Origin of the sequence: Sporosarcina gallistercoris (genome assembly GCF_050459885.1) — a bacterium.
GTDB lineage: Bacteria > Bacillota > Bacilli > Bacillales_A > Planococcaceae > Sporosarcina > Sporosarcina gallistercoris_A.
Genome location: NZ_JBCMNO010000004.1, coordinates 1 through 115,343 on the forward strand (window position 1 = coordinate 1; position 115,343 = coordinate 115,343).

Sequence of the window (115,343 nt, forward strand, 5' to 3'; positions counted from 1 at the left end):
TGTTAGCCCTCCCTAAAACAAACGAAGCGCCACCAATCAGTCCCTTCCCTCCCTTGAATTGTGTCTCGTTATCGAGAAATTCCGCTAGGTGTCGGAGAAATCCCTCTGGATGATGGAGAAACGCTGCCCAGTGTCCGGGTAATCTCTCTGCATGACCGACAAATCCCGCTGCTAGTCGGACAAATTTCACTTAACGACAAACAAACACTCCCTACTGATCGAGAACACCTTCCATAATATCCACGCACACAAAAAAACCGGCTGCCCGAAGGCATGCCGGTTTCAAGATTTCATCTCATGTAAATGATTTGTACAATTGAACAACTCGCAAATGTTTTCGTCCTCGCCGATTTTCACAATTGTCAACGACGTATTCCCGAGTGGTTCTTCGTAGGTCGTCCCAGGCAATAACTCAGACAATAACCGTTTGATGAAACCGCCATGACTGACTGCGAGCACCCGGCCGTCCGGATAACGCTTCTGCATCTCTTGTATGAACGACATGCCTCGGGTGATCACACTATCATGGGACTCCCCGTGCAAATCCAGCTGTTTCCAATCGGGACCCCACTTTGCCAAACGATCGGCTTCCGTCGTCCCTTCGATCAAACCGCCAGCACGTTCACGCAGCCGCTTGTCTTCAATCACTTCGGCATGTGTCATCTGCCGACCGATCAGTTCCGCAGTCCGTTTCGCACGCTGCCAAGGGCTTGTGTAAATGGCATCCCACGTATCTGCAGCGAATCGCTCTGCTGCACGTTCCGCCATCCTAATTCCTTCTTCGTCCAACGGAATATCCGTACTCCCTTGAGCTCGTCCTTGTTTGTTCCAGGCAGTCACCCCATGGCGCACAAATCCAACTGTCGTCATCCAAGCAGCCTCCTTTGCAAACATTGTAATGGTGTTACTTTACCATATAACCATCCGATTTCAAAACAATCTAACATTATAGAGCTCTATTCAACAACGCCATTCACGGACTGTTCGACAATCACTCTGCCCGCTTTAATGACGAAGTTAGCAATCGGCTGGTCTTGAATCACATCACTCAATTTCTGAGAGTCAAACACAACCAAGTCCGCCTTCTTCCCCTCAGCAATTCCATAAGTCTCTTCAATACCTAGACACTTCGCTGCATTATAAGTGATCATGTCGAGGACAGCCCGCTGCTGTTCTGCAGATCCCATAAATTGTGTCTCCGCAAGCAGATAACCGATCAGCAGCAAGTTCGCATTGCCGAATGGCGTAAAGGCATTGCGGATATTATTCGAAGCGAACGCCACATTCACTCCGTGCTCCAGCATCTGTTTTACAGGCGCCATCCCGCGCCGTACATTCTTATTATCATTCCGTCCATTTAAATATACATCCGTTGCAGGCAGCGGCATGATTGTAATTCCCGCTTCTGCAATCTTTGTAAATAACACAGAAGCCTCTTCAGGTTCAAGCGATCCAAGTGTCGTCACATGGCCGAGCGTCACACGTCCTTGCAGCCCCCGCTCTATCGTCAGATCGCAAATACGATCCGTCAGCAAGTATCTAGGATCTTCCGTATGATCGGCGAAATCCACGTGCAAGTCGAGCGGCAACTCATGCTTTTGCGCTAAGTCAAAGACCAATTCCAAATGGCGAATGGAATCTTCCAGCGTCTTTTCATTGTAAGGGCAGCCTCCGACAACATCTGCCCCCATAAGAATGCCCTCTTCCATCCGTTCGAGCGTCCCTTCGGATTTCAAGATGCCCTCTTGGGGGAACACAACAATTTGCAAGTCGATTTTATCCTTATAGACTTCTTTCAATGCAAGTAATACTTCCACGCCAAGCAGCTTCTCGATATGATCGACGTCGGGATGAGCGCGCATCACCGTGGTTCCTTTAGCAATCGCCCACTTCAGTACTTTCTCAGAACGCGCATACACATCTTCATACGTGTATTCCGCTTTCAGTTCACCTGTGTTTTTAATCGCCTCTTCAAGGGTTCCAGAAACATTCGGTTTCCGTTCCTCTAAAAATGCTTTGTCCGGATGGATATGCCCTTCAACCAAGCCAGGAAGAACAACCCTTCCTTCACAGTCAATTTCGCGATCCGCGTCAGCAGTGAATCCCGATCCGATTTTCCGGATGAACCCTTCCTCCATCCAAATGTCCTGCAAATCCTGATCATCCCGGATCCGTGCGTTTCTAATCAGCAACGTCTTCATCCTACAATCCCCCCATCAGTTCGTCTCTTCATCCTCTTTCGGCTCACTTAACCGCTTCACAACCTCTTCATCCCGGATAATCGGTTGGATTTTGACATCATCCAACGCACGCAAATTGATATGGCAATACCCGTTCGGATTCTTCACTAAATAGTCTTGATGGAACTCTTCAGCTTCATAGAAGTTGTCTAGAGGTGCCGCTTCCGTTGCAATGGCCTTTTTATAGAACTGCTGTTCATCTTTCACAGCTTCCTTCACAATTTCCGCATCCGCCTCATCTGAATAATAAATACCGGAACGATATTGGACGCCTACATCATTCCCTTGCTTGTCTTTCGTTGTCGGGTCAATCACTTGAAACAGGTGATCAATGAGCGATTCCAGCGAAATCCGGTCCGGATCATAGGTGACTTCCACGGTTTCCGCGAATTTCTCATCACCTTTGATAACCTCTTCATAGCTCGGATGTTCTCCTGTTCCGTTCGCGTAACCGGAAACTGTATCCTGCACTCCGTAAAGCCTTGCAAAATACGCTTCCACACCCCAAAAACAGCCGCCTGCAAAGTAAATTTTGTGTAACTCACTATCATCATAATTCAAGTGCTCGTTAATATTGGTCACATTTTTTTTCAACACATATCCAGCTTCCGGTTCCGGCTCAGTACTCGGTCTACCAGCATTCGCTCCGCAAGAAGCTAGCAAGAAAACTGCACAGACCCATGAAAACAATGCGGACTTTCGTTTCAACATAACGTCCCTCCTATTCTATCGTTCTTAATGAATTCATAGCGGACATTCTTTCCATCAGTTTATCACACAACTCAAAAAAGCTATCCAGAACGGATAGCTTTTCACAAACCTATTATGCTGTGCCTAGAGTGACGCCACACTTTTTTAAATATTGACGATACGCGATGCTCACACGGTCCGAAACGAGCGACAATTCCACTTGCAAATCGAGGGGCAGTTCTTCAGGCTTCTGGTTTTGAACAATCGGTTTATCTTGAGCGAATATCAAGTCCTGGAACTCTACAATCTCTTCATCTGTCTGCCCGGTATCGTAGTTGAACGACAAAATTCCATAAGCGACAGAATGCGTTTCAGTCATCGGACGAACCGTAAGTAAAATTGTCATCAATGTATCATTCTCTGCATCCCGCTTCGTGAAACGTACCGTGAGCGGACGCACAATCTCATATGTGTAGTACACATATTTGGCTACTCCTGTACCGTCTGCATCCGGTTGGAAAATCCGGATTTCATCAGAAAACATTCTTCCATCCACTTCATTCATCTTATAAGGTTCAATTTCTCGGTGCGACTCTTCACCGAGATAACCTTGGTGAACGACAGCCAGATGACCGACATCCAAGAAGTTTTCTACAATCCGAGGGGGGAGCGCTTCCGCTTCCTGGGGACCCCAGATGACGTTTCTCCACTCATCTGATTCCATTTCTGGATAAGAAAAGAACTCCGGCTCATTCCCTGCAAGATTCACCCAGATGAACCCATATTTTTCGACGCACGGATACGTCACAGCCTTCGCTTTTTTGGGAATCGATTTTCCTTCAGGCAACTGAGGGATTTTCACACAATCTCCTTCATCTTCATATTCCCAGCCATGATATGGGCACACGAGACAATCATTTTTCACTTCCCCTAGTGATAGTGCAGCTCCTCTATGGATACATAAGTCTTTAAAGGCATGGACCCCTTTACTATTCCGAAAAATCGCTAATCGTTCTCCCATTAAAAAAATTTGGATTGGTGCTTCTTGGACATCTTGAGATCGGCAAGCAACGAGCCACTCTTCTTGTAACACAGTATCTTTCAGCATGGATAGATCCCCTTCCACTTGTTTAGTTACCCCAAGTGTACGAAAACAATTTATATTGGTCAACCCCAAACACGAACTAATTTATATAAATTTTACAAAACGTTCGTATTTGTACTGTACAAACTCATAATAATTCTTTATACTCCAAACTATACCTCACCAAAACGAATTAAGGAGTGTTCATGTTGTCCAAGAAACGCCCAGATGGTCTGCTCATCGGTGTTGATGAGAAAGTTAGTTATCCAAAAGCGATTGCACTCGGATTACAGCACGTACTCGCGATGGATTTGTATATTGCGCCCATTATCGTTGCGGGCTTACTCTCGTTGAGTACTGAAAATACTTCATTCTTTGTTCAGATGTGCTTCCTCGCAACTGGACTTGCGACGCTCATACAAACTGGCTTCGGCTTGAAACTGCCAGTTGTTCAAGGTCCTTCATATGTACCGATTGGTGCGATTGCCGCAATTGGCAGTAAACTAGGACTTGGAGCCATTGCAGGAAGCCTCATTCCTGGCGCGATCATGATTGCACTCCTTGGTTATCCTTTGAAAGTATTCGCAAAAACCGTCCGTAAAATTGTTCCGCCAATCGTTGGAGGTACAGTCATCATCATTGTAGGTATCGCGTTAATGCCTGTCGGCTTGAATAACATCTACTTTGCCGAAGGGACTATTGGTCAAAACGTAGCAATCGCTTCAGTCTCTGCAGGTGTCCTTGTCACATGTATGGTTCTCGGTAAGCGTTTGCCACGATTCGGCTCGTTTTTCCGACTCGTCTCTGTCATTCTTGCTATCGTTGCCGGATCGATTGCCGCAAGTTTCTTCTACCCGATTGACTTTACGCCGGTCAAAGACGCTGCATGGTTCTCACTTCCGACATTATTACCATTCGGAAAACCCGTATTCGATATGGGTGCCATCCTCACGATGATGCTTGTGTACTTGATCATCCTGCTTGAAACAACTGGAACGTGGTTCGTCGTTTCCACAATTACAGAAGAGGAATTGGATGAAAAGCGGTTGAACCGAGCATCATTCGGTGAAGGGCTTGGCTGTTTCGTCGGTTCCCTATTCGGAAGTACGCCACTCACTGGCTATTCATCGAACGCAGGACTCCTCGCAATTACGGGAGTCGGCAGCCGCATGGTGATCATGGCGAGTGGATTCATCCTCGTATTACTTGGGTTCATCCCCAAATTATCTGCAATCATTATTTGCATCCCGGAATCCGTCATTAACGGGATTTTCGGTATTGTCTGCGTCGCCATTGTCACGAATGGGATGAAAATCATCCAGCCGATCATTATCGATGACCGCAACATGATTGTCATCGGCGTTCCGATCTTGCTGACGATCGCGGTTACTGTGCTTCCAAAAGAAGTGCTCGCAACCGTTCCGAACTGGGCGAATTACCTTCTCTCTTCAGGGATTTCAGTAGGAGCACTGGCGACGGTGATTCTGAACTTGGTCATTCCTGTGGATAAAAACTTAGGACATAATCCGCCGCTAACCAGTTCTGTAAAAGAGATAAATTAAAAATCCTATAAACAATTTTCCCATTTGAAAAGACCGCTAATGAGCTCATTAGCGGTCTTTTCACGTACTTATGAGATTCCATTTAAGAAACTTTCAGGTCCATCATGCAGGAAGAGTTGAAAGCGGCATTCAACAGGCTGCTAAACGTTTTTTGTTAAGGTCCACTTCTCTCTTCTGATGAATTCCCACAAACTGCACATCAATAACAAGAAACCAAAAATAGTAAGAAAAACAACTGGCGATATGATTTTAAGAAAGCTAAAGCCGATCATCATGAAACCGACAATCAAATAATGATGAACCGCGTGTAAATGGTACGTTTCCTGCTCAGTATGCCAGGCACGAAAGTACCCCTGTAATAAGCCAAGAATGACTTGTAAGAGGAGCACTATATAAGGGAGACTTTCATATGAATTCGTTGTACAGCCAATCAGTATGTACACCATTCCCATTCCTGCATACACAACGAATATATAAGAACGTTCCTTATTCTTTTTCGACTGAAATGTCCGATACCCCCAGGCCGCCGCAAAAGAGAATGCCGCAAAGAACCAGGCAAATAACGTGAACGTCAAAGAGACTTGCTTCAACCAAATGATATAATATGGGAAAATGACAACCTGTCCTACCGTGACAACAAGCGGCAGATACCGTGCACTTTTGGAATTCATGCTACGCTCCTTCACTTTACGTAATACTCATAGAACATATTTTGAAAGACGTTATTAGGATCTCTTCGTAATTTCTCTTCCTTAAACTCTTCCCACGCAGGGTACGAACCCCTGAATTGATCCTTCGTTTGATAACGGTAGTAAGGCAAGTAATAAGTCCCTCCATGCTCAAGAGTTAAGTCAGTCCAACTCCGGATGAGTGATTGCGCATTGGCAACCTGTTCTTCCTTTAGTCCATGTTGGATCAAAACAACCAAACCGAACATGTCCTCTTTGGCATAATTCAGTGTCGTGAAATCGTCTTTGGCCGCATATCGCACTGTTATATTATGAAGTTTGAAATCGTCTTTTCTGTCGTTGGCTGGAATCACTTGCTTTAAATCATGAAGATAGGCTTCAAAGGCATCCACTGGAACAAAAAACTCTTGCAACACTTCCACCCGCCCCGGCTTCGTGTACTCCATAAATGTCGATTCGGAGCGCATCACATTATTCCGGGTAATTTCCTCGCCATCGAGAGAAGCAATATACTGCTTTTGTGTTCCCCAAAACAAATTTTCAAAAGTTCCTCCTACTCGTCCTACATCAAGTGCCAGCTTACTCAGTTTGACACCTTGCTCTTTTTTGAGCCCCGTATTATGATCCTGTTTATCTGTAAAGTCATAATTGACAACCACCATTTCGTCGAGGAAAGATGCGGGCGCAACGCTCACTCTGGCATAGTGCATCGCTGTATTTCGCTGTTTCAATAACCGTTTGAAATAGGATGCATACTCATTTGATTTCAACTGTTCCGTATGGATCGTGTAGAGGTCATTTTCCGTCAATTCCAACGTCACATCTAAAATCACGCCAAACAATCCGTATCCGCCAAACACATACTTCATCCATTCATCGGGATCTTCCCTCGTTATGGTCTTCATCTCACCTGAAGGGGTTAGTAGCGTCATTTCCTTTACGGTTTCCGCCATTGGGCCAAAACGGATATCCCGCCCGTGCGCATTAACCGACAGGGAACCGCCTATCGTGAAAATGGATTGCGATTGAGTCACTTTCAAAGCGAATCCATGCGGTTGAATGGCCTCTTGGACATCTTCCCACGTGGCTCCTGCCTCTACACGAATCGTCTTCTGCCGTTCATCTATCTCAAGTATCCGGTTGAAAGTTCGCATATCCAGTACGACACCCTCTTTATAATACGTATGGCCGCCTTGCGAATGCTGCAATCCAGCAACCGAGATCTTCTGTCCATTATCGTTTGCTTCTTTGACGATCCTTTGCAAATCATTTCGGTTTTCCGCTTTCACGACTCGTTCCACACGCTCAGGGAGAAGTCCGGTATAATCGGTAACTAAACTGCCTTGAGAGAGCCCATATTTCCTTTTTTCAACCGGAATGTTCCATAAGACGATAGCTACAAAAACAATGACTAGACTCCCCAAAAACCATGGTTTTTTGAGCAGTTCCGATATGAATTGCATAGTAACCCCCTTTAAAGACAAATTGCAGATTTGAGTGGTTTTAATATCATTATACAGTGCAATAACAGAAATGAATCTACTATTCTTTTACAGAGAAAAAGAACACCGATACTTTAAAGGAACGGTGTCCTTGGATTATTAGCATTCTTCAGGCTAATGAACGTAATCAGAAAAGTGTTGTTTTGGACACAACGAATTCTTCAAGAACATGTTAAGGAGCAAATCCATAGAAAATCAGAGTGAAGATAAAAAAAGAAACGAAGCTGACTGCGAGGAGGAACACTATCCAGATGAGATAGACTGCGATTCGCAATCTATTGGTTTTCATGATCCGTTTTAATATTTTATACGTAACATAGGCAATCACAATAAAGGCCGGGATAATGAAGAAATATGAAAACATGCCGACCCAATCCCCCAACGCTCGAAACCCTTCATCGGGAACCGGCCCCTGGTACAAATGATATTCTTTTGTAATTCTTGAAATTCCGGTTAGGAACACGACGGATACCAATGCAAAGTAAAGAGACAGTGCTATTCTAACGACCCTTTTCTCTTTTAGAAGCAGGAAGTACATTGAAATAATAAAGAGAATTAAAACTATAGTTCCAAACATTGTTTCACCTCCAACTATAATCATTCAACCAAACCCCTATGAGAGCCTACTAGAACCTTACGAATCACTACTCCGTCCCCACTCACGGTTCTTGGAAGCCAATCATTCCAATGATATAGAGAATTGCATAAAACATAAGTGCGATCATATTAAGAGAGAATAGAGTAATTCTCACTGTCCCTTTACGTCCTGTCCAAGCGAAAAGGAGACCTAGCATGCCCATATTGAAGAATATAAAGGTCCCTTTGCGATTCGACGCTGCCCACCCAGCTAACATAAGAAAGAAAATATAACTAACTGAATTTGGAATAATCACAGCATCCTAAGTTTTATTTTGTTAAAAATAATCTCCGTTTGACGAATGGCTGTTGACTTTCTCATATGTGAATGCCGTGTCATGCACACTTCTGGACGCTTTAACCGCCAAATTCAAATCCGAACGCAACAAACAAGAACATTGCGAGTTCAATGGCCCCCAAGACAAGCACTATGAGCGGAATCGCTTTTTTAGATCCGTCTTCGAATACGGCACCTAGCGTTCCAGTCACTAAAAAGATTGGCCCAACAAGTATGGTTGAGATTATTATGACCAAGATTCCCATGAGAGGGTTCGTGAAGAATAGAGTGATAACCGTAATGATTTGAATGACGAAGATTACAAACATGGCAAATGCGATTCTACCGGCTATCGTGCTGGGCATGAAATCCTCCTCGATTTTCTAATTGGTTTTCCGGTTCTTTAGCAGGTAAGGTACTTCTTCTCTTTAGATGGTCAAGTTATACTTAACAGCAAAATTACATTACAAAATTCCGGTACGTCAGACATAGTTTCTTCATCAAGATGAAGAACAAATTCAGGTTGTGTATGCGATGCTCAAGTGAAAATACACAGAAAGATCCCTATCTACAAAGACAGTCTATACTGGATTAACGCTGTATCAGCGCCTAGATAGTACTCGGTGCCCATTCTGCTGACTTCAAGAAAGCCCAGCCTTTCCAACATCTTTCGTGATCGCCTATTGGTTTCGTGGGTTTCCGCAGTGAAAACCGTAATCCCTAACTGCGTGGACGCATACTCCATCATCCGTCTGCTTGCGCTATGTCCAATTCCCTTGCCCCATAACTCACTGTCACCAATGGCAATGCCGAGTTCAGCTGAATGATTCTCAATATGGGCCAAGTCTACATAACCAATCAGCTTATGATCCAGTTCGATGCCCATGCGAAGGAAATCATCAGCTGTCTGATTGACACAACGTAACCACCAGGAATGCAATTCTGGCTCCTTCCGATTTCGCTCCCATTCGTTAGCAGTGCAAAAAGTAACGTCCTTGCTCCATTTTAGAACATATGCAAAGTCTTCTTTCGTTATTGGTCTGATTTGTACACGGTTATCAACTTCAGTTGCAGGAATCATCGTTTACCTCCGTCTGGTCTGTTGTTCATCATATCTTGTAACCGTTTCTTCTAGAATTGGCCGCGTTTGAAGCAAATTACCATAACGGTTCGTCCTTGCCGCTCAATTTGATTTTTGAAAGGAGATACGGAACAAATAGAAGACTCAAGTATCCTAACGTAAATAGTCTTTGTGTCTCGGCATATAAGTATTGCCTATGACCGCAGTTAGGATATTCTTTCCCTCTTTGAAAAACCAAGTGCAAGAACGTCTTTAACCTTCCACTTGTAATTACAATTTGAGCAGCGTGCCATATAATCCCCTCCCTATTCCTCATTGTCCGTAATTTTACTACTTGGCTCTTATGTAAATCATTCAAGAACAATTCTTAGTTATAGAAGGATATTGTCCGAGCAGACCCTCTTGCTAAATGAATATAGATTTGTTATTTTCCAATCATGGTATTCCTTAAATAAATCATTTTAGAATAGGTTCATCTTTCTCTCTCGATAATAGCGTAACAATTGTTCAATAATCGAGCCTGATTGCATTAATCTTCTCTATCGGGTCTCGCTATCAATACGACCCCTGCTATTACTAATAATACCGTTACTAGTAATGGCAATGTTCCTACTTTCAATAGTGCAGTCCCAAAAACCCCATAATTATTGTTCCACCCTTGACCATCTACACCACCGAGAGTAAGAGAATAAATTGATGCCGATATTAAAGCAGAACCAAATATTATGGCGCTTGACAGAAGTAAAACCAGCCCAATGTTTGTATTTTTCATGTCAATCATCCTCCCAACATCTTAATACACCTTTTTGGACCGATTTTTTTACAAGCGGTCACCCAAACATATCTACAATATGTATACTTCCAAAAAATAGAATCAAGACTACTAACGGAATACCTAAACTCAAGAGAGCATTACTCCATTTATAGATGTTCTTTTTAATTAAAATATAATCAGTTATAAAGTATAGAATAGACGCTAACAAGCTATACCAAAGTAGAACCAAACCAAACAGAACATGTAATGCAAAAGAAAAGTAAATTTCCAAAGATTTATGTGTGTGATTTGAGATGAAACAGGCTATGTAGTCACTTATCATGGAAGCGATTGTACCGTAGAGCAAGATGACTGGAAAACTATAAATAAGATATCCAGGAACTGATATTTGCAACTCCCGTATATATTCACCAAGAGAACGAATACCTACATCAAATGGATCCGGTATAAATAGACCCAACACGATCGCAAATGTAGTTCCTGAAATTGAAGCAGAGATAATCTTTCTGGATAGTATTGGACTTATTTCACTCTGAAAACTCACTTGAACTTCTCCTTTTTCTTATCAACATGCAATAGACCTCCATTTCCGGAGCTCTAGGCACTCACTCTATCCTAGATGCATAATTCAATATATCTTGATACAGTCCATGCCAGTCACGATAGTAATTAGAAACTTCTTTCGGGTCTATTAAACGTCTTTCCGAGGCCTCGTACTCTCCTGTAAAGCTATGTAATTTCTCAATATCCATACGGTAAAACAACTGATAACCGATTTTCGGATATGGGCTATCTTCACTCCAATTTGGATTTTCATTATGATCAACTACAATATGCCCAAGAAAATGACATTTCCCTTCAACGTAACCTTCTTCCATAGCTTCCCGTTTCAAACATTCCACAGGAGTTTCATTTAATTCCATGTGACCTCCTGGAAAGTCCCATCCTCTATGATTTAACTTAACCAATAACAACTGATCCTTATAAAAGCAAAATCCATGAACGCTCGTGATTAAATGGTAGTGTGGACATTGGATTTCAGGTCTCCATGTTAGTTTTACTTTTGCTTCTCCCCAATTCACATAGGTTGTTGTCATGTATGAATCCCTCACTTATTCAATTTAGCAAGGCAACGAGCGCTATTGCCGGTTACACACTTTTACGTACATCTCTGCAAAAAGATAGTTCAACAAACGCGATTGTCCAATCATCTATCCAGAACAAGTGAACACCTTATCAATCTCCGCACGATCATAATCCAAAATCCAGTCATTATACTCCTCATACACCGAGTATATTACCCCCGGTTCCGTTCCAAGCACATCACAGCCTCTATCGTCGTAGACATAGTAGATCGTCCCTTTCGTTTCATTCACAAAATAGAAGGGATAGTGGATAGAGGGTCTTTTACCCATATTCTGATTGCAGATCGCCTTCAGCAGTGCAGCATACCGAAAATCCGAACGACGGCATCTAAGACTGAACCGGTGGGTCCGGTAGATGCCGTCTTCATCATCTTCAGGATAGAGGAAAGGACGGTTCTCGTGCTGCAGATGGCGCAAGACCGAGGTCGTATTTACATACTTCGTAAAGACATTCAACTTCCGCTGCAACGCATACCCTTTTCCTAAATCGTGGGCGTCAGCTACAAGATAGAGCACATCTTGAGGCGCATGCAGCGCTTCGAATAAATCGATTGCTCGCCGATACACTCCTTGTAAATACCGTGGATTTTCATGAATACTGACAGTGCTCTCATCCACACCGAGTTCGAACCGGATGCTCGCATCCCAAGAGTAAAACAGAGGCGAACGGAGCTCCAATCCCGGAAAACTCTTCATCATAAAATCATTCAGCTTCATTCATCGCACCTCTTTCAAGAATTAGCCTCTCAGACCACTCGTACCCTTGCAGAAAAACTGGCGACAAACACCAATTCCGCCGCCATTAGGACAATCATCAAAAAGCTTGCAGCAGAGGGTACGGTAAAGAAGAGAACGCAGGTTATAACCATTAGGATAAGCAACAGTCCAGGCACCTTTTCAAGACTCCCCACTTCCGGAAAAGTGGCATTCTCCTTACTTCGTACCGCCTCGAGCACTTCATGGAGAATATAAAAAACCATTGCCATTCCTACAACAGCAAGCAGAGTAAGAATTAGCGCTGTCATCGTGTTCACGCCGCCTGACAGCGGAATCGTCCGAATCGAATGTCCGGTGCCATTCAGTACAGCGAATCCGACACTATGGAGCACCATCACCAGTACGTAAGCCAATAACCGCCGTGCTCCGGGGATTTCCTCCCTCAACTGACGAATCCCAGTATGGATCAGCAAATATCCTGCAGCATTCGTGACATAGTAAAACACTCCCGTGTCCAACAGCTGCAGATTCGTCTTTACAAAAACGAGCACTACTCCGAGAATGAACAGATTCATTGGCTCTCCCCCTATTCCTCCACCCAATACTCCGTGCAGTCCTGACTGCGTTGTGTAAACCGATAATCGATCCAAGCCTGCGGATCAATGCAAACGTTCCATAGACAATCTGTAGTATTGCATTCACTTAGTTCTCTGAATACCACTATTTGCAACAAAAAAATCCACAGGCGCTTACAGAATAATCAGCTACCATTTCTCCTAAGTTGAAAACACTATCCGCGTAATTGGTAGCTCTCGACCAACTTTTTCATACATAACAGCACCATTCCGATAAGAAGAGCAGCAAACAGCAGCGCCGATATGCTTCCTTCCCCGAACATGGAATAGAGTACGACATCGAACGAAGGGAGGGCTGTTGCATTTAAGACAGGCAACCCTATGGCAGTTGCTAAAAGGCCGATTACAAAAAGAGACATATTACGAAATCTTTTTATCATATGAACACATCCTTTTCCACAATTTTACCATAATATCTCGGGTTAAATAACACTTTTTTCATATAATTGTTAGTAGTTTGAACTTCATATGTGTGTTAGTGATTGAATCTCCATTTAAATTTCCTGAACAGCCAGCTGCACAAACCGAAAATGATGCCGGCGGCTGTGAAGAATGCAGTAACAAGTGCGGATTGTTCCGAAAACAGCGCATGACTGCCGAAAGGTGCAAAGATTAGAAGTACTGGCAGGAAAGAAATCAGAAGACAGGCAGCGGGAAAGAGAAGGAGCGCATTATGCTTGAAGCGGCGCGCAATAAGGTAGACAACAGTAAAATAGACAGGAATCATGACCGAAAAAACCGCACTGCCCCAAAAGACAACCGTTCCTAATTCAGCTCCAATCGATTCGTTCCACAACAGCCGCAGCATCATGCTATATGACAGCAGTCCGCTGAGAAACGCCAGAACAGGCGTCAAAACTATGTATATTGCTGTAATTGCCATGCTTTTATCCTCCTCTGGGGTTTATTTGCTACTCTCAAGCCATTCATTTAGTTAAAGACTGTTCAAGAAATTATTGCGTATAGAAAGTACAGAATCGCGACCACCATATACAGATGCCACATCTTCACATGCAGAGAGACGAGCTTTGCAGCCAGCCACTCATGTCTGATCAGTCGTCTTGCAGAAAACAGCAGACAGATAACAACTAGCAGAATTCCCACTTTCAAAGGTGTGCTACCGTCCACTCGCTTGATCCATGGAAGAGCCAGGAGGATTAAAAGGGAGGAGAGCAGGAATGTGTAATCTTTCAGCCCTTTGTATTCATCAGAAGAGTTCATACCGCACCTCCTTGTCTTGTCAGCAGTTGACTTCACTGAGCTCCCTGATTGTCAACACAGGCAATTCATCTCATCTGAACAGTCTTTTTACAAGTTCCACTACTCCGAAATGTACAAGGGCACCGACTGCACCGTAGAGAGCCATAACAGGAATGGAGAACATATCACCGAACTGGACGGCGCTAAGAAGACCGGCGATACTACCAGCCCCCGTGTAAAGAAGGCTCTTGATCCACCGGGGGCTTTGTTTTGTTCTGACACTGGAATCGATATACAAGGAAACTGGAAAGGCTCCGAGAGCAAAAAACGGCAGCGAATAAAGCGCTGTTACGAAGACGGTTGGACCGAATCCCCAGGAGTCGTCAACCATTGCCATTGAATATAACGCCAGACAAGCACCGAAAAGAACGGGGGAGAGAAAGACCGCAAGCACATAGATCGCTAAGCGGTCGAAAACTCGTTTATAGGCTGTTGGTGATTCGTGATTGTGCAAACTCACTGAATTCCACCTCCAAGAGTTTCAACATGTTCTTTCACAACCCAGTTCCGTTAATGATTTCGTTGGTTAACTAAATAACTTATATTACAGGGTTTCTAAAATCTCTTTGGCAATTTCATCAAGTTCTTCCCCGTGCTCATTTTGTGTAGGATTTTCGACTACTCTTGCTAAATACTCTTTAAACTGAATTTTTGACTCTGCCGGCAATTCAATTACTAAAAAGTGTAGAATATACCACTTCCAATTATCATCATCAGAAGATAAAACATCTTGCACATGGGGAACAATCTCTTCTGGGAAGGTCAAAAGTATTTTCAACACACTTGGTGCCACTGGCCAATTTATATCTTGAATCCACTCGAGTAAACCTGGCAACAATGGTACTATTTTATCTCTACTCATTTTGCTAATCATTTCCACACGCTCAGTATCGTACTTATGTCTAGGCAAAAGATCTTGAACACTTTCGATATGTATCACTTCCTCAGATTTTCATGTATGTCTCAAAACTTTTTCTTGAATTTTATAGCACCAACTTAGCCAATCATTAAAGGGATCGCTAATCCTTGTTAAAGAACTTGTTCGCATGTTGATGTGGAAGCAATCTTCAAACTTGTCACTATTTAATATCCATTTTCAATACTTACTTGTAATTCACTCTAACTAAATGGCCTTTATGTAGATCATGCTAATACCTTCTTTTAGAATCGCGCCCTTTTAATCAATTAGCTTTTGCATTCTGTTTGTAAATACCATTTTAAGAAGACTTCTTTTTCTACAACGTTTAAAATACAAGGGGAGCCAACCTCAGTTTCTAATTTCTTATGTTCATCTAAATATTCATTTTGGACTTCAATCTTCATAAATGGGAGCTTTTCTTGGGATTTCATAGAACGTATATTAGAAATTTCAGCTCCAGCAAACACATAATCCAAATTCAATTCCATAAATGCAATATATAAGATTTCTTTTTTTGCTAATAAATTATAGCCTTGTCCCCAATATGGATGCCCTAACCAAGTACCGATATGACTAGTTTTGTTGGTATTATCAATGTCCTTTAGTGTTATTACCCCAATTAAATTTTCGCTTTCATCAAGGATAACTCTTGAATACTGCTTTCCCAATCTTTCTTGTTCCTTAATAAACTTGATAAAACCTACAGTTCCTTCAAGTGAAGTTTGATCATCAGTAAGCCCTAATGCGTCTTTTACTTGAGATGCTGACGAAAGTAGTGACATTGATTTCGCAAAAAACTCACTATGTGGAACTAATGAAATTCCGGACATACATATCCCCCCAAAACATTATTAATAATTAAATCCCTATCAAACACATTGGCCTATCGAAGAGTAAATCTTATTCCAAGACTGCACTCTTCCCAAGCCTAAAGGCCTTTTCAATATTCAACTACATTTAACCATTGGCCATCAGGACCAATAGTTATATGAGAAATTTGATTTGATTCAAATACTTTATTAATATCTATATTTTTCTTATTTATGTCTTTTAAAAGCTTGGAGACGTCAGTTTCAGAGAATATTAAGAAATCTATTGTTGAAGATTTTAAGTAAAAATCAAAAATATAATGTTTTTCCACATCTTTCATATACCCTAAAAAACCTATAGTTCTAGGGAAAATATATAATAAAGGTAAGGGGAATTTCTTTACAGTAATAAAATTGTTAGACAATCGATTAAGAAGCTCATTATCCCATTCAGGTATGATTGCATAAATAAAGCATTCTTTCTTGAAAACCCTATTAAATACATCAATGAACTCTTGCTCACCGATTTCCTCGTCAAGTAATATTTGTCTTACTTTTGGAATGCTATCCATAAGACTCATCCTCTTGTCAGCTAAAGATATTTGCATAAGTTCGTTTACATCGTAGCACTTATTCAACAACTGCTCCCAATTGCATTAATCATTTCTATCTGGTCTCATTACCAGCACGATATCTGCAATTGCACTTAATGTACAGCGCATGCGTAAGAAACAATCATGAACGTTTAAACAATCATGGTTGTTTGTTGCACATCACTTTCTAAAACTACTTTACAAACTGACACAGCCAGTTGTCATTGCTCGTAACCTTTTCTTATCCGGTTTCCCTAAGGAGGTGTACGGAATGTTACTAAGGATTATCACTTTTTTAGGCATTTGATATCGGGCAGCCCTGCCAGTTAACCAATTGTTGAAGGATTCACTTGTTAAATCATCGTTGACCGGCTCTATAAATGCACATAACCGTTGGCCGAATCTATCATCTTGTATCCCTATGACCGCCACGTCTTTTACTAAGGGATGAATCCTTATGAGTTGCTCCAGCTCAATTGGATAGACATTTTCACCAGCAGATACAATCATGTCATCTGTCCTACCGCACAAATACCACAAGCCATGCTGGTCTATGTACCCCAAGTCTCCAGTGCTGATCCAACGTGATTCCTTATTTTTCATCGACCATTTGTTCTTCACATAAAACTGCCCGATTTTTCCAACCATTACTTCCTTTTTCTTTTCATCCAGTATCTTCAGCCGACTGCCCTGAATCACCCTGCCGATTGTACACCTAGATATTGATAATTCCTCTGGAGTCGCAATACAGTTCAGACCCGATTCTGAAGTCCCATATAGATTGAACAGAACCTGACCAAGTTTCTCTTCAATGCATTGAACAAGCTTTGGATGCAATGTTGCTCCCCCGGAAGCAATACATTTCAACGAAGTTAAAACACCATCGCTATGTGTTAAGAGTTTTTCAATCATCAAAGGAACCACCGTAATCACTTCTATTTCGTGTGTACGAATAAGAGTACACACTTTTTCTGCTGAGAACCCTTTACTCAGAATTACTGTCTTCCCTAACGTTAAAAAGGAAAGCAGAATTGCGATTCCATATCCGTGATAAACGGGAGTAGCAATCATTACATTTTTGCGTTCTGTAAGATTCAATTTCGTCACCATAGTCAAAAATGGTTGGACATAATTGAAAAGCGATGGTTGATGAATCACTTTTTTCGGTTTCCCGGTTGTACCGCTGGTCAAAAGTACAATTTTTCCGGCTGACGTTCTTTTCACTTTACTGGCGACGAAGGATTCGCTACATGTCATATGATTGATGGCATGCAAGTCATCATGAAAGCTCAAAATTTTCGGATTCCGATAAACAGAATTATCCACTAGCCCACTTACTTCCTGATCATAAATGAATAGGTCGAATGCATGGTGTTTCAGTAATTCATCAAAATGGCTGCTGCCCATTTCCGTATTCAATAAATAGATATCTGCCCCTAAACGGGCTACAGAAAAGATGGCTTTGACGACGGAGGATTGATTTTGACAAAGGAACGCAACCTTTTTGGTTTTATCGATCGCGTAAGTTTGTTGTAGGTGAAATGCGAGAATATCGCATTGCTTGCAGAGTTGCGAGTAACTGATCGACTCCTGATCATCTACTATCGCAATTTTGTCTCCATGGAACTTTTCTGCGAGTTCCAATAAAATCATAATATTTACCCCATGCTTCGCGACCGACGAGGCGAATCCAGCAGCCCCCATCGGTGACAGCAATCTCATCTCTTTCAACAGGTGAGTTAGGCTACGAACCTGCATGTCGATCCCTTCTTCCGCTCATCTTCTGCATTCCAATTTCTATTGTTCTCCGGAAAAGTACGGAGGACAATTGTCCGAATGGCAGCCACCAAGGCCTATATAGTTTGCGTTTCGTATACATGGACTTGCAAATGATTATTGCTACATGTTTCGGACACATCGCCGGCATCCGGTCATATGCCGCTGTCGGTCGGATCATGTCCGTCTTTACTAATGGAAGATAGATTGAAGTAGCCGATACACCATTTCGCTGCAACTCAATTGCGACGGAACGCAACCAGTTGTCGAACGCCGTTTTGGAAGCTTGATATGCAGCCCATCCGGGAAAAGGGATTAACAAGGAATTGATGGTAGATACATTGATGACCTGCCCATTGTTTTTCTCTAACAATGGAATGAACGACAATAGCATTTTGACAGGCGCAAAGTAGTTGATCGCCATGGTTCTTTCAAAATCATGATACCTGTCCAGTGACTCATAAATTGACCGATGGATGGACAATCCCGCGTTACTGACCATGATATCCAGCCCGCCAGGCAGCGATTGAATCAGGTCTATCAGCCCTCCCAACTCATCATCCACTCGCAGGTCGGCTGTAAAGACCGTAACAGTCGCCTTGTTCTTTTCAATTTTCTCTTGGATACGCAGCAGGTTTTCTTTGCGCCGAGCGACCAATATCAAATGGACAGGATAATCTTGCAGCAGATACGCGACTTGCTCGCCGATCCCCGAACTCGCTCCTGTAATCAGAATCGTCTTCCCACGTAACTCCTGCGCCAGTTTAGTAGAGTTGAAACGAACAGGCTTAAATAAAAGCTTCTCGATGAAACTATAGCGATGAACTGAAAGCGTTTCTTTCTCTCCAATCATGGGGTTCCTTCCTTTTTAGATACGGTGATATAGATATTAGGGCGATTCTGACATAAGGGATACCAACTATTCATCTCATAGCCTATTCCGTTACTAAGTAGATGCCGAGTGAGCTATTCTTGTTCACTGCTCCGTAAACTTCTCGTCAATCAGCATATCCTGCTTTATACAAGTACAGCTCATCACCATCTAAAAACAGCAGCTGGTCCTCTCGGTTGCTGACTTCTAGAGGGATGACCGGTGTTCCATCCGGTTTGATCAGTTCAAGTTTCCGGACAGTTTCATAACGGTTGCCTCGTCGCTCCAGTTCCATAAGGATACTTCCTTCCCTCCTGTGATGGATGACCATCTTGTCACGATTCACAGCGAATGAAGTGAAATCAAGGTCATCCAGTTCATAATACGAGGATGCTTCGTCTTTTCGTATCCCCACCATGCCTTCTATGCTGAAGAAAAAATATATGTCATCGTCTGGATTACTATTTAGGGCCAGGCACTCGAAAATGTAATAAGTCGTATCTCCTTCAAGGGAATCCCACTTGTTGCCTTCTGCATCCCATCCAACGAGACCGCTGCTGCCAATCGGCTCATCCCAACCGTAGTTGCCGCATGTTCCCTCGTCAAAGTATCCTGTCCAAATCTCCTTCTTCTTGGTTACATGGACATGCATAATTCCATCACCTAAACAAAAGGAACGAACCAGTCGACCATTTCTGTCATACACACGTGCATTTTCTTCTATATTCTCTGCGCTCTGGTAATAGGAACGGGCACCGACGAGCAATATATGATCTTCATCAATAGGCTGGACAAAATGATAATTCCACGTTTCTCCTGGCAACTCGATCACCGTTTTCTGTCCATCTTTCAAGTGAATCACATGGTAGTTATAGGGTTCTTCCGTGATAGTTGCAGGAAATCGATCATTTATTAACGGAGGCTGTTCTTCCGTCAGTAAAACGAACACATCGTTATCGTGACCGATGGCAATGGAAAGCGGTATGGCGTTCTTCAATTCCTCTTGCAAATTGCCAATCGGTGTTATGGGAATTTTATGTAGAATATTCAAATTCAATGCACCCACTTTCGTATAAAAAATTTAAAAGCATACTCCACGCACTAGCACACTTTTTCTTTCTTTTCTTCGATTTTCATTTTAACCTTTACAAAGATCCCCGTGATTAAAATAATAATGCCTAGGATTCCCGCTATGAACTCGGCAATATAAAAATCCGAATCCCGTATAAAGCGAATAACAAATCCTCCACCAAAGATTAGGGTCATTGAAATGCCAAGGCTAATTAATAAACTCTTCATCGTTTCGCTCCCTCAAACCCTACCCAATATAAGGGTTCGATTTCTGAAATCAAGTTCTCTTTTCATTTAAAAATCTTTCCACCATTCATCATCTAAAATCACTCCATTTTCTGCGATAAACTCCATAACAACAGACCCATGTTGTAAATCAGCTTCGCTTTTCAACAAAGATACGAACTCATTAATAATTTTTTCGTCCTCGTCACTCTTTTTTCTAGGCACTGTAATACGGATAGTAGGATCAACATCGAAATCTTTGTAAGTTCTAGGATTATTAGGATCGATATCAAATTCACTTCCTATTTTGTCATCAAAGAAAACGTAGAAATCAGTGGAATCTTCAAGGTTCTCCTCGATAAAAGGGCTTATTTTCTTCTCTAAATCCTTGGCCCATTTTTCCGCAATATAAGTATCAACCATGTGATTCTTTTCATCATCATAATAAACTAAAAATTGCGTTTCAGTAACTGTATCCCTGACTTTGGCGGCATATTCAAATCCAAAGTTCCCCATATTATCAAACAACGTGTCATATATCACAAAATTGCTATTAAAATTATCCTTTAAATATTGTTCAGCTTGATCTTTTACCTCTTCCTCTTTGTCCTTATCCGGTTTCATACTTTGAATAAAGGAAAATACAAGTACAGCAATGCCTAATATAATTACTCCCAAAACAATAAGTGTAATTTTTAAAAATTTGTACACATAACCCCTCTTCCCGTATTTCTTGAATGCTCATCTGCTATTTAGATGTATAATAATCATTTAAGACATCCATAATTCGCTTAATATGTCATCCAATTAAATGGCCCGATGGAAGCGCAACCCTAATTCATTAAACGCACCAGTTAGTTGAATAGGCACCTTACTTGAAAGTGTTTCTGAAACTTCATTAAAGCCCTCCGTGAGTTCAGTTGAGTGGATGTTATGGACACTCATCTTGAGATTGAACTCTTGACTCTACCGGCAATTCTATTACTATAGCTTCTAAACCTCTCTCATAGACTTTGCCTAACAATCGTGTTTAACCTAAATACTCAGGCAACAGACTGCTCTTTTCTCTTGTACCAGTAAAACCAAGAGAAAAAGACGATTAAAGAAATTGCAGGGAGACACGCCGGGATAATTCTTGGCACTTCAGTGAACTGGGTAAGACATATTTGTACAAAGACGTTGGGTACCATAAGAATCAGCCACATTTTGACTACCTTGTTCTTGAAACTCAGTTCAAACTGGTTACTCATCTTTTACACCTCTTTATGTATCATTAAGTCCACCGTTAACAAGACCGCAGGAGTAAGCTCTCACTCCTAAATATTAAGATTCACCGTTCCACTCCATCAAGTACTCTCTCTGATCAGTTTGCTCATCCGTTATCTCTTCTTTGACCACAAAGGTGTTCTTCCTGTAAAAGCGTATGGCGGATAGATTCTCTTTATACACTTTCACTTGAATCGTGCTTTTTCGTCCCTTTTCAAAATCCAGTAACTGTTTTCCTGCACCCTTGTTCTGCCATTCTGTATCAATGAAGAGGGCAGCCAAATAATTGTCAACCATTGAAATGAACCCGATAACTTTTGAGTGTGTAGTTAGGACATGCGTTTCTGACATCGGGATATACTTTTCTCTCATATCCATGACTTGCGACGCCCAATAATCGGCAACGATGAAATGGTGAGCTTGCAACGATCCTTTGTACCAAATGGCAACCACGGTATCCATATCAGATTCTTCAAAAGCTCTTATCATAGTAGACCTTCTTTCCATAGAAGCGTTTTCAATATGCTAGATCTTTTCAAAACACCGTTGACCAGAATTCACTTTCAACAAAAACTTCATGTAAAAGCCAGGTATAAGCCTAACTATTCTTTCTAAATTATAACACTTATTTGTCAATTATCTATCTTTTCCCATAAATTAAAATCATTCTATCGCCGATAAAAAAAGGCAAAAGACGGAATTCTCCTTATACTGAGAGTCCCGTCTGTCATGGCTTATTCAATATATTGACCCGTGCTATAGCGAATGCCGTCTTCCCCTGTATATTTCCGCGGAGCCGTTTTTTCCAATGTGTACGTGAAGCCGTGGTTCCCGGATACCGTGATTTCATAGAGGTTTTTCTTCTTTTTAACGGTGTAATTCGGGTATTCGCCTTCTTGCAGCGTCATCTTTGCTAGTTTTGTTTGATGATCTGCTGCAGCTTCTTGGATTTCTGATTCGCTCATACCTGAACCCATTAAGGATGATCCTATATCCACGTTTTGAATATGCAGGGTATCTTCATCAAAATACAGGTAATAGGAAGTCAGGTCATTTGAACTTTCTTGCTTCATAACGACGTGGTTCCATGATTTAGTGACGTCTTTTGCGAAAAAGCCCAAGCTGTGAGAGTCCGGCTTGCTAATCATGAGGGTGACAGCTGACACGAAGGTGACGAGTAGGAGTAGGGAGATGAGTGCAGGTTTCCATTGCAGTGGTGATCGCTTTTTCCGCTTGTTTTTTTGTTGGAATATCGTTGCATGCATGCTTTCTTTTTGTTTATGGGTCGGGTGGAACGCCTCACTGAGTGTTTCCAGTTTTTCGATCATCTCATCGTCGGTATAGGGTTTCATGGCTCATGCCTCCTTTCTCGAGTTCTTTTTTGAACGCGGCTATCGCCCGTTTGAGACTCATTTTCACTTTTCCTTCCGAGCTGTCTAGAACCACGGCTGTATCTTTCGTAGAGAATCCTTGTATATGCCGCAGCAGGATTACTTGCCGGTAGCTTTTTTTCAGCTTACGAAGTGCTTCGTAGAACTGTGTTTCCTGCGCATTGAGCAGTGCCGTCTCTTGCGTGGACGGGTGACCGCCGAAGATGTGGAACTCCTTGTCGAGATAGTGTGTCAGGGGATGCTTTTTTCTGTAGTGATTCAGCGTTGTCGTGTAAGCAATTCGAAAGATCCACGTTTTCACTGCTGACCGGCCGTCGAACTGATGGCCTTTCTCTACAACTTTCACAAATGTTTCTTGAGTCAGCTCCTCTGCGATATGCGGATCGCGAACTTGCATCAAAATGTAGCTATACACTGCCCCGGCATAGTCCTCAAACCATTGTTCTGCAGACATCCTATCACCTCTCTTCTATCTACTTAGACACCGACTGTTGGAATCGGTAACGGTTTTGTCAGTCATTATTTCACACAGCGCTGAAAGATTTTCTGGGAAGTTGAAAAGTCCGCGCTTCCTATCTATATAAATGAAAATTACGCAAAAAAAGCACTGCTTTAAGCAATGCCAGTTTGAACAAAATGTTAGAACACGTTCAATTCAATGGTACAATCCTTACTATCTAAAACTGCCTCCCCACCAATCGGGAAGGTGAACATCGGTTGGGTATGACCGAAATCCACATCATAGAGAACGGGAATGTGTTGGAGCATCGGATGTTTTCCGAGGACATAGCGGATGTGCTCTTCAGAAACCTTGGATTCCCTTTGAAAACGTCCGATTACGAGTCCACGGATGTCACCAGCTACTTGCAGCAAGGAAGTCAAATCGCGCGCAAACGTCTCAGGAATGGTCATTTCATCATCTTCAATGAATACGATCGAATCCCTCAAGTCAGGCATATACTCAGTTCCTTGCAACAAGTTCAACGTACATAAATTCGCACCAAAAACACGTCCCCTTGCCAATCCCTCGTTATAGACTTTCCACTCAGTCGGTTCAAACGATCGATTCTCCTGATCCAAATACCACGAATCATCGCTCCATTGCTCAGAAGGTGTGAGCGCAAAACGTTCTTTTTGCATGAGACATTTTTTGAAGAACTCCGTCTGCCATTCTCGGTCAATGTCCATCGAAAAACTTGAAAAATGAGGTCCGGAATACGTGACCATCCCTGTTTTGGCCGTAATTGCTGTTGCAATCGCAGTGATGTCACTGTATCCACAAAACACTTTCGGATTCTTCCCGATCAGATCATAATCCAGATACGGCAGTAGCTCATTGCTATTAAATCCGCCAATGACGGTCAAAACCCCTTTGACAGCGGGATCTCTGAACGCTTCATGAAGATCCCCGACTCGGTGTTCAATGGAAGCGGAGTGGTGAAGATCCGACTCAAATGCATACTTACCGAACGTCACTTTGTATCCAAGAGATTCCAGTCGTTCTGTCGCACTCTTCACTCCCTCTTCAGACAATATTGCGCCACTCCGACTCGGCGCGACAATACGAATCTCATCACCCAACTGTAATTTAGCAGGTACGTTCATTGGCTCACAACCTTTCCATCTAGTGTCAAACTATTTAGATTCATCAATCATAAGACAATGGCCAATCGAGGTCAAACTAAAACAGGCGCCGTCAAAAAGGCACCTGTTTCAGTTAGCTATTTGATCGTGCAAACTCTTTCATCGCAACGCTCATGAAGCTAGCTAACCCCTGACCAAACTGGTCGATGTTCGTTGCGAAACGATTATCTGTCACATACATCTCCCCAAGTCCTGCGAATGCATCCAGTGAGTACGTGCCAATCGTATTCAAGAACTGATACCATTCACCGATTGCTGCTTGGGCTTCCTCAGTATCCGCTGGCAGATGGCGTACTTCAGCAAGCCGTCTGTAAATTTCATTCATTCTTTCCTGCTTTTCACTTCCGAACTGGTTCAATCTCTTGTTTGTCTCGTCGACAGCTTCTTTCCCCCACCGTTCGCGTGCTTCCTGTTCATAAGGATTCCCGTTGAAATCGAACCCTTTGAATCGTTCTTCGTGTGTCATTGTCATTACACCCTTTCCTTCCTTTATCGTTTGCTCAATCGCCCCAATCATGTCGTCGAGTTGCATCCGCTTCTGAAGGAGCATCTGCCGCTGACTTTCCAACGCTTCCAGTCGATTGAAGGACGGATTCGTCAGTATTCCCTGGATTTGTTTCAGTGAAAATCCAAGAGTTCTGTAATACAGAATCTGCTGGAGCTCAGCAAGATTTCCGTCCGAATAGATCCGATATCCCGCTTCAGTCGTTTCTGCCGGATTCAGTAGTCCTATCTCATCGTAATGATGCAGCGTTCGGACACTCACGCCCGATAGAGCTGCTACTTCTTTCACTTTCATAACCCTTCTCCTTTCATACTTTCAGTGTAAAGCCTGACGTAACGTAAGAGTCAACAACAAAACAGACTGCTTCTTGAATAGAAGCAGCCTGCCTATTTCGATTCATATACCGGTATACAAAAAGCCGAGCCCTACTAAAACGGATAGAGTTAGAAGTAATCTGCCTACGAACGCGTTTCGTTTCAACAGACTGATTGCAAGTCCTGCTATAGCACTAATCCCCAATGCCACGGCGATAGACTTTCTTGTCATTTCACTCTCCGGGAATGAGGTGAACGTTATGTAAGCAATGATAAGCCCAAGCGCTGCATTCAGAACACGGATCCCTAAATTCAAGTTGAATCGCTTCGTATACATCATCCCTTGAAGAAGCAAACCCGCTGCACCTAGTGCGATGAAAATGATCAACAGAATCCCCACGGGAACCCTCCTTTCATTGTGTAACCAACTAAACCCTCATATCCTTCCTTCCCTATTTCGTAACATGACTAACCTGGTCATCCTATTTCACTAATTGTCCGAATAATAAACTGACATCCACTGCTCATGCGAGGTAATATCGTCATAGTCCTATCACCTGGAGGGGGTCATTATCATCTGTACCCGTAGTTTTCTGACACTCGGATACTCATTCGTTCCATAACTAATTTGCATTGTTAGCGAGGCAGCAACAAGGTTAACCCTTGCTGCCCGAAGAGTACTTCCATGTAAAGTCACTGCACTCAGCTGGTTCATTACAGTATACTTAGGGTAGATTGTTTCAATAGAGGTGATTGGATGGAATTATTGCGCTCGTTACTCGACGAACCGCTGATCTTATTATTTGTTATATTGTTTTTGGGTTCTTGGTTCGGTTCGTGGTCGATTAAAGGTCTGAACTTAGGGGCCGCCGGAGTTTTGCTCGTGGCAATGGTTTTTGGACATTTCGGTTTTGCGGTTTCTCCGGTCATCCAGAATTTCGGCTTAAGTTTATTCATTGTCGGGATCGGTCTGCAGGCTGGTCCCAAGTTCTTCCGTATGCTGCGATCCAGCGGCTTGATCTTCGGTATTTTATCGTTCGTGATCATCCTATTTGCCGTCGTGACAACCATTCTTGTTGCGAAAGGGCTCCATCTCGATCCAGCTCTGAGTGTCGGATTAATGACAGGGGCACTTACGAGTACACCCGGCTTGGCCGCAGCCTTGCAGGCAACACATGATCCCCTTGCGTCAGTCGGGTATGGGATCGCCTATCCATTCGGGGTTCTCGCTGTCGTCCTGTTCGTCCAGCTGCTGCCCCGCATCGGGAAGATCGACTTGCAAAAAGACTTGGAAGAGACAGCTAATCCAATCCGGACAGCAGGTTCTCCCGTGCTCACTACGCTTGAAGTGACAAACCCTATGCTTCATAAAAGCAGTTTGAACGAGTTGAATTTCGCGCCTTATGACGCTGTCGTCAGTCGGGTCATCCGGGACGGTCATACTATGATTGCTCTAGGTGATACGATTTTGCTGAATGGAGATTATCTAGTCGTCGTTGGGAACGAAACGAAGCTCGATGGGCTGATCGCTTATGTAGGCAATCCCGTCCATACGGACCTGGAAAATCCAGATAATGTCCATCTTCGGAAAGTCACCATCGATGCCGATGAGGTTATCGGAAAAACACTGAAAGAACTACGATTACGCAAAGACCATGGGACAACGGTAACCCGCATTACACGGGAAGGAATTGAACTGACACAAAACCCGAATTTACCATTGATCCGCGGTGACGTGTTGACAATTGTGAGTACGGAACAGCGGCTCGATGAAGTCGAACAGATCTTCACCCGGAAAAAACTCACCATCACAAATTTGGATGTTTTTTCAATTAGCGTGACGCTGCTGCTTGGAGTATTGCTTGGAATGGTACCGATACCACTTCCTGGACTAGGCACCATTCAGTTAGGCACTGCGGGAGGACCGCTTTTTGTTGCTCTGATCATCGGGCATTTCGGTAAGCTCGGACCGATTCATGTCCGCTATTATGGCCCATCCAATCATGTCATCCGCGAGCTTGGTCTTGTGCTGTTCCTAGCGGGCGCCGGAACAACAGCGGGTGCCGGAATTGTCGAAGTGATTCAGACAGAAGGCGTAAAACTGATATTTGGGGGCATTCTGATAACCCTGGTCCCGATATTCGGCGGCTATTTGGCGGCACGGAAGCTGTTGAAACTAAGCGTAGTCCACTCCTTAGGCGGACTATCAGGGGGCATGACGAGCACACCGGCACTTGGTGCTTTGAATCAGCTTATCGATTCGGAAGACCCAGCGATTGCCTATGCAGCTGCGTATCCATTCGCCCTTATACTCGTTGCGATTGCCTCACAATTGATCGTGTTCTTCCTATAGAAAAGACCCTGTCCAACAGCCAATTACAATGGCTGGTGTATAGGGTCTTTTGTTGCGTCAGGTCTGCGCATCCACACGAATGCGAGTATCGCTCCACCGATGAGTACAATCGTTGCGAAGTAAAATGGATAGTCCAGGTCAATGTCGAACAGAATACCTCCTACTATCGGGCCGATCATATTCCCGATACTAGTGAACATGGAGTTCATTCCTCCGACAAACCCTTGTTCATTCCCCGCGATTTTAGACAAGTAGGATGTTGCCGCTGGACGGATTAAGTCAAATCCGACAAATACGACCATCGTTACTGCTAACACTGCAAAATAGGAATTCACTACAGTCATTGCGCCAACTAAGACAGCGGATAAAACAAGGCACAGGTAAATGAGCTTCTTTTCACCTATCCGTTTTGAAAGTCGGTCAAATAGGACAACTTGTGCAATTGCACCGACAATTCCGCTTCCTGTAATTACGATGGCAATATCGGCTGGTGTGAATGCGAATTTGTGATCGACAAACAGGCTGAAAATGGATTCGAACGATGCAAGTCCGAATGACAACACAAAAATCAGGACAAATGCGATGAAGTATATCGGTGCAAAGATCCTTTTGAATCCTGGTTTTTTCGTGTTCATCGTCTCTTCATATTGACGTTCCGGTTCACGTAACATGATGAGCGAAAAGATGGCAGCAAAAAGCGCCAGACCCGCTGCGAAGAAAAACGGGACCCGAGTACCGAATGTCGCGAGAAACCCGCCGATTCCCGGACCGAGGATGAATCCGGTGGAAATCGCTGCCGACATGTAACCAAGCGCCTTCGCGCGGGTTTCGTTCGTAGTGATATCTGCAATGAAGGCTGTGACTGCAGGCATGATGAAAGCTGCACTTACTCCCCCGACAATCCGGGATGCAAATAGGACAGACAGCGACTGGCCGACTGCAAACAGCAGTTCCGATGCACTGAACATGACAAGTCCAATGACAATCATTTTCTTTCGTCCAACTGAATCCACCCAACGCCCTGATAATGGAGATGCGACAAGTTGCGCGACTGCAAAGAATGCAACTAAATAGCCGACTACTTTCCCTGACAAGTGCAATTCATTCATTAATGTGGGCATTACTGGAATTACGAGACCTATGCCTAAGAAAGCAATGAGTAAATTTGTTAATAACAACCATAGTGTAATAGATGATTTTTTCATATATTCCGCTCCTACAAACAGTATCGACCTGAAAATAAGTTATTTTCTCATCTTATCACGGTTATTTGGTGTAACAAAGCTAATTGTTCAAAAGAACCTTGTCGGTGTGACCATTCCTTGTCGCAAGGGTTAAAAAGCTCCGGCGCCTCCACCACCTCCGCCGACCCCGCCTCCTCCTGAAGATGTAGAAGAGGAGGAAGTAGTGGACGCTGCCACTGCACTATCCGCACGGTTCAATTGCAAATAGGCATATGAGCCAATCGGGAAATAATACATGATCGGCGGTACGTAGCCACGCTCATATAACGAGTCCGGTTCAACCAATTTGTTTTCATCCATCGTTTTTGTCCCGATCCCGAAAATTACAGCACGCTTTTGCTCATCATCCAGTTGTTCACTCAAATCAGCGCCCGATACTTCAGGCAGCCGCTGTCTGAAAGCGTCCCATTGATGCTGGATTCCATGCCCTTTGACTGTTTTAGGAGCGTATAACAATCCAAACAATACAAGCAATAAACTTGGGAAAATGGAAAACAATAGCCACATCGGCTGATCGTAGATTCCGAAAAAAATCATTGGTGGAACGAGTAAGAATCCTACTAGAACAGATAGGATACGCACTCCCTTTGCTCCCCCTTTCAGATTGTTTCCATCGATTTCTTCCTTCAAGGCTTTTTCCCAAGAGCTTTGGAGCGTATTATACTTTTCCACTTCTTTCCGAACGGATAATTTGTCTCCCTCCAATACATTCAAATCTTTATAGGAAAACGTTTCGCCGTCACCAAACCCATCGAATAGCCACTCGATGAGCAAGCGCTCGTGCTCCTGTTCGGTATCGCGGCTTATGACGCGAAATGCCTCTTCTCCTTTTTTCTCAATGTACCCTTTTCGAAGTAGATCCAACAATGCCGTCGTTTGGACTTGTGTACTTTCCACATGAGGTACAGTATATCTGAGCGTTGCAGGCAGGCTCATAATCGCTTCCGGAACGAAGTAGGCTTCCGGATATTGTAGGTCGGCTTGAATTTTCCGTTGACGTTGTAAGCGTAAAGCATATCCACCAATCATCAGCAGAAGCAGCACTGCGCCTCCCACAATATACGGCGCTGTCTGCCCTGATAAGTTGTGCATGTTGTCGTAACGGGCTTGAGCGGCTGCTAGTGTCGCTTGCTCCTGCTCCAATTCGGAACGGATTTCTTTGTCACTTGCGGCAGCAATACCGGCAAACAAGGATGCGGCATATCCCACCCGGATGTCCGCATTCGTCCCAGCAGACACTTCTCCAAGTTTAAAGATGACATTCCCTTCTTCATCAGTTGTTCCAGCTCCTCGAGCTGCATCGTACCCCATAGCAATGACGTCATCCGTCGCTTGAGGTGGGTGAATGGAAATCATTACATTTTCAAAATCAGTTTCGTTGCGATCGTCAAAAAAAGGCCAGTAAAATTGAGCCATATCTGAATGTTTCTCTACACCGTTGATAATCATGTAGGATAATTCAATAGAGACAGTTTCGTCTTTTGACTTCCTATGAATTTTATAACTGCCTTCTTCACCTTCGATTTTCAAGGACTTCCCATTTTCTTCAGCATGAAGATCGCGGATTTCGCTACCTTCTTTTGGATATAAATCTCGCGTAATCCCATTGAACGAGCCCTCAAATTCATACGTTAACTGTTCCTTCACTTGCACATTCCCATCCATTTCAAGATGGGCATCAATCCTAAACTCTTTAATCGTATAGTCATCTGCAAATGCTGGAACCGGATAGGCAAGTAATAATACGAACATCACCATGCTTATCAAAACTTTTTTCACGTCCATCACTCCCTTCATTCTATTACGAAATACCCCCGTTATAGTTTCAAATTTCGCTATATTGTTCCCTCTTCCCTAAAATCCGCCAATTTAAAAGCGTCCCATCCATTTCAGGATAGAACGCTTAACATTATTCACCAACTTGAATGACCTGTCTGGAAACTCTTCTTCCTAGAAACCATGCAAGCACCAGAGTAAACGTGTCCGCTACCGGAATCGCCATGATGACCGCTAACGCCGGAGCGACCGGTATGGAAAGCCATTGAACTAGAAATGGCATGGCGAAAACAAGCGGTATGATGACGAGTACTTGTCGGAAGCCTGCAATGAGAAGCGATTGACCTTCTCTTCCTGTTACTTGAAGCAATGTAATCATCGTGTAGGTGATGCCGACGAATGGGAACGTGATGAACACCATTTTCATCATTTGAAGGGCTTCTTTTTGTAAGATCTCATTTGTCGAGAATACTTCTACAATGGCTGAACCCGCCAGGAAACAGAGGATTGTAGCGAAACCACCATATCCTACGCTCAGTAAAATGGTGTTCACAGCGGTTGAACGTTGTTTTTCCGTATTTCCACTGCCATTGAAGTACGCAAGAATCGATTGCACCGATTGGGTGAGCCCAATAATCGGCATGAGAAGCAACATATACACTTTGTTCGCGATATTCCAACTTCCGATTTGTGAGCTGCCTGCCCATGTCAGTAGCTGATGATTGACTAAAAATGCTGTAACTCCAGCGAGAGACTGCAGAACGGTTTGAACGGATCCGATTTTCACCAGACTCCAAGTGATCGTAACCATCTGTTTCATCGGTTGCGGACGATAGGTGAACCAGTAGCCTTTTCTTTTCATCCAGACGATCGCAAGCGCTGCACATACAACTTCACTAATAAGCGTCCCCAGTGCAATCCCTAGGATTCCGAGTCCGAAGCCGAAAGTCAGTACCGCGTTTGCAACTAGATTGATGGCAACTGAGAGGGTAACTATCACCATTTCCGTTTTCGGATGTCCAAATGCCCGAACGACACTGGTCAGTAAGTAACCGAGCGAGCTGAAGATATTACTAATGAGGATCACTCGCATATAGACAATCGCGAGTGCTAGAACTTCTCCAGTTGCGCCCATCTTCCTAAGTACCGGTTCCAGGAAAAACCAAAAAGTGATAGAAATTACCGTATTTAAGAAAAGTGTCATTAGGAAGCCGGTTTGCACATGGGAATCGAGTGCATTCCGATCTTTCTTTCCAAGTAATGAGGAGACCATGATTGCTGTAGAAATCGCAAAAAGCGATTGAATTGCTACAAAAACACCTAACAGTGGTGACACGAGTCCCATTGCAGTCAGCGCACTTTCACTCGCATTGCCAAGATGTCCAGCAAAAGCAGTATCCACAATGCCTGTCATGAGCTCGACGATGAGTGACAGAATCGCAGGCAGTGAAAATATAAAAATCAGCCGATTGACCGAATAACGGGTATAAATGGATTCTTCCATCCAACATCCCTCCAATACCCTTAGTCTATCCGAATAACCGGACACCTATTGTCTTATTTGAAAAACTGATTATTCCTGAATTTCAAAGACTTTTTTCATGGAATGATAGGGTTCGAAATCACGTTCGAATTCTCGGTCCAATATCTCGAATTCCGTAACGTCTGCAAGTGGAAGCAGGCAATAGTCCTCTCCGTATGCGTACAAATGGAGGCCATCACTGCGCAGTACGTAGCTGATAGGTGCTACCGTTTGGACCTTCCCCTTCACAGTCAGCTGCAATAATTGCTCGGAGTCAAAACACGTATTTATCGCAGCATACACGCCCTCCTCCATCGATACCGGTTCGTCTACGACGTCTACTACGAAGTATTCCGAAGCATCTTGTTCCAATAGATGGACGAAATCCGGTTCAATTAGCGCTAGCTTTGAAAGGATACTTGTCATTTTATCCTCATGGGAAATCTGATCGAATAGGGACAACGCAAAAATGACTGTCTGCAAGTCTTTTTTTGTAAAGAAACTACGAGACAGCTTATAAGACGGTTCTATATAAATCCCACCGTCATTACCTTGCTTTGTATACACCGGGATCCCTTGAACAGACAGACGATCGACATCCCGCTGAATCGTTTTTACACTCACTTCAAATGCTTCAGCTAGGTCGCGATGCGTGGTTTTTTTCGTTTTCAGCAAGTAAAGCAGGATTTCCAACTGTCGACTCTTCAAAGGCTTGTCCCCCTATTCACTTCTCAAGTAATGCGTAATCGAAGTCAGCAAATGATTCGATCAGTTGTCCCTTTTCATGGAATGATAATGAGCGAGTGACATCGTTCGGGATGATTAAACAATGCACACCTGCGCTTATTGCTGCAATCGATCCATTGTAGGAGTCCTCTACTGCAATCGCTTCGTCTGCAGTAACACCTAGACGTTCCAATGCCACGTTATAAATGGCTGGGTTCGGCTTCACTTCTTCCACATCCTCTGCTGAAACGATGATAGGGAAGTATTCCAGCAAGCCGTATTGCTTCAAGAACCCTTCAATCCAAGTCAATCTCGAACTGCTCGCAACTGCCAGCAGTACTCCACGCTGTTTCAGCTGTTTGACTGTATCTAAAAAACCATCACGCAATGCGAGTTGTTCTCGAATCGTTTCGAAACGCAAATTGACTTGGTCATGAAAAATAGTCCGGTCCATAGGGACTTCGAGTGACTGGTCAATGAAGTCGAATAATGCGCCGTCCGTTGACCCTACCACTTTCACGAATTCCTCCAACGTCAAATCGAATCCATGCTGCTCCTTCAAGATTTCTTGATAAATATCAAACCAAGCTGATTCTGTATCTATAATCGTTCCATCAAAATCGAATATGACTGCTTTCTTCACACTTTTTCCCCATTTCCTATGCGAACTCTTTCTACTGTCCTCATTATAGGGGGTGGGGGTCAATTGGTCGAACAAAAAAAGTGCGATGTCTCCGCATCGCACTTTCTGTGCCTTAAGGTTGGAATATGACTTTAATGCAGCCATCCTCTTTTTTATCGAAAATGGAATAGGCATCTGCAGCATCTTCCAGTTTCACTTTGTGGGTAATGATGTCAGTCGGGTCAAATTCGTTTGCTTCAATTTTCTTATACAGCTCAGGCATCAGGTGGATGACAGGCGCTTGCCCCATTTTTAGGGAGACGTTTCTAGTGAAAAAATCACCTAACGGGAAGTTGTTAGCATCTGTTGCATAGACACCCGTCAATTGCACTGTACCAAACTTCCGCACAACTTCCGAAGCGGTCACGATCGGGCTGATCGTTCCAAATTGGTTGTCTCCACTCGAACCGAATTCTTCTCCCGGCTGAACAGTTCCATCCATTCCAACACAGTCAATGACGACATCAGCTCCGCCTTTTGTCTCTTCGTGCAGCAATTTACCGATTTCATCATGTTCCTTGAAGTTATACGTTTCCACTTTGTTTGTTTTCTTCGCATGTTGCAAACGATAGTCCACATGATCTACTGCAATGACACGTTTGGCGCCTTTCATCCAGGCGAATTTCTGGGCCATTAAACCAATCGGACCTGAGCCTAAGATGATTGCTGTATCTCCCTTTTTCATTCCACTATGGATCACACTCCAGTACGCTGTAGGGATGACATCTGAAAGCAGTGCGATTTGTTCATCTTTCAACTCGCTATTTTCCGGAACTTTGAAGGATGTGAAATCTGCATATGGAACATGCAAATACTCGGCCTGGCCACCAGGGTAATTCCCGTTTTGCTCTCCAAAACCGAACAGGCCGCCAACTTCGCCATGCGGATTGGAATTGTCACATTGGCTCTCCATCTGGTGCTGGCAGAAGAAACACTCCCCGCATCCAATATTGAATGGTATGACGACACGGTCGCCTTTCTTCAACGTTTTCACGTCAGATCCTACCTCTTCGACAATTCCCATAGGCTCATGGCCTACTACATAGTCTTGTGCGGGCTGAATCCCACCGTGATAGAGGTGCAAATCCGATCCGCAAATTCCGCTTGTAGTAATCCGGATGATTGCATCACGATTGTCTTGTATCCCCGGCGTCTTCACTTCTTTTGTCACCATCGACTCTTTCCCTTGAAACGTCACTGCTTTCATACGATCACATCCTTTTTCTAAGTTGTTCAGTTTCTACCCTCCTCTCTTATTCGTAAACAGACATGAAGAGATAGAAAGAATCCCTATTAACGATCGGAATATTCCCATTGCTCGCTATACTTGAAGAAAACCATTGTGAAAACAGGAATCTGGTTGACTACAAATATGCAGTTGAGGACTCTCGCAATCGGAACCCCTCAAAAAATCGATACTGTAAAAGAATAAGAACTCTTATCCTGCATCTGCAAGCAAAAAGTTGCTGAAGCATATTTGTCTTTGGATGGGTTCCATCTGGATGACCAGATAGCAGTGCACAAAAAAGATCCACATGGAGTCACCGTGCTTGAAGCACTTGCCGATGATTGGCGAGATAAGTTCGGGAAACGTTTGGAAATAGCACTTTCGACCAGTTGATATCGGAAAGGATCATAGATGGATAGAGTGGTTGCCAGAAAATTTGTACTGTTGTATACTCGAGTCACTTACATAACTGACCGTACGGGTGCTTGAGAGAATCAGGCTGAGATAGCAGATGAATCCGCTGCTGACCGCATCTGATCTGGATAATGCCAGCGTAGAGAGCCGTGATCGTAGGATCATTGGGTACCCGGGAACCCACTCCTCGACCGTCTGCGCTTTCAGACGGTCTTTTTTTGTGAGAACACAAGCAAAAGAGGAGTTGGAGTTCGATGAAAAAGTTGAAGTTCACTGATTTACTCATTACGGTTATGGTCGGTATTGTGTTCGGCATCCTCATGAAGTTTTGGGATGACTTGTATACCGTCGTCAAACCGATGATGCCGGTGGCGCGACAATTGCTCTATGGAATGTGGTTCATGAATGGAGTATTTGCATTTTTGCTCATTCGTAAGCCCGGTGTTGCGCTGATTGCCAGTATTGCCGGTGCAGGTCTTTCTGCATTCATCGGCCATGGTTTGGAAGTTCTGATTTATGGGTTTGCCCAAGGTCTAGCTGCAGAATTATTGTTTGCTGCATTCCGATACAGAAAGTTTTCTATGATCATCGCAGGACTCGCTGGGATCATGTCGTGTATTGCCAGTTTTGGATTGGACATGTTTTACGGATATGCTGACTTGGAATCGTGGGCACTTGTTGTAAAGTATGGATTGCGTGTAGTTAGTGCGTTCATCTTTACGGGTGTGTTTGCAGTGCTCATCGTTCGCGCATTAGAAGCTACGGGCATTACACATTCCATACGACCGGTGGCGAAAGAAGAATATTCGCTGCTTGACCGGTGAGTGGGATGGAAATCACCCAACGAGAAGTTGCTTTCAGTATCACAAAGTTACGGTTGAAGTTTCCTGGAGAGGATTCTTTGTTATTCAAGGATCTTTCATTTTCCGTCAGAAAAGGTGAAAAAGTGTTGCTGCTCGGTCCTAGCGGTTGCGGGAAGTCCACACTGCTCCAAGTGGCGAGTGGCATCGTCCCGCATTCCTTCGAGTTACCGATGAAAGCTGAAACACTGGCCCTTCCTAAGTCATGGGGGTTTGTCTTCCAAGATCCAGATACACAATTTTGCATGCCTTATGTAGATGAGGAGCTTGCCTTTGTATTGGAGAATCTACGGATTGCTCGCGAAGAAATGCCAGGGTTAATTCGTAAAATATTAGATAGGGTAGGGCTTCATCTGCCAGAGATCCACACGCCCATTCTGGAACTGTCCCAAGGCATGAAACAACGGCTAGCGTTAGCATCCGTTTTGCTCATGGAGCCTGAGGTGCTGTTTTTGGACGAACCATCTGCCCTTCTCGACCCTGAAGGAACAGAGCAAATCTGGAAATCTATAAAAGCGGCAACTTCTGAACAAACGGTCGTCATTGTAGAACACAAAATTGAACAGATTGTTGGGTGGATTGACCGTGTCATTCTGTTTACTGACGATGGAGAAATATTAGCGGATGGTCCGCCCGATACGATTTTCAGTGATTACAAGAACGAATTCATCAAGTATGGGATTTGGTATCCAGGCGTATGGGAGGATTATTTGGATTCGGAAGCATATAAAACGTTGTCTGAAAATCGGTCGTCTGCACGGACGGCCGAAGTGCTAAAGGTCGCTGAGTTTAGCGGTTATCGTGGCAAGAAGCCTGTAATTCAAGTGGCAGATGGATCCATAATGAAAGGTTCATGGGTGACGATTTTAGGGGAGAACGGGTCTGGGAAAAGCTCATTTCTCTTGTCATTGATGCAGTTGTTGACAACGTCGGGGACGTTACAAGTGAATGGAAAATCCATTGATCAAGAAAAACGGCGTAAATCGCTGCCCGTCGGATTATCACTTGTCTTTCAGAATCCTGAGCTCCAGTTTGTGACAAATACGATCACTGAGGAACTCATGATTTCATTGAAAGGAATCTCCCCGAGTGAAGCAGAACAGCATGCAAAAGAAATGAGTGAGTTATTCAACTTGCCCGCTTCAGCTCAACGCCATCCTTACCAGTTATCCGTCGGTCAAAAACGACGGCTCAGCGTCGCAACTGCCCTCTCCCCTTCAACAGACATTTTGCTGTTGGATGAACCAACCTTTGGTCAGGATGCACGCAATACGTTTGCACTTCTGGAAAAGTTGGAATCGCTGCGCATGAATGGAATGACCATTGTAATGGTGACGCACGACTTGGAGATTGCAGACAATTTTGCTACGGACCATTGGGTAGTGGCAAATGGAAAACTTACCTTGCGTTCACAAGCAGGAGGTGTTACAGATGCCCGCTTGGTTTACGCCTGATCGCGAAACGTGGTTATTCCGTGTGAATCCTGCATTGAAGTTTGCAACCTTCGTATCGCTGCTGCTGATCACTCTTTTCACTAGGAATTTGTCTTTCGTCAGTTGGCTAGCTGTTCTTTTCGGTATCCTGCTATACGGATTCAGTGGATTCCCGATTAGAAAGTTAGCTTTGCTGTCCGTCCCTCTAATCATCTCATTCGCTTCTTCAGCTTTTACTATGATGCTGTTCGGCAAAGGAGAGACCGTGTTATGGCAATGGGGTATCTTTAAAATTTCCGAGGAGAGTATTCACCACGGATTGCTGCTTGGCACAAAGTCTTTAACTTTCGGTCTTGTCGGCTTTACTTTCCTGCTCACTGTGCAACCTGTGTTGTTCTTTTACGCGATGATGCAGCAATTCCGTTTACCGTCCAAATACGCCTATAGTTTCATCGCATCTATCCGGTTGTTGCCTGTTGTTGTGGAGGAGATTCAAGTCCGGTCGAATGCTTTGAAAGTACGCGGCATCACCTTTTCTCACGGTCCGAGAGGTTGGAGTGAACGGATTCAAGCGTATGCGGTCCCCTTGTTCGCTCAAAGTATCCGCAGAGCACAACGGATCGGGATTGCGATGGAAGCGAAGCAGTATCAGATGGGGGCAGCTCGTACGTACTTTTATCCGACTTCCTATAGCCGGATGGACGCGGTATTCATTGGGGTAGTTACAGTGAGTGTTGCTGGCGTTGTGATGTTAGCATTCGGCTTGAAATAAGTGAAAAAACAGAAGCCCCGAATAACGGGACTTCTGTTTTTTGCTTTCTACGATAGTGCTTCACTGCTGTGATGTTAGGCCGTCAAGTGCTTGTTTTGACGCGTGATGGGTTAAAATGTGCGGTAGTTTTTGCTCCGCGGGCGACTGGAGGGGAATCCCGTTTTGCGTTTATGAGCGCTTTTTGTGATTTATGATCAATTTTCCAGGTTTATGAGCGTGTTTCACAGAGTTATGAGCACTTCTCCTAGTTTATGAGCGCTTTCACAGGTTTATGAGCACTTCCCCTAGGTTTATGAGCACTTCCCCTAGTTTATGAGCGCTCGACTAGTTCTGAAGCTGCGTGTTCTTCTGCAGCAGGCACTATTCCAGCTGCGATCGCTTCGCTTCGAAGCTCGTCCCGGAATTTAGGGTGCGCGATGGCAATCAAAGCTTCCGCACGTTCGCGGAGCGACTTGCCATGCAACTTAGCAATGCCGTATTCTGTCACGATGCAATCCACTTCGTTTTTAGAGGTTGTCACTACCGAACCCGGTGCCAGATTCAGTTTAATACGGGACATGGAGTCATTTTTCAATGTCGAGTACATGCAGATGAACCCTTTCCCGTTTTTAGCTAATTGCGCGCCGCGTGCAAAATCTGCTTGTCCGCCAGTGGATGAATAATAAGTTCCGGCAATCGTTTCAGAAGCACATTGACCATACAGGTCCACTTCTGTCGTTGCATTGATCGATACAATATTGTCTTCTTTTGCGATTTCAAAAGGATCATTCACGACACTGACTGGTAAAAATTCGACGCTAGGATTGTTATGAAGGAACTCATAAAGTCGCTGTGTACCGTAGGCAAATGTCGTCACAATTTTCCCTGGATGTGTCCGTTTGTTCATCCCTGTTACAGCACCTGACGCGACGAGATCCACAATTCCATCCGTCAACATTTCAGTATGGATCCCTAAATCACGATGATCTCTCAGCATACTCATCACAGCGTTCGGAACTGCACCGATTCCCACTTGCAGCGTATCCCCATTATGAATTTCGGACGTGATATAACTTGCTATCTTTTTATCCTTTTCACTGCTGATCGGACACTTTTCCTCCGTCAGTAGTGCGTCGTGTTCCACATAGCCGGCGATTTGGCTCATGTGTATCTGGTTTTTCCCGAATGTGCGTGGCATGTGCTGATTCACTTCGAGGATGAAAGGGATCTTGCCGATGAACTCGGAGACATAATCCGCTTGTGTTCCGAGAGAAAAGTATCCATGCTCATCCGGTAAGGATGCAACCGCCATGACGACTGGACGTTTCAATGTGTCCCGCAACAACCTTGGTACCTCATTGAATACGTTCGGAACGAGATCGACGGCCCCGCTTTGGAATGCCTTCCGGGTTGCCCCGCTCAAAAAGTAAGACGTGTGCGACAAATGACCTTTCATTTCTCCGCGAATATAAGCCCGCTCACGCAAGGCAAGCATTTGGTGAACGGTCACATGATCCAATTGTTCATAATTCGCTTCTAACAAATCCAGTAACAAGTGAGGCTCCCCATTTGCTATCGGTATAATGATATCTGTGCCAGGTTGCATTAACGCCATTAGTTCTTGCTCGCTCAAATGTTTCGTCATGGTTGAGTTAACAGCTCCAGTTCATATGATGCTTCGATTATATCTCAGACTGAGCGCCCGCTCAACAAGGAGCTGTACAAGTCAATTGCTTTACCATACAAACAAACCTTCCGCTTCAATCAGCGAAAGGTTTGTTTCTCATTCCTTTAGTCAACCAGACGATTGTTCCTGCTACTGCTAACAGACTGATCCATATGGAAACAACGAAGTAAGGCGGTCGATATGTCATTTCGATCGTATTGGAACCTGATTCAATCGGGATCGCTGTAAACGCATAATTCGCTTTCCATACAGAAACTTTTTTTCCATTCACTTTCGCCGTCCATCCCTTTTCAAATGGGATCGGCATCACTGCAAAAATGTCTCTACTTGAATTATCCAGCTGAACGGTTACGTGCTCTCCTTGCCACTCAACGGCGGCGCCAGAAGTCTCTGCGTTCTCCCGCTCAGCTTTTTCAAGAGTCGTATAATCCTCAGCGTAAAGCGCTAAATCACTGAATGTATACGTCCCTTCAGGCACTCGGATTCGAATGGTCTCTTCAGAAGGAATCCGGATCGTTATGTCATTGACACGTGTACGATAAATCGAATCCGTCCGTTTACGGGTTGTTTTATACTCATTCACCTTAAGGTGAAAACCTATGTCTGCAGTTGAGCGTTCCAAGTGGAATGATACATACGTGTCCTCTTTCAACAGACCGACATCCGACACTTTTATATCGACCCCGCCATTCTTTCCGGTAACGACAAGCTTGTCATTTTCATAAGCAGCTCGGACAGGTTGAACCGTAACCTTGTCCTTCAAATTCTCCACACTAGGTGCCTGCTCTGAGGTGTCCTTCCATTTCTCTAAAATCACTCCATCTAACATGGCATGTTCACGAGCGATTACGGGACTATCCTCTAACTCTTCTTCTGTATAGATTCGATCCGTCGTCCGCACAAATGGCAGACGATGGTTGCTTTCAAACGCTTTGAACTTTCCATTTTGGGCAACTTCTTCGAAATCGAACGGGACAGGATTCCCCTTATCGGAACGGATCGCATAGACGCCGTTCAATAAGCTATAAAGATTTGCACGTCCGCCGAATCCAGCATAGCGGCTGACACTTTCCCGACCCATATCGATTGACAGGTCATCCAAGTAAAAGTGCAGCAAGTGCTGATTTAAAATACTCGAGTAAATGCTAGTCCCCAAAAAGTCCTGGACAATGGGCGTGTTGTTACGTGTCCCGATCATCCATTCAATTCGAGCAAGCGGATCCTCCTCCCCCTTCGTCAATTGCTGAATAAGTTCTCGTGAGGCGCTCCCATTGTAGGCATCGCTTGTGAAAAAAGACTGCGGTATCCCTTGTCCTTGAACTTGCTCCACCTTAGGGTGATTTCCTGTCAACTTTTCTTCTTGGTATAAATTCACCGTGACTAGTGTGAAAGCGATCATTGCCGTCCACAATGCGATATCCCAATGTTTGAATTGGCGAACGGCAGCTAACATCACGAATGCGCAAGTAATCAGCGCCATCACAACTAAACTATCGGCATAGAGACTCGGCTTCCCTTCCAACTCCATATTGGAAAAAAGAATGTACACCGCGATCGTACCTAGTGCCGCCACCCCTGCATGCTTGACTTGTACTTCCTTCCAATTTTGCAGTGTAACTGCAATCATTCCACCAGAGGCCAGCATGAGCATATGCTCCCAACGGAATTGGGGCGCGGATAATCCGTTAAATATACTGCCAACCGCAGGTGAGGCATGCAACACAGCCAACACGACGGTCATGATTGCAAACAACCGATAGGCTTTCTTTTTATACAGCGGGAAAAGGAATAGGCAGATGACTGCAAATGCAGGTAAAACGACCAACTTCCCGTCAGATAGAATATTTTCCGTCATCTCGAAAAGAGGGATTTCCCCTTCAAACGGGGGTCTGAAGTTATTCAAATACCCATAAACTGCAGGGATGAAGAAAGGACTACTAATCGCAGCACCAAGCAAGCCACCCATAAGAAACTGAACGATTTGCCGCTTTTTCTTCACCTCGTACCCGACTAGTGGGATGAACCAACGAAAAACTATGTAGATGAATGCCAAAAGGAAGTTAATATAGGCAAAATAGAAGTTGTCCGCCATACTGAGCGCCACTGCGGTGATGAACCACCCGGGTTTCCCATGACGCATGATCCGCTCTGCTCCAATGAGCAGTAACGGCAAAAACAACATGGCATCCGCAAAGAACTCCCAATAGGTCACATGGCGGAAGTACAAAATACTGACTCCATACATGACGGCCGCGATATAGGAGAACTGCGTTTTCAATCCGATCATACGGAAGAAAATTGTAGTGATAAGCAATATCCCTGTCAATCTGATCATACTGACAAACACAGTTACATCCGCCCAATATTGAAGTTCAGGTGTCGGCCGTAAACCACTCCATTCCAGAATCATTGTAATCGCTGCCGTCGTTAGAAACACAATGGACGTAGAAAAGTAATAACCAAGCTGAGAAAACGTTCCTCCTCCTAATCCGAACCGTTCCGAGTAAAAGAAATTCCCTTCACGCATCGATTCATATAGGAAATGTTTGAATGGAATCATTTGAGATAAGCCGTCATTCGGACCAACCACATAGCGCCCTTGCATCCATTCCGAGAGCATGAACCCATGTGCTGCGGCAGCCGTTAGTGCACTCACAATTATAAGGCCGATCCAATGCTTTTTAGTCATCATGCCGCTTTCAGCACCTTTCCAGTAACAAAGAATGTAACAGGTACTGTAACAATCATTGCCGCCAGCGGCGCAATACTACTGTTCACACGCAATCCATCAACTAGTACGTATAGCAGCACGGCCGTCACTGCAATGTTGACAAGTTGCGTCAATGGATACATCAAAAATTTCTTCAATGTCGGTTTCACTTTGTATGTCACATAACTATTCAAGAAAAATGAAATGATCATGCTCAATAGGACTGCACTGAAATGGGCGATCATATAAGCCAGGCCCATCCCTTTCAGTCCAAGCAAGTAAAACCCGTAGTATGTTGCTGTATTGACAACGCCAACTATGGCGAATGTGATGAATTCACGAACTTCGAATTTTGGCATGAGCGACTGGTTTTCCTTTCACCGCAGCACTTGTACGTCGAACAAGATAATGCGGGCGTTTTTTCGTTTCGTTATAAATCCGTCCAACATACTCGCCTATTATGCCAAGTGATAATAACTGGACGCCTCCGAGGAATAAGACGGCTGATATGATCGTAAAGTATCCGGGAACATCCACCCCATTCCGAATAATTCCGATCAACGAGATCGCTATATACGAGATTGCCAGAAACAGACTGAATAATCCTGCATAAAAACACAAACGCAGCGGCTTCGTATTGAACGATACAATGCCATCGACCGCGTAATTTAAAAGTTGTTTAAAAGACCACTTCGTCTCGCCGTGCTTTCGTGTGACATTGTCATAACTAATCGTCTTCTGTTCCAATCCAATCCATGAATACAGTCCTTTGGAGAAACGATTCCCTTCACTGAGCTGAAGCAAAGAATCAACCGCGCGACGGCTTAGTAAACGGAAATCCCCTTCACCATCATGCAACTCGACATCTATGGTTTTGTTCACTCCCCAATAGTAAGCTCGCGAAAGTAAGGATCGAATCGGAGAGTCCCCTTTCCGATTCCGTTTTGCAATGACCTGGTCATATCCCTCTTCATATCCGCGGATCAGCTGGGGAATCAATTCAGGCGGATGCTGCAAATCGGCATCCATCAAAATCACAGCATCCCCTTTAGCGTATTCAAGCCCTGCTAAAATGGCAGCCTCTTTCCCAAAGTTCCGGGTAAAGGATACATATTCAACTTCTGGATAATCAATGATAGCACCACGGATTTCATCCATTGTTTTATCGTCACTTCCATCATCGACAAATAACACTTCATAAGGCAATCCACTGGACGCCATAGTATCACTCAACGCTTTCATCATCGTGTAAATATTGCCTTCCTCGTTATACGAAGGGATGACAAATGAAATGAACAAGTGTTTCATTACGAGCACCTGCTTTCTGAATTTGTGCCAACGGCTCTCTTTCCAATACCCGTTTTCTAAGGAAATATCACTTTTCGAGTACGATAGATTAATTTCAGAATGATTCGAAAGTTAATTGGGAATCTGCAGAGTGCTGGTGGTGTTCATTCTCCATCCCATACTTCAATTTTCAACGTGTTCTGTGAATTGTTCCTCTTATTGCAACCACTTCATATTCAGCGCATACTTATCTATGTTCATTTTAGAAGACAGGAGTTTGACCAATGATTTCAACTAGTGACCTAATTTCACAAGATCCGTGGGAAGCTTATTTAGACGTGGATACCCACGGACGCCAAGTTCTTTCCAGCATTGAATTTACGACGACCTACTTATGCAATATGCGCTGTGAACACTGTGCGGTTGGCTATATGCTTCAACCAAAAGATCCCGATGCGCTTCCGATAGAGTTGCTGATCCAGCGACTCGAGGAAATTCCCCATTTACGCACCATCAGTTTAACAGGTGGTGAGCCGATGTTTTCTAAACGGTCGGTAGAACACTATGTGCTGCCACTCCTTCAATACGCGCATGAACGTGGCGTACGCACCCAGATGAATTCCAACTTGACGATGCCTCTTGAGCGTTATGAAATGATTGCTCCATATCTCGATATTCTTCACATTTCCCATAACTGGGGAACTGTTGAAGATTTCGCTGAGGGAGGATTCGCAAATATGGAACGTATTCCTACCTTCGAACGACGTGCTGACCAATTTAAGAGGATGATTGAAAACAGCCGTGCATTGGCAGACTTAGGGGTAATGGTCTCTGCGGAAACGATGTTGAATCGGAGAACGCTTCCTCATTTACAAAAAATCCATGAGCAAGTTGTCCACGAAATGAAATGCGCAAGACACGAAATCCACCCGATGTATCCAAGCGACTTCGCTTCAACGCTAGAAGTACTTTCGTTGGAGGAAACCCGGACGGCGATACACGAAATCCTTCAATTCCGTAATCGATCCACTTGGATGCTGTTTGGAACGCTGCCTTTCTATTCCTGCAGCCCGAACGCTGCAGATCAGAAACTTTTGGCTGAACTCCAGGCCAGCCCTCATGTTTCCGTCCGAAATGATCCAGATGGCCGTTCCCGCTTGAACGTTAATATTTTCACTGGGGATGTCATTGTGACTGATTTTGGAGATGTGCCACCACTGGGTAATATTCAACATGGAACCCTCCCGGACATGTATGAAGCATGGCAACAGCACCCGCTCGCGAAATCTGTTAGCTGTCATTGTCCTGCTGTCCGTTGCCTTGGTCCGAATTTACTTGTTAAGAATGCTTACTATAAAGAGATCGACTTCACAAACAGGAGAAATGTAATGGTATAATAGTCATTAACAAGCGGATAAGGGGAGGAAACGTTATGTATACAAAGGTTTTTTTAGCAACTGCTTTTACAAGTAAGTCACGGAAAGAGATAGATGTATTAAAAGATTGCCTGTTCTGTATTGACGAAGACGGGATGATTGAACGCATTGTACGCCCTGAGCACTCCGATTACGAAAAAGTCCTTCATCAGTATTTACATACAGATGTGTTCCAAAAGATTGATGGAGGGTCCTATTTGCTTCCTGGTTTTGTGGACTTGCACGTCCATGCTTCTCAATGGACTCAAGCTGGAACGGCACTGGATATTCCTCTTCATGACTGGCTAAGTACGTATACCTTCCCTTCTGAAGCGAAATTTGCAGATCTGGATTATGCAAAACCAGTTTACGAAGATGTCGTCAGTACACTTCTTGCAAACGGCACCACTACTGCACTTTACTTTGCGACAGTTCACAAAGAGGCGAGTGTATTGCTCGCTGACATTTGTGCTAAGCAAGGCCAGCGCGGTTTAGTAGGTAAAGTTGTTATGGACCTAGTTCAAGAATGTCCAGATTATTATCGTGATGCGGATACGCAGAGCGCTTTGCAAGATACCGAAGAATTCATCCTTCAAGTCAAGGAAATTGCCAAGACTACTAAGCAAGGCGTCTATCCCGTTGTCACTCCACGGTTCATCCCTACTTGTACTGATGAAGTACTGACAGGTCTTGGTGCGCTGGCAGCCAAATACGATACACACATCCAATCCCATTGCAGTGAAAGCGATTGGGCACATCAGCACGTCCAGGAGCGTTTCGAAAAAAACGATGCCCAAGCACTTAATGACTTCGGATTGCTGCAGGACAAGTCTGTCATGGCTCATTGCAATTTCCTTTCCGATGAGGATGCCAAGTTATTTGCCGAAACTGGCAGCGCGATTGCCCATTGCCCGGTTTCAAACGCATATTTTGCAAATAGCGTCATTCCAATTTCCAGATTTGCTGATATAGGCGTCGATATCGGGCTTGGGTCAGATCTATCAGGAGGATTTTCACCCAGCCTTTACGATAACTCGCGTCAAGCTGTCATGTCATCCCGCATGTTGGAAGATGGAGTGGATCCACGTGTCCCTGCTGACGAACGAGGAGTGAAAGATTCCCGTATTACAATTGCAGAAGCGTTCCACTTAGTAACTGCTGGCGGCGGGGCAAGTCTCAGTCTGCCGATCGGACGTTTGGAAGAAGGGTATGCTTGGGATGTTCAACGTGTGGATACAACAATCCCGACTGCAAAGCTACCGATATTCGACCCTGACGAACCACTGCTCGATATTTTGCAAAAAATCATGTATCTTGCAAGACCAGAAAATATCCGGGATGTATGGGTTCAAGGTGAACTGGTCCATTCTCGTAAATGAATCGAGTGAATGACTGTTCCATTCAAACGGTTCAACCCATTGTTATGATAATAAAAAATTCCAGTTCACCTTGGTTAATTCTTTGTATATAGGGATACAATGTATTAATAACCGCTCTAAATGAGCCCTACCATCTATGAAAGTTGTGCCTTTTACTTATAATTACATTTCCCTCTCATTTAACCACTTTCATAGGTATTTCGAATACTTTGCTAATTAAATCGTGATATTCGCTTTGATAAGGGCTATACTTAGACGCTGTAGATTTATACTTATTTCGCCCTATATTAGATGTTTCTTTTTTGATGGATGAACTTATTTAACCTTCTTATTTTCTTCTGCTCATAATTGAGTGACAGATTCAATTTTACATCACGGAAGAACAGCTATTGAGTGAAGTACGGTGTATCTACAAACCCAAAAAAGGAGGAATACGCAATGTCTGAAACGCAAGGACCAAAGAATACAACAGGCAAAAAAGGGATGAGCCGTCGTAATTTCATGAAAAACACGGGTCTTCTTGCCGGTGGATTAGTCGGCGGTGGGTTGTTCGGCGGGCTGATCACCAATCAGATTAACAAAAAGCCTGCAACTGGCAAAAAACCTGCAGCCACTGAGAACAAGGACATGGAAGCTCGTACGTTCTTCAGTAAGAGCGAGGATTTCGAAACGATTTCCGCTGCTACTGAACGTCTTTTCCCTAAAGACAAACTAGGTCCAGGAGCAATCGGTCTTGGAGTTCCTTACTTCATCGACCGTCAGCTCTCTAGTGACTGGGGTTCTAATGCAAAAGAATACATGAAAGGCCCGTTTCCGCAAACTCAGGAAGCTGCCTATTATGAGGACCAAAGCAGAGATCAGAATAAGCAAGGACCTAACTCGGTTACCCAAGTTTCTGCACCCACTCCTCGCTATCAGACTCGTATGAATCGCGGAGAAATCTTCAGAGAAGGTGTTAGAACACTTCAAGCCACAGCACAGTCGAAGCATAAGAAGAAATTCTTTGAACTCGAAGGTGAACAAATGGACGAAATCCTAACGATGATGGAAGAAGGAAAAGTTCGAATGAATGGTATCCATTCCACCGCTTTCTTCAACCTATTGCTTCAAACGACCATTGAAGGGGCGTATGCAGACCCTGTCTATGGTGGAAACCGTAATATGGCAGGCTGGAAAATGAAAGAATTCCCTGGACCTCGCATGGGGTATCTCGGACAGATTGAAGATGAAGAATTTGCAGTGATGAAGCAGGAAAGCCTACGCGATTATCAAGAGATGTGGGGCTAGGAGGAAACTAAATGGCTAAAAAACTAGAAAAAGTAGACGTTGTAGTTGTTGGAAGTGGATGGGCTGGCGGTATTGTATCTGCAGAAGCTGCTAAAGCAGGTCATAAAGTCGTAACACTCGAACGTGGAAAACCCGTTGATCGCCAAGATTACGTCGGCGTGAAAGATGAACTTCGCTTTTCAGATCGTTATGAAATGATGCAGAATCTTGCACCCGAAACGATTACTTCACGCAATACGTTAGACGAAGAAGCATTGCCAGTCCGTACACGCAACGAGATGATGGCAGGAACTGACCTTGGTGGCGGCAGTGTCCACTGGGCAGGAGCTACGTATCGTTGGAGACCGATTGACTTCGAAATCCGCACGAAAACAATTGAACGGTATGGTGAAAAGAAAATTCCAGAAGGCATGATTATCCGTGACTGGGGAATTTCTTACGATGAAATGGAACCATACTACGACAAGTGGGAAAAAACAGCAGGGATTTCAGGAGAACCGGATCCACTCGGCGACAAGCGCTCAAGTGATTATCCGAACCCTCCGATGAAGGAATCACCGGCAATCCGCTTGTTTAAAGATACGACGAAAAAGATGGGGTACCACCCTTATCAGGTGGCTTCCGCCAACCTTTCTCAATCGTACAAAAATCCGGATGGTGAAACAATCGCCCAATGTATGTTCTGCTCTTATTGTACCGAGTATGGATGTGACTTCGGTGCAAAATCAGATCCGCTCGTAACAGTAATCCCGACAGCGGTCAAAACAGGCAACTGTGAAATCCGTACCAACTCCCTTGTTCGTCGCGTGCTGCATGAAAACGGCAAAGCGACAGGCGTCATGTATGTCGACCTTCGGACAGGTATGGAATATATTCAACCAGCTGACGTTGTTGTACTGGGAGCTTTCTCGTTCACAAACAACAGACTTCTTATGCTTTCGAAAATCGGCGAGCAGTATGATCCTGTCACTCGTAAAGGGGTTATTGGACGTAACTTTAACGGTCAATTCAATATTACGTTCCTGGGAGCACGTGGCTTCTTCGATAAAAAGAAGTTCAACTTATTCATGGGGGCTGGAGCACTGGGCGGTACATTAAGTGACTTCGCTGGTGATAATTTCGATCACACTGACCTTGATTTCATCAACGGCGGCGGCATCGAATTACGTCAGTATGGGCATGGACCTATCGCTACTAACAGTGTTCCTAAAGGCACAAAAGGCTGGGGCCCTGAATTCAAAGAGAAATCCGTTCACTATACGAACCGTAGTTTAGTGGCTTGGTATACACCGGCGGTTATGTCGTGGTGGCACAACTATACGTCACTCGATCCGACGTACACGGATGAGTTCGGCGATCCATTGCTACGAATTACTAACAAATATACCGATCACGATAAAGCCATGGCTAAGTTCGGGATTGAAAAATGTACCGAAATCATGAAAAACATGGGCGCGGACATTGTCGATCCAGATGAGATCCCTGAAGAGTTCGACCATATTTACGATGGCGGACACTACGCAGGCGGCGTGAGTATGGGGGAAGACCCTGAAACGTCTGCGATCAATAACTACTTGCAATTATGGGATATGGAAAACCTATTCGTCGTTGGCGGATCTGCATTCCCACAATTCGGTGGCCACCACCCTACTGCAACAATCGGTGCTCTTTCATACCGTGCTTCAGAAGGGGTTATCAAGTATTTGAAGGAACCTGGTCTTCTAACACAACCTAAAAAAGAAGGCGCCAAAGCATAATATCTGATCCTATAGAAAAGGACTGTCCAGAACGTCAGTGAACTCTGACTTCTGTGACAGTCCTTTTTCTTTCTCAATGCTCAGTCCTGTAGTTGGATGCTGCTTTCGAGGGCTAACAGGTTTTCCCGATATTGTCTCATCTCACTTCTAGAAATGTCCCCTTTTTCGAATGCAGTCTGGATATAACTCCTTTCCGTATGAAGGGCGAAATCTATCCACTCATGCAAATGATGTGCTGCTTCCTTAGGTAGTCCGTAGCCTCCCATTCTTTCATAATTCAACAGGAAGGCTTCAATCAGCTCTGGTGAGTATTGACCTTCTTCGAGTGATTTCAAGTTTTCCGTTATGAATTGACTGTTGCTTTGCAAGAGAATCATCCGCTGTTCTTTGCGCTGACCTGAAGTGAGCGGTGCCAAATGCATTCCTTGAAGATGTCTTTTCAACAGCCTGCTGTAGAACGAATTGAATCTGTACTTCTTTTCTCTCGTCAATTTATAAAGTCTTTTATTCAGCCTTCTGAGAACTGGGAATGCAAGTTGGATACGGATCCGGTGCTGTCTTACTAACCCCAGTGTATTTTCCAACTGCCATTCCAAAATGAGCTGACGTAATTTACGTTCACCATTGTTCATTTCTTTCAAATTACTGAGCGAGAAGATCCGATCGTTGTACATCTTAATCACTTTCCCTATGGTTCTCTTGTTCTCAGCCGTCCTATGTTTCCTTAACTCTCTTTTCACTTCTCGTAACATCTCAATTTCCCACTCCGAATCATGCTGATGTGAAAACCCTTCAACTTTCGGCGCAAACAGATGCAAGGTGAAATTAGCCAGCAGCAAGGTCGTTAAAATAACGCCCGCAGCGATGAACAATAACAGATCACGTCCCTCGAACGGGGTGCCATCGCTTAAGAACAACGGAAGCGACAACACACTCACTAATGTAATGGTTCCCCTCACTCCAGAAACTGTATAGAGTAGCGTATCCTTGATTTTTCTTTTGCTCCTGAGTTCCGATGTTTTCTGGAAATTATTGAATAAGATGATCCACATGAACCTCAATCCAAGCAATGCGATTGTAATTGCTAAAATATAGCCAAGCAACGTGATGATTTCAAGATGCTGATCATTTAAGATGGTTTGCAAAATACTTGGAATCTGGGTTCCAAGTAACACGAAAACAAGCCCATTCAAGCTGAATGTAATGACTGACCACGTATTTTTTGACAATAAATTCAGCTGGGCAATTTCAACATTCAGCTTCTTATAGCTGAGTGAATGGACAATTCCCCCACTCACTACCGCTAAGATTCCATTGACTCCCACTTTCTCTGCAATAACAAAAATAAGGAATGGCAAGAGAACTTCCATGAGGATGAACGATGTGCTATTTTCAATCCCCAGTTCGCGAAGTCTTCTCATCAAGACGATTTTCAGGAAACTCAACACGGCACCGAGTACAATTCCGCCGATCGAGATGACTATAAAAGTAGTACTTGCATGGAACAACGAAAATGTTCCAGTCATGAGAGCCGCCATTGCAAATTGGAAGGAGACAAGCCCTGAAGCATCGTTGATGAGAGACTCCCCTTCCAGCGTGTGCATGATCTTATGAGGTACTTTCACTTTTTCTGCAAGGGCCCCGACTGCAACTGCATCTGTAGGCGCAAGTGCGGCTGCGAGGGCAAATGCAGCCGCTAATGGTAAGGTTGGCAGCAACAAGTGGATGAATCCGCCAAGCAAGCCGACAGTAACAAAGACGAGCCCGATTGAAAGGGACAAAATCGATTTACGTTCTCTCCATAACGCTTTTTTGTCCACATTCACACCATCGTTGAACAGTAGCGGGGCGATGAACAGAAGCAAGAACAATTCCGGACTTAACTCCAATGAATGATTGGTCAATGGAATGGCTAATGCCATCCCCAAGACGATCTGAATGAGAGGAATTGCAATGGTCGGTAAAAACCGATTGAGTATATTGGAAAGGAACACTGCGGTTAACATGAGCAATATGACTTCGAAAATCTCCACTTCTTCACCTTCTTCATGTGTAAACCGTTCAGGATGTTGAAATCAGTCCCATCGAAAACAGCTTGTTTCTTATTTTTTTCCTTCTAATGTTTCTTTCAATCCAGCTACATGTGCAGGACCGAAATTCGAGATTTTAGATAGTAATAGCGCCATTTCTTGCGGCGTTCTATCCATTCCACGCTGAAGCCACTGCTGTATCACTCCTAAGTGAGCTGAACTGACATAGGCGACTAAATAATCCATAGGGACAAGCATCTGTTTCGGTTGTGTATATCTAAGTACCTTGTCCAACATCTTTATTTTAATGACTTCTTTTACACGTAGCTGGAATGCGCTATTCCCATTTGGCCCGAGCAACACCCGGATAAACTCATAATTTTCTTCCAAGTATTCAAATAACTTAATGATAAATGGAAATGGTTCATCCAAATTCATCTTCCCATAGTGTTCACGAGATACCTTCTCCCAAGCTTTATCTGCAATTTTTTCCATTTCTTCAAAAATCTCATTCTCACTTTTTTCCAAAAGATCGTATTTATCCAAATAATGCAAGTAAAACGTTCCTCTATTAATATCTGCCCTTTCCGTCAAATCACGGATTGTAATTGCTTCGAACCCTTTTTCCTCCATTAACTGTGCAAATGTTTCTTTAATTCTTTGTCGTGTTCGTAAAATCCGTCTATCTATTTTTTTTTCATTCATCATGTCGCTCCCTTTAAGAAGTTTCTGAACAAATTTACTCTTGATGTTCATTACTGAACATCAAGAGTAAAGATGACGATTGCATGCAACTTAAAACTGATTATACTATACACAGAGATGGATACACAACGCGGTGTTCATTAAAAGGAGGAAATGCTATGAATATATTAAAAAATAAACTTATATATAGTTCACCGATTATCATTTTAGCTGTAATCACGATTTTTTCGCTTACGATGATTCCATCTGTCAGCCCATCACCAAAAGAATTGCCCATCGCATTGGTCAATGAAGACTCAGGCGTCTCATTACCCGATCAGTCTCAACTAAATATAGGAAAACAGATGATTGAAAAAATCCAATCACAATCGATGCCAGGAGAGGTTTCACCCGTCAAATGGATCTCTGTTGACAGCTTGGCAGAAGCCCAGCAAGGGATGGAAGCGAAGGAGTATTACGCCGCATTTCTAATCCCTAAATCCTTCAGTGAAAACCAGTTCTCATTGCAAACCCCGGCCCCTACGTCACCTGAGATACAACTGTACATCAATCAGGGTATGAACACCTTAGCTGCAACTGCGGCTGGTCAAATACTCGACGGCATCGTAAATGGTATCAACGAAGGTGTTCGGACTCAACTGTTGAGTACATTCAGTACCGCCGATGCCAAATTGACTGTCGACCAAGCAACAATGATGGTAGAGCCCATTCGTAAGAAAGTGACGAACGTCAATGCGATTGGAACAAAGAGTGCAAATGGAAACGCGCCAGTTTCACTGTTTCAACCCATATGGATGGCTAGTATTGGGGGAGCCGTGATCGTCTTCTTTGCACTTCAAAAGAGTTTCTTAAGAGGAAGAAAACAAAAGGCAGCAGGTATTTCTGCCGTTATTGGCATTGGTGCGATACTGGCACTCCTAGCAGGATTTTTCACCACTTGGTTTGCTAACTCCGTCATCGGGCTTGCAATTCCCAGTTTCTCAGCTACGGCTTTGTTTATCTCACTAGCCTATTTCACGTATTTCTTGCTAGTTTCTGCAGTACTATCCTGGCTTGGTATGAAAGGTATTCCTATCTTTGTTTTGACCTTATTTTTCGGTTTGCCGCTACTCGCTATGCCGAAAGAATTCATGTCTTCCTTTTACCAAGACTGGGTCAATCCTTGGCTTCCTATGCGTCCTATGATTGATGGACTGAGAGATCTACTGTTTTTCGGAAAAGGATTTGAGTGGAGCCACTCTGTTGAAGTACTAACCTTTATTGCCATAGGCAGTCTCCTAGTGCTTTTCACTTCTGTATTAAAAAAAGATCTGCGTCTACCCGAACAACAACAACAACACCTCGGATGATGCATCGCCTAGATGTTTAGGTCGGCTCACAAAATGGTATAAATAGGTATAGAGTTTACGAGGAGTGAGTCGATGAAAGTGAATGTGGAAGCACGTACAAAATTAATGGATACAGTGAGTGGTCTGAGCGATGAAGAGCTGAACTGGAAAGCCTCTGAAGATAAGTGGTCCATCCGGCAAGTGCTCGAGCACCTCTATTTAATGGAAGGTGGCGTCGCGAAGACGATTCAATCACAACTCAAAATGCAAGACACTCACGAAACTGCCGACAAGCCAATTGAACGGACAGTCGACAAGCCAATTGAACGGACAGTCGATCGTTCAACAAAAGTGGAAGCTCCTGACTTCGCTAGACCGGGAGATGACTTTGCTACAGGCGCACAATTGAAAGACAAACTGAACGCATCGCACCACCTGCTTCAGCAACTTGAAGTTACGGTCCCCGCTGATCAGCTGAAGGCAGGATCCTATCCGCATCCTATCTTTGGTGACATGAGTCTGGACCAATGGATTCCATTCGTGGGATACCATGAGCTGCGGCATATTGAACAGATCCAAGAAGTGAAAGAAGCGATGGATGCTGCAAAATAAGTACCCATTATACGTTGAAACAAAAAAGGCCGGGACGCTTTGACGACGTCTCGGCCTTTCTATTTCTTTTTTACTGGCGCAGCCAAATCAAGTTCTGGTCTTCTGCAAAATTAGCGATATTGTACACAAATAACACATCTTGAATGCCTTTCTCTTTAACAACCTGTGCCATGTTGCGGTGATCATATCGCAAATCGACCATATAGATTTCTTCAAAATGATTTATTAGAAATGGAACTAACGCATGAGCATATGAGTCTTTGATGATCATCAGTTTGCGACCATTTTTCACATTAGAATGGACCGTCACAGCGCGATGATTACCACCTAAAAACAACGAATACTGATCTCGCTTTTCAAGAAACTCCCATGCATACAGCGACTCCATTTTCGATTGACCATCGTCAATGTCAACATCATAGGAACCGTTGAACTTTGGAATGTACACGTCGATTTCATCTGCAGCAACTGAAGGATCATTTGCCTTCGCGTCAAACGTCCCCCTGAAATTTTCAGATACAGTGCGAATAGTAAATTCATCCGGTGACAACGGCTCCATTCCCATTTTCTCTATCGCTGAGCGGTACGCTGTATACGCCCCATGTGTCGTCCAATGGTGGTCCGTATGGTAATAGATCGGCTGTTCCTTTGCCGCTTTTAAAGCATCGACCGCTTCGATCCAGTCGATGTCCCCCCTCACTTGTTCTCGAACACGTTGAATCGCATCTGTTTCACTTGCCGTTTGTGCGAATTTCGGCAACTTTTCGGGATACAATTCGATAGAGGTCGGGGCAAGAAGCCCATACACTGAAACGCTTATCATCTTCTCCAAAAAACGTGAGATACTCTCACTATTGGCATCGAGCTGCTCTGAAGGAGTTTCGAACTTCTCGAACAGATATCCATCTTTACCGAAATACACGCCATTATTATCCTTCTTCAAAACTGCTTTTTGAGCAGATGCTTTAATGCTTGTCCAAAACCGTTTTTGGACGAACTGATCACTCAGGTACGTTTCTACATCTTTTGAAAACTCTCCTGATATAATCTTGTCCAAAGACAGTTCGGGGAATTGCATCAGCGGACGATTTTCTGCCTGTGAAAACGGCTCGTCCTCCGCAAGTAGATTCATACAAGCAATTCCACCCACAAAAACGGCAAACACGACTATCATGATCGTATTCAATCGCTTCACCTATCTTCCCCTCCTTCCTTGATCGAATTGATGAATGGGTTAAAAACGGAAGTAAAGGAACGGATTAAATGCATCATCGACTAAATAGGCAGTCGACAGAGTTAGAATCACGCCAAAAAAGACTACCTGTAAACCTGTCTGAACCCATTCCTTTTGCATGATTTCACTACGTTCGACACATCGCTTCCACAGTTGGGTAAACAACGGAGTCGATAAAAGTCCTGCTATACACAACAACACTCCATTCGTATAGAGGTCATACAGAAAAGCTGTGTTGTAGAGCGGGCGTCCACCCAAACCAACCATCACTTGCGCATAGCGGATCCCTTCTCCAATATCTTCAAAGACGAACAGAACCCAGCTGAACAAAATGACGAGCAGTAAATATCCATGTTGAACAACACGCGGGAGCTTTTCCAGCCATTTGAGCAGACCCGCGCGTTCGAGTCCGATCAACACACCGAAATACAATCCCCACAATACATAATTCCAACTGGCTCCATGCCATAATCCCGTCAAACCCCAGACGATGAACAAATTACGATAGAGCACAAACTGACCTTTCCGATTCCCGCCTAGCGGAATGTAGACGTAATCCCGGAACCAGGAACCGAGTGAAATATGCCAGCGTCTCCAAAACTCAGAAGCACTCTTCGCGATGTATGGATAATTGAAGTTTTTCGGAAAACTGAATCCAAACATCTTTCCAAGGCCAATCGCCATGTCGGAATATCCACTGAAGTCGAAGTAAATCTGAAACGCAAACGCTATGATCCCAAGCCATGCAGCAGAGACGGTGATGTCGGAAACCCCTTGACTTTCAATGTTCGCCCAGAGCTGGCCAATCGTATTGGCCAACAAGACCTTCTTACCGAGCCCGATGATGAATATCCGGACACCATCCGCAAATTGACCGAGCTGAAACGTCCGATTCATCAGTTCTTTTTCAATCATTTCGTAGCGGACGATTGGACCTGCAATCAGTTGTGGAAATAAGGAGACATAGAGCGCAAATGTAATGATATTTTTTTGAGGCCGCACAGTCCCCCGATAGACATCGATTGCGTAGGACATCGTTTGGAACGTGTAAAACGAAATACCGATGGGTAACGGAAGATCCAGCGGTGCGATAGTTGTTCCTATGATGGAATTCATGCTGTCAACGAGGAAATCGGCGTATTTGAAAAATGATAAAACCGCCAGATTCACAAGAAGTGAGGACAGGAGCCCCAGTTTTGCATAGAGTGGCCGCTGTTCCCGATACCGCCCGATGATACGGCCATGTAGATAATCCGTCAGTGCAGAAAAGATCATTAGCATGATGTAGATCGGTTCGCCCCATGCATAGAAAAATAGACTGACCCCTAACAGAACCAGGTTTTTCAATTTGCGTGGACTGATGTAATAGAATATAAGTGCGAGAGGCAAAAAGAAAAATAGAAATGTCAAACTACTGAATACCAATCACGACACACCTCCCAAACCAATTAGAAAAAGGCACAAACTGTTTTTCACACTGTGGACTCACTCCAGAAATCATGGGGCTTGCCTACAGTGTTTTTTACAATGGATTTAACACTGAAAAGTTGATTTCCGTTCCGGGCGGACGCTTTCTTACCTCGAGTCAAGCCTTTTATAAGGTCACTAATGGAGCTTATGAAGAAAAGGTTCAACACTCAACCTTTGCTTTTCGTTTCAGGACTCGCTTTCCGGCGGGCATGGCTTGAGCCTTCCACTACAAGCAATTTAATTTTAGAATGAAAAAACTATCTAAGGGCGGCGACTCCTGGGGGATTAGCGAAAGCCGTAACGAAGAACGGCTTTTGCGGGTAAAAGCGCAGCGTTAGGAGCACGTATTTTCAAAAAAACTGGACTGAGCAAAGCGAGGACTATCAATGATGCCTTAATTTTAGCAAAGTCCGCTAAAATTCAGCCAATCGAACTCTTCGTCGTTCGATTGACTGAGGGCAAGCCCCCCGGAAAGCGTCCGCCGGGAACGGAAATCAACGTCCTGTACTCCTTCATTTTCAGAGTCAACGATGCAAAAAGACAAAAAGGGTGAAAATCAAATCGATTCACACCCCTTTTGCCCACAGTCTGAAAATACAAACTGTGCGTTATCCTCTGTCAGAAGCTTTCGTTGAATGCTTTCTCGATTGCTTCCGGATTTTCATATGTCACATACAAAAGGAATTTCCCTTTTGTGACGATTTTGTTGTCCTTCACTTTCTCATATTGGTCAGGTAAATATTGCTCCCACGTTTGAACTTGGGCCGCCAATTCATTTTCAAGAGACTTCTTCAACTCAGCTACCTGTTTTTCATCTTTTGCTTCCAGAATGATAATCTCATCTGCATTGACGTTCATGAGTGCAGCGATAACAGTCCCATTAGCAAGTGATTTAGGATTCAGTGTCATTTTCGCCATCCAAATATCTGCTCCAGAATTTTCATCATCAGTTTCAGTTAAATCAACTTCTTGAAAGATTTGACTCATTTCTTCCACACCATCAGCTTTCAAATCTCCTGCAACTTGGTCCTTAATGTTTGAAACAACGTCTGCGAAATCCACGTCAGTTGCCTGATTCTTATTCGGTTTGTCCGAAGACTGACTGCCACAGGCCGCCATCATTACTGCCATGAGCACTACTAAAATCCCTGCTATCTTTTTCATAAAATCCCCTCACTTCACTAAATGGTTGTTTCTATTAGGAGTAGTCGGGTGACTCACTTAAAAGTTTCATCGAAAGTGCAATAAAGTACCTGATCAATAAAGCTTTGTGGAGATATTAGTAGAAATCTCGTTATGGATTTCTTCCGCTTTTTCTACATCCTTCACAGTCAATCCAGTACAGAGTACATCGATTAAAAATAGTTGAGCGATTTTAGATACTAATGACCCGCTATCCAGCGGGTTTTCCTTCGCCGCCCCGAGGAGAATATGATCTGCATATTTGCTCAATGGAGATTTCAAGTAGTTCGTCAGCACAATGATGGTGGCACCTTTAGCTTTTGCAATTTTGACCGAATCGACAATATCCTTTGTACCACCTGATATACTAATTGCGATGACAACACTGCTTTCGTTCAGCGAAGAGGCAAGCATCACTTGAAAATGCGGATCGATGACAGCTGTGGCTTGTCGACCAATCCTTATTAACCTGCTTTGCATATCGAGGCCAGCTATCCCTGAAGAACCAACGCCAAAGATGACGATATTATCTTTCTGTTTCAATACATCTATTGAACGTTGCAGTTCCTCTTGATCCACTATTCCTGCGGAGTCTTCTACTGCCCTTACCATGTTTTTCCGGATTTTATCCAGATAGGTGCCGTGTTCAGCCACACTTGTATCCGCTGCCAACTCTTGGGCATAGGAATACTTAAAGTCTTGGAACCCTTTAAACCCAAGCTTCCTGAAAAAACGCAGCACTGTCGCTTCTGCTGCACCACTGGCCTCACACAATTCTGTAAGCGATAAATAGATCACGTGCCCCTCATTTGCTATTAAGTAGGTGTAAATCTTATGCTCAGACTTTGTAAACTCCGGTTTATACTGCTCCATGAGCACCGACGGCTTCATGCCTTTCAGCGGTCCCGTTTGCATATCAATCGTTCTCCTTCCACTTAGTCTTCCTGAACAGGATGGTGATTTAAAAAGTGTCGTACCGCTCCCAACAGATTTGCGTCATTCCCTTTTTCCGCAAGCACGACAGTCAGCTCTTTTTTTGTGGTTCGGCATCAGTTTCGTTTCCAGAGACGTTTGAATCGCTTCCTTCAACAATTCCCCTTGCGCGGAAATCCCTCCACCGATCACGACCACAGACGGATTCAAAATAAGGACCAGCGATGCTAATCCTGTTGTCAAATCGTCAATCCATCTTTCAAATAGAACGATTGCTTCCGCATTTCCGGAACGGATCCTTTCAAAGAACACAGGAAGTTCCATGTCACCTAACTGCTGCTGAACAGTAGCTGACAGAGCAGCACTGGACGCATATCGCTCATAGCACCCTGCTTGCATACATGTACAAGGCTTCCCTCCAGGATGCAAAATCATATGTCCGATTTCACCGCCGGAAAATGTTGTCCCTCTATACAAACTTCCGTTGATGAACAATGCACCACCAATTCCTGTTCCAAGCGTAACCGTCAAAAAGTCATTCACGTTCCGGGCGGCCCCTACCCATTGTTCCCCCAGTGCAGTACAGTTGACATCATTATCCATCGTAGCCGGCACATTGAACTTCGTTGACACTTGCTCACACACATTCATCCCTGAATAGCCTGGAATCGTATCCGTAGCATAAATAATCGTACCCGTATCTGCATCTACTTGCCCTGCTGAACTAATCGCTATTCCGTCCAGATTCTCCTGTACTTGCATCTCTTCACAAATCATCAGGATTTTCCCCATCAGATGCGAACCGCCCTTATCGGCTTCCGTTGGATACGCTTTCGGATTCTTCAACTCCCCATACTCATTTGAAATTGCTGTTTTTATCGATGTGCCGCCAATATCGATTGCTCCAATATACATACCGATTCCCCTCTCCATCTATTCCATTTACTATATCATTTCAAAAGAAAGAGGACAGCACCTAACGTACGGCGCTGCCCTCCCTTTATGCTCAAATTATCCTTTTGGCTGGTCGTAATACGTAAGGTGTGCTGAAGCGTCTTCCGCCTTACTCTTACCTTTGAACAGCAAGCTGAACAAGTAACCGAATACGAGCGATGAAACCAGGTTAATAAGTGAATATGCCCATAACGTCGTGTCTGTGAAATAAGAAACATAGATGGCGATCATGGTCGTTACAATAAACCCTGCAATGGCACCTTTTGTGTTCGCTCTTTTTGTAAGAACACCCAGTGTGAATGTACCACCGATAATACCGAGTACGAGACCCATCAAACCGTTGAACCATTCATATGCAGAACTGACGTTGGAATATGCGAGAACGATTGCAAAGACGATTGACACGACTCCAACAACGATACTGACGATTTTAGCGATCTTCGTTCCTTTTTCATCAGACATATCAGGACGCAGAACTTTTTGAATATCCAACGTCCAGCTGGTCGCGACACTGTTCAACCCTGTTGAGAGCGTGGATTGACCTGCCGCAAAGAGTCCCGCGATGAGTAATCCTGAAATCCCTGCCGGTAACTCCGTGACGATGAAATTCGCAAAGATGAGATCTTTTGCACCATCCGGCATAGCGCCGCCCGCCTGCTTATAAAATACGTACAATGACGTACCGATAAAGAAGAATAACGTTGCCGTACCGAGAGAGAGCACACCATTCAAAATGGTCATTTTGTTCATCTGTTTCAAATCGGTCGTAGTCAAATAGCGCTGTACCATGTCTTGACTCGATATGTACGAGAACAATGTAGATAATCCAGCACCTAGGAAGATGATGAACAAGCTATCATTCAAGATATTGGGGTCGAAAATGACGGCTTCACTAAAGAATTTGTTGTCTTGGACACCGACTTTCATGATTTCCGGGATTCCGCCTTTAATGGAGAAGATGAGTACGATAAGAGCGAATACCCCTCCGCCTATCAGGACAATCCCTTGGATGAAATCTGTCCATAGTACGGACTTGATGCCGCCGATTGATGAGTAGATGGTGGCAATGACACCCATGAATAGAATGATCACTACAGTATGGATTCCTGTTACTGCTGACAGCGCAAGCGCTGGCAAATACATGATGATCGACATCCGCCCGACTTGGTAGATGATGAATAGAGAACTACCCATAATCCGTAACCCTTTACCAAACCGTCTTTCCAAATATTCATATGCGGTATCGATGTTGAGATTGCGGTACACGGGCAAGAAGAAGTAAATGGCTACTGGAACCGCGATGAACAATCCAATTTGACCTGCCCAGAGCTGCCAGTTTCCTAAATACGAGTTTCCTGCAAGGGACAAGAACGAGATTGGAGAAAGCAGCGTTGCGAAAAGACTTACGGATGTTACCCACCATGGGATACTGCCATCTCCTTTAAAGAACTCTTTCCCTTTCATTTCCTTCTTTGCAACCGCAATTCCGATATATAGAATAAAAAGCAAATACGCAAACAGAATTACATAGTCGATTACAGCAAACTTCCCATCCATCCCTTTTCCCCCTATCATCACTTGTTCGTCAGTAAGCGCTTACTTATATAATAGAAGACTTCCGCAAAAGTCTTCTTTCCATCACTTGCTTAAAAACGTTTTTGCAAGTTGTTGTGCCACTTCCACTTTGTCTGCTGACAGCTGTTTCATCGGCTTGCGACAAACTCCCGCTTCGACACCTTGTGTTTTCAGCATCTCTTTGATTGTCTGATAGAGCCCGTTTGCAAGAATTGCTGAAATCAAATCATTCGTCACTTTTTGGATTTCCCGTGCCTCTTCAATTTTACCTTCTTGAGCAAGCTGGAAAATTGAACGGGCACGTGCACCATTGACGTTGAACGTACTGCCGATTGCACCGTCCACATTTAAAACAGCTGCAGATAATAACATTTCGTCAAATCCTGAATAGATCAGTTTTTCTGGATACGCATGACGTAAACGCTCGAGTAGATAGAAATCAGGAGCTGTGAATTTAACGCCGATAATCTTCTCATTTTCAAACAACTCACCAAATTGCTCCAGACTCATGTTGACACCTGTTAAAGCAGGAATAGAATAGATGATCATCGTGTTATCGACACTGTTAATAATTGTGTTGTAGTAGTCTTTGATCTCTTCGAAATCGAACTTATAGTAGAACGGTGTAACGGCAGATAGAGAATCATACCCTAGATCTGTTGCGAATTGAGCGAGTTCGACAGCTTCATCGATGTTCAGAGAACCGACTTGAGCGATCAGTTTCACTTGGTCCCCTGCTTCGTCTTTGACAATTTCAAAGATCCGCTTTTTGTTTTCAGTTGAAATCAAGAAGTTCTCCCCTGTGCTTCCGTTGACATATAGACCGTCTACTTTAGAAACATCGATATTGTGACGAACTAACTGGCGCAACCCCTTTTCGTGAATGTTGCCCTGCTCGTCAAATGCACACATTAGTGCTGTAAAAATACCTTTCATTCTAATCCGCTCCTCTGTTTAGAATATTGTCGTGAGTTCCTTATTTCAGGTGGATCGCTAATGCGAATTTTTCCGTGATTTTCATAGGACGGGTTATGGCACTTCCTACTACGACTGCGTGAGCCCCAGCTCGAATCGCTAATCTTGCTTTATCAGGGGTATCAAAATTCCCTTCAGCGATGACAGGCACGTTCACTTTCTCAACAAGTTGCTTCACTAGCTCTAACGGGTTTACATCTTTTGAATAAGGTGTGTATCCTGCTAATGTCGGAGCAACAATGTCCGCTCCCGCTTCAACCGCCAGGATGCCTTCTTCCAAGGTCGATACATCCGCCATGAACAGTTGCTCAGGAAATGCTTCTTTTGCTTGGCTGAGAAGTTGTGCAAACGTTCGGTTTCCAGGTCTCATCCGATCTGTCCCGTCGAGTGCGATAATATCGACGCCTTCTTCAGCCAGGGCAGAGATCTCTTTAAATGTCGGGGTAATGAATACCGCCTCGTTCGGGTAGTCCTTCTTAATAATCCCGATGATGGGGAGATCGACCTCTTTTTTAATGGCTTGGATATCTTCTACTGAGTTTGCGCGGATACCAGCAGCCCCTCCAAGTTTTGCGGCCAGTGCCATTTTACTCATGATGAATGAGCTGTGAAGCGGTTCGTCCTCTAATGCCTGGCAAGAGACAATAAGGGAGTGTTGTAATTTGTTCAATAAATCTCGGTTGTTCATGGATAGTCTCCTTGCTATTTGACGTTAAACAAGTACTCGGCTGTTTCCATTTTTCACAGAGCATAATAGAAAGCGTTTTCAATATAGTGGCACTATATCATTTATGAAAGTTAACTGTCAAATATTATTTTTTAATGATTATAACTTTGTCATTACGGTAAACCCACAGAGCTTGAGACGGCACTTATTTACGCACCGACTTGAATCTTGCAATTGTTCTATATAGGTTGAATTGCATCGCGGACACATTATAATGAGACTATCGCCGGTCGCGGTAGGAAGACTAGGAAACGTCGGAGTTCAAAAAAAAACAGAGGTGAAATCATGGTTAGAATCGGTTTAGTGGGAACAAATTGGATTACGGAAAGAATGTTGGATGGCTTATCACATATGGACAACCTAACCGTGACAGCTGTTTACTCCAGAACAAGTGAACGTGCATCAAAGTTTGCTAGTAAACACGGGATTCCCCATCAGTTTACAAATCTAGAGGAAATGGCGGTTAGCGACAGCATTGACGCGGTGTACATTGCTACCCCGAACTCTTTACATGCAGAACAAGCCATTCTTTTCTTACAGAATGGCAAACACGTTTTATGTGAAAAACCGCTCGCAGCCAATTCAAAAGAAGTCCAGCGAATGTTTGAAACTGCACAGCAGCACAATGTCCTTTTAATGGAAGCTATGAAGTCCACCCTGCTTCCGAATTTCAAAGTGATTCAAGAGAATCTTCACAAACTAGGACCGATACGGAAATACTTTGCGAGCTTCTGCCAATATTCATCCCGCTACGATCAATATAAGGAAGGTGTCGTGTTAAACGCTTTTGACCCGAAATTTGCAAATGGTGCATTGATGGACCTAGGCGTCTATTGTATATATCCTTTGATTTCTTTATTCGGTGCACCTCTTGAAGTCAAAGCGACGGGCACCATTCTTGAATCCGGTGTAGATAGTTCAGGAAGCGTTACGTTAAAGTACGAGGACAAAGATGCTGTGTTGATGTACTCTAAAGTTTCCAACTCAGCATTACCTTGGGAGATCCAAGGAGAAGAAGGCACGATGCTCATAACGAAAGTGTCTTCTCCGGAGCAAGTTGAAATCCGGTATCACAATGGCAGTGTCGAATCGCTTACCGTTGAAATGCCGTACCCATCGATGTACTACGAAGCAAGAGAGTTTGTCGACCTCATTGAACAAGGTAAAACCGAGTCAGAAGTGAATACGTACTCCAATTCATATATGACGATGAAAGTGGCGGATTCGATCCGAAAAGAAATCGGTTTGGAATTCCCTAGTGATTTACTTGTATAAATCAACCCGAAAGAGGCTCGGACTATGTTTTTGCATAGTCCGAGCCTCTTCGTGCTGATTTTCAATTCACAGTCGTCTCGGATTTCATCACAAACTTTTGAAGTACATGAAGAACCCCTTCATTGTTGTTCGTGTCTGTAATATAGTCCGCGACATGTTTCAATGCTTCTACGCCATTCCCCATAACAACACCTAAGCCAGCTGTCATTATGAGTTCAAAATCATTGTGATTATCGCCGATTCCAATGATTTCAGACTGGTGAATTCCAAGTTGCTCGGCTAAGTAAAGCAAAGCAGCTCCTTTATTCGCTTCGGGATTTGTAACCTCCAAGTAATGAGGTTTCGATTTGGCAATGTGTGCATCTGTACCGAACTCTTCGCGGAGCTCAATTTGCAAGCGGTCTAAATGCATCGGTTCTCCAATGAACAATGCTTTCGTGAATCCCCTTTTTGCTAGACTGCCCAAATCATCTACAACAGTATAGGAAACGTCACTTTCCCTGGCATACGCCTGGATCTGTTCGTTATCTTCGGCAACATAAAGGAAATCGTCTTGGTACACTTGTACATGGACCTGATGCTCAAGCGCAAACTGAATGAGCCGTTCGGATATACCCGGTGGTACAAGACGTTCATACCAAACCTTTTTCTCTTCTACGTCTTTGATGATCGCTCCTTGATAGGTAATGAGCGGGACATTCAATCCCAACTGCTCAGCGAACTTTTTTGCCGATGGAAACATGCGCCCTGTTGCGAGTGTCACCACAACGCCACTTTCAATCGTCCGTTGAATCGCAGTGATGGTGTCAAGGGTAATCTCCAGTTGATCCGTCAATAGCGTGCCGTCCAGATCGATTGCTACTAATTTATACATGAGTGTTCTCCCTTATCTCTTAGCGTATCCTTCGAAATGCTCTGCGTTTACTGTAATCCTTCAAATAACAATACCCTTGCTGGCGAAGCATCCGTGCCGACTAACTTGAGGGGTGCTGCAACCATGAAGTAGTCGCCTTGTTCCACTTCTTTCAAACGAAGACCTTCGATGATGATAATGTCATTTGCAAATAACGTTTTGTGCGTCGGATGTCCTTCTTGGCTTCGTTCAATGCCTAGCGCATCGATTCCAATTCCACGAATCCCTACCTCTGCTAGATACTGCGCACCGTCAGCTGCCAGATAAACGAAATCAAAGTCAAATTCCTCTTCAAAAGAATTCCTAGTTTTCAATAAAACAAAATCGTTCTTCTGAAGGTTGAAACCTTCCAAGTCTGCTTTAGTAACTCCGGACCCGACAGTTGTTACATCGATCACTTTACATTGGCCGACCAGGTTTGTTAAAGGGAGTGTTTCAAACGTATCCCCATCTACAACCATATGAAGTGGTGCGTCGATGTGAGTTCCTGTATGCACATCGAGGTCTAAACGTGTTTCTGTCACATACCCATTCGTCACGCGTTTCACTTCCGGCTGCTTTTCCGGCTTGTTTTTATACACTGTCATACCTTCATAAATAGAACTTGTAATATCATACATTTTCATCATGATCGACCATCCAATCTTTGTTAGATTCTTTTCACACCATATCGTCATCCTTGCATATCTGCCATCTGATTGTCTAGGAGGAGCCCCTTGTTCAATAAGAAAAAGCTGTGTATCGCAAAAAATCTGCCTTTAATAGTTGATTTCCACACACTTTTAGCTATAAAACCCTATCTAAACTAATTTTACCAACTACACCTTACGGATTTTTTCAGTCACAAATAGTGTAAGCTTACGGTATCGGCCTTGCTTTTAAAACGCTTACATCTATTCAGTAACTTGAACAATTGTTTACCCTGTACTTTTTTGTACCATTCGTTTGTAAACTGCCTACTTACATTTATCGTCCGGTCAACTTATACTAGGTACTGTTGAAGTTTTAAAGTACTTGAAATGCTATTCAAATTATTGGAGGGAAGTACATGGATAGTAAGAATCCCTCTTCACATACAGAAGAGAAAAGGAACACTAGCATACAAGGGATGACAGTCGTTTTGTTTGGAGCAACTGGTGATCTCGCCAAACGAAAATTATACCCGGCTCTATATAATTTGTATGTCGACAACAAAATGCCAGAGGCTTTTTCAGTTGTCGGTCTTGGCCGCACCCCTTACACTGATGACGTATTTCTTGCAAAGGTGGAACAATCGCTTCGCACATACTCGAGAGGGAACGTTCAAGAAGAAGGATTGCAACGGTTCTTATCCGCTTTCCGCTATTGTACATTCGACGCAACTGAACTAAAGTCTTATGAGAAGTTGAAAGGGCTCATCGAACAGAGAGAGCGCGAATTGAACCTGCCTGAAAACCGCTTATTCTACTTGTCCGTCGCTCCAGGTCTGATTGATGTAATCACTTCTAATTTAAATACAAGCGGAGTCAGCCAATCCTCTGGATGGAAACGGCTTATTGTAGAAAAACCTTTCGGAAGTGATTTAGCCTCGGCCCGTGAGTTGAACGAAAAGTTACGGACAGCGTTTCATGAGGACGAAATCTATAGGATCGACCATTATCTTGGTAAGCCGATGGTGCAAAATCTGGAAACGTTGATCCTTGTCAATCCTGTATTGGATTCGTTGTTCAATCACAAACTGATTGCGAACGTACAAATTACTGCCAGCGAAACGGTTGGCGTCGAAACTCGTGCCGCTTACTACGACAAAGCGGGCGCAATCCGCGATATGGTGCAAAACCATATGCTGCAACTCGTCATGATGACTGCACTTCATCTGCCTAAGAAGGCTCAACCTGAAGAAATCCGTACACAAAAAGTGAACATCATGGAAGCATTGCGTCCGATTCAAGAGGAAAACTTACAAACCGATCTGATTCGCGGACAATATGGTAAGGGGGATCTATTCGGCATTGACGTTCCTGCTTATCGTGAAGAACCGGGTGTCCCGCTGTCATCCATGAATGACACGTATATCGCAGCCCGCTTATTTATCGACAACGAGTTTTGGAAAGGGATTCCTTTCTATATAAGGACTGGTAAACGATTGGATAAGAAATCGACTCGTATCGTCTTTGAATTCAAGGAACGCCCTACGCATTTAGAAGATTATCACCCTGAAGGACTTGCTCCTAATCTGCTGATCCTAGAAATCAGTCCGAATGAAAGTATTTCGTTACAAGTGAATATGAAAGACCCTTCTACAAATCGTTTTCAACCGTCTACGATTACGTTCACTACGAATACAAGCAATCAGCCAGAAGCTTATGAACTCCTTCTGCATGACGCGATGCTCGGTAATGCCACGTTCTTTGCCAATTGGAAAGAAGTCGAGCTGTCTTGGCAATGGATTCAGCCATTACTGGAAGCATTCGAAGCCAATCGATTGCCGTTGGTCACGTACCCTGCCGGTTCAACGGGGCCAAAAGAAGCAAAACAGTTACTCGCAAATGATCACGTCAACTGGTGGTAATCAGACCATCTTTCACATAAAAGGAGATACAGCACATGTCAGTTACATTTGAATATACAAACGCAATGTCGTTCATGAAAAGTACGGAGATGGATAATTTCAGTGCTTTTGTAAAGCAGGCGCATAACCAAATACATGGCCAGCGCGGGCCGGGATCGGATTATCTGGGATGGGTCAATTGGCCGATTGAATACGATAAGGAAGAGTTCGAACGGGTGAAATCGGCTGCTTCCAGGATTCAACGCCAATCGGATGCACTGATTGTCATCGGAATCGGCGGATCGTATCTCGGCTCCAAGGCTGCGATTGAAGCCCTTTCCCATACATTCCATAACCAGATGGCCGGTAATACCGAAGTGTACTTTGCAGGGCAGAATATCAGCTCCATCTATATCGAACACCTTCTGCAAGTGTTGGAAGGAAAGGACATTTCCATCAATGTCATTTCTAAATCAGGGACAACGACTGAACCTGCATTGGCTTTCCGGATTTTCCGTGAATTCATGGAAAAAAAATACGGGGAGGAAGAAGCACGTAAAAGAATTTACGTGACGACGGACAAAACAGAAGGCGCGCTTCGTAAGCTCGCAACTGAGGAAGGGTATGAAACGTTCGTCATTCCTGAAGATATCGGAGGACGTTACTCAGTACTTACACCCGTAGGCTTACTTCCAATCGCTGTTGCAGGTCTTGATATTGACCAGATGATGGCGGGTGCTAGAGCTGCTTACTATGAGTATAATAATCCTGATCTTGCGACAAACGGGAGCTATCAATACGCTGCGGTTCGAAATATCTTCAACAGCAAAGGAAAATCCATTGAGTTATTAGTGACCTACGAACCGGGTCTCCATTATGTTGCCGAATGGTGGAAGCAACTTTTCGGAGAAAGTGAAGGAAAAGACGTAAAAGGTCTCTTTCCTGCTTCAGTCAACTTCACGACGGATTTACATTCCATGGGACAATACGTTCAAGAAGGGCGTCGTTTGTTCATCGAAACCGTATTACAAATCAAGAAATCGCCAGTTGAACGGACAATCCAAGCGGATGCTACCAACATTGATGGGTTGAATTTCTTATCGGGAAAAACGATGGACGAAGTGAACAAAATGGCGGCACTGGGCACGACTCTTGCACATATTGATGGGGACGTCCCGAACTTGCTGATCGAGTTGGACGAGTTGAATGCATACACATTTGGGGAGCTCGTCTATTTCTTTGAAAAAGCGTGCGCTATCAGCGGGACGTTACTGGGCGTGAATCCGTTTGACCAGCCAGGGGTTGAAGCATACAAGAAGAACATGTTTGCGCTGCTTGGCAAAGAGGGATTCGAGGATGAAAAGAAGCAACTTGAAGAACGGTTAACGGAGATTACTAGTTACTGAATTCAGAACGGAGGATGACTATGAGCAATCAGCAAATCGGTGTAATCGGACTTGGCGTCATGGGATTGAACTTGGCATTGAACATGGAGAGTAAAGGATTCCCTGTAGCGGTCTATGACTACTGGACAGATCGGACGGACGAATTCATTGCCAATGAAGCAAAAGGAAAAAACATTATCGGGGCTTCCACTCTTGAGGAATTTGTCGCGTCGATTGCAGCCCCACGCAAAATTTTGATGATGGTGAAAGCCGGCGAGACGACAGATTCTGTCATCCAATCCCTCCTTCCACACCTAACATCGGGCGATATTTTAATTGATGGAGGCAATACATTCTTCGAAGATACGAATCGTCGGACTGCCGAGTTAAAAGCGTCAGGTATCCATTTCATCGGTACAGGCGTCTCAGGCGGCGAAGAAGGTGCAAGATTTGGTCCTTCCCTTATGCCAGGAGGACCGAAGGAAGCGTATGAACAAGTTAAACCGATCCTGGATGCCATTTCCGCGAAAGTCGATGGCACGCCATGCAGTGCTCATATGGGTCCTGAAGGAGCTGGCCATTATGTGAAGATGGTACATAACGGAATTGAATACGGAGATATGCAGCTGATTTCCGAAGCCTATTTCATCATGAAACACGCTCTCGGGTTGACGTCTGCAGAATTGCATGACACGTTCGCAGAGTGGAACGAAGGCGAACTGAATAGTTACTTGATCGAGATCACTTCCGAGATTTTCGGGAAGGTGGACGAAGAGACGGGTAATCCGCTGCTAGACCAGATTTTAGACAAAGCTGGACAAAAAGGGACGGGCAAGTGGACAAGCCAAAATGCATTGGACTTAGGGATTTCACTCCCAATCGTGACGGAATCCGTCTTTGCACGGTTCATTTCTTCAGTTAAAGAAGAGCGTGTTGCCGCGAGTCAATGCTTGACAGGACCCGAAGCAAAACCATTTGCGGGGGATCGCAATGAGATGATCGAAGCGATCCGAAAAGCTTTGTATATGAGTAAGATTTGTTCGTATGCACAAGGTTTCGCTCAAATGCGTGCCGCATCCATTCAATATGGGTGGGATATTCCATACGGAGAGGTTGCGATGATTTTCCGTGGAGGTTGCATTATCCGTGCGCAGTTCCTACAAAATATCAAGGATGCATTCGATAAGAATCCGGAGTTGCCGAACTTGCTGGTAGACCCTTATTTCACGAAAATTGTGGGCGTGTATCAATCAGCGCTTCGTGAAGTACTGAGCCTTGCGATTGCACAAGGCGTACCCACTCCAGCCTTTTCTAGCGCACTTGCTTATTATGATAGTTACCGGACCGCGACGTTACCTGCGAATTTAATCCAGGCGCAACGGGATTATTTCGGTGCGCATACGTATGAACGCATCGATAAAGATGGATCGTTCCATACAGATTGGTCGAAGAAATAATTTTAAATATGTAGGATCCCCCCGCCATTCAAATGGAATGGCGGGGGGATCCTTTTAGTTTTTTAATCGACCTCATTCAACATGGAGCCAATATCGGAAGCAGCTGTAGGATAAGCGAAAATCGTTTTCTTCATGTCTTCAAAAGTTAACTCCAGGCGAATGGCTGTGGAGAAATGATTGATGAGATCATCTGCATTTCCGCCTAAAATATGCGCACCCAGGACGGTTCCTTTCTCGGCATTCGTAATGAGCTTGAATGCAGCTGCTTGCTCGTTTGTCCTTTTAAACGTAAACCAATCCGATATTTCCCGGTACGTCACTTTGGTTTTTTGAGTGGACTTTCTTGCCTCTTCTTCTGTCAACCCGACAGAACCGATTTTCGGGACTGTAAATGCAACAGATGGGACAACCGGATACTCAATAGGTGTATTGTTGCCATGCAATAGATTTCGGATGACTGCATCTGAATCCCTTGAAGAGATCGGAGTCAATGGCGGCGCTGAGGTTTCGGCTGCATCTCCCGCAGCGTAAACGTCAGGATTACTGACGCTTCGCAAGTATTCATTGACATGCACGCCCCCTTTTTTTCCAAGATCGACATTCCCTTTTGCAGGATCGATATCGAGCGCAGGCGCGCGTCCCAATCCATGGACAACTAAGTCGCCTGTAAAGGTTTGCTTCTTATCGTCTTTTTTACCTGTCACGGTAAACGTACTTCCGTTCTTTTCAACAGACTCGACACGTGTATTCAGATGCATTTTAATCCCTATTTGTTCAGAACGTTTTACGAGCAGTTCGACCAAATCGGGATCGAATTGTTCAAGGGGACGTTCTCCGCCATGAATCACTTCCACTTCTGCGCCAGCACGTGCTGCGAGATGTGCGAATTCCATAGATATATAGCCGCCGCCTGCAAAGAGAATCTTCTTCGGCAGCACTTCCAGGTCGAGGAAATCATCACTGTGAATCATTAACTCCTCACCCTTGAGCCCCAATTTCACAGGTTGTGCTCCCGTCGCGATGACGATTTTCTTTCCGGTAAGCACATCTTCGCCTATTCTTATTTGAGTTTTCGAATGGAACTTTGCATGACCATGATAACAATCAATCCCAAGCTCCTTGAAATTCTTTTCGGCGTTTTCTGGAATCGGCTCCGTGAACGTTTTTTTAAACGCCATCAGCTCTTTCCAATCAATACGTGCATTCCCCGAAAGTCCTTTCCCTTCCATTCTATATTTCCAATCCATCCATTCCGCTGCGCCTACCAACACTTTTTTCGGGTCACACCCCCGTTGGGAACATGTACCGCCATATGTACGACTTTCAACAATGGCTACCGTCCAACCCGCTTTTTTACAAGCTTGAGCAGTGCTCGATCCCGCTGTTCCAGTGCCGATTACAATTAGATCAAAGTTTTTCTTCAAATCTGGATTCCTCCTTCTCCATGCTTTCGTAAACTTTGGCTGTTCAGGTTACAAAGCCTTCATCATTCAACGTATTCACCTTCGACCGGAAAGCCTTATTTCCATAAACCATTGATCCTAGTTCATTTACCCAGGTTCAATTGTTCTAACCTTAAAAGATAATGTGACTAGGGGAGATTCGGGACGCAAAAAAGCTGATTCCGCCTATTGAGCAGAACCAACTTTTCTCAACAAACCATTTCGGTTGCTGTGCGAGTATTATTGCGTTTTCTTTAAGAAGAGAGACAGCACAACATTCATGACAGCCAGCACTAAACTGAACGTGAATACCATAGAAGTCCCCTCCGCTGTAGCCTTCATTATCGTAACTCCCTCCGCTAGAGCAGCGCCTTGTTTAACGGTTAGAATGGAAATCATTATCGCGATTCCGACAGCTCCCGATACTTGCTGAGATGTTTGGGTAACCGCAATGCCATCCGGGAAAAGCCGTTTAGGCAAAGCATTCAGCGTATTCGTCTGTACGGCACCAATGGTCAACCCTACACCGAGCATCATCACGATATGTGTCACAACCATCATCCACAAAGCCGTCTCTGTTCCAAACTGTGAATAGAGGGCATACCCCGCCACTACAAGAAGCGTTCCCGGTGTTATGATTGCACGCGGACCATACCGGTCGAATAAGCGTCCAATCGGAGGGGCAAGAATGCAATTCAGCAGGCTTCCTGGCAGCAAGACCAGTCCAGTTGCAAAGGCTGAAATGATGAGTACCACTTGCATATACATCGGTAAAACGACGAGCATGGAAAGCATACTGAAGAACGTAATACTATTCATAGTGAATCCTATTACAAATTGAGGATGTCTGAAAACTTGTAAGTTCAGCATCGGTGATTCGAGCTTCGTCTGTCGGACAACGAAAAGAATCAGAGCAACAAGTCCGATGACGATTGTTCCGATTACTGGCATACTTCCCCATCCATAGTCCCCGCTGCTGCTAAATCCGTACACCAACCCACCGAAACCAAGAGTGGATAAGATGACCGATAGACTGTCGATTCGAGTTTCCCGAACTTCATTTACATTAGGGATGAAGATGTACCCGAATACTAAAGAGAACAGCAAGACCGGTAACGTCACTCCAAAAATCCAATGCCAAGAGAGCGTATCCAGAATCAGCCCTGCCAGGGTCGGCCCGAGTGTAGGTCCAGCCAGGATCACTAGGCCCATGATTCCCATGGCGCCCCCGCGTTCGTTCGGCGGATAAATCGTGAAAATCACATTTTGTGTCAACGGTAACACGATGGCAAGCCCTGCTGCCTGAATAACCCGCGCAATGATCAGCACACTGAATACAGGTGCCATTGCCGCAGTCATCGTCCCGATAATCGATAAAGTCAGGGATGCGATGAAAAGCTGACGTGTTGTAAACTTTTGCATCAGATTCCCTGTAATCGGCACAAGAATGCCGAGCGTCAAGAAATAGCCAGTAGCAAGCCATTGGATTGCGGTTGTACTTACTTGAAAAATGTGACTGAGTTCACCTAGCGCAATATTCAAGGCCGTTTCACTGAACAACCCGACAAAGCCTGCTGTGAACAATGCCAACATGATAAATCCTCTTTTAACTTCTCGTTCCTTCATCATACGTCTTAAAACTCCTTCATCAATTCAGGTATGACGTTCGATATCGTTTTTAAAGGGAGAGAAGAATTCTGTGCACGACACAAGAGCAGTCCGCCTTCTATGGTAGCGGTCAAGAACAAAGCGACTGAGGCCGCACGATCACTTGAAAAACCATCTTCAAGTAATTTCGCATGGAAGATGGATTGGATTTGTTCATATAGCGCTCTGCAAGCCTCGCGAGCAGGTTCGCTAAGCAGAGACATCTCACTTACGATACTGCTGAACGTATATCCTGCAATCGTTCCATCCCGATCCAAATCCTTGATCATCTCGCCAACAACCGCACGGGCTGCCGCTTCTGTAGAAGCAGCACCTTGAAAGACCAATTTAATATCTCTCGTGAGCGTCTGGTTGAGCGAATGCAAACATGCAATGAGCAGCTCTTCCTTACCTCCAGGAAAATGGTGATAGAGTGCTCCCTTCGTAATTCCGCAAGCTTGCAGCAATTCGTTCAGTCCCACGGATTTGTACCCTCTCTGCTGAAAAAGCTTTGTCGCCGTTTCAATCATTCGTGTTTTTGTATCCACTCTTCTCTTCCTCCCTCCGACATACCAACCGGTCTGTACTACTATAGCAGAACTTTTCCGAATGATGTAAGTGTTTTTTTAGATGAATACCTAAAAAAGCTCCGAGCGGAATGCTCAGAGCTTACTTGTATATTTTCATTGAACGGATTTGAAAATGTTATCTCCATGTTTTTAATGCGCCGCTCCAGGCAATGACCTGATTGAGCATCAACATCACATCATCCTATTGTAACGCTTGCAGATTCAATAAGAAGCTGTTGTCAAAGTCAGTCTTGGTTTGAATTAGTTCCTATTCTTGTGAAGAACTCATGGACTTGATACCAAGCTCTTCATTCTTTTTTAAGACCGTCTATTTATACGTCTAAAAGGATACGATTTCCTGAAGGATCGGATGTGATATAGTAACGGCCTTCCTCTTTCACATTTCCTCCAATGCGTTCAATATTCTCGATGACTTCCAATCGTGTTTCTTCATCTGGTAACACGAGCGTAAAGGATTGCAGACCTACACTATTTTGTGCTGGCTCCGGTGCTCCCTCCCCATTCCATATGTTGACTCCTATATGATGGTGGTATTTCCCGGAAGAAAGGAACAAGGCCTGCCCGCCGTAACGGTTGACAACATCGAGTCCTAATCCCTTCACGTAGAACTCTTCAGTTTTCACTAATTCAGAAACGTGTAAATGGATATGCCCCATAACCGTTCCTTCCGGCATCCCTTGCCATACCGACTCGGGACTGGAATTTGACAGCAGGTTCTCAAAATCAAGAGGATCTACAGTCATCTTCACTTCTTCCGCTTGCCAGTTCCATTCAGAAGGAGATCGATCGATATAGATCTCAATTCCGTTGCCGTCTATGTCATTGATGTACAGCGCTTCACTGACAAGATGATCGGATGCTGCTAATCGTATTCCTTTTTCGGATAAATGGACGACGAGATTAGCTAGATCCGCTCTCTGCGGTAAAAGAAGTGCAAAATGATATAACCCTATAGTTCTGCTTTGCTTTGGCACAGCATTTTCCGGTTGCTCCAAAGACAATATATTGGTTTTGCCATCCGTTGTAAGCTTCACGGAGGATCCCGTTTGCTCCAGAATATCGAAACCAAGAATGTCTTGATAGAAAGACAAAGACCGCTTCAGGTCTACCACTTTTATTTTGACGTGGCCAACAAATGTTGTTGGTTTTGCATGGAAATTCATCATAATCCCCCTATCATTTTTGTTTTAATCCATTCATCAACTGGTGAAATAACGGACGTACTTTTAATTTCTTTTTACAATCTAATTACTTTATGTAACCAACTGTATATACATAACCCTGTGTCGTCAAGTATATTTGTTTTATAATGTAAGCAGAATGAGGTTCATGGTATACTGTGAGGAGAGGTGGATATCCTATGAAACAATCAACGATTTGTCCTAAGTTCGAAAAAGCCATCTCCCTCCTGAGTCAAAGGTGGATGGGGCTCGTCATTTATCAGCTATTATTAGGAACTCAACGATTCAGAGAGATACAGTCAGCTATCGGAATCAGCGGCAAAGTCTTATCCGATCGTTTGAAGGATTTGGAAAGCCAAGGTATCGTTAAACGGGAAGTATTTCCTAAAACTCCTGTAATTATTGAATACTCCCTAACCGAAAAAGGTTATGCCATGGAACCGGTGCTAAAAGAAATCGAGAACTGGTCGCAGCTTTGGGTACCATCAGAAGACGATTCGTCCAGCGAGCTTAACTAGTACTGGTAAAAAGAGCTTTCTAAACTGCGGTTCAGATGGTGTATCTGAAACTATTCCCGCTACCTATCCAGATTTATCCCGGTGATAGACAGCCTGACATCATCACTACATGCTTAGCAGTCATACATTGTGAATTCAAACACTCCATAGAAAAAGCGCATTGCTCCAGAGCAATGCGCTTTTCGACGTTTCCTATTCTACTATCCTTTACAATTCCTGTTACATCACCCGCTAGTGAATGCGGATGACTTCTTCTTAATCTTTCAGTCCGCACTCTCTTCTTTCTTAACAATGCCCTGTTCAATCGCAAGCACTTTCGCCACTTTCGGTGCGTACCATACCACTACAAGTAATAGGAGCGAGACGGGTACGGCAGCTATGACTACAAATGACTGCAAAGCTCCGATCCCTCCTCCCCCAATCTTAATGAGGATGGTGGCGATGGTGGCCATGATGACCGCCCAAAATACACGAACGACTTTTGGTGGGTTCCCGTCGCCTGTCACGGCCATGGAAATTGAATACGACATGGAATCCACTGTCGTCACTACGAATAGTGTCGTCAAAATCAAGAATACAGTAGGCATGATGAACCCTAACGGCATTTGTTCCGCAATGGCGATGATTGCACTCGGCAGTCCGCCTTCGTTCAATGGCCCACTGACGGAACCTGCGTTATTCAATTCGTAGAAAATACCCGTGCCGCCAAGTACCGTGAACCAAAAGTTTGTAATGACAGGCGCTATTACCGCAACCACTAAAAAGATTTCACGGATTTTTCTCCCGTTCGAGATTCTCGCAACGAATAAAGCCACCAAAGGGCCGAATCCAATAAACCATCCGAAGAAGAAGAGCATCCAGCTTCCAAGCCATGCCTCATCCCCGCGGAACGTACTGATACTCACGAAATCACTCACATACGTACCAAAGGAAGACATGAACATGTTGACGATGAACAGACCCGGACCGAACACAATCAGGAAGCCGGCAATTACTGCCACTAAGTTCACGTTCAGCTTACTTAAGAATTGAATCCCCTTCTCAATACCTGTAAGGGTGGATACGAGTACTATTCCTGTCAAAATGACGATGACGGAGAGCTGCGTTACGAATGTATCCGGTATGCCGAAGATCGCACTGACTCCATAGCTGACTTGCAGACCAAGAAAACCAATTGGCCCGATCGTACCAGCAGCAGCTCCTATGATACAAACCACATCGGCAGCTGTGCCCCATTTGCTCGTTAAAATTCTTTCTTTTAAAATCGGGTACAAAAGAGTTCTCGGTTTCAACGGCATCCCTTTATGCTTATGCGCATAGATCAAAATGATGGAACTGATCGCACCGTAGACAGACCATGCGGTGAAGCCCCATGACATGTAACTTTGAGCCAATGCTGGCCCAATCGCTTCCACGGTTCCGCCTTCAATCCCTTTATGCATGGGAGGCACGTCCAGAAAGTAATACATAGGCTCCGCTGCTGCCCAAAAGACGCCGCCAGCGCCTAAACCTGTCGTCAAAATGACAGCTACCCATTTGAAATAAGACATCTCAGGCTTCTTTGCATCACCCAGACGGACTTTTCCATACTTTGAAAACGCCAGTACCGCGCCTACTACAAATGTGGCCATCATGAGAAATTGCCAATACGCTCCAAAGTAGCGAATCGATAAATCAAATCCCTTATTCACGAAGTTGCTGACCTGGTCCACTTTAAAAATCGAAAACAGCACGAATGCCATTAATATGCCGCCACTCCATAGAAATACAGGCCAATCAATCTTGCGACGAATATTTTCCCAAAACTCGTTCGTCATAATTTCCCTCCAATATTCGTTTTGCTAACACTTCTATACTGTATTTCCGAGACGTTCACAGATTCAGCTTTCCCTTCTTCCCCTTTACTTTTTCAACGACAGCTGCAAAAAAAAAAGCAACACGATTTGAATTCGTGTTGCATGTCTCATACAAAAACTCATAGTACAGGATATATCGTGCCTTCCATGCTGTCAATACAAACCCATATTTTTCTAATAGGGTGAAAGGTCAGATATCAAACCCCTTCATTTTTTGTCATGCTTGGACTTGAATCACTACTCAAAAAGGGTGCCATCACGGCACCCTTATTAATATACGCTTATCCTGTTTTTTTCACTTTCACCCGATAAGACAAACATTCATGCAACGGCACTCGTTCAGAGTAACGCCATTCTTCAAAATCCATCGCACCGCCAGGAAAAAAGCCTACGATGCTCAAACCGGCCAGTTTACATAGGTCACTGATTTCTTCCAGAGTATAGCAGCGCAATGACTGCGTGACTTTATCCTCCGGATGATCCGGATGCCACCAACTGTCCACCATACGATGCTCTTCTGCGTCATAATGATAAACACGACGTGCTGAGTCCACCGTCATCTCCCGGCCAGCCACATGCTGCCAGTAACGCGGCTGATAGATGTCGATCAATGCACAGCCATCCTCTTTCATCCAGTTACGAATCCGCTGCAGCAGCAGAAGCTGATCCTCATCTGTTCCGATTCCGAAACCATCCAAGTAACTCACAACATCAAATGTTTGTGGCAGTTCAAATGTATAGAAATCACCGCAATAACTCGTCACTAATCCACCGGAACGTTTTCTAGCAAAATCGACTAATTCCGGGACAAGCTCGAGTGTCGTCATCTCGATCCCTGTTTGCGCTAATGTTTTCGCTACATCTCCTTTTCCCGCTCCAATATCGAGCATCTGTCGAAAGGGCTTTCCGACTTGCTCTTTGACCTCTAGAGCTAACTGGGCATTTGCATCTTTCCTGTCCACATTCTGATCCATCCACTCAAACTGCTTCCGATAAAAGGGTTCCACCCACGATTGTGTCATTTCTATTCCTCCTGTATTTTTATCGTTTACAGAGAAGAATTCAAGTACAATAGCGTCATGGTCAACCCTCCCTATACTAGTTACAGTCGATTATACAGTATTTTCTGATTACACACTATACCCAATCGTTATCTGAAGGCTTTACAGGAGGGCTGTCTTCAAATAGAATATTCCGCCATTAATGATCTCAATTTTAATAGTTGTTTCATATTGTTCCTCAATCGCTTTTTTCTCCAATGCGTAACTTTCAGGCACATTCTCTACGCCATTGTAGAAGTAATCCAACACACGCAAATCTCTCACTTGCCGTTGTTTCGCCTCTTCAACCCATGTATGATCATCCTGATTCACGACATTCCCCATCACATCCTCCAGACGATCCAAAGCTCGCATAGGAGGTATGTTATACGGCAAATAGTACGTATTCGCAGCTACGGAAGCTCCCAATTTCAGTTTCCGCACAGACTCTTGAAACCCATCGATTACTGCGCCATTCATCAGGTTCATGCCTAACGAATACAACATCTCTTTCGTGCGATCACTTGAATACGTAATTTTATAATTCACGCCGAGCCATGGGGTCAATGTACTTTGACTTGTCTGATTCAGACCCGGCTTTTCATACAATTGAACAAAGGCTCCTTGTTCTTTCGTCACTTGAAACAGCTGATGAAGCCGGGGAGAACCGAAGTGGATCCGCTCTCCTGCCAAAGACGTTGAAAACTGGGTAGGATTCGTGATCATCGTCAACTTAGCCGGATTAGGCTCTACACCGCCACTTTCTACATAGCTCCAGTAAAACGGACGATTCATAATGCGTTTATCCATGTCAATCGTCAGCTGAACCGTCAAATGATCGGAACTTTCGTCCAGCACGATACAGTTGTTTTCATGGAAAAACCGTTGGATGTACCGATGGATTTCTTGCTGGCGCATAGACACCCTCCTTTCACTGAACGATTTAAGAAATCGACCGCTTGCCGTCCGTTAAGATATGATCCAATTCTCCGACCACTTTTTCAAAGACACCAATCTTCCGCTCGAGCAATTCCACCATTTTGTCTTCTACTGTCTGTTGGATTGCTAAATTGTAGATGTGTACGTCCTCTGTCTGTCCTAGTCTGTGGACACGGCCGATCCGTTGTTCCAGCTTCATCGGATTCCAAGGCAAGTCGTAATTTATGACATGATGGCAAAATTGAAGGTTAATCCCTTCACTTCCCGATTCGGTAGCAATCAGCACTTGGGCATTGCCTTGGAATAACTGTTTCATCCACTCTCGTTTGTTTTTGCTGAATTTCCCGTTGAACAGTACGGACGAAATCCCTTTTGCGTGTAAAACCGCTTGTAAATAAGCTTGTGTCGCTCGATATTCTGTAAAAATGATGACTTTATCATCAGCTTTTTGAATAAGATCTACAGCTTTTTTCGCCTTTGAATGGATATCCAGCTCCGTCAGTTTCAACAAAATCTCTTCTATTTGAAATCGAACTTCAGGCTGGATGGTTGTTTGATGTAATTTCTCTAACGTCAACACCGCAGCCAGCTGACTGCTGCACATTTCGCGCTGAAGGGTGAGCAGCGTAAACGAATCGGAAACAGGTAACTTCGAAATCAGCGTATAGACAGCTCGTTCTTGTTCCGTAAAGTCTAGCGGCATTATTTGTACGAGTCGATTTGTCCATTCAATCCCTGTTTCGTGCCGGATATTCCGCACCATCACTTGCTGAATCAGTTCCTTCAAAAACTCATCTTCTTCGACATGGTGCTTGCTTGCGGAAAACACACTCTGAAAGGTTTCCAAGTTTCCTAAGTGACCCGGCTTCAATAATGAAATCAAGTTAAACAGTTCGAACACATCATTTTGTATCGGCGTGGCAGTTAACAACAGGCAAAACTTCTTCTTCAATTGCTGAACGAACTCATAGTTTTTCGTCTTAGGATTCTTCAGCTTATGGGCTTCATCGATAATGACCAAATCGTATTCTTGTTGAACAATCATCTCTTTATGGGGGCTCCGCTTCGCCATGTCGATACTCGTCACAACAATCGGACAGTGATCCAGATTGTATTTTTTATTGTAAGCGATCGCAGGGATATGAAACTTCTGATTCAGCTCTGCAATCCATTGATTTGTTAAAGAAGCGGGTGCTAATATAAGCGCTTTTTTCACGAGTCCTCTGATGAGATATTCTTTTAACACGAGTCCTGCTTCGATTGTTTTTCCAAGTCCTACTTCATCAGCTAAAATGGCTTTTCCATTCATCCGCTCAATCACCGTCTCCGCTGCTTCTAACTGATGCGCGTACGGCGTCAGATTAGGCAAATGTTTTGGAGATTGAAGACCGTGGAATTCGGGAATCAGTTTCGCTCTTTCCATGTCATAACACATCTGATAGAGTGTCCAATTATCCCAATCTTTGCGATTCTCGAGACGTTCCAATAATCCTTCTTTCCACTCTGTCGACCGCTCAATCCGCATATCTATCCCCTCATTCGGCAATGTCTTTTAAATTAGCATGCCCAAAGAATAGTTGTTTTATGTATAGAGTGATTTAGGTAGTGCTATAAAAGAAGAGCCGACGAGTATCCATCCGACTCTTCCTCCCTGACACCTATTGCTTTTCCTTTACCTAGATTTCGATAACGTACACCAAAATCATCGGCCTTCTCTTCGTCCGTTCGAACAAAAGCGTTTCTACGGACTTTTTAATTTGCTGTCTCATAACTGTTCCATCACTGCCTGGACTGCCTTTGAAATTGTCTACAGCCAGACGGACTGTATCATTCACTTCGTCGATCAATTCTTTAGCATCCGGTTTGTACACGAAACCTCTCGAAATGGTATCCGGCTCAGACAACAGGCGTCCCGTTTCTTTACTGACCGTGACTAGAATTACAAGCATCCCTTCTTCCGAAAGCAGTCTTCGATCGCGGAGCACCACATTCCCTACATCACCGACTCCTAACCCATCGACAAACACTCTTCCCGCCTTCACTTTGCGTGTCTGTCTGGCAGATTCACCATCGAAATCCACTACATCCCCATTTTTGACGATGAATATGTTTTCACGTTCCACCCCGACAGACTCGGCCAATTGCCTGTGCTTATAAAGCATTCGGTATTCGCCATGGATGGGGATGAAGTATTTCGGTTTCATGAGAGTCAGCATCAGTTTCAGTTCTTCCTGACGAGCATGTCCGGATACATGCATCCCCTCTTCCGAGCCATAGATAACATTCGCTTTCAGCATAAATAACTGATCAATAATGCGGGAGACATTCGTTTCATTTCCTGGAATTGGTGACGACGCTAAAATGACCGTATCCCCAGGATGCACTTCTGCATGACGGGAGTTTGAGCTAGCCAGACGGGCCAATGCTGCAAGGGGTTCCCCTTGACTGCCTGTGCAAAGAATAGCGACATTGCGGGGATCCATTCGTTTCATCTGATAAGGCTCGATGATCATGCCATCCGGAATCTCTAAATGGCCAAGTTCAGAAGCTACTTTCACAACGTTCAACATACTTCTGCCGAGCAGGACTAAGTTACGTCCCGTTTTTTCCGCTGCGTCCACTACTTGCTGAACGCGGTGAACGTTCGATGCGAATGTGGAGATGAAAACTTTCTGGTGCGCTTTCCGGAATGCATCCTCGATATGGCTTCCGACCGCCATTTCAGAAGGATTAAACCCGGGGCGTTCAGCATTCGTACTCTCCGATAGCAATACTAATACACCAGCTTCCCCGATTTTAGCCATCTTATGAATGTCAGGCGGCTCGTTGTTCACAGGAGTCAGGTCAAATTTGAAATCCCCCGTGTGGACGACTCTGCCGATGGGTGTATCGAATACAACTCCTACGCAATCAGGTATGCTGTGGTTGGTTCTAAAAAACGTAATGTTCACTGAACCAAACGATAAGTTGGAGGCATCGTCAATGAGATGCATTTCAGTCGCTCGCAGCAAACCATGTTCTTTTAGTTTGATTTCAATTAAACCGAGCGTCAGATCTGTTGCATATACAGGAAGATTCAACTGTTTTAAAAAGTAAGGAATGCCTCCGATATGATCTTCGTGACCATGAGTGATGATCAAAGCCCTGACGTTGTCTTTGTTCTCCTGCAAATATGAAATATCTTGGATGATCAAGTCGATTCCAAGCAAACTTTCATCAGGAAATTTTGAACCACAATCAATGACGAAAATGTCTTTTTCATATTGCACGACATACATATTTTTGCCTATTTCATTGATACCGCCTAAAGCAAAAATGGACAATCCCTTTTCAATGGTTTGCATAACTACCTCTCCCAACCCTATATGAATATCAGTAGTATGCGCTTGTCTTCGTGTATTTATGAATAATTGTACATTGTATGTGTACGGATATAAATTGCCTGATTCCAAACGCTTACGCTTTGATAATTTCCGTTTCAAACTTCACTACATCCAAGATGCCAATCCACTAGAATAATGGTACTATAGGAAAGTTCATAAACAGAAATGTTTGCGGGTACGTGATAGTTAGGAGGAATGGGAATGGAAGAAAAAAGAACGCTAAAACTTGTACTCGCTGGTATCCTTCTCGGTATTTTAATGTCAGCGATGGATAACACAATTGTCGCAACTGCATTAGGTTCAATTTTAGGGGATCTCGGCGGCGTCGACAGTTATGTCTGGATTACTTCCGCATACGCAGTCGCAGTTCTTGCGGGGATGCCGATTTTCGGTAAACTCTCTGATATGTTTGGACGCAAACGCTTTTTCATGTTCGGAATTATTGTTTTCATGGTAGGTTCTGCTCTTTGTGGAGTGGCACAATCCGTTCCGCAACTAGCCGTTTTCCGGGCGATTCAAGGGATTGGCGGCGGTGCACTTTTACCGATAGCCTTTACAATCGTCTTCGATGTGTTCCCTCCTGAAAAACGCGGAAAAATGACCGGTCTATTAGGGGCAGTATTCGGTGCGTCCAGTGTCATCGGTCCATTGCTCGGTGCTTGGATCACAGAGTCCATCAGTTGGCACTGGGTGTTCTACGTCAATATACCAATTGGATTAGTGTCCTTATTCCTCATTGCCCGTTTTTATAAAGAGGCTGCGAAACCTGTCAAGCAGGCAATCGACTGGCTTGGGGCCATATCGCTTGTTCTAGCTGTGGTCAGTCTTATGTTCGGCCTCGAATTCGGTGGAAAAGAATTTGCTTGGTCTTCATGGCAAAGCATTTCCTTGTTCAGCATTTTTGTAATCTTTTTCATCGTCTTCATCTGGGCGGAAACACGTGCAAAAGAGCCGATCATTTCGTTCTGGATGTTCAAAAACCGGCTGTTTGCCTCATCACAAATACTCGCGTTCCTCTACGGCGCTACGTTCATTTGCTTGACGATTTTCATCCCGATTTTTGTCCAAGCCGTATATGGCGGATCGGCTACGAATGCGGGAATCGTCCTGATGCCGATGCTTCTTGGTACGGTGGTAGGCAGTGCACTCGGCGGGATCCTGCAAACGAAAACGTCGTATCGTAAAATCATGGTCATTTCTGTCATCGCCTATTCAATCGGAATGATCCTGATGAGTACAATCACTCCAGAAACGTCACGGACGATGTTATCGATCTATATGATATTCGTCGGATTCGGTGTCGGTTTTTCCTTTTCCTTACTGCCTGCAGCTTCCGTCCACAAGATGGATTTCAGGTACCGTGGCTCAGCCAACTCAACGAACTCATTTTTTCGTTCGTTCGGCCTAGCACTTGGAATTACGATTTTTGGTGCAATTCAAACAAAACTATTAACAAGCGGACTCACTTCCGGTTTCGCAAAACTGCCTGGTGATGGCGCAGGTGGCATAGAATCGTTTGGAAATATCCAAAACGTATTTCTTCCGGAAACACGAAAAACAATTCCACCAAATATTCTCGAGGTGATTACCAACGCCATGTCCGAGTCGATCTCGACAACATTTTTCTGGGCACTCATTCCAGTAGCCATTTCGATCGTTGCTGTATTCTATATGGGACCTGAACGGTTGATCCCTAAAAATGATTCGGACAAATAAGCAGTAAAAAGGCATCGACGAGTTCAGCAGCGTCGATGCCTCTTTTTGGCTTCACTTAATCTTGGAAACAGGAAGTTTCTGTTTCACTTGTTTCAGCGTTGCGACTATGAGAAAACTAACAATTACAAGTAATAACCAGGAACTCACTTTCCCTAGATGCACCAGACTCCATGTGTCCATCTGATTCGGATATTGCCAAGCCCCGAAAAACGTTGCGATATTTTCTGCAACCCATATGAAAAAACCAATGAGTATAAAAGAAAGTGCGATTGGCATCCTGTAACGGCTTCCGTTCACTTCGTAAGTCACCCACGAACGCCAAAAGACAACGACTACTAGTCCCGATAGCCACCACCGAATATCGATCCAGAAATGATGGATGAAAAAGTTCAAATAGATGGCGGCCGCAAGAGGAACGACCACTGAGAACGGCGGCCACTTTATAAGTCGGACATCGAGCCGTCTCCATGCCTGGCATAGATAACTCGCAACACTGGCATACATGAACCCGCTATAAAGAGGCACCCCGAAAATTTTCATATATCCTTCTTCAGGGTATGACCAAGACCCCATATTCACCTTGAAGATTTCAAGTGCCAGTCCAATCAGATGAAACAGAGTAATCACTTTAAGTTCATCTTTCGTTTCAAGACCTGACCGAACCATCCACCATTGCATGAATAAGAATACGAGGAGCAACCAATCATACCTCGGCAGCCATGGCAAAGGAAGGACTTGCGTCAACGCCAATGAGCCGAAAATGACGACTGGAAACAAGCATGACAACGCTTGCTCCCAGCCGAAAATAATCAGTTGTGTCATGAATCTTTTAATGCGATTAAAACGGAAGATTTCAGAAGGAGCGACCTCTTTCCATCCATTAGCCATCCTGCTCACTTCGGTATTCCAAAATGTCTCCCGGCTGACACTCGAGCGCCTTACAAATCCCTTCGAGCGTTGAAAATCGAATGGCTTTTGCCTTCCCATTTTTCAATATGGACAGATTCGCCATCGTAATCCCCACTTTTTCGGACAACTCCGTTACACTCATCTTTCTTTTCGCGAGCATGACATCGATATTAATAATAATTGACATAGCGTTCACCTCAGACCGTCAAGTCGTTTTCAGATTTTATGTCGATTGCATTCTGAAGCAATTTCTGCAGAACCGCCGCAAAAACAGCAATCACCAAGCACCCGAAGATAATTCCTAAGCCGATAACGATGATTCCTGGCGCATCATCTGCATCTCCCATCAAGAAAAGCAGCGGCATGAAGAACACAAAGAGCGTCCCTATTGAGACTCCACACAATTTAATCTTTTTCAACACACTGACGGAAGCCTCCGAAAATGCCGTGTTCCTGTCGATATAAGTTAAAAGTTTCATCGTCTGGTATAGAGCCGCGAAATAGATGAGCGCTGCTGCATATAGTCCTACTAAAAACGGATATCGTAAAAAGGACCACTTTGGAGCAAGTTCTGCAAAGAATTCTGCGATATGTGGTGCGACAAAGATACAGAGAGCCAGAATCGGCAGTGCCATAATCACGAGCGTTACCTTTAAAAACAATGTTTCACGTTTCATTGAAAACACCTCTTTGTTTATTATGAACTTTATAGTACACTATAATTTATTGATTATCAATAAATAACTAACGATAATTGATAAAATCTACACAGTTTCACTGTTAGAAAATCGGGTTTCAAAATAACCGTATCCCCTTCACTTGCTGGCAGTTGGCCCAGCGCCAGAAGTTTTTCCTCGATTCTTCGGTGAAATCGTTTATACTTAGAAAGCATCCGACATGGAATATACGTTCTACTATTTAGTGCCGGTGCCCACGTTATAGAACTTACAGCTAAAGAGGGTTTCAGATGAAAGGAAGTTCACACTTAAGTATCGGCATTGCGGTGGGTGCAATCGCTGGATACATCACTCAACCAGACGTCATGACTGTTGCGATTTGTGCAGGAATAGGCGGTGTGTCTGGAGTTGTACCAGATTTAGATACAAACGGGCTGGCAAGCAATTCCATTACTTTGTCGAAAAAAGTAAGTAAAGTATTAATGGAAACTGCGGGGATCGGAATTCTACTCACGCTCATTTATCAAGTGATGACTCAAGGGATGAGCCAAGATATTTACATATACGGCGGAATTGGTCTCGCCCTTCTGATCGTCTCCCGGCTCATTACACAAAGACGGATGCTGACGATCACAGGAGTTCTTGTCCTGTTGCTCGGATTTGTGTTGGACCAATCCCTCGGCATTTTACTAGCCGGCAGTTATATTATTTTCGCTTCATTTTTACCACACCGTTCTTATACGCATTCCTTACTCGGCGTTTTGTTCTACGCCATGATTTTAAAGTATTTGGATATCGAATGGCCGATTGACGGGATGTTTGCAGCGGGAATGGTGGGCTACATCAGTCATTTAGTGGCAGATATGAAAGTGCTGCCTGTAAATCGCAGAGGTGTGAAATGGTTTGCGCCGTTGTGGAAGCAGGAATTTTAGAGAACATGAAAAGACGAGTATCCGGTTTTCGGCATACTCGTTTTTTCATGTCTTCATTATTCTTACACGGATGCTACAAACTTCTGGATCGTTCGATAGTAAATCCAGTATTGCCCTGCTGCCACGAGCAAAATGCCCACAATCATCCATGTTCGATCGATTGGAAACATCATATAGACACCCGCCATCAACGGCATCATCCATACAAAATAAGTGTACACTTTTTTGGTCGCTTGTTTTGTTACATCTTGGAAAAGTTCATCGTCCTCCAAATACTCTTGCGGCTTATAGGTAATCATGGAAATTTTATGGCGAGGCATTCTTTTATTGTGCTTTGCAATTTGCACACAGAATAAACCTAAATAGAGAAGTGTACTTACAAGCATGCCCATTAAGAAAATACTGGAGCTCTCATTAAGATTAATCTCAAACTCAAATCCGCCTTGTGGGAAAGTGTTCATCGTTGAAGCATACCCAATCAATACGACGAACCCCATGATAATAAAAATACCAGCCATCTGCCATAATGGATACGTAAACCTCATATCATTCTTCACTTTGTTCTTCTCCTTCCAACCAAAAGATTTCATTGATATCACAGTCAAGCGCCTTTGCTAATTTCAGTGAGAGTGTTACAGAAGGAGAAAACTCCCCTTTTTCGATGAACCCGATCGTCTGTCTCGTGACACCGACTTGCTTCGCCAATTCTATTTGCGTGCACCTGTGACGCGCACGCAGTTCCTTTAATCGATTCTTCAGCATTGCGACACCTCTTTCTTCTAATGTACACTATACTTAACATTATGTATAGTATTCTTAACATTATTTTTGAAAAATAAAAAACACTCAACTAGGTCCGCAATTGAGTGTTTGAATTATTTTCGCACCTTTAGTACCCACCAAATGAGCACAACTTGTAATGGAAGTCGAAGCCACAACGCCGCTGGAGGTAAATCGAAATTCTCGGGCGTCAGTGCCATATAGACGTTGACCGGGAACACGAGCACTAAAAAGATGGCGATCAATACGCCCGCTCGTTCTCGTGTCGGCTTCAGGAACAATCCAAGTGCCAACAAGATTTCCACGACACCTGAAATGTAGACAATTGCCTTCCGGAAAGGCACCCATTCCGGCATAGCCTGAATGAAAAATGGTTCTAACAGGAAGTGTCCGATTCCTGCGCCAGCGAAGAACAGACAAAATGCGTATAGAGCGATTGCTTTCATTGGATAAACTCCTAACTTTGGGGCGATGGGGTTATGTGTGTAATTGCTGCCTTTTTGCTCATCACGACATATGTGTGTGTTCATAAATTTCGGATTCCGCTCATAAATCTATAAATGTGATCATAACTCACGCTTTTGGCTCATAAATCTATAAATATGATCATAACTCACGCTTTCCGCTCATAAATCTGTAAATGGGATCATAACTTCCGTATTCCGCTCATAAATCTTGGCCGTGCCTCACTTTAATCTCTCCAACAGTTACCCAATTTTCATTCTCCTACCCTAAACAGTTCCCCATCCACGTTTTCCAGAAACGTCTTCGTCACAGTCACAGTGAAAACCGGTCCGCTCGTAAACGTTACATACACATCTTCCAATTCCAACACGATCGATGTCAGAAATTCCTGTTCTTCATCCTTGTAGCCATACACAACCATACTTTGAACAGATGCATTCTCCAGGCGAATCGAAGAGCTCACGATTACAGGCTTTCTAAATCCTTCAACCCATTGAAATTGGGAGAGTGAGTCCGCATCATGGGTCTCGTCAATCAGCAATTCATCATCGCCTTCTTCTGTTTCCCGCCAAGAGAGAATCCAATATGTTTTTTGATTGGGATCTGATTTGGATTGAAAAAGCAGAACGGGTTCCGAGCAGAGATATTCCCACCCATCTCCTTTTTGGTAAGCCGCAATCTGCTCAACTAGAACTGTTTTCAATTTCATTCCTCGGATAGACTGCATACGTTGTTCCATTCCCTTGCTCCTCCCCTACTGGTTAAAATTCTCTATTAAGATATTTTCCAATATCTATTAGATCCAACTCTTCATCCGTGAGTTGAAACTTCCTTTGTTTCGCGATATTCTCTAGTTTTACATACTCAACGTACAGTCCGGCAGCTGCTACCGTACAAAAAACTCTTCTTCTAGCATGCACAGCTACTGAATTTTCTTAGTTATTGATGAACAAGAAAAGCGATCTATTATTCAATTAGTATCTGGGAATAAGCACTACATTGCTACGCTACTCTTCCAAGATTTTTTCAATTATCATGCTCATACGCTCCGTACCGTAAGCCCCTGTTGTGAGAATATTACTATCAAGCCAATAACTCTCCAAAAAAGAGGATCCATCTTGCAAATGAATTCTCAAAAACACACGATTATTCCCTTCAATTTCATCACTGACCTTGTCATAGCCTCTATACTCCAAAGATAGATAATCTTCGACGAAGGACTTTGTTTGTTCTTCATTCAGCTCAGCCAAGTAGGAATTGTCTATCTCACTCTCCAAGATAATACCTTCCACTTTCCCTTCAATATCATACAAATCTCCGATAGTGTCGGCTGCCTCATTATCTCTTACTTTGAACACCCGATCCTCTGCTATCACTCTGAAGTCCGGACGATACCCAGCTGCCTCATAGATTTCTGTGCCTACAGGCAAATAGGCAGCATCTCCGTTTCGAATCTTATGGTTCGAACACGCATGATCCGCCATCATATAGTTCACTTCGCCCACTTTACTGCCCTTCTCCAAAGCGGCCCCCTCTGAAATGCCTTCGATTCCCCCAGCATATTTAACATCATTCAGCTTTACAACATCCGCCCATTCAATGATGCCGTCCGGACAGCCCCTAATTACATTCACTGCAGAACAGCCTGAACTTAGTAAGCCCAATATGACTCCCATGATTAATATGCGTTTCAATAGTCGATCCCCCCTTTGGCTAAGAACTCCTCCTTTTTTCTTGCACGCGTATTCTAGAAGGAAATAATTAAAGATTGTATGAAAAGGTATGAAAAACAGCAAAATTGCATCCCTAAACGACCAAATATCCCATCAATCTATGCTTCCCTTAATATATCAAGCGTTTCTTGCACAAACTCATTTCTCTTTTGTTCATCATCTAAAGACACTCCAGCTTCGACTCGATCAAAGCGAAACGCCCGTATGACTGATTTTAATATCGGCAGGAGCACTCGTTCACTCTCTATGAATGGCCGTTCGGCAGTATAGGATGCAAGGAATAATAGAGATCGTTCCTGTTCGGTTAAATTCCCTTCATAAGGCGCATGCCATGCATGGTATACAGCCACTGCAACGGCTTCGTTCAAATACACTTCGTTCCCCGCAAGATTGAAATCGAAAATGCCTAATTTCCCATTCTCTTCTTTCACCATGTTGTAATAGCAAAAATCCCCTTGAACAGCCCCTTGAGGCAGTTCTGCCCAAGCTCTTTGCAAGACTTTCCGATATCCAAGATATAGCGATTCGATCGTTGCATACAAAGGATGGCTTTGATAATAATCTCTAAACTCGAAAAAACTTAATTCGTTTTCATCATAATCCCCAAGTTTTTCAGTCGCATTGCCCCCAAACAAACTCCATGAAGTAGCTGTAGTGAAAGGCGATTTGAGTTGCAATGAAACATTATGCTGTTCGCCTAACAAACTACCCAACTCATAAAACAACGCATCTGTCATACAGGTCAGTTCCTGCCCAGTTAGTACTCGTTCCAGAGTGAAAACGAAACCTTCCTGTTCAGTTACATAACAACCGTCTCTATTTTTCAGATACCGAGCGACATGCATCTTATTTTCGTGAAGAAGTTGAGCATATTGACAGCAAGCCTCCCAATAGTAGAGCTCTGCACGTTCACCTTTCAGCAAATAATTCGAATTCGATTTCACTCTAGCTAACACTTTTTCACTTGTCCGTAAATGATCTATTTCTACAGGGTGTATATCATACTTTTTACAGATCGCTTAAATTTGTTCTGTATCCATCCTGTCCTCCTAAACGACTGTTTTAAGTTATTATTCCAATTCACTTTCTTCAATCATCATCATAATCTGAAAGTCGCTCGAGCCGTATGAATAGTTAGAACTCTTGAAGAGTACTTCTTGTGAGACCGATTTCCCTCTGTCATCCAATACATTCCATCCGAATTCAAATTGCATAGCGGCTGTTGAATAACTATTGAACCACTGGTATGTTCCTATTTCTTCTAATCGTATTGAGGAATTCAGCACTTCCTGCCAGGTGGCAGGAAGCGGCATCGCACCGAACGACTCTTTAGCTAACGTTATTTCATTGGACAATTGAATTCTTGGGAAATAATAGTGTTTTCCGTCTGCCATTCCATAATCTCTCCGACGGATCATATAGGCATTCAATTCCTCCGCAGCACTCTCAGGATTAATATTCCAAGTCAAGAAATAAGAAGATGGATCAGCATAGTCAATCATCCATATCCTTGGCTCCCCACTCGATTCCAAACTGGTCATCTCCCATTTCCGCTTGCCCCAAATCCAAAAACTCATCCCATAATCCCCATCTTCTGAAACGAAAGGAACTGCTACGTGACGATTATCTGCGTGAATGACTTTTTGAATCCTGTCAACTTTGTCCCGAGCTCCATACTCCCCCAACGAACTGTTCATCTCCTTGAGAAGTTCACGATTATCAGGAAATGCAGCTGGCGGAGAATAATTCCACCATAAAAAGACTGCAAACAGGACACTTATTAACGAAATCCATATCCATGAGTTATGGCGCTTTCTCAATTCTCCTCATCCTCCTCAATAAATGATTGAGTCGAACGGAAGTAAAGGGTTTGAGTCGGAGTTTGAATGAGCAATCCCTTCCCATCCTTTTCTACAAAACTGGTTGAACGGACGCCACTTCCCCATTTCGGTTTTGCATCCTTCAATAAGTATGGAAATCGTTCATATGCTGCTTTTTCGTTCAAAAACATATCCTCATACCAAGCATCATCGTAAATCTCTGATGATTGCAGTTTATGAAGTTCTGATTTCAATGTCTCAACTTTCAAGGTAGCCTCTCCATTTCCAGTCGGATGAATGGAGAGGATCGATGCTGCTTTTACATCCGATACAAACGTTGCCGCATGATCTGTCGGATAAAAAGAATGACCGATCGCACTTCCGAGGAGTAGGCTGAGTAAGATGATATAATTAGATCCAAACCCTAACCAAGCAAATTTACGATACCTCTCCCAACGTCCGGTTTTTCTTTTCAAAATGAAATATAAAATCCATACACCTAGCGGTAACACTGCAATCTGAATGACTGTATTAGACACCGTCCACGTGATTGAAAACGAAACCAAACCGATTATTAAAATGATTACAGCTTTCCATCCTACCTGTTGCTCCGGATTTTTCTTATACATTCTATAGGCAAGGTAAGCGATTATCCCCCATGCGAATATAGTTGAAAGTACAGACAATAAGTTAAATGAAACATAATGGATTATCTTGTTCACTCCTCTCTTCAATGATAAACCGTTCGTTCAATAAATATAATTCAATTCAGTTAATTCACCATATGCTTATCATACACTATTTGGAAATCAACAGGACACCATTCCTCGGAATTTCCCCACACAAAAAGCCATCTACACGTACTATGTAAATGGCTTTTCGTCTTCTTTTTTATCCGTGCTTAATCTTCAGTCGGTGCATAATCTTGGTTGAACCAAAGTTGCTCCTGGTCGTCCACTTCACCATTGTAGTTGATGAAGATTTCTTCGCCTGCTTTAATAGCTCTATGGGCATAGAAATCGAACGTCTGGTCATCGAAGTTGATATCATACCAAGCATTCGGTTCGTAGGAATGATTGAACAGCATGCCGTATCCTAACAAAATTGCGGAATGGTTCACTCCATATTCGAATGCATAATCCGCAAGAATTGTTTTCTCAATATGTTCGTGCTGTTCGTTCGGATAAGAAATGATCGGTGCTGCATGCAGCAACTGACCTTTTTCGATATCACATGTGGCAAATACCCCTCTATTGAATTCGCCGTCACTTATTATTGATGTTTTTACTTCAATCATTTATTCGCCTTCTCACTTTTATAATTTCTTGCTCCACTATACCATGTGCAGAACGAACATCGGGCACATCAGAGTCTTTCATGTGTTCAGTTCACTCGAAACGCCGCGTTGTAAAGTTACTCTGCATTCTTATCGGTCGGTACCGCACAGCTGCCATCCGTACAGGTAGCCTCTGCTCTATTATCCGGTGAAAGGTTTTCAAAAGCGGATACAGGCTGTTCTTCTTCCAAGATTTTTTCGATCGCTTGTAAAAATGCTTCTGGCGGCTGTGCACCTGAAATCGCATACTTTCTATTGAATACAAAGAATGGAACTCCTGTTACCCCTAACCGTTTTGCTTCTTCGATGTCCGCGTGTACTTCGTCTGCATAAGCTTCCGGGTTCCTCGCAACAGCAAGTGCTTCTTCTTTGGGCAAACCAGCTTCAACCGCAAGTTCAACGAGTACCCCTTCGTTGCCCACGTCTTTCGATGCTGTGAAGTTGGCATACAACAACTTCTCTGCAAGTACAGCATCTTTGCCATGCACTTTCGCAAACTTCGTCATCCGATGTGCATCAAACGTATTTGTCGGTTTCATCGTATCGAAATTGAACTCCAGCCCCACTTCTTTGGCTTGTTCAGCGATAGACGCCGTCATTTGTTTCGCTTTTTCGGCACCGCCAAACTTAGCTCCCATACTCTCATAGAAGTTCTGTCCGCTGTACTTCGGGGAGTCGGGGTCTAGTTGGAAACTTTTAAACTCGATTTCTATGCGGTCTTTCCCTCTGATTTCATCCAACGCGACTTCCAACTTGCGCTTTCCGATATAGCAAAACGGGCATACAAAATCCGACCAAATTTCAATTTTCATGTGTGTTCTCCCCTTTTCTTTAGTAGACCTTTAATGAGACCACTATACCATTCGATATTCTGGAAACGAATTAGTTAGCTTGAGCTAGTGATTTCCGACCCATGTTACCTTTCAGATAAACCGGGTATTCATATATTAGATCCCATTTTTCCCGACGTTCCATTGGACTGCGGGAAATCCTAATAAGGAAACTCAAGAAAGGTTGGATATTGTGAAAGTACTAGTTATTGGAGCAAATGGACAAATCGGTAAGCAGCTTGTTACGCTGATTCAAGAGAGTGATTCGTTGAAAGCCAAAGCGATGATTCGAAAACAGGAACAGGCTTCTTATTTCGAAGAACTCGGAGCTGAGACAGTTTTAGTGGATCTGGAAGATGACACGAAAAAAATTGCAGAAGCTGCTGAAGATGTAGATGCGATTGTTTTCGCAGCTGGATCCGGACCGAAAACAGGTCCCGATAAAACGATGCTGATCGATTTGGATGGTGCAGTGAAGTCAATTGAAGCTGCGAAACAGGCGAACGTGAAGCGTTTTGTCTTAATCAGCTCTTATGATACGTCGCGTGAAGCGATTCAAGAAGCGGATTCCTCATTTGCCCCTTATGTTGCGGCAAAACATTATGCAGACGATTGGCTGCGCAGAACGGACTTGGACTACACGATTGTCCACCCGGGTATGTTAACGAACGATGAAGGAACTGGTAAAATCGAAGCGGCGGAGAAAGTCGAAGCGAACAAAGTACCGCGAGATGACATCGCTCAAGTTCTTCTTGCTTGCTTAGAAGATCCGTCGACAATCGGAAAAGAGTTTCAAGTGATTGCAGGCGACACACGCGTTAGAGAAGCAGTAGCTTCGTTGAAATAATCCCGATGGATAGCCGTACTACGACCTCAACTCGGAGTACGGCTATCTTGTGCTTTACAACTAATAAATTGTTCCAGATAACTATATATCATTTCAATACTTCTCTTCCGATTGCAAAAGCGCGGTGGATATCTATCCCAATAGATATCCGCCGCTTTTTTACTTGCTATTTTGCTCAGTTATTAAGCTGTCAGATCGCCATCTATTGCTCCATTCACGTCGTTACTTGGTTGACGGTCTGTATTATGTTGTCCACAAACGCGCTGTTGCAATGGCAGGAGTCCCTTTGGAGCGGACCATATTGGTGCCTGAAAAAAAGTGAAAACAGACGCTAGTTAAAAATGCCAGGTACTCACCGATTTCGTGAATTCCTGGCACTTTTCAAAAACTCATATGAATTTCAATTTCTCCTCAATTGCAATACGAGTCGTTGAATACGCTGGCGCATTCTCTTTCCCAATCGTAATAAGGACAATTGGGAAATACCGTCCCTCTAGATGGAAGCGCTCCGCGAACTTTACTTTGTCAAATCCGCCCATGGGTCCTGTTGCATAGCCCCGCTCTTTCGCAATGAGCATGAATTGCATGGCAGCGAGACCAGAATCGAACGTCGCCATATTGATACGGGACTGTTCCGATGCATGTGGATATGCTTTGTGAGCATTGCCAACCAGTACTGCTTTAGTTGCGTCATCCACAAAACCCGCATCCGACATACTGTCATAGACTGGATCGATATTTCTGTAAAATTCTTTATCTCCCAGAACGGCAATGACTGCAGACGCAGTTTCGATCTGTTCCTGGTTATACGCGATCTTTCTTAACTCTTTGCGTTCTTCATCGTCCAGGAAAACCAAGAACTCCCAGGGTTGAAGATTGCTAGTTGAAGGCGCAAGTGCCGCTATCTCGAGCATTTCAAGAATCTCTTCTTTTTCAATGGTAAAGTCAGGATCGTATTTTCTCACTGAACGGCGTTCTTCAATAATGGCAGAAATCATGTTAGACAAGTGAACTCCTCCTGTTGGTCAAAAAGAACTTTTGATTCATACAATGCAGCGTACTTATTGTAAGCAAGTGTTTGAGGTGATGAGGGGATCATGACAAGTCATCGCTTGAAGGAAGGATATGCATACTCTCCAACAGTGCCCTCGCGTCCTGATTTAAATAGGTGAGTGTATCTTCTCTGCTCACTAACCCTGCATGTTCTTTTACAACGGACTTAAAAGACCGGATGTTAAAGTGAACAGCATAATCATTAATGGCATGAATGATTTTTATCTCCGATTGGGTCAACCGCTTCCCATCCGAATTCAAGACAAACTCAAACAGATCTTGCGCATTGCGCTGAAGATACTGTTTATGTGCTTTTACCACATCAAGATTATCCTCCATGTACTTTCTGGCAGTTATAAAGTCCAATTCATCCACGCATTGATTGATCATTTTAAACAATTCATGAGTATTCATACGACCACTCCTTTACTTTACCAACCCTTACCAATATACCACCATATCACTGGGTATTGGTACTCATTCCGAATTTAAAGAATACAACTGTGATAAAGGAAACTTCAGAATCACTCTCTCCATTTCGGGGATCTCAACGATATATGCCTTTAATGAGGTTCGGTTCGTTGGAAGGCGTTCCGAATGGAGAGAGATGGGTTGGCATTTTAGCACCAGCCCTAGTCTGGTTTATTGGCGTGAACGGATCTACTCATGATAGAGTGAGTATTAATAAGGCTGATTTGACAGTCCCATCTTTATATTTTTTTCAGGAAGTTACACACTATGGATAAGGAGTGAGTGGAATGAATGAAAAACAATTGGATAAGGTGAAAAACGGAAAAGGGTTCATCGCAGCGCTCGACCAAAGTGGCGGAAGTACCCCTAAAGCACTCGCAGCATACGGCGTGAACGAAGAAGCGTATTCAAACGAGGACGAGATGTTTACATTAGTGCATGATATGAGAACACGGATCATTACATCACCCGCATTTGACGCACAACACATATTGGGTGCGATCCTGTTCGAACAAACGATGGATCGTGAAATCGACGGAATGTACACGGCTGATTATTTGGCGGAAAAGAAAGGGATCGCACCGTTCCTTAAGATTGACAAAGGACTCGCGGAAGAAGCAAACGGAGTCCAGCTCATGAAACCGATCACCGATTTGGAAGATACTTTGAGACGGGCAAACGAACGCCATATTTTCGGGACAAAAATGCGTTCCGTCATTAAAGAACCAAATGAAGAAGGCATCAAAGCGGTTGTCAATCAGCAATTCGAGGTAGCCAAACAAATTATCGCTGCTGGACTTGTTCCGATTATCGAACCCGAAGTGGACATTAACAGCGGAAACAAACCCGCTTGTGAACAACTATTGAAAGATGAACTCCTGAACCAATTGGATCAGCTGAAGGATGACGAGAATGTCATGTTGAAACTTACGATTCCTACTGAGGCGAACTTGTACAGGGAACTTATCCAACACCCTAGAGTGGTACGAGTTGTCGCGCTCTCAGGAGGATACCCGACAGTGATCGCAAATGAGAAACTGAAAGAGAATGAAGGATTGATCGCCAGTTTCTCCAGAGCGCTCAGCCAAGACTTGAGTGCGAGCCAAACAGACGAAGAGTTCAACAGCGCTCTTGAAAAAGCGGTTCACTCGATATACGAAGCATCCATTTAAGTGAAAAGCCTGTGCCGACCCCTTCTTTCGGGTCTGGCACAGGCTTTTGCAATTTGTGATTTGAGTATTCTAAGTCAGCACCAATTGAAATCCTCAATTTACAAATGGGAAAACCCATTAGTATTATTCCTGGACTTCACTAAAATCCCCGCAGCTCATATTGGTTGATGAACAAAGTCACTGCACTTCTTTTGCACAAACAGCCAACGTCCTTCTAATTTCAGCACGTACATCCTCTTCCTGATACTTTAAAGCAGACATCGTTTCTTCTGGATCAATAAAAGCATCCCGATTCTGCATTTCAATCTGTTTTCCCATATGGATCGCATGCTCTTTCCCTTTTGCCGCAACCGTTTCATCCATTTTTTCAGCAGAGGGTTTCAATTGGTCCAAGGAAGCTGTTTCAACAGTCGTATCCGTTTGTCCGAGACTTTCTGCAATCATCTTGTAGAACTCTTTGTATTTCATATTGATACCTGAGATGGCATAGGTAGCGCGATGCTTGCCATGTTCCAAAGCACCGACTGCTGCTTGCGCCACTTGCTTCGTGGTCACCATTGCCGTCCCGCCCGCAGGAACTTTCACTGCAGACATCCCCTGAACCCGCGGGAAGAAGCTTTTTCAAAGCGGCGTCCTCTGCGGCATCGTTCCAAATATGTATGGCAGTCGGAGCGACATGACCTCCATAGCCCCTTCCCCTTCCATGAACGCGATTTCTTCCTGCAGCAACCTCGTTTTGACATACGGCTGCTCCTGCAAATCCAGATCGGTCCACATACTTGCAGTTTGCGTATGGTACGAACCGAAAATCACGAACTTCTTCATGCCCGCATTCCTTGCCAAACGCGCAAGACGTTGTGTCGGCAAGACATTGTTTTCATAATAGAATTTCATCGCAGGCGCTTTAGGAAGTGTCCGCTCATCCAATCCAGCAGCATATATGAACGCATCTTTTCCTTGCATCATCTTCAATACTTGTTCATCCGTCATCTTATTGATATCTCCGAGATATCGATCCTTCACTTACTCGGGTAATACCTCATCCATGAGTTCTTCGTTACGGGAAATTGTAGACACTTTGTAGCCTTTGGTGAGTAATTCATGAATCGTTTCAAGCCCTAACAAACCCGTTCCGCCCAATACGAATACTTTGTCCATTCTGCAAAACTCCCCTTCGCATAGTATTCAAGTATTCTACCCTTCTACTGGACAGGGTACTCCCTTAGCGGGATGGCGTGGCAAGTAAAAAATTGTGGAAATGATTTAAAAAACGTATGTTGAACAGCTTTCTGTACCATTGTGACACATACTAGAAATTCCAAAGAATCACCCATTTTGCGCACAAAAAAAGCACTTCATGACGACAGTGCTTGGCTGCTTCCTATTTTCCTCTGCGTCCAATCAGTAAAGTTATTTGCGCAATCGTAAACGATAGTGAAGACTTCTTTCTGTAAGCGACATATTTCGCTTCCCAAGAATCTGCATATTTCTGTTTAAAGTTTTTCAGTCCTTGGAAATGATAAAAATATTGTCCATGTAAAAAGATTTGCGCCGCAATCTTTTCACTCAAAAAGGAATATCTCGACTTCCCCACATTAGACAATGGGGACATGCCGATATTGAATACACGATAGGAAAATGAAGTCCATCGTTCCCGACGGTGCATCAGGATTATAGCGCATAAGATCAATCGAAATTCGTTCATCATTATCATACATCGGCATTAAGCTAGCAAAACCGATAATGCCATCCGCATTTCTTAAAACAGCGACTTTTGCAGTGTTCAAATAAGCTTCGTCAAAAAAGCCTAGAGAAAATCCTTTTTCCCTTCTTCCTTGTAACCATCTTATCGAGACCTCTTCTAATTCCTTCAACAACTCTGAAGAGAATGGCGGACTGAGAATTTCAACCATATGGTTTTCTCTTTCGAACTTATTTTTTACTGCTCGAAATCCCTTCATTTTTTTCCCGGATAATGTAAATGTCTCTAAGTTTACAAATGCCTCCTCTCCCAGTTTGAAAAATCCATACCCCTGATCATGTAAAAGAGCTAATACTCCTGCATTAACTTCATAGAACACTGGGGTATACCCATATAGATCAGCTGTCTTCAATAATTCTTCGATCGCTGAGGAATAATCTGTTTCTTTACCAACTGGGTCGCCAAGGATAACTATCTTATCTGCGTAGATTTGATAAGAGAATAATACAGTCTCTTCTTTATTCCAAAAAACATATTTGTCATGCAGGAAAATCAAATGAGAGAACTCAGTTCCACCATAGGTAGTTAGGTGACTATGAATCCTTTCTACCTGTTCACCTGAAGTCTGCATCTCCATTTGCTTCGGCTTCCGAATGAGAAAACCTATAAATAGAATGACACCGGCTATTACTAGGCCAATAATAGCACTATAAAATAAGTCACGGGAATCAGTAATGATGTAGTCCCTCAGTTCAATCGGAATATGAATTTTCGAGGTCGGTAAGTTCAAATAACCGATGAACACATACATTGAGGTGATGAGGGCCACCACAGCCACGTCAAATAAGATAATTCCCCATGTCAGTACATAACTTTCACGGTAAAACTGATTTTTGGATGCAATCAGTAATCCCATTACAAGAAGTAAAAAGAAGGCTTCTTCGTAATCAAAACCTTTGAAAATCAAAAATACGACAGCACTGCATAAGACCATAATGGTGAGTTGATATGTCCTTTTCACCTTATATTGAATTCCCCTACATAACCCTAAAAGGGTAAAACCAGCTGCTACGGTCAAATGGTGCGATACGTTCATGATCGGAAGGGAGAGGATTTCCTGCATGATTTTCAAACGACTTAATATCCCTGGCACCGAGGCAGATAGTAAAAGCACAATTCCTGAAAGAAATACCAATCCTGTTAACAACATATGGCTAAGCTTTTGCACAATAGCCTTTGGCAGGTCATCCCATGAATGATTCCACCGATTCCAGTATTCCATCACAAACAGTGAAGCCGAGACTAAGAATGGAAGTATGAAGTAGCCTATCCGGTATAGGATGAGTAAAAAAAGCACTTTTTCATCTGCGATTCCAATACTTTGGGTTCCCCACAAAAATACAAGATCGAATGATCCAATCCCCCCTGGAATCATACTTACTATGCCCGCACTGGAGGCCACCAGGAAAATAGGGAGTAACGCAGATAATCCGATTGGAATATCCAATACGACGGTTAAAAATAAAATAACTAAAAAGACGGAAATCCATTCGCATACTGAGATCACAATTAGCTGTACTGCTTGTTTTGCATGAATGGCATCTGAATTCGCTTTTCGGTAACGCATAATAAAAATGCCTATAAGGATTGGAGAATACAGGCCTAATAGGATGACGGCGATAAGAAGCCATTTCGTGTCTTGCAATAACGGGAAATCCCAATAGAATAATGGCACGATCCACACCAATAAGGAAATTCCAGTTAAATAAAAGAGTGTTACGGAAGCGATGCTTTTCAAAACACCTTCCTTTTCCACTTTGTACTTTGAATAGAAATAACTGCGCAGCATTACCCCAACGAGACCGCCGAAACCGATAAGATTTGAGAACGTGTTAGTAATGAACGAATGCCTCAATAAGCTTCTCGTTTTCACTTTAACATGTAAAACTTTCGACAATATCACATCGTAAAAGAGCATGGGAATAATTGCACAAAAAGAAATAAGTACGATGAATATGATTTCCCATAGCTGTATTTGGTCCAATTCATATCGAAAAGAACCGATGTCTATCCCACGCACCGTATTCTGTATTTCAAAAACAGCCAATGCTAGTAGTAATACCGGAAACGAAATCTTTAATACGGTTAGAAACTGATCCTTACTGATTTTAAAAATCGTCTTCACCTACTCTCTTTCTTAGCTATTCACAACTACTAAGCCTCATTTACAACTTTTCTCTCATTCAGTAGCCAAATCCGTCAAAAGCAGCATACACTGAACCCCGACTGCCACAAGAATGGATTACTTATTATACCTTAGTTAAGATTCTTTTCACTAAAATTATTGAACGGCGCTCATCCATAAAAATCTATATACAATAAAAATTCCGTCTATACCACCTTTACTTACTTCACGACAAACAAGGTACCCGTAGAACTATGCAAAACGACGCAGCTGTAGACAGCGACAGTGCTATTGATATCCCCCCTTTCAAAGATCGTTTATTCATTTTTCTCATCACCTGATAATTTATTTGTCTGTTCTTAGTTCCATACTGCTGCTTTCCAGACAATCGGAGTTTGAATTAGTTGAAATAAGGTATGGTTAGGTATGACTTGCGGACTGTACGGCAACTCTTACCGAGACAACAAGATTTTTAAACAGCTAAATTGAGGTCAAAATGAATATCCTCTAGTATATAAAGAATGTCAGATCCGGGTTTCATTTTAAAAGGGATGTCAGGATTTGCGAATCCAGGATGAGGTGATGAAAAATCAATGGTTAATTCAAAAGTACAGGGTGATTCCCAGACGTTCGATTTCAAAAAGCATCTCCCACTACTTGCAGTGTTATTGTCTGGTGCATTCATTACAATCTTGAACCAGACACTTCTAGCAACGGCTCTCCCCCCAATAATGAAAGATCTCAACATTAATGAAAGTACTGTCCAGTGGCTGCAGTCGATTTTCATGCTCGTTAATGGAATTATGATTCCGATTACAGCGTTCTTAATCGGGAAATTTTCTACTCGAAGTTTGTTCTTGACGGCTATGGGGACATTTGCCGCAGGTACACTTATCGGTGCCTTCTCTCCTAACTTCTCCTTCTTATTAGCGGCTCGCGTCTTACAAGGCGCTGGCGCTGGAATTATGATGCCGCTCCTGCAAACAATCATGTTCCTGATCTTCCCGATTTCACAGCGGGGGAAAGCAATGGGGATGTTCGGTCTTGTCATTGCATTTGCACCAGCCATTGGCCCAAGTTTGTCCGGTTATCTTGTGGATCACTACCCATGGCGCAGCGTATTTTACGTCGTACTCCCGATTGCACTTGTGATTATCCTAGCTGCTTACTTCTTACTGAAAAACGTAACTGAGCAAACGAACCCTAAAGTGGACTACAAGTCAATTGTTCTTTCTACATTTGGGTTTGGAGGCCTTCTTTACGGATTCAGTGTGGCCGGCAATTCAGGCTGGCTTAGCCCTAATGTCATTCTCTCTCTATTGGTTGGTGCCATCACACTCTTCTTGTTCATCAACCGACAGTTGAAACTGGAACAGCCCATCCTGGAATTCCGCGTATTCAAATACAGGATCTTCTCACTCGCAACAGGACTCGGGATGATTGTATTTGCATCGATGATTGCAACAACTGTCATTCTGCCAATCTTCATGCAGAACTTGCTTGGGTTCAATGCGCTGCATTCCGGCCTAATGCTATTACCAGGCGCAATCGTTATGGGAATCATGAATCCTGTAACAGGGACACTGTTCGATAAATACGGAGCAAAATGGTTGCTTCGTATCGGGTTTACAATTTTAACCGTCACAACATTCTTCTTTGCAAACTTGTCACAAGATACAACATTTACGTATTTAGCAGTCTTGAACGCAATCCGTATGATCGGCATTGCAATGGTCATGATGCCCTCCACAACGCTTGGTTTGAACCAGCTGCCCAATCACCTGATTTCTCACGGTACGGCCATGAATAACACCTTCCGCCAAATCTCAGGTGCTGTCGGTACCGCCGTGCTCGTTACGATTACCATCACCGCAGCAAGCGGGAACTCCGTTGCCGGTGCTATTCATGGGGTCAATATCGCCTTCTTGGTAGCCGGATCCATCGCAGCGTTTGGACTGCTGTTGTCCTTTGCAATACGTGATCCGAAAAAAACTCAATAGATGCTTAAATTGCACACAAAAACTCTCCTACGCCAATTGAGTGCAGGAGAGTTTTTGTGATCATAGGAAAAGTGCCATGGATAAGCTGTCATAATACCGTTCGCCATCGAACGAGTCTTTGTAGAATACCCCTTCTTGCTTAAATCCAAGTTTTTCGTAAAGTGCAACTGCCCGTTCATTATCTGACCGGGTGATGAGCGTAATTTTTTCAGTTTGTTCATTTTTTTTGGACCAGTCGATCAGTGCAGTCATCAGCAAGCGGCCAAGCCCATTTCCCGCGTGTGATTGGCGAATGACAATCCCGAGTGTCCCTACGTGAAGGAATCTGCGTTTCGAACTCGAATCCATCGTACCGATCCCGACAATTTCCTCCCCGTCCAGCATAAGAAACATACACGTTCCTTTGGATTGTTTCATATCTTCAATGGATTGTGCCAATTCCTCTGCAGTTCGAGGGTATTCATCCTGACCAAATGACAGATAATCCGTCTCTCCGCCGACCACATTGTAAAACTCGACAATGCGTGGTGCGTCTTCTTGTTTTGCATCTCGTATCGTAATCTCTGCAATCGCTTTTGTAAAATCCGGCATAAAGGGATTCCTTCTTTCGTTCAGATAATTGTTTCATTGCTGAAGTGCTCCATCTAACAGGCTATCCTTGGAACACCTTCACTTCTACAATCGCAAACTCGATGTTCGGATGCTCAATGAACTGCGGTAAAATCGTCCGCTGCAATGTCGTTTTTGCAGATACGCCCTGTTGATAATCCACTAAATAACGTAACACCAAAACAATCCCTGCATCATTCGTATCTATTGAAAATACAGGACGTAATTCTGACTGTCCGTTCAGTAAACGCCGATTCGTTTGTTGGAGTTCAGGCAACACAATCTCTTCGAAATAAGACGCTCCTGCCTCGGTCATAATCTGTTCTGCCGCTTGCCAGTTACTATCAAACGATACAACGTATTTAACCTCATGCCAGACAAACCTGTTCGCGACACCAACCATTTCAATGGATTCGTTGAAAATGATACTATTCGGAAGCTTGATAATGCGTCCTGTATGCGCATCGGAAGATAATCCATTTCGCACCTCTAACAATTTGAAACTGGTTGAATTGATTTCAATGACATCCCCAATAATTTCATTAATCTCTACTCGGTGTCCGATTTCAAAATACTTCCGGTACTTAATGACAAAATATCCGATAATGTTGCTCGTCAATCCCCTGACCATGAACACCGCTATCATACCGAATAAGAGCGCTATCAAGACCAGAACATTAATCGCTTGGACCCATATGAACAGTACGGAAACGATGGTCAGCGTCCCCATTGTCTGCTTCGCTGCTTTATGTAACTGGATCTTCTTCGTAAAGTTTTTGACACTGCGCGCAAGCATTTTTTTGAGCAGCATATACAACGCGATTCCTATCACAAGAACCACTGCTGTCAGTGCAACTTTGTTCAAATACGCATCCGGAGTTTTCAAGGTAGTTTGCAAACTATCTGCGATTCCTAGAAAATACTCTTTCAAAAAGTCTGGCATGGCGTTTACTCCTTCCGCTTCCTAGTATACCTCAACTACACTCGCATTCACCGCTTTCAAGCTGCTGGGGAACCAGACACAAAACGTTCAGCAATCCTATAGTCGTTCGATGGTAGACTGATTAGTAAGGAGTGGATTATTGTGAACGAACAGCATACAGAACTTTTCCAGAAAGCGGTCGATTTCATTGGTCGCTGTTACGAAGAATTAGGACTCCCTGCAGATCAGCAACAACAGCGGCTGCAAGATATTGAAAAAGAGATCATAGAAAGCGGCACCTATACGCATACCCTTGCAGAACTGTCCCACGGAGCAAAAATGGCATGGCGCAACAGCAACCGGTGTATCGGACGTCTTCTTTGGGAAACACTTGAAGTGTTTGATAGACGAGATGTCACTACAGCTGACGGAGCTTTTGAAGCATTGCAGGATCATATCCGCTACGCCACGAATGGCGGCGATATCCGATCTGCCATTACTGTCTTCCCGCCTCGGAAAGCAGGAAAAGACCCGATCCGTATGTGGAATCATCAGCTGATCCGATACGCGGGCTATGAAATGGATGGTTCGATTATCGGGGATTCCGCTAACGTTTCCATGACAAAAAAGTGCGAGACCCTCGGCTGGCAAGGGGCACACACTTCTTTTGACGTCCTCCCGATCGTTATCCAAGAACATGGACAACCAGAGCAGTTGTATATCATTCCAGATGGCTTAGTAAAAGAAGTATCGATCAGCCATCCAGAGATCCCGGGAATCGAGACGCTCGGGATTAAATGGCATGCTGTTCCCATTATTTCTGACATGTTGCTCGAAATTGGCGGCATCGACTATCCGATGGCGCCTTTCAACGGCTGGTATATGGGAACTGAAATCGGTGCGCGGAATCTTGCGGATGAAGACCGATATAATTTCCTGCCTGCAATAGCGAAACAGATGGGGCTTTCAACGAACTCGAACCGGTCGCTTTGGATCGACAAGGCACTCGTCGAACTGAATATCGCCGTCCTGCATTCCTATCACCAAGCGGGCGTTACACTCGTTGATCATCATACAGCTGCCAAACAATTCAAAGCGTTCGAGAAAAAGGAGAACAACGCCGGACGTCCCGTCACCGGGAACTGGACCTGGCTCATTCCGCCAGTCTCCCCGGCCACGACGCACATATTCCATAAGCCGTATCAGAATGACATCGTGACACCGAATTTCTTTCATCAACCGAGCCCTAAGGCGGGAGAATAGAAAACACTTCCTCCTGCACCTGAGCACAAAACTTTCGAGCTTCATCATAATTTCAAAAATGGTCGGTTGCCCCCTATAAAAAGGTGACTGGTTCTAAGACATCGAATCCGCATATGAACCGGTCACCTGAATTTAGTGAAGGCCGAACTCATCTTTTAAACTGAATTCCGCTTTTACACTTGTACTCCCTCACTAGCATGGGTACCTAAATTGCGTCCAGCATCTTAGGAAGCATAACGCGCTTATTCTGCATTGGATTGTAAAGAGCCCTCTGTATCTCCTGGCAAAAAGTCGCTTCCCCTATACTCACCGAAATACTGGCCAAGCCCAGTTTCCCCTTCTACACGGACACGTATTCTTACGGCCTTTTTCAGAGCTTCAGGCTGATCCGTATCCGGTAAGATCAATGGGAATTCCTCACCACCATACCGCGCGACGAATAGATGAAGTCAGTTTCTCCTGTAAGCTGCGTCTATTCCAAAGACCGGTCACCCCATCCGTTTCCGCTAACTTCTATAACTTTCCGATAAGGTCTGAACAGCTCTTTTTGCTCGGACTCCAATTCTTGTCGCAGCATATCAAGCTCGGCAATTTGCTTTTCCCTCATACGGTTGCGGTCATCCGTTTCCTTTTTAGCAGCAAGAAATACCTGTTCATACTCATAACGCTCTTTCATTGGAAAATAGATGAAATCATTGAACACCTCTCCGTCGTGCTCATTTCTGAAAGCGTTGAGTAGGACAGCAATTTCCTGTCCCGCCTTGGTCTCCAGCGAACTATACATCCCTTCCACTTTTCCTTGAATAAGGATTATCGTAAAAAAGTGGAGCGGGTAAAAGCTGATTAACGTTTGGAGAGGTTAATGGAACTAACATGTTTGTTTGAACACTCACGGATAAAATAAAACCTCCCACACTCCTTGAATGTGAGAGGTTATCTTATGTTGAGATTTAATAAGGATCTGCTTCGCGCCCTTTTTCCACTGCATCCACGGCTGCCTCTTTTGACTCCGGAGTCCCCTGTCCAAATTTCGACTTCCCTGAATCCCGGCCAGGAACGTTGTCATCATTCTTTGCTTCTTTCATTTCTCTTACTTTTTTCTCAATACCTTCTTTGACAAGACGGCCATACTTTTCGTCAGCTTTCGTGAAATGTTCGATCATCGCTTCTTGAATCCGTACATCACATACTGAAAGAGCGTCTGAAAGATTGCTGATTAATTCTTTGCGCTCCCAGTCCTCGAACTGACGGAACGTTTCGCCCGCTTGACCATAGTTGTTCGGACGATCAATCGGGGCACTCATCGCCGCTGCGTTATACGTCGGTCGATGCGGATGTCCACTTCTCGAATGGGCTTCTTTGAATCCACCAAGCGTGGACGGCTCATAATTGATATGTGGATTCTCTCCCGACTCGCGGGGATCCCGATGATCCATCTGCCCACGTTGCTGATTGGTACGGACAGTCGTTTTAGGGGCATTGACAGGTAACTGCAAGTAGTTGGTTCCTACGCGATGACGTTGCGTATCGGAGTAAGAGAATGTACGACCTTGCAGCATCTTATCATCTGAAAAGTCCATACCGTCCACGAGTACACCAGTTCCGAAGGCAGCTTGCTCGATGTCCACATGGTAATCTTCAGGGTTCCGATCCAACACCATACGCCCTACCGGCAACCAAGGAAACTGGTCCTCTGGCCAAAGCTTCGTATCATCCAGCGGGTCAAAATCAAGCTCCGGATGGTAGTCATCTTCCATGATTTGCACGAACAGCTCCCACTCCGGATAGTCGCCTCGCTCGATCGCTTCATACAGATCCTGTGTTGCGTGCCCGACATTCTTCGCTTGAACAGCATCTGCATCATCCTGTGTGAGGTTCCGGATGCCTTGTTTCGGCTCCCAATGATACTTCACGAGAACCGCTTCCCCTTTTTCGTTCACCCATTTATACGTGTTTACACCTGAACCTTGCATGTGACGATAGGTCGCCGGGATTCCCCACGGTGAGAAAAGAAAAGTGATCATGTGAATCGACTCAGGAGAGCGCGAGACAAAGTCAAACATCCGTTGAGGATGGGGGACATTCGATACAGGATCCGCTTTGAACGCATGGATCATGTCCGGAAACTTCATAGCATCCCGAATGAAAAATATTTTTAAATTATTCCCTACCAAGTCCCAGTTCCCATCTTCCGTATACATCTTCACCGCAAACCCCCGCGGGTCCCGTGCCGTTTCAGGAGAATCCTTCGCCCCCGCCACGGTGGAAAAACGGACTAATACAGGAGTTCTTTTCCCTTCACCGGAGAACACCTTGGCACGCGTATACGTTTCGACCGGCTTGTCTCCAACCTTGCCATACGTTTCGAAATAACCAAATGCACCCGCTCCTCTCGCATGGACAACCCGTTCCGGAATTTCTTCCCGATCGAAATGAGAAATTTTTTCTATGAAGTGATAATTCTCAAGCGTCGCTGGACCGCGATCACCAATCGTCCGGATATTCTGATTGTCTTTCACAGGATGTCCTTGGCGTGTTGTAAGCGTCTCCCGCTTCGTTTCTTCATCGTTTTTAACTTTATTTTCATCTTCTTTCACCGGAACTCCTCCTATACTAATGATTTCAATGAATGGTAACGCCTCGTTCAGTTCCATTCCCTCTTACAGCAAGCCTACCCAAAAAAAGTCCTGAGGAAACTCCCTTATTTACGGAATGGGCTCATTGAACAGGTTACAAACAACGAACTCCCTATGAGGACAGAGAACAAGTAAAGTAGAGGAAAGTATGCTGTTAAGAAACGGTAAAAGCGTCAACCCTTTTTAAAGAGTTGACGCTTTTGAGTATCACCGAATGAAGCTGTCTGTGATGTGATTAAACTGTGCTTATACATATCCATTTTCCTTATTCTAGGTCATCCACATGCTGCAACTCGAAACCATCAAGCAAGGCACGCACTTCATCTGTCGATTCCGTATACATCAATTGATTTCTCAATTCACCTGCTCCTCTGATCCCTTTAACATAGATCTTAAAGAAGCGGCGAAGCGGTTTGAATGGGAGCTCCTCGATTTCCTTGGAATATTTATCGTGGAGATCCAGATGAAGTCTTAAGAGGTCCATTAACTCTTTACTATTGTGCTCTCTTGGCTCTTTTTCAAAGGCAAATGGATTTTTAAAGATTCCCCGGCCAATCATGACCCCGTCTACACCATACTTCTCAACGAGCTCCAATCCCATCTGTCGATCCAGGATGTCTCCATTGATGGTCAACAATGTATCGGGTGCGATTTCATCGCGCAGCTGCTTTATTTCCGGGATCAGTTCCCAGTGGGCTTCGAAATTACTCATTTCTTTTCTTGTGCGAAGGTGAATCGATAAATTGGCGATGTCTTGTTCGAGTACATGTCTCAACCAACCGCGCCACTCATCGACATCCGTATAGCCCAGTCTCGTCTTCACACTGACTGGCAGCCCTCCTGCCTTTGCAGCTTGGATAATATCCGCTGCGTTATCAGGATAATTGATCAGCCCGCTGCCTCTTCCTTTCGAAGCAACATTCGGAACGGGGCAGCCCATGTTAATATCGACGCCTTTGAATCCTTGTTCCGCCATTCCAATACTCATATCCCGGAAGTGCTCGGGCTTATTCCCCCATATATGGGCCACCATTGGCTGTTCGTCTTCTGTGAACGTCAAACGCCCTCGAACACTGAAGATCCCCTCCGGATGACAATAGCTCTCCGTATTTGTAAACTCAGTAAAAAACACATCTGGTCTTGCTGCTTCCGCCACGACATGGCGAAACACTACATTGGTGACATCTTCCATTGGTGCTAATATAAAAAACGGCCGTGGTAATTCACGCCAGAAATTCTCTTGCATATTCAATTTCCAATCCTCTCATTATGGGATGCCAGGTCAGCCCTGCATCCGGAAAATTTCTTATTTTACGTAACCGATAACTCACAAAAACAAAACGAAGGAGCAACTGGTTCTCTGACCAGATTTCGCTCTTTTCCATTTTACATGAGGAATGTGTATGTGAAAAGAGGAGAAGCTTACTGTATAAGCGTTAAAATGGAAATGTCACTCTTTCACAAACAAATCATGATAATTTCAGTTCATAATTATACGTTCTTCACAATCAGATTGAATTCTATTCAACTTGCTGTTGCTTAGACAAAAAGCCTGCTCAGCAAATTCCATGATTTTTGAAATTCGCTAGCAAGCTTTTATGATGTCTGGGTACTGTGTGTAAAAGGATCTTCACGCGTAAGTTACTTATACTACTTCCTGAAAATGAATCGAACAATTGCGGCCACTGGCTTTGGCGTGATAAAGCGCCTGATCAGCCGTATGTAATATAGTGACTTCCGTATCCCCCTCAGAGAATGTAGACACCCCGATACTCACCGTTAAGCGATCGACTCGCTCCCATGTAGCAAATTCCACTGCCTTATTAAGCTTCACCGCCAATTCGAGCGACGCTTCTGCATCCATCCCCGGGAGAATGATGACAAATTCCTCACCGCCGAGCCGTGCTACCCGGTCAACCGGCCTCACTTCTCGAGTCAACAATTCTGCCAACCGGATCAGAGCGTTATCGCCAACTAGATGTCCATGTGTATCATTGACCTTTTTGAAATGATCAATATCCACCATGAGTAACGAAAATACAGTTCCTTTTCTTGAATGCTGCTCAATATGACGTTCCAATTCTTCTTGGAAAAAGCGCCTGTTCGGAATAGCTGTCAGCTTATCAGTATTGGATAGTTTCAGAAGTACTTCGTTCATCTCCAATATTTCGTCTTGCTTTCTTTCGATTTCCCCATAGATTTTTTCTAATTGAGCAAAGGCCTCTTCTCGATCTTTATACGCCTTTTCCGTCTTTTTCTGAAGCGAACGCAGCTCCATTTCATAATCGATCCGTTGTTTCATCTGGATGAACATGCAATCGACGATTGGTACGTCATCTTGAATATATCGTCTCGCATTCATAAGAAGCGGTACAGGTTCACCAGACGCACTCGTAAGATTGATGTAAAACTCTTCCACTGAGCCGTGCAACTGTATAGCCGGGACAAAGTAAGTATGGACGAATATTCGATTGACCTTCGTTAAAAAGGTTTCAATGTGCTTGCCGACAACCTCTTCTTCCCGGTATCCCATCCAGGAGAGATAACGATTATTCACTTCAATAATACAGCCGTTATGATCAATACTTATTAGTCCGCATGGTGCCTCTTTTAGCCGTTCTTCCACTGCGAGTCATCCTCTTCACCGTTATTTTACTAAAAACTCTTGAATCAGTTTCAACGTTTCCTCTGGCTGGCTAATGTGAGGATAGTGGCCTTTGACCTCCATAATGCGCAGCGTGCTTGATGGTAAATGGGCATTTAAATATTCGCCTACTTCTATCGGTACAATACTGTCATCTGAACATTGGATAACCAGTGTTGGAATGCTCATCGATGCTAAACGATCACGGTGATCTGACAAGAACGTCATTTCGGCAAATTCCCGTGCGATTTGAGGATCCGTCGAAACAAAGCTCGCTTCTACATGCTTTGTGACTTGGGGATTTTTCGTCGGATCTGTCACGATGGGTGCCAAATAGCTTGCCCAACCCGTGAAATTCATTTCCATCATCGTCAGTAGATCCGCAATATCACTTTTTTCAAATCCGCCAACATAACCGTTCGGTTCGTTTATGTAACATGGAGAAGGTCCGATCATCACGAATTTCTTAAAGCATTCCGGTCTTTCGATTGCGGCGAGCATCCCGATCATTGAACTGACGGAATGTCCGACAAAGTGGATTTCCTTCAAACCCAACTCATCGATAATTTCCAAGATATCTTGCTTATAGCCATGTGCTGTACTATATTTTTCTGTTTGATAGGAGGAGATGTCCGAATTCCCTGCTCCTACATAATCGAACAAGACTACCCGGTACTGCTCCGCTAAAGCTGGAGCGATGTACTGCCACATGCTCTGGTCGCATCCGAATCCATGGGCTAACATGATTGTTTGTTCACCTTGTCCTATTATCTTCACGTGATTACGTTGCTGAATGCTTTTCATATTATTCCGCTCCTTTTACGTTCTCTATTCATTATAGATTTAAAAGCAGCCTGGGGATAGCCATTGTTTTTTCGGACTTACAAGGATCTCTCTATACTAGCTATATCGACACGTTTGTTCCGATTTCTTGGGTGATATATGAAATATTTGTGTTTGTTTCCCACACATCTCTCACAAACCTCATACATACTCTATCCAGTTCGTTGTGGGTTCTTTTTGACATTCATTATATTAAAACCCGCCAGCCGATTCCACTCTCATTGGAATCGGCTGGCGGGTTTTAGTTTTAATTGCGCAAACGCCCTTAACTTCTATGTGACTATATGGTTAAGACGCAGGGTTCACTTCCAGCTCGACTTTGATTTTAATGTCTCGGCCGACAAGGACGCCTCCTGTTTCAAGAGCTGTATTCCAAGTCAACCCGAACTCTTCTCGGTTGATCTTCGCTTCCGCTTCGAATCCATATACTTCAACACCCCATGGGTTCGTTCCTTTTCCGCCAAACTCTACGTCAAAGGTTACCGGTTTCGTAACGTCTTTAATCGTTAGGTCGCCAGTCACTTTGTAATCATCGCCATCTTTTGTAATGGCAGTGGATTGGAATGTGATTTCCGAAAAATTCTCTACGTCGAAGAAATCTGCTGACTTCAAGTGATTATCCCGGTCTGCTGAATGTGTATTAAGGCTTGCAACGTCGAAATTGAAAGCGATGGTTGCAGTGGTTAGATCTGTTAAGTCTGCAGCCTCAACTGTTGCTGTGTAGTCATCAAATTGGCCTCTCACTTTGGATACCATCATATGTTTCACTTCAAAACCTACTGTTGAATGCGATTGGTCTACTGTCCATTTTGTCATTTGAAATTCCTCCATTTTATTGAATCTGAGTTTTGTTTCATGCCAGTCTATTTACATCATCTTCATCTGAAAGTTTGTTCATACCAAGCTTTTGCGGCTTTCACTTCCTCCATGGTCAGCTGATGTCCTGCGTGTTCCCAATGGATTCCGACGGATGCCCCTGCTGCTTCCAGCAGTTCCTGTAACTCAATCGATTCTTCCTTAGGACAAATCGGATCATTGGCTCCGGCTCCGATCCACACGTCAATCCCGGTTAGATCCGGCATGGGGACGCCACGCAGCGGCACCATCGGATGATGAAGAATCGCTCCCTTTAGGGTATCGGCATAGTGGAATAGCAGACTGGCTGCAATATTAGCACCATTTGAATAGCCGATGGCGATGACATTCAACGGATTGAATTGATAGTCTTTGGCCGCTTGTGCTAAGAAGCCATTCAGCTCTTTCGTACGGAAAACCAAATCTTCTTCGTCAAAAACGCCTTCCGCTAACCTTTTAAAGAAACGTGGCATGCCGTTTTCCAATACGTTCCCCCGCACACTGAGTACGGATGACTCAGGGTCAACGATTTCAGCTAACGACAGCAAGTCATGCTCCGTGCCGCCTGTACCATGCAGCAAGAGAAATACGGGTTTTTCTTCATTCGTCCCTCTTCTGAAAACGTGTTGCACAGTCGAGCTCCCCCCTTCTACAAGTACTCTTTCTCAATGTGCAGTGTGCTGCGTACGGTATCGATAGGCCGCACAATGGACTCAATCTGCTCCCGTTTCCCCTCCAAGAATGGAGGCAGCGACAACATTTCACCTACAGTCTCATAGGGTTCATCCCCCATGAATCCAGGTCCGTCCGTAGCCCACTCGAAAAGTATTCCCGGTGCTACACGAGCATATAAGGATTCAAAGAAAAATCGATC

Annotated in this window: 115 protein-coding genes, 1 pseudogene and 1 riboswitch (1 of these 117 running past the window's edge); of the genes and pseudogenes, 22 read left to right on the plus strand and 94 right to left on the minus strand. The window is 44.0% G+C overall.

Translation table 11 applies throughout. The features are described from left to right. The 5 genes from ABE021_RS01215 to ABE021_RS01235 form a co-directional block, all read right to left on the minus strand. The coding region (locus tag ABE021_RS01215; protein ID WP_430286341.1) for a hypothetical protein at nucleotides 1-190 on the minus strand (190 nt) is incomplete at its 3' end. A gap of 92 nt (nucleotides 191-282) precedes the next feature. After that, entirely contained in the window at nucleotides 283-870 is a 588-nt protein-coding gene (locus ABE021_RS01220; RefSeq protein ID WP_430286342.1) for a histidine phosphatase family protein, read from the minus strand. Between the two features lie 86 nt (nucleotides 871-956). Then, on the minus strand, nucleotides 957-2,201 hold the full coding sequence (locus ABE021_RS01225; protein ID WP_430286343.1) for an amidohydrolase family protein: 1,245 nt from the start codon (nucleotides 2,199-2,201) through the stop codon (nucleotides 957-959). Nucleotides 2,202-2,216: 15 nt separating this feature from the next. Then, nucleotides 2,217-2,951, minus strand: coding sequence for a peptide-methionine (S)-S-oxide reductase MsrA (gene msrA, locus ABE021_RS01230; protein ID WP_430286344.1), 735 nt, complete (start codon nucleotides 2,949-2,951; stop codon nucleotides 2,217-2,219). 112 nt (nucleotides 2,952-3,063) lie between these two features. Further along, entirely contained in the window at nucleotides 3,064-4,038 is a 975-nt protein-coding gene (locus ABE021_RS01235) for a Rieske 2Fe-2S domain-containing protein (RefSeq protein ID WP_430286345.1), read from the minus strand. A 182-nt stretch (nucleotides 4,039-4,220) separates the two neighbouring features. Between ABE021_RS01235 and ABE021_RS01240 the strand changes: the two genes are divergently transcribed. Next, complete coding sequence (locus tag ABE021_RS01240; RefSeq protein ID WP_430286346.1) at nucleotides 4,221-5,576, plus strand: uracil-xanthine permease family protein; 1,356 nt, start codon at nucleotides 4,221-4,223, stop codon at nucleotides 5,574-5,576. A 140-nt stretch (nucleotides 5,577-5,716) separates the two neighbouring features. On the opposite strand, the gene ABE021_RS01245 is transcribed toward ABE021_RS01240, so the two are convergent. The 28 genes from ABE021_RS01245 to ABE021_RS01380 form a co-directional block, all read right to left on the minus strand. Continuing rightward, nucleotides 5,717-6,247, minus strand: a complete 531-nt coding sequence (locus ABE021_RS01245) for a hypothetical protein (protein ID WP_430286347.1) — start codon at nucleotides 6,245-6,247, stop codon at nucleotides 5,717-5,719. Nucleotides 6,248-6,258: 11 nt separating this feature from the next. After that, complete coding sequence (locus tag ABE021_RS01250) at nucleotides 6,259-7,728, minus strand: FAD-binding oxidoreductase (protein WP_430286348.1); 1,470 nt, start codon at nucleotides 7,726-7,728, stop codon at nucleotides 6,259-6,261. A 211-nt stretch (nucleotides 7,729-7,939) separates the two neighbouring features. After that, complete coding sequence (locus ABE021_RS01255) at nucleotides 7,940-8,344, minus strand: hypothetical protein (RefSeq protein ID WP_430286349.1); 405 nt, start codon at nucleotides 8,342-8,344, stop codon at nucleotides 7,940-7,942. 416 nt (nucleotides 8,345-8,760) lie between these two features. Then, nucleotides 8,761-9,045, minus strand: a complete 285-nt coding sequence (locus ABE021_RS01260) for a hypothetical protein (RefSeq protein WP_430286350.1) — start codon at nucleotides 9,043-9,045, stop codon at nucleotides 8,761-8,763. A gap of 203 nt (nucleotides 9,046-9,248) precedes the next feature. After that, a complete protein-coding gene (locus tag ABE021_RS01265; protein ID WP_430286351.1) occupies nucleotides 9,249-9,761 on the minus strand; it encodes a GNAT family N-acetyltransferase in 513 nt (170 codons plus the stop codon). Between the two features lie 529 nt (nucleotides 9,762-10,290). Continuing rightward, nucleotides 10,291-10,533, minus strand: coding sequence for a phosphatase (locus ABE021_RS01270; protein ID WP_430286352.1), 243 nt, complete (start codon nucleotides 10,531-10,533; stop codon nucleotides 10,291-10,293). 58 nt (nucleotides 10,534-10,591) lie between these two features. Beyond that, nucleotides 10,592-11,080, minus strand: coding sequence for a hypothetical protein (locus ABE021_RS01275; RefSeq protein ID WP_430286353.1), 489 nt, complete (start codon nucleotides 11,078-11,080; stop codon nucleotides 10,592-10,594). A 61-nt stretch (nucleotides 11,081-11,141) separates the two neighbouring features. Next, nucleotides 11,142-11,633, minus strand: a complete 492-nt coding sequence (locus ABE021_RS01280) for an NUDIX domain-containing protein (protein ID WP_430286354.1) — start codon at nucleotides 11,631-11,633, stop codon at nucleotides 11,142-11,144. A gap of 114 nt (nucleotides 11,634-11,747) precedes the next feature. Then, nucleotides 11,748-12,398 carry a DUF3885 domain-containing protein gene (locus ABE021_RS01285; protein ID WP_430286355.1) on the minus strand — a complete coding sequence of 217 codons (651 nt, stop codon included), beginning with the start codon at nucleotides 12,396-12,398 and terminating at the stop codon, nucleotides 11,748-11,750. A gap of 29 nt (nucleotides 12,399-12,427) precedes the next feature. Then, nucleotides 12,428-12,973 (minus strand): hypothetical protein, encoded by a 546-nt coding sequence (locus tag ABE021_RS01290; protein WP_430286356.1) that lies wholly within the window; start codon nucleotides 12,971-12,973, stop codon nucleotides 12,428-12,430. A 215-nt stretch (nucleotides 12,974-13,188) separates the two neighbouring features. Beyond that, entirely contained in the window at nucleotides 13,189-13,413 is a 225-nt protein-coding gene (locus ABE021_RS01295) for a hypothetical protein (RefSeq protein ID WP_430286357.1), read from the minus strand. Between the two features lie 95 nt (nucleotides 13,414-13,508). Next, on the minus strand, nucleotides 13,509-13,916 hold the full coding sequence (locus tag ABE021_RS01300; protein ID WP_430286358.1) for a hypothetical protein: 408 nt from the start codon (nucleotides 13,914-13,916) through the stop codon (nucleotides 13,509-13,511). Between the two features lie 62 nt (nucleotides 13,917-13,978). Beyond that, nucleotides 13,979-14,254, minus strand: a complete 276-nt coding sequence (locus ABE021_RS01305; RefSeq protein WP_430286359.1) for a hypothetical protein — start codon at nucleotides 14,252-14,254, stop codon at nucleotides 13,979-13,981. 70 nt (nucleotides 14,255-14,324) lie between these two features. Beyond that, a complete protein-coding gene (locus ABE021_RS01310; RefSeq protein WP_430286360.1) occupies nucleotides 14,325-14,753 on the minus strand; it encodes a hypothetical protein in 429 nt (142 codons plus the stop codon). Nucleotides 14,754-14,837: 84 nt separating this feature from the next. After that, a complete protein-coding gene (locus ABE021_RS01315; RefSeq protein WP_430286361.1) occupies nucleotides 14,838-15,233 on the minus strand; it encodes a DUF5071 domain-containing protein in 396 nt (131 codons plus the stop codon). Between the two features lie 245 nt (nucleotides 15,234-15,478). Further along, nucleotides 15,479-16,042, minus strand: a complete 564-nt coding sequence (locus ABE021_RS01320; RefSeq protein WP_430286362.1) for a GNAT family N-acetyltransferase — start codon at nucleotides 16,040-16,042, stop codon at nucleotides 15,479-15,481. A gap of 110 nt (nucleotides 16,043-16,152) precedes the next feature. Continuing rightward, nucleotides 16,153-16,593 (minus strand): hypothetical protein, encoded by a 441-nt coding sequence (locus ABE021_RS01325; RefSeq protein WP_430286363.1) that lies wholly within the window; start codon nucleotides 16,591-16,593, stop codon nucleotides 16,153-16,155. A gap of 219 nt (nucleotides 16,594-16,812) precedes the next feature. Further along, entirely contained in the window at nucleotides 16,813-18,372 is a 1,560-nt protein-coding gene (locus tag ABE021_RS01330; RefSeq protein ID WP_430286364.1) for an AMP-binding protein, read from the minus strand. Continuing rightward, nucleotides 18,359-19,243 carry an SDR family NAD(P)-dependent oxidoreductase gene (locus ABE021_RS01335; protein WP_430286365.1) on the minus strand — a complete coding sequence of 295 codons (885 nt, stop codon included), beginning with the start codon at nucleotides 19,241-19,243 and terminating at the stop codon, nucleotides 18,359-18,361. Before ABE021_RS01335 ends, ABE021_RS01330 begins: the two co-directional genes overlap by 14 nt. Before the next feature lie 145 nt (nucleotides 19,244-19,388). Beyond that, complete coding sequence (locus ABE021_RS01340; protein WP_430286366.1) at nucleotides 19,389-20,312, minus strand: hypothetical protein; 924 nt, start codon at nucleotides 20,310-20,312, stop codon at nucleotides 19,389-19,391. Nucleotides 20,313-20,362: 50 nt separating this feature from the next. Next, nucleotides 20,363-20,560 (minus strand): hypothetical protein, encoded by a 198-nt coding sequence (locus tag ABE021_RS01345; protein WP_430286367.1) that lies wholly within the window; start codon nucleotides 20,558-20,560, stop codon nucleotides 20,363-20,365. Between the two features lie 66 nt (nucleotides 20,561-20,626). Further along, nucleotides 20,627-21,268 carry a hypothetical protein gene (locus ABE021_RS01350; RefSeq protein ID WP_430286368.1) on the minus strand — a complete coding sequence of 214 codons (642 nt, stop codon included), beginning with the start codon at nucleotides 21,266-21,268 and terminating at the stop codon, nucleotides 20,627-20,629. 612 nt (nucleotides 21,269-21,880) lie between these two features. Beyond that, nucleotides 21,881-22,312 (minus strand): GNAT family N-acetyltransferase, encoded by a 432-nt coding sequence (locus ABE021_RS01355; RefSeq protein WP_430286369.1) that lies wholly within the window; start codon nucleotides 22,310-22,312, stop codon nucleotides 21,881-21,883. A 245-nt stretch (nucleotides 22,313-22,557) separates the two neighbouring features. After that, nucleotides 22,558-23,175, minus strand: a complete 618-nt coding sequence (locus tag ABE021_RS01360; protein WP_430286370.1) for a hypothetical protein — start codon at nucleotides 23,173-23,175, stop codon at nucleotides 22,558-22,560. Then, nucleotides 23,153-23,668: an RNA polymerase sigma factor gene (locus ABE021_RS01365; RefSeq protein ID WP_430286371.1), complete on the minus strand. Its 516-nt coding sequence runs from the start codon at nucleotides 23,666-23,668 to the stop codon at nucleotides 23,153-23,155. The genes ABE021_RS01360 and ABE021_RS01365 overlap by 23 nt, the downstream gene beginning before the upstream one ends. A 185-nt stretch (nucleotides 23,669-23,853) precedes the next feature. Continuing rightward, nucleotides 23,854-24,819 carry a S66 family peptidase gene (locus ABE021_RS01370; RefSeq protein ID WP_430286372.1) on the minus strand — a complete coding sequence of 322 codons (966 nt, stop codon included), beginning with the start codon at nucleotides 24,817-24,819 and terminating at the stop codon, nucleotides 23,854-23,856. A gap of 112 nt (nucleotides 24,820-24,931) precedes the next feature. After that, nucleotides 24,932-25,657, minus strand: coding sequence for a MerR family transcriptional regulator (locus tag ABE021_RS01375; protein WP_430286373.1), 726 nt, complete (start codon nucleotides 25,655-25,657; stop codon nucleotides 24,932-24,934). A gap of 102 nt (nucleotides 25,658-25,759) precedes the next feature. Further along, nucleotides 25,760-26,077: a hypothetical protein gene (locus tag ABE021_RS01380; protein ID WP_430286374.1), complete on the minus strand. Its 318-nt coding sequence runs from the start codon at nucleotides 26,075-26,077 to the stop codon at nucleotides 25,760-25,762. A 357-nt stretch (nucleotides 26,078-26,434) separates the two neighbouring features. Here ABE021_RS01380 and ABE021_RS01385 point away from each other — a divergent pair, with 357 nt between their 5' ends. Next, complete coding sequence (locus ABE021_RS01385; RefSeq protein ID WP_430286375.1) at nucleotides 26,435-28,030, plus strand: aspartate:alanine exchanger family transporter; 1,596 nt, start codon at nucleotides 26,435-26,437, stop codon at nucleotides 28,028-28,030. Nucleotides 28,031-28,053: 23 nt separating this feature from the next. On the opposite strand, the gene ABE021_RS01390 is transcribed toward ABE021_RS01385, so the two are convergent. The 6 genes from ABE021_RS01390 to ABE021_RS01415 all read right to left on the minus strand — a co-directional run bounded on the left by ABE021_RS01390 (nucleotide 28,054) and on the right by ABE021_RS01415 (nucleotide 35,187). Next, entirely contained in the window at nucleotides 28,054-29,235 is a 1,182-nt protein-coding gene (locus ABE021_RS01390; RefSeq protein ID WP_430286376.1) for an MFS transporter, read from the minus strand. Nucleotides 29,236-29,364: 129 nt separating this feature from the next. Continuing rightward, the gene (locus ABE021_RS01395; RefSeq protein ID WP_430286377.1) at nucleotides 29,365-31,053 is read right to left on the minus strand and encodes a DUF2207 domain-containing protein; all 1,689 of its coding nucleotides are present in this window, start codon (nucleotides 31,051-31,053) and stop codon (nucleotides 29,365-29,367) included. 130 nt (nucleotides 31,054-31,183) lie between these two features. After that, the gene (locus ABE021_RS01400) at nucleotides 31,184-32,554 is read right to left on the minus strand and encodes an MATE family efflux transporter (protein ID WP_430286378.1); all 1,371 of its coding nucleotides are present in this window, start codon (nucleotides 32,552-32,554) and stop codon (nucleotides 31,184-31,186) included. Nucleotides 32,555-32,623: 69 nt separating this feature from the next. Then, nucleotides 32,624-33,280 carry a helix-turn-helix transcriptional regulator gene (locus tag ABE021_RS01405; protein WP_430286379.1) on the minus strand — a complete coding sequence of 219 codons (657 nt, stop codon included), beginning with the start codon at nucleotides 33,278-33,280 and terminating at the stop codon, nucleotides 32,624-32,626. Nucleotides 33,281-33,296: 16 nt separating this feature from the next. Then, nucleotides 33,297-33,941, minus strand: coding sequence for an HAD family hydrolase (locus tag ABE021_RS01410; RefSeq protein ID WP_430286380.1), 645 nt, complete (start codon nucleotides 33,939-33,941; stop codon nucleotides 33,297-33,299). A gap of 112 nt (nucleotides 33,942-34,053) precedes the next feature. Next, complete coding sequence (locus ABE021_RS01415; RefSeq protein WP_430286381.1) at nucleotides 34,054-35,187, minus strand: alcohol dehydrogenase catalytic domain-containing protein; 1,134 nt, start codon at nucleotides 35,185-35,187, stop codon at nucleotides 34,054-34,056. A gap of 488 nt (nucleotides 35,188-35,675) precedes the next feature. After that, nucleotides 35,676-35,785, plus strand: a riboswitch (TPP riboswitch). A 91-nt stretch (nucleotides 35,786-35,876) separates the two neighbouring features. Here ABE021_RS01415 and ABE021_RS01420 point away from each other — a divergent pair. From ABE021_RS01420 to ABE021_RS01430, 3 genes are all read left to right on the plus strand, one after another. Beyond that, nucleotides 35,877-36,446 (plus strand): ECF transporter S component, encoded by a 570-nt coding sequence (locus ABE021_RS01420; RefSeq protein ID WP_430286382.1) that lies wholly within the window; start codon nucleotides 35,877-35,879, stop codon nucleotides 36,444-36,446. Between the two features lie 77 nt (nucleotides 36,447-36,523). After that, the gene (locus ABE021_RS01425; RefSeq protein ID WP_430286383.1) at nucleotides 36,524-37,936 is read left to right on the plus strand and encodes an ABC transporter ATP-binding protein; all 1,413 of its coding nucleotides are present in this window, start codon (nucleotides 36,524-36,526) and stop codon (nucleotides 37,934-37,936) included. Continuing rightward, a complete protein-coding gene (locus ABE021_RS01430; RefSeq protein WP_430286384.1) occupies nucleotides 37,914-38,687 on the plus strand; it encodes an energy-coupling factor transporter transmembrane component T family protein in 774 nt (257 codons plus the stop codon). Before ABE021_RS01425 ends, ABE021_RS01430 begins: the two co-directional genes overlap by 23 nt. A gap of 310 nt (nucleotides 38,688-38,997) precedes the next feature. Here the strand turns inward: ABE021_RS01430 and ABE021_RS01435 are convergent, their stop codons facing one another. The 4 genes from ABE021_RS01435 to ABE021_RS01450 form a co-directional block, all read right to left on the minus strand. Then, nucleotides 38,998-40,311: an acetyl-CoA hydrolase/transferase family protein gene (locus ABE021_RS01435; RefSeq protein ID WP_430286385.1), complete on the minus strand. Its 1,314-nt coding sequence runs from the start codon at nucleotides 40,309-40,311 to the stop codon at nucleotides 38,998-39,000. Nucleotides 40,312-40,426: 115 nt separating this feature from the next. Next, complete coding sequence (locus ABE021_RS01440) at nucleotides 40,427-43,045, minus strand: YfhO family protein (RefSeq protein ID WP_430286386.1); 2,619 nt, start codon at nucleotides 43,043-43,045, stop codon at nucleotides 40,427-40,429. Next, nucleotides 43,042-43,422: a GtrA family protein gene (locus tag ABE021_RS01445; protein WP_430286387.1), complete on the minus strand. Its 381-nt coding sequence runs from the start codon at nucleotides 43,420-43,422 to the stop codon at nucleotides 43,042-43,044. Before ABE021_RS01445 ends, ABE021_RS01440 begins: the two co-directional genes overlap by 4 nt. After that, nucleotides 43,400-44,371: a glycosyltransferase family 2 protein gene (locus tag ABE021_RS01450; protein WP_430286388.1), complete on the minus strand. Its 972-nt coding sequence runs from the start codon at nucleotides 44,369-44,371 to the stop codon at nucleotides 43,400-43,402. Before ABE021_RS01450 ends, ABE021_RS01445 begins: the two co-directional genes overlap by 23 nt. Nucleotides 44,372-44,634: 263 nt before the next feature. Here ABE021_RS01450 and yfkAB point away from each other — a divergent pair, with 263 nt between their 5' ends. The 4 genes from yfkAB (at nucleotide 44,635) to ABE021_RS01470 (ending at nucleotide 50,188) form a co-directional block, all read left to right on the plus strand. Further along, complete coding sequence (gene yfkAB, locus ABE021_RS01455) at nucleotides 44,635-45,747, plus strand: radical SAM/CxCxxxxC motif protein YfkAB (RefSeq protein WP_430286389.1); 1,113 nt, start codon at nucleotides 44,635-44,637, stop codon at nucleotides 45,745-45,747. 35 nt (nucleotides 45,748-45,782) lie between these two features. Then, nucleotides 45,783-47,144 (plus strand): guanine deaminase, encoded by a 1,362-nt coding sequence (guaD, locus tag ABE021_RS01460; protein ID WP_430286390.1) that lies wholly within the window; start codon nucleotides 45,783-45,785, stop codon nucleotides 47,142-47,144. A 438-nt stretch (nucleotides 47,145-47,582) separates the two neighbouring features. Beyond that, nucleotides 47,583-48,431: a gluconate 2-dehydrogenase subunit 3 family protein gene (locus ABE021_RS01465; protein ID WP_430286391.1), complete on the plus strand. Its 849-nt coding sequence runs from the start codon at nucleotides 47,583-47,585 to the stop codon at nucleotides 48,429-48,431. 11 nt (nucleotides 48,432-48,442) lie between these two features. Further along, a complete protein-coding gene (locus ABE021_RS01470; RefSeq protein ID WP_430286392.1) occupies nucleotides 48,443-50,188 on the plus strand; it encodes a GMC family oxidoreductase in 1,746 nt (581 codons plus the stop codon). An 80-nt stretch (nucleotides 50,189-50,268) separates the two neighbouring features. Here ABE021_RS01470 and ABE021_RS01475 read toward each other — a convergent pair whose 3' ends face one another. Together ABE021_RS01475 and ABE021_RS01480 are read right to left on the minus strand one after the other, a co-directional pair. Further along, entirely contained in the window at nucleotides 50,269-52,221 is a 1,953-nt protein-coding gene (locus tag ABE021_RS01475) for a cation:proton antiporter (protein WP_430286393.1), read from the minus strand. 69 nt (nucleotides 52,222-52,290) lie between these two features. Next, a complete protein-coding gene (locus ABE021_RS01480) occupies nucleotides 52,291-52,923 on the minus strand; it encodes a TetR/AcrR family transcriptional regulator (protein ID WP_430286394.1) in 633 nt (210 codons plus the stop codon). Between the two features lie 164 nt (nucleotides 52,924-53,087). Here ABE021_RS01480 and ABE021_RS01485 point away from each other — a divergent pair, with 164 nt between their 5' ends. Both ABE021_RS01485 and ABE021_RS01490 read left to right on the plus strand, forming a co-directional pair. Beyond that, on the plus strand, nucleotides 53,088-54,272 hold the full coding sequence (locus tag ABE021_RS01485; RefSeq protein ID WP_430286462.1) for a YhgE/Pip domain-containing protein: 1,185 nt from the start codon (nucleotides 53,088-53,090) through the stop codon (nucleotides 54,270-54,272). A 72-nt stretch (nucleotides 54,273-54,344) separates the two neighbouring features. Continuing rightward, the gene (locus tag ABE021_RS01490; RefSeq protein ID WP_430286395.1) at nucleotides 54,345-54,863 is read left to right on the plus strand and encodes a DinB family protein; all 519 of its coding nucleotides are present in this window, start codon (nucleotides 54,345-54,347) and stop codon (nucleotides 54,861-54,863) included. A gap of 70 nt (nucleotides 54,864-54,933) precedes the next feature. Here ABE021_RS01490 and ABE021_RS01495 read toward each other — a convergent pair whose 3' ends face one another. From ABE021_RS01495 to ABE021_RS01530, 8 genes are all read right to left on the minus strand, one after another. Further along, nucleotides 54,934-56,058: a DHHW family protein gene (locus ABE021_RS01495; protein WP_430286396.1), complete on the minus strand. Its 1,125-nt coding sequence runs from the start codon at nucleotides 56,056-56,058 to the stop codon at nucleotides 54,934-54,936. Between the two features lie 39 nt (nucleotides 56,059-56,097). Beyond that, a complete protein-coding gene (locus ABE021_RS01500) occupies nucleotides 56,098-57,522 on the minus strand; it encodes an MBOAT family O-acyltransferase (protein WP_430286397.1) in 1,425 nt (474 codons plus the stop codon). Between the two features lie 663 nt (nucleotides 57,523-58,185). After that, entirely contained in the window at nucleotides 58,186-58,731 is a 546-nt protein-coding gene (locus tag ABE021_RS01505; protein WP_430286398.1) for a DUF4358 domain-containing protein, read from the minus strand. A gap of 93 nt (nucleotides 58,732-58,824) precedes the next feature. Beyond that, nucleotides 58,825-59,664 carry a MurR/RpiR family transcriptional regulator gene (locus ABE021_RS01510; RefSeq protein WP_430286399.1) on the minus strand — a complete coding sequence of 280 codons (840 nt, stop codon included), beginning with the start codon at nucleotides 59,662-59,664 and terminating at the stop codon, nucleotides 58,825-58,827. Nucleotides 59,665-59,745: 81 nt separating this feature from the next. Next, entirely contained in the window at nucleotides 59,746-60,597 is an 852-nt protein-coding gene (locus ABE021_RS01515) for an ROK family protein (protein WP_430286400.1), read from the minus strand. Between the two features lie 96 nt (nucleotides 60,598-60,693). Then, the gene (locus ABE021_RS01520) at nucleotides 60,694-62,193 is read right to left on the minus strand and encodes a sodium:solute symporter (RefSeq protein WP_430286401.1); all 1,500 of its coding nucleotides are present in this window, start codon (nucleotides 62,191-62,193) and stop codon (nucleotides 60,694-60,696) included. 81 nt (nucleotides 62,194-62,274) lie between these two features. Next, a complete protein-coding gene (locus ABE021_RS01525; protein ID WP_430286402.1) occupies nucleotides 62,275-63,147 on the minus strand; it encodes an N-acetylneuraminate lyase in 873 nt (290 codons plus the stop codon). Between the two features lie 40 nt (nucleotides 63,148-63,187). Then, entirely contained in the window at nucleotides 63,188-63,874 is a 687-nt protein-coding gene (locus ABE021_RS01530; RefSeq protein WP_430286403.1) for an N-acetylmannosamine-6-phosphate 2-epimerase, read from the minus strand. A 324-nt stretch (nucleotides 63,875-64,198) separates the two neighbouring features. Here ABE021_RS01530 and ABE021_RS01535 point away from each other — a divergent pair, with 324 nt between their 5' ends. Next, nucleotides 64,199-65,188 carry a Gfo/Idh/MocA family protein gene (locus tag ABE021_RS01535; protein WP_430286404.1) on the plus strand — a complete coding sequence of 330 codons (990 nt, stop codon included), beginning with the start codon at nucleotides 64,199-64,201 and terminating at the stop codon, nucleotides 65,186-65,188. A gap of 61 nt (nucleotides 65,189-65,249) precedes the next feature. Here ABE021_RS01535 and ABE021_RS01540 read toward each other — a convergent pair whose 3' ends face one another. Next, nucleotides 65,250-66,062, minus strand: a complete 813-nt coding sequence (locus ABE021_RS01540; RefSeq protein WP_430286405.1) for a Cof-type HAD-IIB family hydrolase — start codon at nucleotides 66,060-66,062, stop codon at nucleotides 65,250-65,252. Nucleotides 66,063-66,109: 47 nt separating this feature from the next. After that, the gene (locus tag ABE021_RS01545; RefSeq protein ID WP_430286463.1) at nucleotides 66,110-66,727 is read right to left on the minus strand and encodes a cyclase family protein; all 618 of its coding nucleotides are present in this window, start codon (nucleotides 66,725-66,727) and stop codon (nucleotides 66,110-66,112) included. 422 nt (nucleotides 66,728-67,149) lie between these two features. On the opposite strand from ABE021_RS01545, the gene zwf reads away from it, so the two are divergent. Genes zwf through gndA form a run of 3 tightly spaced genes read left to right on the plus strand, consistent with a single transcriptional unit; the run spans nucleotide 67,150 to nucleotide 71,473 of the window. Continuing rightward, the gene (gene zwf / locus ABE021_RS01550; RefSeq protein ID WP_430286406.1) at nucleotides 67,150-68,652 is read left to right on the plus strand and encodes a glucose-6-phosphate dehydrogenase; all 1,503 of its coding nucleotides are present in this window, start codon (nucleotides 67,150-67,152) and stop codon (nucleotides 68,650-68,652) included. 35 nt (nucleotides 68,653-68,687) lie between these two features. Beyond that, entirely contained in the window at nucleotides 68,688-70,037 is a 1,350-nt protein-coding gene (locus ABE021_RS01555) for a glucose-6-phosphate isomerase (protein ID WP_430286407.1), read from the plus strand. 20 nt (nucleotides 70,038-70,057) lie between these two features. Then, nucleotides 70,058-71,473, plus strand: coding sequence for an NADP-dependent phosphogluconate dehydrogenase (gndA, locus tag ABE021_RS01560; RefSeq protein WP_430286408.1), 1,416 nt, complete (start codon nucleotides 70,058-70,060; stop codon nucleotides 71,471-71,473). 62 nt (nucleotides 71,474-71,535) lie between these two features. Here gndA and ABE021_RS01565 read toward each other — a convergent pair whose 3' ends face one another. The 4 genes from ABE021_RS01565 to ABE021_RS01580 form a co-directional block, all read right to left on the minus strand. Then, nucleotides 71,536-72,897 carry a dihydrolipoyl dehydrogenase family protein gene (locus ABE021_RS01565; RefSeq protein WP_430286409.1) on the minus strand — a complete coding sequence of 454 codons (1,362 nt, stop codon included), beginning with the start codon at nucleotides 72,895-72,897 and terminating at the stop codon, nucleotides 71,536-71,538. Nucleotides 72,898-73,155: 258 nt separating this feature from the next. Then, the gene (locus ABE021_RS01570) at nucleotides 73,156-74,544 is read right to left on the minus strand and encodes a DHA2 family efflux MFS transporter permease subunit (RefSeq protein ID WP_430286410.1); all 1,389 of its coding nucleotides are present in this window, start codon (nucleotides 74,542-74,544) and stop codon (nucleotides 73,156-73,158) included. A gap of 5 nt (nucleotides 74,545-74,549) precedes the next feature. After that, nucleotides 74,550-75,110, minus strand: coding sequence for a TetR/AcrR family transcriptional regulator (locus tag ABE021_RS01575; protein WP_430286411.1), 561 nt, complete (start codon nucleotides 75,108-75,110; stop codon nucleotides 74,550-74,552). 353 nt (nucleotides 75,111-75,463) lie between these two features. Next, the gene (locus ABE021_RS01580) at nucleotides 75,464-76,315 is read right to left on the minus strand and encodes a VOC family protein (protein WP_430286412.1); all 852 of its coding nucleotides are present in this window, start codon (nucleotides 76,313-76,315) and stop codon (nucleotides 75,464-75,466) included. Between the two features lie 197 nt (nucleotides 76,316-76,512). On the opposite strand from ABE021_RS01580, the gene ABE021_RS01585 reads away from it, so the two are divergent. Further along, complete coding sequence (locus ABE021_RS01585) at nucleotides 76,513-76,851, plus strand: winged helix-turn-helix transcriptional regulator (RefSeq protein ID WP_430286413.1); 339 nt, start codon at nucleotides 76,513-76,515, stop codon at nucleotides 76,849-76,851. Between the two features lie 263 nt (nucleotides 76,852-77,114). On the opposite strand, the gene ABE021_RS01590 is transcribed toward ABE021_RS01585, so the two are convergent. The 5 genes from ABE021_RS01590 to ABE021_RS01610 form a co-directional block, all read right to left on the minus strand. Next, entirely contained in the window at nucleotides 77,115-78,668 is a 1,554-nt protein-coding gene (locus ABE021_RS01590) for a BCCT family transporter (RefSeq protein WP_430286414.1), read from the minus strand. Nucleotides 78,669-78,988: 320 nt separating this feature from the next. After that, on the minus strand, nucleotides 78,989-79,729 hold the full coding sequence (locus tag ABE021_RS01595) for a class I SAM-dependent methyltransferase (protein ID WP_430286415.1): 741 nt from the start codon (nucleotides 79,727-79,729) through the stop codon (nucleotides 78,989-78,991). A gap of 141 nt (nucleotides 79,730-79,870) precedes the next feature. Continuing rightward, nucleotides 79,871-80,665 carry a YqhG family protein gene (locus tag ABE021_RS01600; protein WP_430286416.1) on the minus strand — a complete coding sequence of 265 codons (795 nt, stop codon included), beginning with the start codon at nucleotides 80,663-80,665 and terminating at the stop codon, nucleotides 79,871-79,873. A 25-nt stretch (nucleotides 80,666-80,690) separates the two neighbouring features. Next, a complete protein-coding gene (locus tag ABE021_RS01605; protein ID WP_430286417.1) occupies nucleotides 80,691-82,211 on the minus strand; it encodes a DEAD/DEAH box helicase in 1,521 nt (506 codons plus the stop codon). A 151-nt stretch (nucleotides 82,212-82,362) separates the two neighbouring features. After that, nucleotides 82,363-84,030, minus strand: coding sequence for a ribonuclease J (locus tag ABE021_RS01610; protein WP_430286418.1), 1,668 nt, complete (start codon nucleotides 84,028-84,030; stop codon nucleotides 82,363-82,365). A gap of 240 nt (nucleotides 84,031-84,270) precedes the next feature. On the opposite strand from ABE021_RS01610, the gene ABE021_RS01615 reads away from it, so the two are divergent. Next, complete coding sequence (locus ABE021_RS01615) at nucleotides 84,271-85,785, plus strand: MDR family MFS transporter (RefSeq protein WP_430286419.1); 1,515 nt, start codon at nucleotides 84,271-84,273, stop codon at nucleotides 85,783-85,785. Nucleotides 85,786-85,836: 51 nt separating this feature from the next. Here ABE021_RS01615 and ABE021_RS01620 read toward each other — a convergent pair whose 3' ends face one another. From ABE021_RS01620 to ABE021_RS01630, 3 genes are read right to left on the minus strand one after another with little or no spacing between them, the layout of a single operon-like run. Further along, nucleotides 85,837-86,607, minus strand: coding sequence for a DUF817 domain-containing protein (locus ABE021_RS01620; protein ID WP_430286464.1), 771 nt, complete (start codon nucleotides 86,605-86,607; stop codon nucleotides 85,837-85,839). 58 nt (nucleotides 86,608-86,665) lie between these two features. Next, nucleotides 86,666-86,881, minus strand: coding sequence for a helix-turn-helix domain-containing protein (locus ABE021_RS01625; protein WP_430286420.1), 216 nt, complete (start codon nucleotides 86,879-86,881; stop codon nucleotides 86,666-86,668). Between the two features lie 10 nt (nucleotides 86,882-86,891). Continuing rightward, nucleotides 86,892-87,371 (minus strand): DUF2975 domain-containing protein, encoded by a 480-nt coding sequence (locus tag ABE021_RS01630; protein ID WP_430286421.1) that lies wholly within the window; start codon nucleotides 87,369-87,371, stop codon nucleotides 86,892-86,894. Nucleotides 87,372-87,661: 290 nt separating this feature from the next. Here ABE021_RS01630 and ABE021_RS01635 point away from each other — a divergent pair, with 290 nt between their 5' ends. Further along, a complete protein-coding gene (locus ABE021_RS01635) occupies nucleotides 87,662-88,303 on the plus strand; it encodes a metal-dependent hydrolase (RefSeq protein ID WP_430286422.1) in 642 nt (213 codons plus the stop codon). A gap of 62 nt (nucleotides 88,304-88,365) precedes the next feature. Here the strand turns inward: ABE021_RS01635 and ABE021_RS01640 are convergent, their stop codons facing one another. The 10 genes from ABE021_RS01640 to ABE021_RS01685 all read right to left on the minus strand — a co-directional run bounded on the left by ABE021_RS01640 (nucleotide 88,366) and on the right by ABE021_RS01685 (nucleotide 95,249). After that, nucleotides 88,366-88,860 carry a hypothetical protein gene (locus ABE021_RS01640; protein ID WP_430286423.1) on the minus strand — a complete coding sequence of 165 codons (495 nt, stop codon included), beginning with the start codon at nucleotides 88,858-88,860 and terminating at the stop codon, nucleotides 88,366-88,368. Further along, a complete protein-coding gene (locus tag ABE021_RS01645) occupies nucleotides 88,850-89,065 on the minus strand; it encodes a helix-turn-helix transcriptional regulator (RefSeq protein ID WP_430286424.1) in 216 nt (71 codons plus the stop codon). The genes ABE021_RS01640 and ABE021_RS01645 overlap by 11 nt, the downstream gene beginning before the upstream one ends. A 113-nt stretch (nucleotides 89,066-89,178) precedes the next feature. Further along, nucleotides 89,179-89,529 (minus strand): DoxX family protein, encoded by a 351-nt coding sequence (locus ABE021_RS01650; RefSeq protein ID WP_430286425.1) that lies wholly within the window; start codon nucleotides 89,527-89,529, stop codon nucleotides 89,179-89,181. Between the two features lie 272 nt (nucleotides 89,530-89,801). Further along, a complete protein-coding gene (locus ABE021_RS01655; RefSeq protein WP_430286426.1) occupies nucleotides 89,802-90,287 on the minus strand; it encodes a hypothetical protein in 486 nt (161 codons plus the stop codon). A gap of 268 nt (nucleotides 90,288-90,555) precedes the next feature. Beyond that, complete coding sequence (locus tag ABE021_RS01660; RefSeq protein ID WP_430286427.1) at nucleotides 90,556-91,242, minus strand: hypothetical protein; 687 nt, start codon at nucleotides 91,240-91,242, stop codon at nucleotides 90,556-90,558. Nucleotides 91,243-91,379: 137 nt separating this feature from the next. Continuing rightward, nucleotides 91,380-92,225, minus strand: a complete 846-nt coding sequence (locus ABE021_RS01665) for a phosphotransferase enzyme family protein (protein WP_430286428.1) — start codon at nucleotides 92,223-92,225, stop codon at nucleotides 91,380-91,382. A gap of 126 nt (nucleotides 92,226-92,351) precedes the next feature. After that, nucleotides 92,352-93,101 carry a hypothetical protein gene (locus ABE021_RS01670; RefSeq protein WP_430286429.1) on the minus strand — a complete coding sequence of 250 codons (750 nt, stop codon included), beginning with the start codon at nucleotides 93,099-93,101 and terminating at the stop codon, nucleotides 92,352-92,354. Further along, a complete protein-coding gene (locus ABE021_RS01675; RefSeq protein WP_430286430.1) occupies nucleotides 93,098-93,823 on the minus strand; it encodes a hypothetical protein in 726 nt (241 codons plus the stop codon). Before ABE021_RS01675 ends, ABE021_RS01670 begins: the two co-directional genes overlap by 4 nt. Before the next feature lie 179 nt (nucleotides 93,824-94,002). Beyond that, nucleotides 94,003-94,398, minus strand: coding sequence for an SET domain-containing protein (locus ABE021_RS01680; protein WP_430286431.1), 396 nt, complete (start codon nucleotides 94,396-94,398; stop codon nucleotides 94,003-94,005). A 116-nt stretch (nucleotides 94,399-94,514) separates the two neighbouring features. Next, nucleotides 94,515-95,249, minus strand: coding sequence for a DsbA family oxidoreductase (locus tag ABE021_RS01685; protein ID WP_430286432.1), 735 nt, complete (start codon nucleotides 95,247-95,249; stop codon nucleotides 94,515-94,517). A gap of 211 nt (nucleotides 95,250-95,460) precedes the next feature. Here ABE021_RS01685 and ABE021_RS01690 point away from each other — a divergent pair, with 211 nt between their 5' ends. Beyond that, on the plus strand, nucleotides 95,461-96,114 hold the full coding sequence (locus ABE021_RS01690) for an SDR family oxidoreductase (RefSeq protein WP_430286433.1): 654 nt from the start codon (nucleotides 95,461-95,463) through the stop codon (nucleotides 96,112-96,114). Between the two features lie 389 nt (nucleotides 96,115-96,503). Here ABE021_RS01690 and ABE021_RS01695 read toward each other — a convergent pair whose 3' ends face one another. Together ABE021_RS01695 and ABE021_RS01700 are read right to left on the minus strand one after the other, a co-directional pair. Then, nucleotides 96,504-97,112 (minus strand): nitroreductase family protein, encoded by a 609-nt coding sequence (locus ABE021_RS01695; RefSeq protein ID WP_430286465.1) that lies wholly within the window; start codon nucleotides 97,110-97,112, stop codon nucleotides 96,504-96,506. A 97-nt stretch (nucleotides 97,113-97,209) separates the two neighbouring features. Then, nucleotides 97,210-97,581, minus strand: coding sequence for a hypothetical protein (locus ABE021_RS01700; RefSeq protein ID WP_430286434.1), 372 nt, complete (start codon nucleotides 97,579-97,581; stop codon nucleotides 97,210-97,212). Nucleotides 97,582-97,925: 344 nt separating this feature from the next. Between ABE021_RS01700 and ABE021_RS01705 the strand changes: the two genes are divergently transcribed. Then, on the plus strand, nucleotides 97,926-98,810 hold the full coding sequence (locus tag ABE021_RS01705; protein ID WP_430286435.1) for a fructose bisphosphate aldolase: 885 nt from the start codon (nucleotides 97,926-97,928) through the stop codon (nucleotides 98,808-98,810). Nucleotides 98,811-98,987: 177 nt separating this feature from the next. On the opposite strand, the gene ABE021_RS01710 is transcribed toward ABE021_RS01705, so the two are convergent. The 4 genes and pseudogenes from ABE021_RS01710 to mprF all read right to left on the minus strand — a co-directional run bounded on the left by ABE021_RS01710 (nucleotide 98,988) and on the right by mprF (nucleotide 102,697). Then, a complete protein-coding gene (locus ABE021_RS01710; RefSeq protein WP_430286436.1) occupies nucleotides 98,988-99,395 on the minus strand; it encodes a hypothetical protein in 408 nt (135 codons plus the stop codon). Nucleotides 99,396-99,431: 36 nt separating this feature from the next. After that, nucleotides 99,432-99,800 (minus strand): hypothetical protein, encoded by a 369-nt coding sequence (locus tag ABE021_RS01715; RefSeq protein WP_430286437.1) that lies wholly within the window; start codon nucleotides 99,798-99,800, stop codon nucleotides 99,432-99,434. Nucleotides 99,801-99,833: 33 nt separating this feature from the next. Continuing rightward, a complete protein-coding gene (locus ABE021_RS01720) occupies nucleotides 99,834-99,968 on the minus strand; it encodes an NAD-dependent epimerase/dehydratase family protein (protein WP_430286438.1) in 135 nt (44 codons plus the stop codon). Nucleotides 99,969-100,191: 223 nt separating this feature from the next. Next, nucleotides 100,192-102,697, minus strand: a pseudogene (gene mprF / locus ABE021_RS01725) (bifunctional lysylphosphatidylglycerol flippase/synthetase MprF). A gap of 593 nt (nucleotides 102,698-103,290) precedes the next feature. Here mprF and ABE021_RS01730 point away from each other — a divergent pair. Next, a complete protein-coding gene (locus tag ABE021_RS01730) occupies nucleotides 103,291-104,697 on the plus strand; it encodes an MDR family MFS transporter (RefSeq protein ID WP_430286439.1) in 1,407 nt (468 codons plus the stop codon). A gap of 60 nt (nucleotides 104,698-104,757) precedes the next feature. On the opposite strand, the gene ABE021_RS01735 is transcribed toward ABE021_RS01730, so the two are convergent. Both ABE021_RS01735 and ABE021_RS01740 read right to left on the minus strand, forming a co-directional pair. Beyond that, nucleotides 104,758-105,288, minus strand: a complete 531-nt coding sequence (locus ABE021_RS01735; RefSeq protein WP_430286440.1) for an N-acetyltransferase family protein — start codon at nucleotides 105,286-105,288, stop codon at nucleotides 104,758-104,760. Nucleotides 105,289-105,349: 61 nt separating this feature from the next. Next, nucleotides 105,350-106,249, minus strand: coding sequence for a mechanosensitive ion channel family protein (locus ABE021_RS01740; RefSeq protein WP_430286441.1), 900 nt, complete (start codon nucleotides 106,247-106,249; stop codon nucleotides 105,350-105,352). Between the two features lie 135 nt (nucleotides 106,250-106,384). On the opposite strand from ABE021_RS01740, the gene ABE021_RS01745 reads away from it, so the two are divergent. Next, complete coding sequence (locus ABE021_RS01745) at nucleotides 106,385-107,491, plus strand: nitric oxide synthase oxygenase (protein ID WP_430286466.1); 1,107 nt, start codon at nucleotides 106,385-106,387, stop codon at nucleotides 107,489-107,491. Nucleotides 107,492-107,733: 242 nt separating this feature from the next. On the opposite strand, the gene ABE021_RS01750 is transcribed toward ABE021_RS01745, so the two are convergent. The 9 genes from ABE021_RS01750 to ABE021_RS01790 all read right to left on the minus strand — a co-directional run. Beyond that, complete coding sequence (locus tag ABE021_RS01750) at nucleotides 107,734-107,898, minus strand: hypothetical protein (protein ID WP_430286442.1); 165 nt, start codon at nucleotides 107,896-107,898, stop codon at nucleotides 107,734-107,736. 65 nt (nucleotides 107,899-107,963) lie between these two features. After that, nucleotides 107,964-108,275, minus strand: a complete 312-nt coding sequence (locus ABE021_RS01755; protein WP_430286443.1) for a hypothetical protein — start codon at nucleotides 108,273-108,275, stop codon at nucleotides 107,964-107,966. Between the two features lie 166 nt (nucleotides 108,276-108,441). Further along, a complete protein-coding gene (locus tag ABE021_RS01760; protein WP_430286444.1) occupies nucleotides 108,442-110,145 on the minus strand; it encodes a catalase in 1,704 nt (567 codons plus the stop codon). A gap of 247 nt (nucleotides 110,146-110,392) precedes the next feature. Then, entirely contained in the window at nucleotides 110,393-111,373 is a 981-nt protein-coding gene (locus tag ABE021_RS01765; protein ID WP_430286467.1) for a tRNA dihydrouridine synthase, read from the minus strand. Nucleotides 111,374-111,772: 399 nt separating this feature from the next. Further along, a complete protein-coding gene (locus tag ABE021_RS01770) occupies nucleotides 111,773-112,753 on the minus strand; it encodes a sensor domain-containing diguanylate cyclase (RefSeq protein WP_430286445.1) in 981 nt (326 codons plus the stop codon). Between the two features lie 21 nt (nucleotides 112,754-112,774). Beyond that, nucleotides 112,775-113,575 (minus strand): alpha/beta fold hydrolase, encoded by an 801-nt coding sequence (locus ABE021_RS01775; protein ID WP_430286446.1) that lies wholly within the window; start codon nucleotides 113,573-113,575, stop codon nucleotides 112,775-112,777. 327 nt (nucleotides 113,576-113,902) lie between these two features. Beyond that, nucleotides 113,903-114,430, minus strand: coding sequence for a YceI family protein (locus tag ABE021_RS01780; protein WP_430286447.1), 528 nt, complete (start codon nucleotides 114,428-114,430; stop codon nucleotides 113,903-113,905). A 62-nt stretch (nucleotides 114,431-114,492) separates the two neighbouring features. After that, nucleotides 114,493-115,101, minus strand: coding sequence for an alpha/beta hydrolase (locus tag ABE021_RS01785; protein ID WP_430286448.1), 609 nt, complete (start codon nucleotides 115,099-115,101; stop codon nucleotides 114,493-114,495). A gap of 17 nt (nucleotides 115,102-115,118) precedes the next feature. Continuing rightward, nucleotides 115,119-115,343, minus strand: the 3' portion of a protein-coding gene (locus ABE021_RS01790; protein ID WP_430286449.1) for a ring-cleaving dioxygenase. It continues 759 nt past the right edge of the window; only the last 225 of its 984 coding nucleotides appear in the window; its start codon lies beyond the right edge, outside the window — the gene reads right to left on this strand; its stop codon occupies nucleotides 115,119-115,121.

Excerpts from the sequence above, each read along its gene's own strand:
- ABE021_RS01755 (WP_430286443.1), bottom strand. The coding sequence starts at position 108,275 with ATGTATAGTTCGCTGGAGACCAAGGCGGGACAGGAAATTGCTGTCCTA.
- ABE021_RS01630 (WP_430286421.1), bottom strand. The coding sequence starts at position 87,371 with ATGAAACGTGAAACATTGTTTTTAAAGGTAACGCTCGTGATTATGGCA.
- ABE021_RS01360 (WP_430286370.1), bottom strand. The coding sequence starts at position 23,175 with ATGAAACCCTATACCGACGATGAGATGATCGAAAAACTGGAAACACTC.
- ABE021_RS01480 (WP_430286394.1), bottom strand. The coding sequence starts at position 52,923 with ATGAATGAAAAAAAAATAGATAGACGGATTTTACGAACACGACAAAGA.
- ABE021_RS01735 (WP_430286440.1), bottom strand. The coding sequence starts at position 105,288 with ATGCCGGATTTTACAAAAGCGATTGCAGAGATTACGATACGAGATGCA.
- ABE021_RS01505 (WP_430286398.1), bottom strand. The coding sequence starts at position 58,731 with ATGAAAAAGATAGCAGGGATTTTAGTAGTGCTCATGGCAGTAATGATG.
- ABE021_RS01365 (WP_430286371.1), bottom strand. The coding sequence starts at position 23,668 with ATGTCTGCAGAACAATGGTTTGAGGACTATGCCGGGGCAGTGTATAGC.
- ABE021_RS01355 (WP_430286369.1), bottom strand. The coding sequence starts at position 22,312 with ATGATAAGAGCTTTTGAAGAATCTGATATGGATACCGTGGTTGCCATT.
- ABE021_RS01285 (WP_430286355.1), bottom strand. The coding sequence starts at position 12,398 with ATGAAGCTGAATGATTTTATGATGAAGAGTTTTCCGGGATTGGAGCTC.
- ABE021_RS01535 (WP_430286404.1), top strand. The coding sequence starts at position 64,199 with ATGGTTAGAATCGGTTTAGTGGGAACAAATTGGATTACGGAAAGAATG.
- ABE021_RS01305 (WP_430286359.1), bottom strand. The coding sequence starts at position 14,254 with ATGAACTCTTCTGATGAATACAAAGGGCTGAAAGATTACACATTCCTG.
- ABE021_RS01240 (WP_430286346.1), top strand. The coding sequence starts at position 4,221 with ATGTTGTCCAAGAAACGCCCAGATGGTCTGCTCATCGGTGTTGATGAG.
- ABE021_RS01290 (WP_430286356.1), bottom strand. The coding sequence starts at position 12,973 with ATGAATCTGTTCATTCTCGGAGTAGTGCTCGTTTTTGTAAAGACGAAT.
- ABE021_RS01370 (WP_430286372.1), bottom strand. The coding sequence starts at position 24,819 with ATGAACGTACCTGCTAAATTACAGTTGGGTGATGAGATTCGTATTGTC.
- ABE021_RS01390 (WP_430286376.1), bottom strand. The coding sequence starts at position 29,235 with ATGAAAAAATCATCTATTACACTATGGTTGTTATTAACAAATTTACTC.
- ABE021_RS01415 (WP_430286381.1), bottom strand. The coding sequence starts at position 35,187 with ATGAAAGCAGTGACGTTTCAAGGGAAAGAGTCGATGGTGACAAAAGAA.
- ABE021_RS01760 (WP_430286444.1), bottom strand. The coding sequence starts at position 110,145 with ATGGAACTGAACGAGGCGTTACCATTCATTGAAATCATTAGTATAGGA.
- ABE021_RS01720 (WP_430286438.1), bottom strand. The coding sequence starts at position 99,968 with ATGGACAAAGTATTCGTATTGGGCGGAACGGGTTTGTTAGGGCTTGAA.
- ABE021_RS01555 (WP_430286407.1), top strand. The coding sequence starts at position 68,688 with ATGTCAGTTACATTTGAATATACAAACGCAATGTCGTTCATGAAAAGT.
- ABE021_RS01435 (WP_430286385.1), bottom strand. The coding sequence starts at position 40,311 with ATGACGAAACATTTGAGCGAGCAAGAACTAATGGCGTTAATGCAACCT.
- ABE021_RS01520 (WP_430286401.1), bottom strand. The coding sequence starts at position 62,193 with ATGGATGGGAAGTTTGCTGTAATCGACTATGTAATTCTGTTTGCGTAT.
- zwf (WP_430286406.1), top strand. The coding sequence starts at position 67,150 with ATGGATAGTAAGAATCCCTCTTCACATACAGAAGAGAAAAGGAACACT.
- yfkAB (WP_430286389.1), top strand. The coding sequence starts at position 44,635 with ATGATTTCAACTAGTGACCTAATTTCACAAGATCCGTGGGAAGCTTAT.
- ABE021_RS01585 (WP_430286413.1), top strand. The coding sequence starts at position 76,513 with ATGAAACAATCAACGATTTGTCCTAAGTTCGAAAAAGCCATCTCCCTC.
- ABE021_RS01440 (WP_430286386.1), bottom strand. The coding sequence starts at position 43,045 with ATGATGACTAAAAAGCATTGGATCGGCCTTATAATTGTGAGTGCACTA.
- ABE021_RS01595 (WP_430286415.1), bottom strand. The coding sequence starts at position 79,729 with ATGACACAATCGTGGGTGGAACCCTTTTATCGGAAGCAGTTTGAGTGG.
- ABE021_RS01655 (WP_430286426.1), bottom strand. The coding sequence starts at position 90,287 with ATGGAACAACGTATGCAGTCTATCCGAGGAATGAAATTGAAAACAGTT.
- ABE021_RS01695 (WP_430286465.1), bottom strand. The coding sequence starts at position 97,112 with ATGATTTCTGCCATTATTGAAGAACGCCGTTCAGTGAGAAAATACGAT.
- ABE021_RS01265 (WP_430286351.1), bottom strand. The coding sequence starts at position 9,761 with ATGATTCCTGCAACTGAAGTTGATAACCGTGTACAAATCAGACCAATA.
- ABE021_RS01570 (WP_430286410.1), bottom strand. The coding sequence starts at position 74,544 with ATGATGAAGGAACGAGAAGTTAAAAGAGGATTTATCATGTTGGCATTG.
- ABE021_RS01235 (WP_430286345.1), bottom strand. The coding sequence starts at position 4,038 with ATGCTGAAAGATACTGTGTTACAAGAAGAGTGGCTCGTTGCTTGCCGA.
- ABE021_RS01280 (WP_430286354.1), bottom strand. The coding sequence starts at position 11,633 with ATGACAACAACCTATGTGAATTGGGGAGAAGCAAAAGTAAAACTAACA.
- ABE021_RS01600 (WP_430286416.1), bottom strand. The coding sequence starts at position 80,665 with ATGCGCCAGCAAGAAATCCATCGGTACATCCAACGGTTTTTCCATGAA.
- ABE021_RS01225 (WP_430286343.1), bottom strand. The coding sequence starts at position 2,201 with ATGAAGACGTTGCTGATTAGAAACGCACGGATCCGGGATGATCAGGAT.
- ABE021_RS01300 (WP_430286358.1), bottom strand. The coding sequence starts at position 13,916 with ATGGCAATTACAGCAATATACATAGTTTTGACGCCTGTTCTGGCGTTT.
- ABE021_RS01590 (WP_430286414.1), bottom strand. The coding sequence starts at position 78,668 with ATGACGAACGAGTTTTGGGAAAATATTCGTCGCAAGATTGATTGGCCT.
- ABE021_RS01775 (WP_430286446.1), bottom strand. The coding sequence starts at position 113,575 with ATGAAAAGCATTCAGCAACGTAATCACGTGAAGATAATAGGACAAGGT.
- ABE021_RS01470 (WP_430286392.1), top strand. The coding sequence starts at position 48,443 with ATGGCTAAAAAACTAGAAAAAGTAGACGTTGTAGTTGTTGGAAGTGGA.
- ABE021_RS01255 (WP_430286349.1), bottom strand. The coding sequence starts at position 8,344 with ATGTTTGGAACTATAGTTTTAATTCTCTTTATTATTTCAATGTACTTC.
- ABE021_RS01385 (WP_430286375.1), top strand. The coding sequence starts at position 26,435 with ATGGAATTATTGCGCTCGTTACTCGACGAACCGCTGATCTTATTATTT.
- ABE021_RS01400 (WP_430286378.1), bottom strand. The coding sequence starts at position 32,554 with ATGGAAGAATCCATTTATACCCGTTATTCGGTCAATCGGCTGATTTTT.
- ABE021_RS01320 (WP_430286362.1), bottom strand. The coding sequence starts at position 16,042 with ATGTCCGGAATTTCATTAGTTCCACATAGTGAGTTTTTTGCGAAATCA.
- msrA (WP_430286344.1), bottom strand. The coding sequence starts at position 2,951 with ATGTTGAAACGAAAGTCCGCATTGTTTTCATGGGTCTGTGCAGTTTTC.
- ABE021_RS01335 (WP_430286365.1), bottom strand. The coding sequence starts at position 19,243 with ATGATTGGAGAGAAAGAAACGCTTTCAGTTCATCGCTATAGTTTCATC.
- ABE021_RS01510 (WP_430286399.1), bottom strand. The coding sequence starts at position 59,664 with ATGCAAACGGGACCGCTGAAAGGCATGAAGCCGTCGGTGCTCATGGAG.
- ABE021_RS01780 (WP_430286447.1), bottom strand. The coding sequence starts at position 114,430 with ATGACAAAATGGACAGTAGACCAATCGCATTCAACAGTAGGTTTTGAA.
- gndA (WP_430286408.1), top strand. The coding sequence starts at position 70,058 with ATGAGCAATCAGCAAATCGGTGTAATCGGACTTGGCGTCATGGGATTG.
- ABE021_RS01450 (WP_430286388.1), bottom strand. The coding sequence starts at position 44,371 with ATGAAACACTTGTTCATTTCATTTGTCATCCCTTCGTATAACGAGGAA.
- ABE021_RS01525 (WP_430286402.1), bottom strand. The coding sequence starts at position 63,147 with ATGAAAGGTATTTTTACAGCACTAATGTGTGCATTTGACGAGCAGGGC.
- ABE021_RS01580 (WP_430286412.1), bottom strand. The coding sequence starts at position 76,315 with ATGAATTTCCATGCAAAACCAACAACATTTGTTGGCCACGTCAAAATA.
- ABE021_RS01430 (WP_430286384.1), top strand. The coding sequence starts at position 37,914 with ATGCCCGCTTGGTTTACGCCTGATCGCGAAACGTGGTTATTCCGTGTG.
- ABE021_RS01250 (WP_430286348.1), bottom strand. The coding sequence starts at position 7,728 with ATGCAATTCATATCGGAACTGCTCAAAAAACCATGGTTTTTGGGGAGT.
- ABE021_RS01540 (WP_430286405.1), bottom strand. The coding sequence starts at position 66,062 with ATGTATAAATTAGTAGCAATCGATCTGGACGGCACGCTATTGACGGAT.
- ABE021_RS01515 (WP_430286400.1), bottom strand. The coding sequence starts at position 60,597 with ATGTATATTGGAGCAATCGATATTGGCGGCACATCGATAAAAACAGCA.
- ABE021_RS01625 (WP_430286420.1), bottom strand. The coding sequence starts at position 86,881 with ATGTCAATTATTATTAATATCGATGTCATGCTCGCGAAAAGAAAGATG.
- ABE021_RS01295 (WP_430286357.1), bottom strand. The coding sequence starts at position 13,413 with ATGATAAAAAGATTTCGTAATATGTCTCTTTTTGTAATCGGCCTTTTA.
- ABE021_RS01330 (WP_430286364.1), bottom strand. The coding sequence starts at position 18,372 with ATGCAGGTTCGTAGCCTAACTCACCTGTTGAAAGAGATGAGATTGCTG.
- guaD (WP_430286390.1), top strand. The coding sequence starts at position 45,783 with ATGTATACAAAGGTTTTTTTAGCAACTGCTTTTACAAGTAAGTCACGG.
- ABE021_RS01700 (WP_430286434.1), bottom strand. The coding sequence starts at position 97,581 with ATGAATACTCATGAATTGTTTAAAATGATCAATCAATGCGTGGATGAA.
- ABE021_RS01730 (WP_430286439.1), top strand. The coding sequence starts at position 103,291 with ATGGTTAATTCAAAAGTACAGGGTGATTCCCAGACGTTCGATTTCAAA.
- ABE021_RS01220 (WP_430286342.1), bottom strand. The coding sequence starts at position 870 with ATGACGACAGTTGGATTTGTGCGCCATGGGGTGACTGCCTGGAACAAA.
- ABE021_RS01345 (WP_430286367.1), bottom strand. The coding sequence starts at position 20,560 with ATGAAGAGTTTATTAATTAGCCTTGGCATTTCAATGACCCTAATCTTT.
- ABE021_RS01490 (WP_430286395.1), top strand. The coding sequence starts at position 54,345 with ATGAAAGTGAATGTGGAAGCACGTACAAAATTAATGGATACAGTGAGT.
- ABE021_RS01765 (WP_430286467.1), bottom strand. The coding sequence starts at position 111,373 with ATGCAAGAGAATTTCTGGCGTGAATTACCACGGCCGTTTTTTATATTA.
- ABE021_RS01530 (WP_430286403.1), bottom strand. The coding sequence starts at position 63,874 with ATGAACAACCGAGATTTATTGAACAAATTACAACACTCCCTTATTGTC.
- ABE021_RS01610 (WP_430286418.1), bottom strand. The coding sequence starts at position 84,030 with ATGCAAACCATTGAAAAGGGATTGTCCATTTTTGCTTTAGGCGGTATC.
- ABE021_RS01685 (WP_430286432.1), bottom strand. The coding sequence starts at position 95,249 with ATGAAAATTGAAATTTGGTCGGATTTTGTATGCCCGTTTTGCTATATC.
- ABE021_RS01705 (WP_430286435.1), top strand. The coding sequence starts at position 97,926 with ATGAATGAAAAACAATTGGATAAGGTGAAAAACGGAAAAGGGTTCATC.
- ABE021_RS01680 (WP_430286431.1), bottom strand. The coding sequence starts at position 94,398 with ATGATTGAAGTAAAAACATCAATAATAAGTGACGGCGAATTCAATAGA.
- ABE021_RS01650 (WP_430286425.1), bottom strand. The coding sequence starts at position 89,529 with ATGAAAGCAATCGCTCTATACGCATTTTGTCTGTTCTTCGCTGGCGCA.
- ABE021_RS01635 (WP_430286422.1), top strand. The coding sequence starts at position 87,662 with ATGAAAGGAAGTTCACACTTAAGTATCGGCATTGCGGTGGGTGCAATC.
- ABE021_RS01270 (WP_430286352.1), bottom strand. The coding sequence starts at position 10,533 with ATGAAAAATACAAACATTGGGCTGGTTTTACTTCTGTCAAGCGCCATA.
- ABE021_RS01445 (WP_430286387.1), bottom strand. The coding sequence starts at position 43,422 with ATGCCAAAATTCGAAGTTCGTGAATTCATCACATTCGCCATAGTTGGC.
- ABE021_RS01715 (WP_430286437.1), bottom strand. The coding sequence starts at position 99,800 with ATGACGGATGAACAAGTATTGAAGATGATGCAAGGAAAAGATGCGTTC.
- ABE021_RS01420 (WP_430286382.1), top strand. The coding sequence starts at position 35,877 with ATGAAAAAGTTGAAGTTCACTGATTTACTCATTACGGTTATGGTCGGT.
- ABE021_RS01740 (WP_430286441.1), bottom strand. The coding sequence starts at position 106,249 with ATGCCAGACTTTTTGAAAGAGTATTTTCTAGGAATCGCAGATAGTTTG.
- ABE021_RS01375 (WP_430286373.1), bottom strand. The coding sequence starts at position 25,657 with ATGAAAGTGAAAGAAGTAGCAGCTCTATCGGGCGTGAGTGTCCGAACG.
- ABE021_RS01245 (WP_430286347.1), bottom strand. The coding sequence starts at position 6,247 with ATGAATTCCAAAAGTGCACGGTATCTGCCGCTTGTTGTCACGGTAGGA.
- ABE021_RS01325 (WP_430286363.1), bottom strand. The coding sequence starts at position 16,593 with ATGGATAGCATTCCAAAAGTAAGACAAATATTACTTGACGAGGAAATC.
- ABE021_RS01465 (WP_430286391.1), top strand. The coding sequence starts at position 47,583 with ATGTCTGAAACGCAAGGACCAAAGAATACAACAGGCAAAAAAGGGATG.
- ABE021_RS01620 (WP_430286464.1), bottom strand. The coding sequence starts at position 86,607 with ATGACACAACTGATTATTTTCGGCTGGGAGCAAGCGTTGTCATGCTTG.
- ABE021_RS01545 (WP_430286463.1), bottom strand. The coding sequence starts at position 66,727 with ATGAAAATGTATGATATTACAAGTTCTATTTATGAAGGTATGACAGTG.
- ABE021_RS01260 (WP_430286350.1), bottom strand. The coding sequence starts at position 9,045 with ATGCCCAGCACGATAGCCGGTAGAATCGCATTTGCCATGTTTGTAATC.
- ABE021_RS01615 (WP_430286419.1), top strand. The coding sequence starts at position 84,271 with ATGGAAGAAAAAAGAACGCTAAAACTTGTACTCGCTGGTATCCTTCTC.
- ABE021_RS01605 (WP_430286417.1), bottom strand. The coding sequence starts at position 82,211 with ATGCGGATTGAGCGGTCGACAGAGTGGAAAGAAGGATTATTGGAACGT.
- ABE021_RS01645 (WP_430286424.1), bottom strand. The coding sequence starts at position 89,065 with ATGCTGAAGAATCGATTAAAGGAACTGCGTGCGCGTCACAGGTGCACG.